Here is a 115,343-nt window from a genome sequence, read left to right on the forward strand (position 1 = left end):
TACGGCTTTGGGCACCGCGTGGAACACGTCCCAGAGCGGTTCGGCAGCAGCAATTCGATTACGCCTATTTGTTTGGCTCTGTTTGCCCAAGCCGAGGAATCGGTGAAGCGATTGTTGTTCCTGGGTCAATAAAGAAATCATGATCGAACACCTCAGGCAAATCTCAAGCGTGACAGAAAAAGACCGACATGCCGTCGTGATCATGGATGGTGCGGGATGGCATACTGATGACATCGCGAATCCATTTGAGAATATCAGCATTATCAAACTGCCTCCCTATTCTCCTGAGCTTAACCCGATAGAGCAGGTATGGAGTTGGTTAAGACAACGCTGTTTAGCCAATCAAAGTTTCAGAGATCATGACGATATTGTTGATAAGGTTTGCGCGGCATGGAACCAATTTCTGCAATGCACTCAGCAAGTCAAAAAGATGTGCTCGCGGCAATGGATTGACCTGACCAGTTAATTTTCCAGAATGGTATTAGAGCAAACCAGTCAGCAATGGCTGGTTTTTGCTACTTGGTATTTACTCCACCGCTTGTAGAGGAAGTTGTCTACTTACTTGCGAGGGGCTGGGCTAGTACCATCAGAAATAGGCCTAGATTACTGGGTGGTGCGTAAACGCATCACTTGTAACGATAAAATGCTTATTGAGGAGCTCAGTCAGGTGAATTTTATATTCTTCATTACGGTGATTTCCAAGTAGCTGAGCAATCTCCTGACCGACAGGAGAAAAGCGGTAATATAGCAAGCTTAAGCCATTTTGGGCAGGCTGGATTTGATACTCATTCCCCTGATAATGAAAAGGCAGGGGCGTACCATTCTGGAGTTTCCCCGACTCTAATTCAGTGTTTAATATCAACCCCAAACCCATTAGCTCCAGCAAATGTGAATACGGTAACTGGTAGTGTCCCAGATTGAGCCTGTCGATGGATGGCTGCTTAAGAAGGAAACCTGTACGATACTTCAGACCTGTTAGCAGCTTTTTGCTGCTATCTTGGCCGAAATGGCAGGCTAACAAGCAGGCTCGCCGAAATAATTGAGCGTCACGCTGCGTCATCTGCTGGAAGGTTATCATCGCTTTTAGTGAAATAGAGCCAGGGGTAATAATTTCTTGACGAAGGATACGGCTCCATAGCTTCTGCATTGAGGGGCTGTAAATATCCTGGGCGATGGTAATGAAATGATGGATCCAGTCAGGATCAGGCTCTCCTGCTGTTTCATCTGAGCAGTTGTCATAACAAAGCCTGAAGATACGCTCTAAATTCTGTTGCTGCCGCTGTCGTATGTTTTGTTGGCGATTTTCACTGCGTTCTTGTAGCGTTTTATCGTGATCTTCGTCGATCTGAGCATTCACGTCATTATGACGAGCTATGGATTGAACCCGAAAGCGGCTACTTTTTATGGCATTCTTTGAATGACTTTTCTTATCTGTTACCGGTACTACATGGCTTGGCTCATTACTGGCCTGACTTTCGGTTTGCATACAAGCTTCACTCTCAACAGTTATACCTATAGTTTTTACATTTGATCGTAATCTTTGGCAAGAGGCGTGACTTTTGTGTTAATAGATGGTTAAATTTATGGGTCGCCCGGTGTGATGAAGCTGTGCTATCAAGGAGGGGCTGATGACGAAAAAATTCAGTAAGCGATTAACAGAGGTGTTATTACTGCTTGGGTATGTCGTGATTTTGGCTTACCTTGCTGCGCATGTGTAAGATAAGCCAAATGTCAGTAAGGTTATTTATCCGGCATCGTCGTATTCTTCAATCTGTGAGCCGTGGAGCAGGTAACCGGTTTCAGCCAGCTCGTGCTCCATGGTTTGTACATTTAACTTTCCTACAACATAGACAACATCCCAGAGTTGCTGAATGGGGGCGCCTTTAGGAAACTTCACATAGATGATTTGGTTCGGTGGTGGAGGTGGTACGTGGATGCAGGCACCAAAATAAGGTACGAGTAAAAATTCGGTAATGGTGTTTTCATCGCCTTCCAGAGGAATAACAAAACCGGGAATTTTCACCAGACTTCCGTCCAGTTCAGTTCGAACTGATCCTATCTGTTGCTGAATAGCCGTTTGATCACCTTGATGATTCGTAACAGGCATGCCTTGCTGATTAAACAGGTTTCTTTCTTTCTCGGGTATTAAATCTAACCAATCCAGCGTGAGTGGTTCCTGGGCTGCAACTGTCAGAGGGAACCAGCAGCATAAAGCAAACAACCAGTATTTCATGTGATCTCCTTAAATGCGAATGGTCATGCCATCGGCTAATGAAAAATGGTATGCACGAAGTGCCGGAATCAGGCTAGTGAGCATGCCTGCCGATAAAATAAGGCCCATCAGAATCCACTCGTAAATGCTCGGTGGACTGAAAGGTAAGAAGAGGCCGAAAGTTTCAAGCAACCAGTCATGGCAGAGCCAAAGGCCGCTATACAGTAACCCCATTCCGGTAACGATCCCTGTTAATGTCAGTACGCTTGCTTCCAGAAAGAGTAACCCTGCTATCCAGCCCGGTCTTGCTCCTGTTGCACGTAAAATAGCCATTTCGCGTCGTCTTTCATTCAGGCTGGTCAGCAAACTGGATAACATGCCAAGTAAGCCAGCTATGACAACGAAAACAGACACAACCATCAGTGCCTGCTCCGCAACTGACATCATTCCCCACAGTTCGTGAAGGGCGACTCCTGGCATAATGGCGCTTAAGGGCTCATCTGGGAAATTATTGATGAAGCGCTGCAGTGCGAAAGTATGAATTTTCGAGTTAAGTCCCACCAGAACAGCAGTGATCTGTTTCGGTTCGAAATATTGTTGTTCCAGTGCTCCGATTTGGGAGGCATTTGTCAGGCGGGTTCCGGTCCCCCATCCCACATGAATGGCTTCTATGGCACCTAGCGACACATGTACACTACGATCGACCGGGGTGCCGGTTGGCGCCAGTATACCGGTCACCACGAAGGGCAGGTTATCGTGGCGAGTAAAAGCTTTATCACTGATCCCATGCGCAATGATTATCTTGTCACCGAGTTGATACCCCAGTTTTCGCGCAACCTCAGATCCGATCACTGTCTCAAACAGGCCGTGAAACATTTCACCTTGACTAAAAGACAGTGGCTGCTTGCTGCCATAACGATAATGGCGGAAATAATCTTGATTGGTGCCGATAACACGAAAGCCTTGATGAGAGTCCCCCAGTGAAATGGGGATTGTCCATTTCACATTTTTCTGTTCGCTTAGTGTCTGGTAGGTTTTCCAGTCAATATTATTGGTGGCATTACCAATTCGAAAAATGGAATAGAGCAGCAGATTGACCTGCCCTGAGCGTGCGCCAACAATCAGGTCTGTGTCTGAAATGGTTTGTGCAAAACTGGCTTTGGTCTGAGTACGGACTTTTTCTACACCGAGCAGCAAGGTGGTGGAAATGGCGACGGTGAGAATAGTCAGTAACGCTGTGGCCCTGCGGTTAAGCAGGCTTTGCCATGCAAGGAGTATCATGGTTTTCAAGATCTGTCCCCCGGCTTATGCATATTCATATCGGTAAGATCCAGCACACGGTCAAAATCTGTCGTTAGTGTCGGATCATGACTGACAAAAAGCAGACTGGTATTGGCTTGCCGGCACTCTTCCATGAGCAATCGGATGAAGTGATTACGGTTTTCATGATCCAGTGCCGATGTCGGTTCATCCGCTATAAGCAGGGCTGGCTGGCCAATTAAAGCACGGGCGGCGGCAACACGCTGTTGTTGCCCGATACTGAGCTGTGTGACAGGGCGGTCCAGACACTCGGCAGGTAATTGCAGCGCTTGCAGCAAACGGCGCGCTTCCTGGGTCGGGTGCTGAGTCGCCTGCCTGCGGCGTGCTGAAAAATGACAGGGTAGTAATACATTGTCCAGAACGGATAAATAGGGAAGCAAATTAAACTGCTGGAATATATAGCCAATATGATCAGCGCGTTGACGATCCCTTTTCGAAGAAGACAGATTGCTGAAAGGCTGATCCAGCAAGTGAATGGAACCTTGTTGTGGCTTGTGTATCCCCGCCATGACACTGAGCAGAGTGGATTTCCCGCTGCCACTGGGCCCTTTAAGAAAGACTTTCTCCCCTTTTGCCAGAGAAAATGCCGGAATGTTAAGGGTGTCGGTGTCTTGATCTGGCCAGCGAAAACGTATTTTTTCCAAAGACATGACAGTCATGATTGTCTCCGATGCAAGGGAGCCTGCAGACTCCCTTGCTGTAAGCTAACTTAAAAACGAAATACAGGTTGAGCAGCATTCAGGGTTGTGGCTTTTTGGCCCTTATCGCTGATTGCTTGAACCTGGATGTTTTCAGTGGCGGGAAAATGTGAGAACCAGTTCAGTGTCAGCTGCCCTAGCTCTTGAATCTGCTCGCAACGATAAACTGACTGGACACTGAATTCGGCGTGGCCATGATGGTCCTCATGCTCATGCTCATGCTCATGCTCATGCTCATGCTCATGCTCATGCTCGTCATGACCTTCATGTTCATCATCAGAATGTGACGGTAATGTGTGAGTGATATGACTGTCTTGCAGTGAGCATCTGGCCTCCGCCGGCAGAACAAACAGCGAGGCGGGTTGCTTGAGTTGCTGCAGCGCGGTGCTCAGGGCTTGTTGCTCAGCCTCTGTATGGGGTGCATGTTCAAAACCAAGAACATCAGATGCCGGTGCTGTGATTTCCAATAAGAGATCGTTCCCATCCTGAGCAATGTTCAGTTCAACCTGACCGTGCACATGTGCATCATGCTGGGTGTTGGCCCAAGAGGGCAAAGAACAGACAGCTGTAGACGCCAGCAGCCAGGAAGCAGCACGTAACTTGTGAGTATGCATGTAAAACTCCAATAATAAGAATAATGTTGAGGGCTAAATTGCCGGATTATTGGACGTTGACGGGGGGATCTCTGGCTGTTGGAAACGGGCTCAGCCAGTCGGCATGCCAGAGGCTGATAATGCTGTGCTGTATGGGGATCGCAGAATCTGGCAGTAAGCTAGGGGTTGCCGTCGGTAATCCTGCAGGAAATGCGTGGCAGTATGGGCATGGATGTTCTGAGTGTACCGCTGGATTCAGTGCGTTGAAATCGTGCAGGATCTGGATGGGGCTGGCCAGAATGAACAAGCCGAAGACCAATGCCAAAATGCCTTTATGCCATGCCTTATCGACCCGGATATGCACTTCCCTGTTCCTGCCATACGTAAAAGAGGGTGTAATGATATATTATTACACCCTTGCTCGGAAGGCAGATTACAGCAAAGACTGAATTTTTGACATTGCCTGATCAATGTCACTGCGGCTTAACTCGCCTTCTTTCACAAACACCACTTTGCCCGCTGGATCCAGCACGATAATGGCAGAGCTTTCTTCTTTCAGCTCCCAGCGGGAACGAACCTGACCGTTAGCATCAAGGACAATAGATGACCAGGCAAATTCCTTTTTACTGTCTTCTGCTGAAGACTTAACGAAACTGCCGGTCCCCCAAATTGCATCATCCTGATTGATGATGGTAGTGGTCTGGTACTTATCATTGGGCAGGTTGGCGGACTTGATGGTTTCAATAAAAGGGGCATTGAGCGCTTTGGCTGAGCTTCGTCCGGCAATGGCTTGAATCACCCTGACTTTACCGCTCAGCTGGCTGGTTTGCCAAGGCTGATAGACAATGTCGTTGCCTTGCAGAATCAGCTCACCTTTATCAGCAACGCTGGTGCTGGGTAAAGGCTGACCGACTGTCAGATTATGGGCATGAGCCGGTAACGTGAGTGCGGGTAACAATGCGCAAAGTGATAGCAGTGACTTCATGGTCATGAATGTTATTCCTTGTTTATGGTTGTGCTGCCTTATAGTAGTTGAGTTTTCAATAACTGGTAGAACCAGTTTGTTATCCTTGAAGCGTATCACTGTTTTCATCTGTCAGTTGCCAGAAATGTGAGGAGTGAAATACCGCCCTGGCAAAGAAATTGGGCAGATTGAAGCGTCATGTCCTAAAGTTGGGCGAGTCAGTCGCGTCGCATTAAGAACAATAAAATACAACTGGCAGGCGTTTTGCATATTTTTGACACAAACGAGGCAACTTTTTTGTCTATTAAGGGTCACAGGTTCTGTGTATTGAGGGATATTATGCTGAAAATATTTAAACAATATCGTCCAAACCAGATTGCACGTTATGTGAAAAGCTACTTTCGGGGCCGGTTGTTCATCGTAGGTATCGGGGCTTTCGAGTTTGACTGCGGACGTTTACTCCCCCCTGCCAGTCGCAATAAAAAAGCATTGAACGTGTTGTCGGAAGTGAACAAAGAAATTCAGGTACTGGCAGCCGCCAGTTATAGCAGCTAGCGCCAGGGCTGACCTGACGCTGGCTGAGAAATTTACTGAGGAGGCATGCAAACACCGGTTCCGCCCAGGCCGCAGTAGCCCTGCGGATTCTTCTCCAGATACTGCTGGTGGTAATCTTCTGCGTAGTAAAATGCAGCGGCAGGTAAGATTTCAGTGGTGATAGTGGCAACTCGCTGATCTGCCTGCAGGGCCGACTGGTATTTTTCCTTGCTGCTTTCTGCCTGAGCCTGTTGCTCCTGGCTGGTGGTGTAAATAACAGAGCGATACTGGGTACCAATGTCGTTACCCTGACGCATGCCCTGTGTTGGGTCATGGCTTTCCCAAAACTGAGCAAGCAGCTTGTCCAGTGTGGTTTGTGTCGGGTCGAAAATTACGCGGACCACTTCAGTATGTCCCGTTTGTCCGGTACAGACTTCCTGGTAGGTCGGATTGGGGGTAAAGCCGCCACTGTAGCCTACTGCTGTGTTGATGACACCAGGCTGTTTCCAGAACAGGCGTTCCGCGCCCCAGAAACATCCCATCCCCAGCACGATTTCTTCCATACCATCAGGTACAGCAGCATCTATTCGGGTGCCAAAGATGGCGTGAATTTCAGAGGGGATCACTGGCGTTGAACGGCCTGGCAGGGCTGCTTCCGGAGAGATTATCTGCTGTTTATCCATCACACTGTTTTCCTAATTGCACTGTTAATAAGCCTGAAAGTAGAGGATTCACGACTGACAATCAATAGGAGAGTGACTCTGCTCATGTGCAGACCGGCTTTGACATGGTGATTTTCTTTCGTGCGTAAAGGTTGGCACTTCGCTCAGCTCTTGTCACAATAAAGTATGCGCGTAATCTAATAACATTCTAATAAGTGAAGACAAATAAGAATGATAATCTTGTTTCGGCGCTGCTTGTTAGCAGTCGTCGCTTTAGTGGTAACAATGCCAGCTTTGGCAGAGACAGAACTTACTATTGTCGGGCTGAAAGGCAGTCTGAAGAAAAATGTGGATATTTATATTGCTGCCATTGCTAAGGAAGATTACAGCACGTCTTTAAGGTTCAAAGGCCAGGTTGAAAAAGAAATCCGTACCGCACTGAAAGCACTGGGGCGCTATCAGCCTGATATCGTTTTTAGTGTTGAAGAAGACGGCGAGGACAGCACCCTGACTGTCACGGTTGATGCCGGTCCGAGTACCAAAATTGCCAGAAGTGATATTCAGATCAAGGGCGAAGCCGCGGATGATCTGGATTTCTTTGTTCTCAAACGCGACAGCGATTTAGAACTGGGCAGAACCCTTAACCACGGTAAGTACGATTCATTCAAATCCAGCCTGGAAAGCCTGGCGCTGCGCAAAGGCTATTTTGATGCCGAGCTGAAAATCAGCCGGCTGGAAGTGGCACCCGGCCGTAATCAGGCTTTTATTCATATCGAATTTGATTCCGGCAAACGTTATAAGTACGGCGATATCTTCATCACCGGCAGCCAGATCAATGAAGCGAAAGTTCGTTCGTTAGCGCCGTTTGATGAAGGTGACTATTATCTGGTCTCACAAGTGGGGGAGTTTAATCAGCGCCTGTCGACCGTGGGCTGGTTCTCTTCCATTTTCGTCGGCGGGGATGTGAGCGATCTGGAAGGGGATGTGGTGCCTATTCAGGTTAACCTCAGGCCGGAAGTGAGAAATAAAATCGAAACTGGTATCGGCTATTCGACCGATGTCGGTGCGCGTTTGAAATTCAACTGGCGTAAACCCTGGATAAACAGTGAAGGTCATAGTCTGGATGTCCGCACCGAGATCTCTAAAGTGCAGCCGAAAGTTGAAGCGACCTATAAAATTCCGCTCGAAAATGTGCTGGATGATTACTACCAGTTAATCGGGGCGATTCGCTATGTGGACAACCACGACACTATCAGTACCGAGTACCATCTTGGCGTTGAACGTCACTGGAACTTTGATCAGGTCTGGAACGGGGTGGCCTCTGTGCGTTTGCTATACGAGGACTACAATCAGGGCGCTTTTGAGACAGGCTCCGCCTTTATGGTTATTCCCGGCGTCAGCATTGACCGCACTCGGTTGCGCGGTGGCAGCTGGCCGACCTGGGGAGACAAGCAACTGCTGAAACTGGAATATTCCGACCCCGCCCTGGGTTCTGATACCCGCCTGGCAAAGCTGCGCGGACGCAGTGCCTGGATTCGCACCTTTGCTGACGATCACCGGGGGCTGGCCCGTCTGGACGCCGGGGCTATCTGGGCGGAAAGGATAGAAGACATTCCGCCGTCCATGCGTTTTTTCATTGGTGGGGATAACAGCTTGCGTGGCTACAGCTACGAGTCCATTTCTCCCCGTGACAGCGAAGGTCAGCAAATTGGTGGTGAGTTTATGCTGGCGTCTACGCTGGAATATCAGTACCGGCTGACTGGCAACTGGTGGGGAGCTCTGTTCTACGATTACGGCTCGTCCTGGACAGATAACCCGGACTGGCAGGCAGGAGCCGGTGTGGGCATACGCTGGGCGTCGCCGGTTGGCCCGATACGGCTCGACTTCGCCTGGGGGCTGGATAAACCTGACGATCGTTTCCAAATACACTTCGTGCTGGGGCCTGAATTATGATCTGGCTGAAAAGATTGACCATTGGCCTGCTGACGTTCGTATTACTGTTAACACTGGCGCTTTGGGCCCTGTTATATACTCATGTTGGCGTCAGAATTGCTTTATGGGGAGCCCAGAAGGCCGTACCTGCACTCACAGTGCAAGACAGCACCGGCGCCCTGCTGAAAGGATTTACACTCAGTGGTGTTCGCTACAAGGATGATTTGCTGGCGCTCAATAGCGACAGCCTCACCCTGGCTATCAATGATGATTGTCTGCCGATTCCGGCACTTTGCGTGCGAGAGCTGAGCCTGAGTGGCTTGACATTCTCTATGCCCGATTTACCGCCAGGCTCGCCGGAGGAAGAAGAACCGGGTGAGCCACTGACAGAAATCGCGTTGCCTGTCCCTGTTCGGTTGGATCGTTTGACGCTGAATGACATCGATCTGAATATTCTGGGTAATAAAGTGCGCTGGCAGCGTTTCAGCTCAGCTGCCCAGATGCAGGGCGGCCACTTGACCCTGAAACCCACAGACTGGGAAGGCATAGTGCTGAACCTGGCACCACCGGCTGAGAAAGAGATTCAGGAGCAGACTGAAGAACAGGCAGAAGATGTCGCAGAAGCCTATACCCAGGAAAAGCGTGAGCGCATAGTGCTGCCTGAGGTGGTGTTGCCGCTGAAAGTTACAGTGGAGCGCTTTACCGTGAAAGACTTTTTGCTGGAAAGTGCAACGCCGCAGAAAGTGAATGAACTGGAGTTGATCGCAGAAGCAGAAAAAAGCACGGTAACACTGACCCGCTTGTTTGTTGATGTACCGCAAGCCACACTTGATGCCGAAGGGAAAGCTGAATTAAGTGGTGAGTACCCGCTGACATTGAAAGCCAAATCTGACATTGCGCTGGAGCCGGTGCAGGGACACCATATCAATCTGTCGGCGTCAGGGTCATTGCAGCATTTGGTGCTGGATATTGCACTCAGTGGAAAACTGGATGCCAAGGTGACGGGAAAACTGTCTCCGCTGGATGCCGACCTTCCTTTTGACTTCAAGGTGGTAAGTAGTCACTTACAGTGGCCGCTTGATGACAAGCCTGATTTCGTTGTCAAAGAGACGGCCATCAATGCAAATGGGGACTTAGACAGCTTTAGGTTTGACGCCGCAACCAAGGCGGACGGCGAGCCTATGCCGGCCGTCGATGTCAGCCTGAAGGGAACAGGCTCTCTGGCTGATGTTGTACTGGAAAGTCTGACCGTCAATAGCCTGGGTGGTCAGGTTACGGGCAACGCTCAGGCGAGCTGGGCCAAAACCGTGAGCTGGCAGGGCAACCTTTCCTTTAGCGATATTCAACCTGGACTGGAATGGCCCGAAGTGGAAGGTAAGCTGAGTGGTAAGCTCAGTACCTCAGGCGGATTAACGGCGGCAGGTGGCTGGTTTGTCAAATTGCCCGAACTGAATGTGGATGGTGAAGTAATAGGTCAGCCTTTCACTCTGGCAGGCCAGCTTGATGCCCAGGATGTGAGCGGCAAAGGGGATCTGGAGCTGGTGACGCAAGGTCTGGTGCTGAAGCACGGGCCGAATGGGCTGAATGCGACAGGGAGCCTGAAGCAAACCTGGGATCTGTCTGCATTGGTCAATGCCCCCGACCTTGCGCAGTCTGTGCCCGGTTTACGTGGCAGGGTCAATGGCGATGTGCGATTAAGCGGCACGCTGGCCGAGCCAACAATCGATCTGAACTTAGTGGGACAGGCACTGGGCTGGCAAGATCTGGCACAGCTAAAAAGCCTGAACCTGACCGGCCGGGTGACGCCACTTCCTGCCCTGACGGCAGATATTACGCTGAGTGCCAGAGAAGGCAGTTACCAGGATGCGGCCAAGCTGGAAGCCTTGGATATCACTTTTCAGGGAACCGAAGCCCAGCACACACTGCGGGTGGACCTGAGTGGTGAACCTGTCAGTACCGCTCTGGCGCTGCAAGGCAGCCTGGACAGACAGCAAGGTTGGCAGGGGATGCTGCAACGCGGCAACCTCGAAACCCCTGTTGGCCCGTGGCGCTTGAATCAACCCACGGCGCTGGCATACAACTTGAGAAAGCAGAGTGTCTCTGTCGCACCGCATTGCTGGCAGCAACAAGACGCCTCTGTGTGTCTGACTCAGCCGTTGGATGCTGGCGCGAGTGGCCAGGCGAGCCTGGCCATCAATAAACTCGGTTTTTCCATCCTGCAGCCATTCCTGCCACCTGAGGTAAAACTGGACGGTGAAGCCAATGCGACAGTTAACGCCGGCTGGTCACCGCAACAAGCGCCTGTTTTGCAGGCTCAGGTAACCCTGCCTGCTGGCGGATTCAGACAACAGGCGGCGGCAGATCAGCCACCGCTGGCGCTTGGCTGGGATAAAATCACCCTCAATGCGGATATGCGCAATGACGTGCTCACGGCAGACTGGCTGGTGGCCGTTAAAGATAACGGAGATTTGTCAGGCAATGCCCGCATTACCCAGTTATCAGGTGAACAGCAGATAGATGCCAAAGTAAAACTGGATACGTTCCGGCTGGATTTTCTGCAACCACTGGTCGCTGATTACGACATTTTTAAAGGTCGGGTGGACACAGATTTGCATTTAACCGGGCCGATTATGCAGCCCCAGGTTAACGGCGTATTCAAAGTTACCGAGCTGAAAGCGATTGGCAGAAAAGTCCCGCTGGATCTTGAACGAGGCGAGATCGTCGCCACGTTCAGTGGCTATAGCGCCATACTGCGCGGTAAGCTGGATACCCCGGATGGGCGCTTGGTGCTGCAAGGTGATGCGAACTGGGCCGATATGGCTAACTGGAGTACCAATCTGAAGGTGAACGGGCGTGAGCTTGAAGTGAACGTACCGCCTATGATTGCCATGAAGGTGTCGCCTAATCTGAAGATCAGTGCAGCACCCCAGGTGGCTGAAATCAGCGGCACAGTCTCAATTCCATGGGGCAGGATCACAGTAGACCGTCTGCCGGAATCTGCGGTACAGGTTTCCGATGATGAAATCCTGCTGACCGATGATCTCAAGCCGGTGGATACTGGCAACAAGGTGCCTTTTGCCATCAAAACCAATGTGATGGTGAAGATTGGCCCGGATGTGCGTTTATCGGCCTTCGGTTTGGATGCCGGGCTGTCAGGGAATCTGAAAGTCAACCAGCAGGACAAAGCCCCGTTAGTCTATGGTGAAATTAGAGTCGACGACGGGACGTACCGGGCCTTTGGTCAGGAGCTGGTGATTCGTAAAGGCCAGATAACCTTCAATGGGCCAGCGGATCAGCCTTACCTGTCGGTGGAAGCAATTCGGAATCCGAACAACATTGAAGACGATGTGACAGCCGGTATCCGGGTTACCGGCCCGGCCGATGAGCCCAAGGTGGATATTTTCTCTGATCCGGCTATGCCGCAACAGAATGCGCTGTCATACGTATTACGCGGTCGGGATCTCGACAGCGAATCGCCGGAAGGGGGCGGTGCGATGACCACGGCGCTGATCAGCATGGGGCTGTCACGCAGCAGCCAGCTGGTCGGCAATGTCGGCGAGGCATTCGGTATTCAGGATTTGGCGCTGGATACGGCGGGTGCCGGCGATGACTCTCAGGTCACTATTAGCGGTTATGTCTATCCTGGACTACAGGTTAAATACGGCGTGGGTATCTTTAGCCCTATCGGTGAGTTTACCGTCAGGTACAAGCTGTTGCAGGATTTGTATATCGAAGCGGTATCGGGGCTCGACAGTGCCGTCGATTTACTGTATCAGTTTGAGTTTAACTAATAAGGATGTTGCTAGCTGTGCACACACGGGTTTTTGTTTACGGCAGTTTGCGTCGCGGCCAGTCTAATCATGGGTTGCTGTGTCGGGCCCATTATCTGGGAGAGTGCCAGCTTGCAGGTTATGCCATGTATGATCTCGGCCCTTACCCTGCCGCGATACAACAGCCAGGGGCTGAGGGCATGCTGTTTGGCGAAGTGTATGACGTGGATGCCGACACTTTCCGCGAACTCGATATTCTGGAAGGGCTGGGAGAAGAATACTGCCGCGAGCAAGTGGAGACACCGTTCGGACTGGCCTGGATCTACCTCTACCTGCAGCCGCTTGACCATGCTTTGTTGATCCCGCGGGGAGACTGGTCGAGTGGGTCTTCACTGTGATGGCTTCGCCCACAAAAAACGCTCCCTCGGGAGCGTTTTTTACTGGATAACAATCACGCCGGATTATTTTTCCTGAGCGCGCTTGTAAGATTCCAGGATTTCAGCTTTAGCGGCTTCAACGTCAGCCCAGCCGTCTACCTTCACCCACTTGCCAGATTCCAGCTCTTTGTAGCGTTCGAAGAAATGAGTGATTTGCGCTTTCAGCAGCTCTGGCAGATCGTTCACATCTTTAATGTGATCGTATTCTTTGGTCAGCTTGCTGTGCGGTACAGCAACCACTTTCGCATCTTCACCTGACTCATCAGTCATCTTCAGAACGCCAACCGGACGACAGCGGATCACGGCACCAGGGTGCAGTGGATACGGCGTCGGAACCAGAACGTCAACCGGGTCACCGTCCAGAGACAGGGTGTGGTTAACATAACCATAGTTGCATGGGTAGAACATAGGCGCAGACATGAAACGGTCTACGAATACCGCGCCAGAGTCTTTATCGACTTCGTATTTGATTGGATCAGCGTTTGCCGGGATTTCGATGACAACGTAGATGTCTTCTGGCAGTTCTTTACCTGCAGGGACGTTGTTCAGGCTCATGATGAATTCCTTAATAGTTTCAGATGATTTTGTCGCCGGGAATTATAACCAGTCGCTGTGAAAAAAACAGCTTCTAACACCAAGAGGGAGAGATGCGGGGTCAGACAGGAAAAATGCCCGGTGCTGAGACCGGGCATAGCAACGGGATTACTCGGCGTCCGGGAAGGCTTCCAGGAAGCTTTCCACTTTGCGAACCATCTTGGTTGAGCCGACAAAGAAAGGCACGCGCTGGTGCAGTTCAGTCGGTTTGATTTCCATGATGCGATTTTTACCGTCAGAGGCAATACCGCCCGCCTGCTCGATCAAAAATGCCATCGGGTTGCACTCGTATAACAGGCGCAGCTTACCGTTAGGGTGGGTCGCTGTGCTTGGATACAAATAAATGCCGCCTTTCAGCAAGTTGCGGTGGAAGTCGGCGACCAGTGAACCAATATAGCGCGAGGTGTAAGGGCGGTTATCTTCCGGCTCGTTTTCCTGGCAAAACTTGATGTATTTTTTCACGCCTTGCGGGAAGCGGAAATAGTTACCTTCATTGATGGAGTAGATTTGGCCATCATCCGGGATCGTCATATTTTCGTGCGACAGGCAAAATACCCCCAGTGACGGATCATAGGTGAAACCATGAACGCCATTGCCTGTGGTGTACACCAGCATGGTGGATGAACCATAAATGATGTAACCCGCCGCCACTTGTTTGTCACCAGGCTGCAGGAAGTCTTCAATCTCAGCCGGGCCGCCAACCGGAGTAACGCGGCGGTAAATGGAGAAAATCGTCCCGACGGAAACGTTTACGTCAATATTCGAAGAACCATCCAGTGGGTCCATCAATACCACGTACTTTGCTTCGCGGTTCAGTTCTTTATTGAATACTACGAGTTCATCTTCTTCTTCACTGGCCACACCGCAGACCTGACCGCGGGCTTCCAGTGCAGCTTTGAATTTCTCGTTGGCATACACATCAAGTTTCTTTTGGGCTTCACCTTGGACATTCTCGCTGCCAACGTCACCAATGATATCAACCAAGCCTGCTTTGTTGATTTCACGGTTTACGATTTTGGCCGCCAGTTTAATGGAACCCAATAGAGAAGACAGTTCACCGCTGGCATGGGGGAAGTCATGCTGATTCTCGACAATGAACTCGCCAAGGGTTCTAATATCGGACATATACAATCCTTGCATCGTGTTGTCATGGGGGGATAAATATTCGGTACAATGCCTCTTTTCGGGCAATTGAACTGTACCCTTGGCCATTGGCCAGTTATTGTTTGATGCAATTGTATCTAAAGATCTTTTTTATGGTAACGAAGTAACACTGAAGCGTGGTCGTGACCAATATTTATTTTGTGAGCTGACAGTTATGCATATCCATATTCTCGGAATCTGCGGCACTTTTATGGGCGGAGCCGCCATGCTGGCACAGCAGCTTGGCCATAGAGTGACCGGCAGTGATGCCAATGTATATCCGCCGATGAGCACAATGCTGGAGTCACAAGGCATTGAAATTATTCAGGGATATGATCCTTCGCAGCTAGAGCCAGCACCGGATTTGGTGGTGATTGGCAATGCCATGAGCCGGGGCAACCCATGCGTTGAGTATGTGCTGAATAAAAATCTGCGTTATACCTCAGGCCCGCAATGGTTACAGGAATTTTTGTTACATGACCGCTGGGTATTGGCGGTGGCGGGTACCCATGGTAAGACCACGACAGCCAGCATGCTGACCTGGATCCTGGAAGACTGTGGTTACCAGCCCGGTTTTCTGGTGGGTGGTGTGCTGGGAAACTTCGGTGTTTCCGCACGTTTAGGCGAGAGTTGTTTCTTTGTTGTTGAGGCGGACGAATACGACAGTGCTTTTTTCGATAAGCGTTCTAAGTTTGTTCATTATCGACCACGTACCTTGTTAATGAACAATCTGGAGTTCGATCACGCAGATATTTTTTCGGATCTGGCCGCCATTCAGCGCCAGTTTCATCATTTAGTCCGTACTGTGCCGGGGGAAGGTAAGATTCTGGCTCCACACGGCGTGCCTGCCATTGATGAAACGCTGGCGATGGGCTGCTGGAGCGAGCTGGAATACAGCGGTGAAAACGGTGACTGGCAAGCGAAAAAGCACAAGCCGGACGGCAGTGAATTTGATGTGATTTTTGCCGGTAAAACCGTGGGCACTGTGCGCTGGGATCTGATAGGGGATCACAACGTCAGCAACGCCCTGATGGCGATCGCCGCTGCGCGGCATGTCGGCGTGATCCCTGAGCTGGCTTGCGAGGCGCTGGCGCGTTTTGTCAATACCAAGCGCCGGCTGGAGCTGAAAGGTGAGCAGAATGGCATTAAAGTGTATGACGATTTCGCCCATCACCCGACAGCCGTGGAACTGACTCTGGGCGGATTACGTGCCAAGGTGGGGGATTCGCGCATTCTGGCGGTATTGGAGCCGCGCTCAAACACCATGAAACTGGGTGTGCATAAAACCGATTTGGCCCCGGCACTGTCAGCAGCGGATGCAGTTTTCCTGTTTCAGCCGGACACGATTCCCTGGTCGGTACAGGACATCGCTGATCTTTGCCCGCAGCCGTCGGTGTGCGACGCCGACATTGATGCTTTAGTCGGACACATAGTGGCTGCCGCCCGTCCCGGCGATACTATCCTGGTGATGAGCAATGGTGGCTTCGGCGGTATTCATAACAAGCTGCTTGCCGCGCTGGCACGGGGAGACCAATATGCAGGATAAGCGCATTACACTGGCCTGGACAGGGGCATCCGGTGCACCTTACGGGCTGCGTTTGCTGGAGTGCCTGCTCGCGGCCGATTACCAGGTTTACCTGCTGATATCCTCAGCGGCCAGAGTGGTTCTGGCTACCGAGCATGGCCTGAAACTGCCTGCAGGCCCCGAAGCGGCACAGGCGGTACTGACAGAGCACCTGAATTACCAGGGCGATAAACTGACGGTCTGCGGAAAAGAAGACTGGTTTTCTCCGGTGGCGTCCGGCTCTGCCGCGCCGAAAAAAATGGTGGTCTGCCCGTGTTCTGCGGGTACTCTGGCCTCGGTAGCTCACGGCCTGTCGGATAATCTGCTGGAACGCGCCGCGGATGTGGTGCTGAAAGAGCGCGGTCAGCTGCTGATGGTGGTCAGGGAAACCCCGTTTTCTTCCCTGCATCTGGAAAATATGCTTAAGCTCTCCAACCTGGGAGCAACCATCATGCCTGCTGCCCCCGGCTTTTATCATCAGCCGAAGTCTATCGACGATCTGGTCGATTTCATGGTGGCGCGCATATTGGATCATCTTGGCGTCGGGCAAGGACTGGTTCCGCGCTGGGGCTATGATCATCGCCCGTCCTGAATCATAACCCTTCTGGTTTGATGATCAGGATATTGCCGGGCGCATTTTCCACCACTTTGGCCGCCACTGAACCCAGTACCAGTTTATCTATCGTGGAGCGCTGGTGGCTGGGCATAATGATCAGATCCGCTTTTGCCTGGCGGGCATGATCAACTATGGTGGACCAGATTTTTCCTTCCGACACGGTTTCAATATGATGGACATCGGCGGGAATATGTTGTTCGGCGAAGTGTTTCAGGTTCTGCTGGGTGTCCTGCAGCATTTTGCGCGCGGCATCTTTGGGGAAATAGTTAGACACCATTGCGAGATGAATGCCCGGCAGAACGTTGAGTAAGTGAATAACAGCGTCTGACTGGCGGGCATGCCAGACGGCAAGCTCAACTGCTTTGTCACCAAAGCCTTCCTCGTTGAGATCGACAGGCACCAGAATGTGGGTGTACATGGCATCCTCTCTGTCAGGCAGCCACAGGCCGGTGTTGGCACCTGTGGCTGAATTTCTGTGCTGACTAGAGTTTAGCCTTGTTCCGCATTTTTGTGTGTTTCACCTTTGACGGCAGCGTCACGTTTGGCTTTTCGCTGCTGATTCCAGCCCAGTAAAGCCAGCAGAGCCAGCGTTGGTACGAAGACCCACTCTTTCATTGGTCTGGCCGCCGGCAGGCTGACAGTGACAATCTCCCAGCCAAAATCAATACCCGCCTGCTCGGCCGGGCTGCCAAACTCAACCAATTCAACCATCATTTTCTCGCCTTCCTGCTTGAGCATCAGGCCGGTCGAGGCAATTTTCTCATTCGGATCGACAGCCTGCTTATCAAACGGCAGCAGTACATGCTTGGTCACTTGATCGCCCATCAAATCCATCCCTGTCGCCTGGACTTCCAGCGGCTCACCAATGGCCAGTTTATCGGCGGCATCGACAATCAGGCTTCCCGGCATTTCGTGTTTGGGCGGATAGACCATGTCCCACCAGAAACCGGGGCGGAACAGCGAGAAAGTGATCAACAGCAGCAGGATGGACTCCCACCATTTGACTTTGGTGAACCACCATCCCTGGGTCGCCGAAGAGAAGGTGAGCATGGCAATGACAGCGGACGCTACGGTCAGGAACAGGTGCCACCAGGTATCAATGTCCATCAGCAAGAGCTGGGTATTGAAAATGAACATGAAGGGCAGGATGGCGGTGCGGATATCATAGGTGAAACCCTGAATACCGGTACGGATAGGATCGCTTTTCGCAATCGCGGCGGCCGCAAATGCAGCCAGACCGACCGGCGGGGTATCATCAGCCAGAATACCGAAATAGAACACGAACAGATGTACGGCCAGAAGCGGAATGATCAGGCCGTTTTCAGCCCCCAGGGTGACAATAACCGGCGCCATCAGGGTCGACACCACTATGTAGTTCGCCGTGGTTGGCAGCCCCATACCGAGGATCAGGCTGATCACGGCGGTAAACAGCAGCATCAGCATGATGTTGCCGCCTGAGATGAATTCGACGAAGTCGGTCATCACCAGGCCTACGCCCGTCAGTGTCACCACGCCCACGATAATACCGGCGGCGGCAGTGGCGACACCGATACCTATCATATTACGCCCGCCGGTGACCAGACTTTCCAGCAGATCGTGCCAGCCTTGTTGACCTGCTTCTGTCAGCGTCTGCTCTTTGGTAAAGATAGCCATGAGCGGACGCTGGGTCAGCAGGATGAAAATCATAAACACCGTTGCCCAGAAAGCTGATAAGCCTGGCGAGAAACGCTCAACGGTCAGACACCAGACCAGCACAACGATGGGCAACAGGAAGTACAAACCGGATTTCACTGTCGGACCGGGATCCGGTACTTCGGTTAGTGCCTGATCAGGATCTTCCAGCAGATGATCCTGATAGTTGGCCGCCAGACGAACCAGAGCGACATAAGCAATCAGGATCACAACCGCTATGATAGGTGTGGCAGCAGCGCCAAACACGTCTTTGGTCCAGCCGATGCCGTAATACACTATGGCACTGAGCACCATCAGGCCGACTATGGTACCAACAAAAGAGGTCAGTTTTTGCGCCAGCGTGGGCTGATAATGACGGGGCAGACCTGTCATACCGGCTTTACATGCTTCCAAATGGACGATGTAAAGCAGGGCAATATAAGAGATCAGGGCCGGCAGAATAGCAGCCTTAATTACTTCGACATAAGAGACGCCGACATACTCCACCATCAAAAATGCCGCTGCACCCATGATGGGCGGCGTGAGCTGGCCGTTGGTTGAGGCCGCAACCTCAACAGCCCCGGCTTTGTAGCCAGGGAAGCCCACCCGTTTCATCAGCGGAATAGTAAAGGTGCCCGTGGTGACCACGTTAGCAATGGACGAGCCGGATACCAGGCCAGACAAGCCGGATGCGACCACGGCCGCTTTTGCCGGACCGCCGCGCATATGACCAAGTAACGAAAAGGCAACTTTGATGAAATAGGCGCCAGCGCCCGCCCGTTCGAGCATCGAGCCGAACAGCACAAACAGGAAAACAAAGGCGGTAGAGACACCCAGTGCAACCCCGAAGACGCCTTCAGTGGTCAGCCACAAGTGCGACATGGCTTTATTAAGGCTGGCACCTTTGTGCGCAATGACATCCGGCATGTAAGGGCCGGCGAAGGTATACAGCAGGAAAACAGAGGCGACCACCATCAGTGGAGGGCCCAGTGCCCGTCGCGTTGCCTCAAGAAGCAACAGCATCCCTAGCACAGATATGACGACATCCAGCGTGGTTGGCGCGCCGGAACGCCCGGATAAGACTTCGTAAAACAGGTAGATATAGGCGGCAGAAAAACTCGCCAGCAGCGCCAGGATCCAATCTTGCAGTGGAATGTGATCCCTGGGTGAACCCTTCAGAGCAGGGAAGGCAGTAAAGGCCAAAAAAGTGGCAAATGCCAAATGGATAGAACGTGCTTCGGTATCGTTGAAGATGCCGACATTAAATATAAAAGGGAGCGGAGAGGCATACCAAAGCTGGAACAATGACCAGCAAAGTGCGGCAACCCACAGAACTTGTCCCTGCACCCCTTTGGGGCTGCGTGCGCCGGTATCCGCCTGTGCCACCATGTTCTGGACATCGTCATGGTTGGTTTTTGTCATGCTACTTCCTTATTTCAGGAGCGATCCGTTATTAACTGTTTGAGGTTTCAGTTTTTATTGTAGTCTGGCTAATTGATCTGACAGGGGACATTTTTGTGCTCTGACAGACAAAAAGTGCACCGTCAAGACGGTGCACTTTGCAGGATGAACAGCTGTTGGCTTATTTGATCAAACCCACTTCTTTGTAGTATTTCTCTGCGCCCGGATGTAATGGGATGGAAATACCGGCTTTGATCATGTCTTCTTTCTTCAGGTTGGCGAAGCTTGGGTGCAGGCGAGTGAAAACATGGAAGTTCTCAAACACGGCTTTGACCAGCGCATACACCGCATCATCCGATACTTTGGTTGAAGAAACTAACGTCGCGGCAACACCAAAGCTGTTGACGTCGCTGTCGGTACCACGGTACATGCCGCCCGGTACGGTCGATTTTGCATAGTAAGGATTGTCGGCCACCAGTTTGTCGATAGCAGCACCTGTAGCCGGAATCAGTTTGGCATCACAAGAAGTGGTTGCTTCTTTGATTGAACCGTTCGGATGGCCAACTACGTAAACAAAGGCGTCGATCTTGTTATCACACAAGGCCTGAGAGCGCTCAGAGCCCTTCAGCTCGGCCGCCAGTTTGAAGTCATCTTTACTCCAGCCCATGGTAGTCATCACTACTTCCATGGTGGCACGGTCACCAGAGCCCGGGTTACCAATATTGACGCGTTTGCCTTTCAGATCATCCAGGTTATTAATGCCTGAATCTGTACGGGCAATAATGTTGAACGGTTCTGTGTGCAGTGAGAAAACAGCACGCATTTCTTTATACGGACCTAACTCTTTAAACTCACTGGTACCGTTATAGCCGTGATATTGCCAGTCAGACTGCACCACGCCGAAATCCAGTTCACCGGCTCGCATAGTGTTCACGTTGTATACAGACCCGCCGGTTGATTCGACAGAGCAGCGAATGCCATTGGTTTTACGATCGTTGTTCACCAGCTTACAGATAGCACCGCCGGTAGGATAATACACACCGGTGACAGAACCTGTACCAATAGTGATGAACTCTTCCGCTTGCGCCAATCCTGAGGCAAGAACGGTGGCAGATAATGCGCTGACTTTTAACAGTTTTGTAAACGCCATTGTGATCCCTTCCTGTTGTGTTATTTCTTATCAGTGCTGCAGGTACACGGCCCGCAATGCTTTAAACAAATCAAAGAGATAATAGCAAACGATCGGCGTATTATTGAAATAATGTAAAAACCTTTTTGTGAAAAAGTAATGAGATTGCGACAACTGACCATATTTCAGAGCATAACTATCCACTGTAAAGCAGGGTAACCAAGCGGGAAAAGACGGGGCGGGGAAGGGGGAAGAAGCCCGCCCTCTCAGGGTAAACGGAGAGGGCGTTGCCTGAAGATTGACTTACTTACTGTAATCAAACAGCGAGCAGACAGAGTCGAAGAGCTCTTCAGCGGTTGTGGTCAGGGTTGGTGTGATGAAAATCGTGTCATCCCCCGCTACAACACCCAAGATACCTTCGGCGCGGCCCAGTGAGTCAAGCAAACGGGCGATCACTTGCGCCGCGCCCGGACCAGTGTGAATCACGACCATGGCATGGTTATAACCCACTTCCATGACCAGTTCTTTCAACGGACTGCTGATGGTCGGTACGCCCAGCTCTACGGGCAGGCAATACACCATTTCCATTTTAGCGTTGCGGGTACGTACCGCGCCGAATTTGGTCAGCATCCGTGACACTTTCGACTGGTTAATGTTATCGAAGCCCTGCGCTTTCAAGGCATCGACTATCTCACCTTGAGAGCTGAATTTTTCTTCCTTGAGTATGGATTTGAATGCTTTTATCAAGCGTTCTTGTTTATCAGAACTACGCATAAGTAAATTTCATGTACAGGGAGAGGGTCCATATTTTGTCACAACCTGTTAGTAGGTAGCAAACAATGTTCATTCGAACTTGGAACTAGGTTACTGTTAATAGCTTAGCCGACTGCATAACTATTAAATAAATCCACTATTGAGACAGTTTTTGTCTTTTTCGGTGGAAGAAAAAACAATCCTGGCCCCTGCGCAACTTCGCAAAGCTGAGGGGGCATGATTGTTTTTCTTTTAGGCTTGCTATACCGTCTTGGTGCCCGAGAAACTGAGAGACATTAGTAAGGGTTTGAAACATTGGGTATACGGCCTGAATTCTATCTGAAGGGGTCTGTCTGATGAACCCTGACTTCTATCGTAAAGGAGAACGAAAATGAAAGTTGCTGTTATTGGTGCGGCTGGTGGTATCGGCCAGGCTTTGGCTCTGCTACTGAAGAATGAACTGCCTGCCGGCTCTGACCTGGCACTTTATGATATTGCCCCTGTTACCCCTGGTGTTGCTGCTGACCTGAGCCACATCCCAACTCCTGTTTCTATCAAAGGTTATGCTGGTGAAGATCCAACCCCTGCACTTGAAGGTGCGGATGTGGTGCTGATTTCTGCTGGCGTTGCCCGTAAACCAGGGATGGACCGTGCGGATCTGTTCAACGTCAATGCTGGTATTGTGAAATCACTGGCTGAAAAAATTGCGGTTGTCTGTCCAAATGCCTGTATCGGTATCATCACTAACCCGGTTAACACGACTGTGGCTATCGCAGCAGACGTTCTGAAAAAAGCCGGCGTCTATGACAAGCGCAAGCTGTTCGGTGTGACTACGCTGGATATCATCCGTTCAGAAACCTTTGTTGGTGAGCTGAAAGGCCTGAACCCGCGTGACGTGAATGTGCCTGTCATCGGCGGCCACTCAGGCGTGACTATCCTGCCTCTGCTGTCTCAGGTTGAAGGTGTTGAGTTCACTGAAGAAGAAGTGAAAGCACTGACTCCTCGCATCCAGAACGCGGGTACGGAAGTGGTTGAAGCCAAAGCGGGCGGCGGTTCTGCCACTCTGTCTATGGGTCAGGCGGCTTGCCGTTTTGGTCTGGCACTGGTGCGTGCCATGCAGGGTGAGCAAAATGTGGTTGAATGCGCTTACGTGGAAGGCAACGGCAAGCACGCTCGCTTCTTTGCTCAGCCAGTTCGTCTGGGTAAAGACGGCGTGGAAGAAGTGCTGGATTACGGCAGCCTGAGCGCGTTCGAGCAGAATGCCTTGGACAGCATGCTGGATACCCTGAAAGGCGATATCGCTTTGGGTGAAGAGTTCGCGGCAAAATAAAGCCGGCGTACCGACACCAGGCCGTCATGGCCTGACGACAATGAACAAAGCGGCCCTCCGGCCGCTTTGTTGTTTTTGGCATTGGCATATAAGGGAGATTGCTCAGTAATAGTCGCCGCAGCCGCTGTGCAGCTGAGGCTCGTCGGTCAGTTCACTGCACGGGATATGGATCCTTTTATGATCCTTCAGATTCTCGATCAATGCAGTGTCATGATCCGGATCTATCTCGATCACTTCAGCGATCCCCTGCGGGTATTCTACCCACATTCCTTTTTTCAGTTGATTGGCTTGCATGCGTCACCTCCGTCTTGGGAAGAAACGGTCAGGGCACAGGTATCCCTTTACCTTGTATAACTATAGCGTAAAGAGAATTTGAGCTCAGTGCAGAGCCATTCCGTGAGTGAAAATCGTGTCGAACAGCTTGGCTGCCGGGGCTGTGTAGCAAGAGAGTGCAACAAAAAACGGCCTGGACAGGAGTCAGGCCGTTTTCGCTGAAGGGGCGGGTTTATTTGGTGCGATTGACCGACAGCCGGGCGACAGCGATCAGGGCATCTTTATACTCGCTTTCGGCCAGTACCGACAGGGCGGCAATGGCTTTATCTGCTTCTTCTTCAGCGCGTTGCTGAGTGTAAGCCAGAGAGCCGTGCTCTTCCATACAGGCCAGAATCGGTTGCAGTTTATCCAGCCCGTTGCCTTGCTCTATCGCGGCGCGAATCATGGCGGTTTGCTCTGGGTTACCGTGGTGCATGGCGTGAAGCAGCGGCAGGGTGGGTTTGCCTTCCGCCAGATCATCTCCCACGTTTTTGCCCATCTCCTCGCCATCGGCGTTGTAATCAAGCACATCGTCAATCAGCTGGAAGGCGGTCCCAAGATAACGGCCATAGTCTTGCAGCGCTTGCTCTACCGGTTCTGACGCATCTGAAAGAATGGCTGCCACCTGGGTTGCCGCTTCAAACAGTCGCGCCGTTTTGGAGTAGATCACCTGCATATAGCTGGCTTCGGTAGTGTCAGGATCATTGCAGTTCATTAACTGCTGGACTTCACCTTCGGCGATCACATTGGTTGCTTCGCTCATGATGTCCAGGATCTTCAGGGATCTCAGGCTGGTCATCATCTGGAAGGAGCGGGTGTAGATATAATCACCGACCAGTACGCTGGCCGCATTGCCGAATGCGGCATTGGCTGTTGCTTTCCCGCGCCGCATATCGGATTCGTCCACCACATCGTCATGGAGCAAAGTGGCGGTGTGAATAAATTCGATAAATGCCGCAGCGGTGATGTGTTTTTCACCCTGGTAACCAAGAGCCCGGGCGGCCAGAATTGCCAGAATGGGGCGCAAACGCTTGCCACCGCTGCTGACAATGTAAAATCCCAGTTGGTTGATCAGGGCGACGTCTGAAGTGAGTTGGGCCTGAATCTTTGCGTCAACCGCCGCCATGTCGTCAGCGGTGAGTGCTTGGATAGCTTTGAAATCCATGATACATCCAGCAAAATTGTTAGCCGTATCGGCGCAATCAAAATAAGAATTATGCACGCATACTACACTAAAATCTTCCCGGCTTCCTAACCTACATTGCAGCTATTTAGGCGACTTTTTCTGTTGAGCAGCTTTTCACCAATTTTCTTTAGCCAACGGCTTGCCATGTTCGGCGTTTTCCAGTAATATTCGCGCCCTATTGATGACAAGATTAAGCGCATACCCATTGCCCAATTTTGCCGTGGCAAATGGCCTATGCGGATAAGCGGAGTAAGACATGTACGCTGTTTTCCAAAGTGGTGGTAAGCAACACCGAGTAAGCGAAGGCCAAACCTTACGCTTGGAAAAACTGGACGTTGAAACTGGTGCGAACGTTGAATTTGACAAAGTTCTGCTGGTTGCTAACGGTGAAGAAGTAACAGTTGGTGCACCATTCGTTGCGGGTGGTAAAGTGACTGCTGAAGTTGTTACGCACGGTCGCGGCGATAAAGTAAAAATCGTTAAGTTCCGTCGTCGTAAGCATTCTCGTAAGCAAATGGGCCACCGTCAGTGGTTCACTGAAGTCAAAATTACTGGCATCAGCGCTTAATAATAGGAGAGTTTAGAGATGGCACACAAAAAAGCTGGCGGTTCTACTCGTAACGGCCGTGACTCAGAAAGTAAACGCCTAGGTGTTAAGCGTTTCGGTGGCGAATCTGTACTGGCAGGTAACATCATCGTTCGTCAACGTGGCACTAAGTTCCACGCTGGTAACAACGTAGGTTTGGGTAAAGACCACACTCTGTTCGCTCTGACTGATGGCAAAGTGAAATTCGAAGTGAAAGGTCCTAAAAACCGTAAATTCGTTTCTATCGAATCTGCTGAATAAATTCAGTTTCGTTAAGAACGTGAAAGCCCTGCCTATTGGCGGGGCTTTTTGTTATGGCACAGGACAATATCAGTTTGAGTGCCTGCGGGTGTAAAGCCCTGAGAATTATTCCGATTGGTATTACAATAAAGACAGTCAGGTGGTGACTATCCCTGGCTGGCGAAGTGAACGCCAGAGTGCGGAGAATAAGATGAAATTTGTAGATGAAGCGGTAATCCGGGTGGATGCAGGTGATGGCGGCAACGGTACTGTCAGCTTCCGCCGTGAAAAATATGTCCCCAAAGGTGGGCCTGATGGCGGTGACGGCGGTGACGGCGGTGATGTATACCTGCTGGCCGATGAAAACCTCAACACGCTGATCGATTACCGTTTCGAACGTTTTCATGCAGCTGAGCGCGGCGAAAACGGCCGCGGCGGTAACTGTACCGGTAAGCGAGGCGATGACCAGGTACTGTCTGTCCCTGTGGGTACGCGTGCCGTGGACGAAGAAACCGGTGAAGTGATCGCCGATCTGACCCAGCACGGTATGAAGATCATGGTAGCCAAAGGTGGTTTCCACGGTTTGGGTAACACCCGGTTCAAGTCCTCGGTCAACCGTGCGCCACGTCAGAAGACTATGGGCACCAAAGGTGAGATTCGTCACCTGCGTCTGGAGCTGCTGCTGCTGGCGGATGTCGGCATGCTGGGTTTGCCGAATGCCGGTAAATCGACCTTTATCCGCGCTGTATCGGCCGCTAAGCCAAAAGTGGCGGATTATCCGTTTACTACCTTAGTGCCTAGCCTGGGTGTGGTACGGGTCGATAGCGAGCGCAGTTTCGTGGTCGCTGATATTCCCGGTCTGATCGAAGGTGCTGCCGACGGTGCCGGCCTGGGTATTCGCTTCCTGAAACACCTGGAGCGTTGCCGTGTGCTGCTGCACATGATCGATCTGCTGCCGGCAGACGGCTCGGATCCGGTGGAAAACGCTTTCACTATCCTCAATGAGCTGGAGCAGTACAGCGAGAAGCTGGTGAACAAGCCGCGTTGGATCATCTTTAACAAAGTTGATCTGCTGCAGGAAGAGGAAGCTCAGGCGAAGATCCAGGAAGTGCTGGAAGCACTGGCATGGGATGAGAAGTACTTCTGTATTTCTGCGCTGAACCGTACCGGTATCAAGCCATTGACCTATGAGCTGATGGATTTGATTGACTCCATTCCTCAGGCTCTGATTGAAGAAGACGAAACCGAAGAAACCAAAGTCGATTTCAAGTGGGACGATTACCACGAGCAGCAGCTGAAGAAAAGTGCTGCGAAAAGTGATGACGATGACGACGATGACGACTGGGATGATTGGAACGAAGACGATTACGACGTCGAAATCATTTACAAGCCGTAACTGGCCGTCTGATGTGAAAAACCGCTCTTTGGAGCGGTTTTTTTGTGCCTCATCAAATTGGTCTTTCTCATAGCGGAGATAATGATCAACAGAAAAGCTCTGAGGGAGTCAAGATGCAGCCGGTTACAGTTAAAATGGAACGGGAGATTGCCCGGATAGTCGCTCAGGTTGGTCAGCGGCTGTTACAGCATGGCGCGGAATCTGCGGTGGTGGTGGATGTCAGCCAGCGTGTCGGCCTGGCACTGGGGGGGGATGAGGTCAACATTGCATTGACCGCCAATGCCATTGTGGTCACTGTGCATGTGGAAGATCATTGTCTGACGACCACGCGCCGCTGCCGGGATCATGGGATCAATATGGCGATTGTTACCCGGATCCATCATCTGTGCATCATGGCGGAAAAGGGGCTGCTGGATCCTGCGGCCATGACGAAGCGTCTGTTAGCCCTTCAGCCCCAGCGCTATCCGCCGCTGCTGGTGATCCTGATGATCGGCCTGTCCTGTGCCGCATTCTGTCTTCTGGCCGGCGGCGATCTGACGGTGGCCCTGATTACCTTGTTCGCCGCATCTGCCGCCATGGCGCTGCGTCTGATGATGGCGCATCATCATTTCAATCCGCTGCTGACTTTTGCTGCTGCCGCGTTTGTCGCGACGGCTGTCTCCGCGTCTGCCCCTTTGTTCGAGCTGGGTAATCAGCCCTTTCTGGCGATGGCATCGTCGGTATTATTGCTGGTGCCGGGGTTTCCGCTGATTAATGCTGTCGCCGATATGGTGTCAGGTTTCGTGAATCTGGGTATTTCCCGCTGGGTGATGGCCAGTCTGCTGACCTTGTCGACCAGCCTGGGCATAGTGGCGGCGATGAACCTGTTTAATGTCTGGGGGTGGCTGACATGACGTTCTGGCAATGGCTGTACACACTGTCTGCAGATATGATGCTGGCCGCGATTCCGGCTGTCGGGTTTGCTATGGTATTTAATGTGCCGGTCAGGGCGTTGAAGTACTGCGCCATGGCGGGGGCGCTCGGTCACGGTTGCCGTTTTGTGCTTATGCATCAGGGCATGCCGATTGAATGGGCGAGCTTCTTAGCCGCTTTGCTGGTCGGGATAACAGGAATTATCGGGTCGCGCCGGCTGCTGGCGCCACCTCATGTGTTCACCGTGGCGGCCGTGATCCCCATGGTGCCCGGTGTTTATGCTTTTAAGACCATGATTGCGCTGGTGGATCTCAATCAGCATGGTTTTTCTCCTGAGATCTGGCAGCGTATGGCCGAAAACGGGATCACCGCAGCCTTTACCGTGGCAGCGCTGGCCATAGGACTGGCAATGCCCGGCTTAATGTTTTATCGTCGCCGACCAGTGATTTAAAAGGGAGTCGACGTGTGAAGATCAGTATGGTTGCCGCCATGGCAAAAGATCGTGTGATTGGCAAAGACAACGCCATGCCCTGGCACTTGCCAGCCGATTTTGCCTGGTTTAAAAAAGTCACCATGGGCAAACCTGTTGTCATGGGACGCAAAACGTTTGAATCCATTGGCCGGCCTTTGCCGGGACGCCACAATATTGTGATCAGCCGTAACCCGGACTTTGCCGCCGACGGCGTGACGGTGGTGGCCGATCTCCCTGCTGCTCAGGTGGCTGCAGGGCAGGTCGATGAATTGATGATCATAGGTGGCGGCAGCGTGTACGCAGAATGTCTGCCGGTCGCAGACTGTCTCTATCTGACCTTTATCGATCTCAGTGTCGAGGGAGATACTTGCTTCCCGGACTGGGGAGACGGCTGGCGGCAGACGCACAGCGAGCACTACGCGGCCGATGAGAAAAATGCCCACCACATGGAATTTGTGATACTGGAGCGCCAGTAAACCTGCCTGCCGCTGTTTTTTTGCTTCCGGTTTTAGCCGTTACCATGCCAACAGTTGGCATGGTAACGTGTGCCAGCTAGCCGGCCATCGGCGATAAGGCCAGCGATCCCCCTAATAACATCAGTATGCTGCCAATGGTTCGGTTAATCGGCCCTTGTTTGCTCAACATTTTATGTCTCAGTGCTTGCTGGGAGAAGAACAAGGCAACCAGGCTGAACCAGATCCAGTGCGCCAGAGACATGAATAAGCCATAGCCGCTTTGCAGCAAGAGTGAGGTGTCCGGACTGACAATCTGGGTGAAAGTGCTCAGCACAAAAAGCGTGGTTTTGGGGTTCAGGGCATTGGTCAGTAATCCTTGTCTGAACGAAGCAAAGCCGGATAAAACCGCGATATTGTCAGTGGCCAGCGTGAGTTCAGTCTTGCTGCGCAGAGTACAGAAACCGATGTAAACCAGATACAAAGCCCCGACATACTTGATGACGGTGAACAGGGCTGGGGAGGTGGCGATAAGAACCCCTACCCCCAGCATGGTGTAGCCCACATGGATGAGCACCCCCAGCGCAATGCCCAGCGCGGCATACAGACCCGCACGACGACCGTGCAGATAGCTGTTTCGTGTCACCATTGCAAAATCAGCGCCCGGGCTGATCACCGCGAGAATTGTAATTAACGCGACAGCAAAAAGTTCGGCCATGTGTATATTTCCCTGAATAATGATGAGTAACGGATGGATGAATTGGTTACTATTGTTGATGAAATACAACCCATTGAATATTGATAAGTTGTCATCGAAATCCATGCGAAAAAGTCATCGATTATGAATCTGCCATCGTTAAATACATTGCGGGTGTTTGAAGCTGCAGCCCGTCATCAGAGCCTGGTAAAAGCCGCGGATGAATTGTGTGTGACCCAGTCAGCGGTGAGCCGTCAGATCAAGCAATTGGAGAGTGCCCTTGGCGTCATTTTGTTTGAGCGACGTAACCGCGGGATCTTTTTGACCTCAGAGGGACAGAAGCTCAAAACAGCTTGCCATGAAATGCTGTCGATTCTGAAAAACACCCTCAGAGAGTTGAAAGCGGAGGAAAGCCAGTCGCCTCTGGTGATTTCCTGTGAACCGACCATCATGATGAAATGGCTGATCCCCCGACTGGCTGATTTCAAGGCCGCCCATCCTGATATTCAGCTGCACCTTAACGCATCGGGTGGTCCGATCGACTTTGTGAAAAGCCAAACGGATGTCGCCATTCGTCGCAATGACTTCAGTTGGAAGCAGGGTTATCATGCCGAGCCGATAGGCCCTGAGTATGTCGGGCCCGTGGTGCTGGCTGAGCAGCATGCGCAAGGAGAGGCGTTGACTTCGCCGACCACTCTGCTGCATACCAAAAGCCGGCCTGCGGCCTGGGCTGACTGGCAGCATCAGGCTAACCAGGCGGTGAATGTGGCAGAAGATGTCTGGTTCGAGCATTTCTATATCATGCTGGAAGCGGTTCAGGCAGGCGGTGGCTACGGGTTAAGTTCGGTGTATATGGTGGGTAACGACATCAGACATCGCCGTCTGGTCGCCCCTGCCGGCTTTATTGCGGACGGCTCATCTTACTATCTGTTATCACCTATCGCGATCGAGGCCGATAACAGGGTGGTAGCACTGCTCAACTGGTTACGTCAGGAAATGACGGCAACCCGTCAGGCGGTCTTCGCGGCTCTCAAGGGTTAAGCGGCGAGCTGAGCACTGAGTGCGCGGAGAAAAAAAACTGGCCCTGTCAGAGCCTGTCTTGCTTAAACCATTGCTGGTCTTCCCAGCGCAGCATAGTGAGCTGATGGCCCCAGACACACCCGGTGTCCAGTCCGATAGCATTTTCATCCTGATAACCCATCAGTGAGGCCCAGTGGCCGAAAATAATGGTTTTTCCCAGCGGCTGCGAGCGCGCAAACTGGAACCAGGGCAGCAGATGCTCGGTGCCCGGTTCGCCCGGTGGCTGCTTGCAATGCATCTCCAGCCGGCCATCGGGATACAGATAGCGCATCCGGGTCAGCGCGTTGATGGTGTAGCGTAACCGATCCAGTCCCGCCAATGCAGGATCCCACTGTTCAGGCTCATTACCGTACATATTGCTCAGCAGCCATTGCTGCTGCTCGCTTTGTAACATGGCCTCGACGTCACGTGCACAGCGGCGGGCATCGTCGAGTTGCCATTGTGGCGGGATGCCGGCATGGACCATGACAACAGGGTGTGTGGGGTGTTCGGCCAGCAGAGGCTGGCGGCTGAGCCAATCGAGTAATGCTTCACCGTCGCTGGCCTGCAAAATCTGATCAATCCGATCTTTCTGCTTGGCCTTGCCTATGCCCCGGGCCACGGCCAGTAAGTGCAAATCGTGGTTACCCAGCACGCAGGTGGCACTGTTACCCAGTGATTTCACCAGACGCAGGGTGGCCAGAGAATCCGGCCCGCGGGCAACCAGATCGCCGGCCAGCCAGAGTTCATCGTGCTGTTCACTGAAGCCTGCACGCTCGAGAAGCGTGCAGAGTTCGCGGTAACAGCCCTGAATATCACCGACCAGATAGGTTGCCATGATCGACCCTGTTTAGTGAAGAATATTGGGGATAGCCAAACGGAAAGGCACGATTTCGGCATTGAACTCATTACCATTGTCGTCAATCATGACGTAATGGCCTTCCATCACACCCAGTGGCGTTTCTATGATGGTGCCGCTGGTATAGGTGTATTCATCATTGGGGGCTATGGTAGGTTGTTCACCGACGACACCTTCACCTTCAACTACCAGCTTCTTGCCATTGGCATCTGTGATCAGCCAGCGGCGGCGAAGCAGTTGTGCGTTGCCCTGGCCCAGGTTGCAAATGGTAATGGTGTACGAAAAGACGTAGCGGTTCTGCTCAGGCTCAGACTGATCATCAATGTAATGGGTGATGACCCGGCATTTGATGGTAGGGGTAACTTTGTTGTTCACCTTGCTGCTTCCTTTCTGATACGACAATGCCTTTGTGCAAGGCAGTTGCCGGGCGCCATGGCCCGGCATATTACTTAGTGGCTGTGGTTGGCATCCAGCCAGTTAGCCATAGACACAAACTGTTCAAGTGTCAGGTTTTCCGGACGCGAGCCAGGGTTAATGCCCAAGCTTTCCAGCGTGTCCACATCCATGATGGCTTTAAAGCAGTTACGCACCGTTTTACGGCGCTGGTTAAAGCCATCCCGGCAAACACGGTCCAGCCATTTCAGGTTAGTACAAGGATGCGGTAATGTTTCATACGGCGCCAGTCGAACCACAGCAGAATCTACTTTAGGTGCGGGTTTGAAGGCGCTGGGCGGCACTTCAAGCACTGGCATCACTTTGCAGTAATATTGTGCCATCACGGTCAGGCGGCCATAGGCTTTGGTGCCCGGGCCGGCAGCCAGACGATTGACCACTTCTTTTTGCAACATGAAATGCATATCTTCAATATGCTGATGGAAACTGAACAGGTGGAACATCAGCGGCGTTGAAATGTTGTAAGGCAGGTTGCCAAAAATCCGCAGTTTGTTGTTTTCCCTGATCAGCTGAGTGAAGTCGAAACGCATGGCATCGCCTTCATGGATAGTCAGCTTACCAGACAGATCCGGGTGATTGCGTAACCGCTCGGCCAGATCGCGGTCAAGTTCAATCACCGTAAATTTATCGACTTGTTTACCGACTGGCTCGGTCAGAGCGCCCAAACCAGGACCGATTTCAACCAGATTCTGGCCCGGTCTCGGGTTAATTGAGGCGACAATGTTGTCGATGATGTATTCGTCGTGCAAGAAGTTCTGGCCAAAGCGCTTACGGGCGCGGTGGCCTAAATGGACCTGATCACTGCTCATTGTTTTTTATCTACCATTTCGATGGCGTGGGTAAGCGCTGTCCAGAGGCTCCCTGTGTCCGCCTGTCCGGTACCGGCGAGTTCCAATGCGGTACCATGATCAACTGATGTTCGGATAAAAGGTAATCCCAGAGTGATATTGACGGCATTACCGAATCCTTTGAATTTCAGCACTGGCAGACCCTGATCGTGGTACATTGCCAGTACGGCATCGGCTTCGGCCAGGTACTTATCCTGGAAAATCGTATCGGCTGGCAGCGGGCCAACCAGATCCATACCGTCCTGCTCTCTCAGAACATTCAAGGCCGGAGTGATCACTTCGATCTCTTCACGGCCCAAGTGGCCATCTTCACCGGCATGCGGGTTGAGGCCACAAACATAAATTTTCGGTTGTTTGATGCCAAACTTGCTGATCAGATCGGCATGCAGCACCCGAATCACCTGATGAATACGATCTTCAGTCACCGCTTTGGCCACATAAGCCAGCGGAATGTGGGTGGTTACCAGCGCCACACGCAACCCTTCGGTTGCCAGCATCATCACCACTTGGTTGGATTGTGCCTGCTGGGCGAAAAATTCTGTGTGTCCGCTGAATGATACGCCCGCACGGTTAATGATGCCCTTATGCACCGGCCCGGTGACCAGTGCGGCAAATTCGCCGTCCATATTGCCTTCGGCAGCACGGCGGAGGGTGTCCAGCACATAATGTCCGTTGTGCTCGTCAAGCTGGCCTGGGGTCACACTGGCTTTCAGTTGGTGGCTGTCCACCACCAGAGTGCCTGCACGATGTGGCTGAGCCGGACGGCTTGGATCATAGCTGATGATTTCCAGCGGTAAGCCCAGCAGGGCCGCACGTTCTGCCATAAGTTCGGCGTTGGCACAAACTACCAGCTCGTGCGGCCACGGCTGTTGTGCCAGCGCCACGACGAGATCCGGGCCAATACCCGCCGGTTCTCCCGGCGTGATGGCAATACGTTTAACCTTGTTCATCATCAAATCCTGGTTGTTCTATATAGGCGCCGGCCCGCAGTTCCTGCAGCCACGCCTGGGCTTCCTCGTTAAATTTACGGCTGAAGAGAATCCGGTAAGCACGGTTCTTCGCGGCCGCATCGGTGCGGTCAACCTGACGGCGATCCAGCACTTCCACAATATGCCAGCCGTGTACCGTCTGGAACGGTTCACTGATGGTGCCTGCAGGCAGGGTTTCAACCTGCTGTTTGAATTCAGGGACGTAAATATCTGGCGTCTGCCAGCCCAGTTCACCGCCATTGGCCGCAGAGCCCGGATCGGCACTCAGTGCCTGGGCTGCATCAGCAAAGCTGCGCTGACCGGCGATAATGTCCTGGCGAACCTGCTCGAGCTGTTTCTTCGCTCCTTCATCGCTAAGGATGACAGAAGTTTTCAGCAGGATGTGGCGGGCATTGATTTCAGTGACTGAGACAGTCTCCTGGCCTTTCACATCATTGATTTTGAGAATGTGGTAACCCACACCGCTGCGGAATGGCCCTATGATAGCACCTTTCCCCTGACCTTGGATCTGATCGGCAAAGATAGTCGGCATTTCTTCCGGGCTCATCCAGCCCCAGGCACCCCCCTGCAGAGCTTTGGGACCATTTGACGCACTGTAGGCCAGGTTGGTGAAATCAGCCCCCTGATTCAATTGCGCCAGCAGTTCGTTGGCTTTGCGCTCGGCCGTCTGGCGCTCAGACTGACTGGCACCTTCGCCCAGGCGGATCAGGATATGGCTGACATTGTATTGCACGCTTTCCTGCTGCTGCTGGCCCAGTTGGGTCACCAGGCTGTCCACTTCCTGCGGCAGAATGTTGATCCGGCGGCGCACCATAATGGTACGGGCTTCGCTGGCAGTCAGGTCACGGCGGATTTGTTCGCGGAAAATCGGGTAGCTGATGCCACCGGCTGCCAGCTCCTGCTGCAGATGGGCCACGGACATGTTTTGCTCGGCTGCAATCTGGCTGATCGCCTGATCCAGGCGGTTGTCATCAATACGGATACCAAATTGTTCTGCCTGTTGCAGCTGCAGGGTTTCCATGATGAGCTTTTCCATCACCTGATTGACCAGAATGCTGTCATCCGGCAGAGGCTGGCCCTGACGCGCCGCATTGAGGTGGACGGTTTTCAGCATCGCATCGACGTCGCTTTGCAGGATAACGCTGTCGTTAACAATAGTGACCACTTTGTCCAGTGGCTGCAGGGCGGCCAGTGAACCGGTTGTCAGGCCCAGAAGAGTCAGGCCGAGAATAAAAGACTTCCACATTTTCATATCCGTATCCAGGGCGCTTCAATGCGCGGTTGGTTAGGGCGGGCCTTGGCCCGGCCTGTTAATTGTTCAGGTAGAAAGGTCGTCCGTATGCAATGGCATTGCCACTGGCTGACGACGCGCCGACGGCGGAAACCCCTGCCAGGCCAAGTAGTGAGAACGAGATACTGAAGTTCTGTTCGTACTCAACCGGCTGGGTGTTGACGTTGCTGCGCGCCACCATGTACTGGTTGTAGCCCAGCGTGATCATCCAGCAGTCGGAGCGGTAATTGAGTGAGACCTGGCCTTCCACCATCTGGTTTTCCGTTACATCGTGGTAGTAATCCCCCCGTACACTCAGTCCGGCGTGAATCGGGAATCCGGTTGAGAAGCCAATCTGAGAAATACCTTCTTGGGTGTAATTATCTATCTGGTTGTTATCCGGCAGGCTCTGCTGGATGTATTCTTTTGACACGTAGCGGTAGTTCAGCTGGCTGAACAGGCCGCCTTCGCGGTATTCCAGTGCGGCGTTGGCAAACTGCATGTCTCTTTCACTGGCATCATATTGCAGGCCGCCGTGAAAGAAGAGCCAGTCATTAAAGTTGAAATCAGACTCAAACGCCGAGGCCGAATAATTCGGCTGAGATTCGCCTTCTTCCTGCAAATTCCGGCCGGAATCGTTGAGGTAGAAAATCTGGCCAAAGGCGAGGTTGAAGCGCTCTTTCAGATTATTGTCGAAAAAGCGGGTGGTGGCACCGACAGTAAACTGGTTGGCGGCGGCAATGCGGTCGACGCTGGAGTAACGGCGATCACGGAACAAACCGTAATAATCGGTTTGCAGGATAGTGGTGTCGTATGAGCCGTAAATGTCGCTCTGTTCCACATCCTTGATGTACAGGTACTGGAGTTGCGGCTCCAGACTCTGGACATAAGCATCACCGAACAGGTCAGTATCCCGCTCGAAATACAAGCCTGTCAGCATTCGCAGACTGGGCACAGTCCGGGACGCTGTTTCTTCCAGATCTTCCAGACCGGCGATTGTGGGATCGAACTCCTGATTGTAGTAGGTGTACATCAGCTTGGCTTCCGTGGTCATTGACCACCAGGGAGTCGCGAACGGCAGCGTCAGAGACGGCTCTAAATGGACACGATCGGCAGATGGTTTCGTCGAATCGTCATTTTCAAACCGGCTGATATGGCTCAGGAAGCCAAAGTCCAGATCATAGCCCAGTTCAGGCTCGTAGTAGTTGAAGGTCAGCTGCGGCATCAAACGGTAGTTGGATGACACACCCGGCGTCAGCGGCTGGAAGTTCCTGACCCGCAAGGTTGAGTTCCACTTTTCTTCCTGATAGGTCACTTCGCCGGTTTGCAGCAGGTTGTTGTCTTCCCGGCGGCCGATCTCTGAATCGACATCCGAGAAATAGGTCACGTCGCTGACCTTGCTGTAATCAATGTTGAACAGCCAGTTATCCTGATACCGGCCGCTGTGGGACCAGTTGTAGGCCCAGCGTGCATCGTCAGTATCGGAGGCTTCATCGCTGCCGAGATATTCCCCTTTCAGGCTGCCTTGTCCCAGATCAGTGAGATAACGGAACTGGCTGTTGAGCTGCAGGCCGCGGTTACTCATGTATTTCGGAGTAAAGGTCAGATCGTAGTTGGGGGCAATATTCCAGTAAAACGGGGTTTCCAGCTCAAAACCGTCACGAGAGCCGTAACTCACGGTTGGATAGAGAAAACCGGTCAGCCGTTCGTCACCAACAGGTACACGCAGGTAAGGCATGTAGAACACCGGCACTTCAAGTATTTCGAACCGGGCGTTATACAGGTCAGCAAACGGTGAATCAGCTTCACGTTCAATGCTGGTGGCAGTAAATTGCCAGCTTTTATCACCGGGCGGGCATGTGGTGTAAGTGCCGTTGCGCAGGCGATAGTAGGTCATGCCCTGCTTTTCAATTTTAGTGGCTTCACCCCGGCCGGCTTCACAGGTCAGGCTATAGACGGCGTTGTTGATTTCTGCATCGTCGGTATCCAGGTTGTTGTGCATGTTGTCAGCATAAACTTCAATGCTGCCATCGTGGAAATACACGTTGCCTTTGGCACTGACAGTATTATTTTGCTGGTTCATGGTGGCGACATCGGCCGCCACTGTCCGGTTGGATTGCCGAACCACCACATCGCCGGAGTAGGTCACACTGGCGTCGCTGTCCGCCTCTGCCTTATCGGCGGTGATTCTGATCGGGGCATTATTGGGATCACCGTCACTGGGATCCGGGGCCAGGCACATGCCTTTGACCAGAGCAAGCTCTTCCTCTGCCGTCGGGCTGGCTTCATTCTCAATGAGGGCATCATTGGCGAAAGCTGACGGGCCATATAAAGCTATGCTGATCATGGTCGCCAATAAGCTGCGAGAAGTGAATGACATTGAGATTTAATTTCCTGTGTTCATGATATAGCGCAAAGGTGTCCAGACCGGCCCTGCCGTCCCCGCAATAAAGGCTGCTATGATAAAGCAATTTCTGCTTATCGGCATCTCTATGGGGCTCTGTAATCATCGGACCGGATAAATTCATTATTGTTTTTTCTGCTATTATGCCGCGAGGTCTTTATCGGACGGCGCTGTGCTTTATGACAGCAAGTCACGCTGACAGACCTATCTCTTTTCGTAAGACTAGACGGCATTCGTGGGCACAATTTAGCAAATTACCAGAGAGTATAACATGCAGGTGTTGGGCAAGATTTTAGGGGCATTTTTTGGTTTCCTTCTTGGTGGACCTATCGGGTTGTTATTAGGCATCTTTTTGGGTCATAAGTTCGATCGGGCGCGTGCCGGTGTTTATCAGGGCGGCAGTTTTGGTCGTTTTAGTCAGGGTCAGGCAGATCAGCATGAACGTCAGGCGGCGTTTTTTCATGCGGCGTTTGCTGTGATGGGTCATATGGCCAAGGCGAAAGGCCGGGTGACCCAGGATGAAATCCGCGTCGCCAGCGCGATTATGGACCGAATGCAGCTGCATGGTGATGCCCGCCGGCTGGCTCAGGAAGCTTTTCGTGACGGCAAATCAGAAGATTTCCCCCTTCAGGAAGTGCTGGCCAGGGTGCGTCAGCAAGGGACGGGGCGGCTTGATTTGTTGCAGTTTTTTCTCGAATTGCAGATCCAGGCCGCGTTTGCCGACGGCAGCCTGCATCCGAAAGAACGCCAGTTACTGTTCGTGATTGGCCGTGCCCTGGGTTTTTCCGATCAGCAGCTGGAAAGGCGGCTGCATATGCAAGAAGCGGCGTTTCGCTTTCAGCAGGGCGGGGGCTTTTATCGCCAGCAGTCACAGCAACAGCAGGGCGGTTTTCGACAGGCACCAACCCGGGATCAGCTCAGTGATGCGTATGAACTGCTGGGCGTCGAACAACAGGCCAGTCCGAAAGATCTGAAACGGGCTTACCGCAAACTGATGAACGAGCACCATCCTGACAAACTGGCGGCCAAAGGTTTACCGCCAGAGATGATGGAGCTGGCAAAGCAGAAAGCCCAGGAACTGACGGCAGCTTACGAGCTGATAAAAAAAGAAAAAGGCTTTAAGTAAGTGGCCAGACCCTCAGACACAGTGCTGAGGGTGGCCGGCGACAAAACCTTCCAGATTGTCGATCAGCTGATTGGCCAGCGCCTGAATGGCCGAGTCCGCTCCCCAGGCCACATGGGGTGTCAGCAGCAGGTTTGGTAACGCTGCGTTTGCCAGCAGCGGGTTAGACTCGTCGGCGGGCTCCTGGGTAAACACATCGCACCCGGCACCGCCCAGGTGGCCGGATCGCAGTGCTTCAACCAGATCCTCTTCGTTAACCAGTCCGCCGCGGCCGGTATTGATCAGCAGGCTGCCGGGCTTCATTTGTGCCAGTTCCGGTGCCGCAATCAAATTGGTTGTTTCCTCACTGAGCGGACAGTGCAGCGTAATTGCATCGGCGGTTTGCAGCACCTGCTCAAAAGGCAGGTAACCGTCGCGGCATGATGCTGCGCCTTTGCGTTCAGCAAATACCACCTTCATGCCAAGGGCTGAGGCCAGTTTAGCGACCGCCTGTCCCAGACTGCCGCTGCCGATCACCCCCAGCGTGCTGCCGGCCACATCGCCAATCGGGTGGCTGAAAAAGCAAAATTGTTTCTTCTCCTGCCAGACGCCGGCCTGAATATCTCTGTGGTACGCGAACAGGTTGCGTTTGAGCGCAAACAGCATGGCAATGACGTGCTCTGGCACCGAGCCGGTGGCATAACCGCGAATGTTACTGACCACTATGCCGTGTCCGCGGCAGTAGTCCAGATCGACATTATTGGTGCCTGTGGCGGCAATCGCGATCATTTTCAGCTGCGGCAACTGACGCAGAGTGTCAGCATTGAGCACGACTTTATTGGTGATGGCTATGGTGGCCTGTTGCAGCCGTTCAGCAACCTGCGCCGAAGAGGTGGTCGGGTATTCCTGCCAGTGGTGCGCAAAGGCCGGGCGGGGCAGGGTGATCTGATGGGGGATGGTATCGCGGTCGAGAAAAACTATCTGGTGCATCACTCTGGCTCCCTGCTGATGCTGTGGTTGATGGCACACAGTAAACACCAGCGGGTGGCAGGCTGCAAGTTGGGCAAACAAGTCTGCCGACTCAGAGGTCGGCAGCTAAGGCCGGTTGTACTTTACAGCGTCCGCTCGGGCGCGTCGGGATAGAATTCGCACGGTGCGAACACATGACGTGCTTCGTTGCTGTAGGGGTGGAAAAAGCTCAGTTCCGCCGCGTGCAGTTGCAGGCGGGGGGCCAGTGCTTTGGCCTGATCGTGGGCATAGAAACCATCGCCCAGGATCGGGTGGCCCAGCGCCAGCATGTGAACGCGAAGCTGATGAGATCGTCCTGTGACCGGGCGCAGTCTGACTAAGCTGCTCTGGCCGTCACTGGCAATCACCTCATAATGGGTCACTGAGGGTTTGCCGTGCTCAAAACAGACTTTCTGCATCGGGCGGTTGGGCCAGTCGCAAATCAGCGGCAGATCTATGGTGCCACTTAGCTGCTCTGGCGTGCCCCAGACCCGGGCGTAATAGACTTTTTCGGTCTGACGATCACGGAACTGGGCTTTGAGGTGCCGTTCGGCATCCTTGTTGAGCGACAGTATGATCAGGCCGGAAGTGGCCATGTCCAGACGATGCACAATCTGCGCTTTGGGATGCTCGGCCAGCACGCGGTTAAACACGCTGTCGGCATGAGCCGGATCGCGGCCGGGATTTGACAGCAAACCGGAAGGCTTGTTGACGGCTATGATATCGCGGTCGACATACAGAACATCCAGCCAGGGATCGGCAGGCGGGTTATAGTCCAGCGGTGGTAAGGGGTTCATGTTCGGGCTATCTCAGGTTGTACGCACAGGCAGCGGCGAAATGGTAACACAGGGCGGCAGGGAGTACCTACCGCCCGGATATTGCCGTATCAGTTATGGCTGACGGCGATGACACGCAGCGAATCGAGCTGAATCTGGGCTTTGCTGATGTAAGCGGTCAGATCCTGAATCTGGCTTTGCAGCAACTCCAGCTCATCGTCCCGGATGTTAGGGTTGACGGACTTCAGGGCCTGCAGACGGGCCAGCTCGGCGCCTAAGGTGTTTTCCATATCCTGTTGCGCGGCCTGGCGTACTTTGGCCAGCTCAGGTTCGATCAGCTGATCGCCAGCGGCAATCAGGGCATGGATGTCTCTCTGGACCGAATTCACCAGTTTGCTGCCCAGATGACGGTTGACCGGACTCAGCTGGCGGTTGAAGCCTTCGAACTCGACTTTATCCGACAGATTATTGCCTTTGGCATCCAGCAGGATACGGATAGGCGTGTGCGGCAGGAAGCGGCCGATGCCGGATTGTTTCGGTGCCTGGGCATCGACCACGTACACCAGCTCCAGCAACAGTGTGCCGGCGGGCAGTGCCTTGTTCTTGAGCAAAGACACCGCAGTGGTGCCGACACCTTCCGACAGCAGCAGATCAATCCCGCCCTGAATCATAGGGTGTTCCCAGCTGATAAAGTGCATGTCTTCACGCGACAGCGCGGTATCACGGTCAAAGGTAATGGTGCAGCCATCCTGCGGCAAACCCGGGAAACTCGATACCAGCATGTGCTCAGACGGGGTGATAACCAGGGCATTTTCGCCTCTGTCATCCTGATTGAGGCCCACAGTGTCAAACAGCCCCAGCGCGAAGGTCACCAGATTGGTATCGCCGTCTTTGGCGGCAATCTGCTCGACCAGCTCACGGGCGGCATCGCCACCGTTGGAATGGATCTCCAGCAGACGGTCGCGGCCCTGTTCCATTTTGCTCTTCAGCTCAGTGTGCATGCGGGCGCTGTCGGCAATCAGCGAGTCCAGCGCCTCAGCGCTATGGTTTTCACTGGCCAGCAGAGTGATCAACTGCGGCTGAATGGCTTCATACACAGCACGGCCTGTCGGGCAGGTTTCTTCAAAGGCATTGAGGCCCTCGTTATACCAGTGCGCCAGCAGCGCTTGCGAGGTGCCCTGCAGGTGCGGCACATGGATCTCGATATCCCTTTGCTGGCCGATGCGGTCCAGACGGCCGATACGCTGTTCCAGCAGATCCGGGTTGTTTGGCAGGTCGAACATTACCAGCTGGTTGGCAAACTGGAAATTGCGGCCTTCAGAGCCGATTTCCGAGCACAGCAGCACCTGCGCGCCGTCTTCTGTCTGAGCGAAGTAAGCAGCCGCTTTGTCGCGGTCGAGAATTGACATGCCTTCGTGGAACACAGTGGCCCGGATGCCTTCTTTTTCGCGCAGTGCCTGCTCCAGATTGAGCGCGGTTTGCGCGCGGGAGCAGATCACCAGCACTTTTTCATTGCGGTTGGCTTTGAGGAAATCCAGCAGCCAGCTCACCCGCGGGTCGAAGTTCCACCAGGTGGCCGATTCGCCTTCAAATTCCTGATAAATATCTTCCGGGTACAGCAGCTTGAGCACTTTTTCTTCTTCGCTGATTTTCCCCATCATCATGCCGGCGACACGCATGGCCGTGCTGTACTGAGACGGCATCGCCAGCGGGTACAGATTGAGGTGACGCTGAGGAAAGCCCTGCACCGCTGCACGGGTGTTACGGAACAGCACGCGACCGGTACCGTGGCGGTCCATCAGGTTGTCGACCAGCTCCTGTCGCGCGGCATGCTGGGCGTGTTCGTCGCCCTGCGTGGTCAGTGTGTCCAGCAGCGGGGCAATGTCCTGCTCTGGCAGCAGATTGATCAGTGTCGCGCGGCTGTCGTCGTCCAGTTTTTTGCCAGCCAGCAGGTCTGACACGGCATCGGCGACCGGGGCGTACTGGCGCTCTTCATCGAGAAAGGCATCGTAGTCGTAGAAGCGATCCGGGTCGAGCAGGCGCAGGCGGGCGAAGTGGCTCTGATGGCCCAGCTGATCCGGCGTGGCCGTCAGCAGCAGGCAGCCCGGGGTTTTCTCGGCCAGGGCTTCCACCACCTGGTACTCACGGCTTGGCGCCTCTTCACTCCACACCAGGTGGTGGGCTTCATCGACTACCAGCAGATCCCAGTCGGCGTCCAGCGCCTGTTCGAAACGGCGGCGGCTCTTGCGCAGAAAATCCAGTGAGCACAGCACGTATTGCGCGGTATCAAACGGATTGGCCGCATCGGCAATGGCCTCGACACAGCGCTCTTCATCGAAGATAGAAAAATACAGGTTGAAGCGGCGCATCATCTCAACCAGCCACTGATGCTGCAGGGTTTCCGGCACCAGGATCAGAATACGCTCAGCGCGTCCCGCCAGCACCTGCTGGTGGATGATCATTCCGGCTTCAATGGTTTTACCCAGGCCCACTTCGTCGGCCAGCAGGACACGGGGGGCAAAACGGCGGCCCACTTCATGGGCGATGAACAGCTGGTGCGGGATCAGGCCGGCACGCATCCCGCACAAGCCGCGCAGCGGGCTCTTGTGCTGCTGGTGCTGGTTTTTCAGGGCACGGTAGCGCAGGGCGAAACGGTCCATACGGTCAATCTGACCGGCGAACAGCTTGTCCTGTGGCTTGTTAAAACGAATCTGGTTGCTGAGGAAGATTTCGCGCAACGATACATTTTCTTCCCCGGTATCGGTACGGGTGCCGACATAGGTCAGCACCCCTTGTTGTTCTTCCACTTGCTCGACCCTGAGCGACCAGCCTTCCTGACTCTCAGTCACATCACCGGCGTTGAACATCACGCGGGTGACAGGGGCATCATGGCGGGCATACACGCGATTCTCTTCGCTGGCGGCAAACATAAGGGTGACAGTACGCGCATCCATGGCGACCACAGTTCCTAACCCTAAATCACTTTCCGTGTCACTGATCCAGCGTTGACCCAAAGCAAATGGCATAGTGGAAAAAACCTTCTAAATATTTGAAATCAAGGAGAATTGGATCCCGGCGACGATGAATAAATCAACTACACTGAAATTAAGTGTAAGCCACAAATGGCGCCGGCAAAAAAGGGGGCTAATGGTACTGCATGATGGGAGCCAGGTCACGGGCTAAGTGATGGACCCATCAAGTGAGAAAATTGTCACAATATTTTCATTTTTTGCGGTCATTAATGAAAAGCGGGTTTAGGCTTATTAATGATAGCCATTTGCCAATGGCTATTTCAGGTGAACAAGGAGACGTCTATGGACGATGCTGATAGGAAAGTCTTTGTACTTGATACCAACATCCTGTTACATGAACCCCTCGCCATCTACTCTTTCAAAGAGCACGACGTAGTGATTCCCATGACGGTCCTGGAAGAACTCGACCGGATCAAAGACAGCAAACGCGACGTTGCCCGCGATGCCCGTGTTGCTATCCGCGCCCTCGAAGATATCTTCCACGATGCCACGCCGGAACAAATCTCAGCCGGGATCCCCCTGACTGAGCAAGGTGATCACAAAGGCCGTATCGCGATTTTCGCCGATTACGAAATCCACGAAACTGTGCATGCCTTTGCCGACAAGGCCGGTGACAACCGTATTCTCAATGGGGTGCTCTACCTCCAGAATCATTATGCGCCGCGCAAGGTGGTGCTGATCACTAAAGACATCAATATGCGCCTGCGTGCCAAAGGCGCCGGGGTGTTTTACGTCGACGATTACCGGTCAGATCAGCTGATTGATGATGTCAGCCTGCTGACCAAAGGGTTCCACCGCTATCCGGCCAGTTTCTGGGAGCGTGTGGGTGAGTGCCATTCTGAAAAACGCGGCCGTTCGACCTTGCATACGCTGCCGCAAGAGCTGTTTGATTCGCCTTTCGTCAACCAGTACCTGATTGATGAAGATACCGATTTCGCTGCCCGGATTCAGAGTCTGGACGGGGAAATGGTCACCCTGAAAGATCTGGGGCATGAGCGCCTGATGCACCGCCAGGCATGGGGTATTCATCCGAAGAACATTTATCAGGGAATGGCGATGGACGCGCTGCTCGATCCTGATATCGATCTGGTGATCCTGACCGGCCCGGCCGGGTGTGGTAAAACGATCCTCGCGATGGCCGCCGCACTGGAGCTGGTGATAGAAAAAGGCATGTACGACAAGATCATTGTCACCCGCAATACCCCGGACATTGCTGAATCTATCGGTTTCCTGCCGGGCACGGAAGAAGAGAAAATGATGCCCTGGCTGGCGGCAGTGACAGACACCATGGAGGCCTTGCATAAGCACGATGTCTGCACTGACGGTTCGATGAAATATATCTTCGAAAAAGCCAATATCCAGTTCAAATCGATTAACTTTATGCGCGGCCGCTCTATCCAGAACGCTTTCGTGTTGCTGGATGAGTGTCAGAACCTGACCGCGTCGCAAATCAAGACCATCATCACCCGCTGTGGTGAGGGCACTAAGCTGGTCTGTTCCGGTAATCTGGCGCAGATCGATTCCACTTACCTGTCGCCTGTGACATCAGGCTTAACCTATATCGTTGAACGATTTAAGAATTTCGAGGGCAGCGCCAACATTTACCTCAATGGTGTGGTGCGCAGCCGTCTGGCGGAATTTGCTGAAGAAAATCTGTAATTCACTGGGCGGGATCCGCTGAGCGGATCTTAAGCATTCATCGCCCGAGGTACTTCCTTAATCTTTCATCTTCCGGCTCCCCCAGCACTTGCTGGGTGGGGCCGCATACCCGGATTTCACCCTGCTCGACAAAGGCACACTGATCGGCAATCTTCAGCGCATCGTCCGGACTGTGGGTGATCATCAGCACAGTGATCCCGGCTTCCTTGGCCAGACTGGCGATCAGATCCAGCATTTCCTGCCGCAGCGCCGGATCCAGTGCGGAAAACGGCTCATCGAGCAACAGCAGAGGGCGGTGTCTGACCAGGCAGCGTGCCACGGCCACCCGCTGTTTCTGGCCGCCGGACAGCTGCTCAGGCAGGCGATCCAGATAATGAGCGATGCCGACCCGCGCTGCCGCATCTTTGACCTGAGCCTGATCAGCGGCGCTGAGGCGCAGCCCGGGATGGATACCCAGAGCAATATTGTCAAACACGCTCAGATGCGGAAACAGGTTGTGATCCTGAAACAGGATCGACAGCGGCCGCTCGGCCGGATTCTGCCTGTCGATCACTTCACCATTGATCCTCAGTTCGCCGCTGTCCGGCTTGAGAAAACCGGCGATCATCGCCAGCAGGGTACTTTTGCCCGCCCCGCTGGGGCCGATCACTGCCAGAATATCTCCCTGCGCGACCGACAAATCAAAGCTGAGCTGCATAGACTCCTGATTATGGTGACGGTAGCAATGGCTCAGTTGAGATAAAGAGAGCATAGGTGAGATCATAAGTTATCCGTTAGCAGTGCGGTCAGACGAGGGATGTCGGGACAATAACAGGCTTTCCACCACAGTGAAAATACCCAGGCTGAGCAAGAGCAGCAGCAGGGCGGCAACGGCGGCAGCATCCATCTGATAGCTGTCCATCAGCTGGAACAGGTACAGGGGCAGGGTCTGAAAATCCTGGCTGCCGAACAGCGCAATGGCACCCAGATCGCCCAGCGACAACACGAAGCTGATCGCCATCGCCTGGGCCATAGGTTTGCGCAGTGCCCGCCATTCCACCAGATACAGGCGCGACAGGCCGCGCATGCCCAAACTCTGGCACAGCGGGTTGTATTGCTGCGCGAGATGCAACATCGGCTGGCTCAGGGTTTTGATGACATAAGGCAGTGCCATCAGGGCATTGACGGCCACTACCACCCAGAAGGCCGAGGCAAAGACGTCGGTGAATTCGCGCAGCAGCAGAAACAGACCTGTGCTGATCACCAGCCCGGGTGTGACCAGAATAATGGTACCGATCAGCTCCAGCCCGTCGGCAGAGAGGCGGTAGCGCTGCAGCCGCCAGTAACGGCTGGCACAGAGTATGGCGATACCGCTGATCAGTGCCAGCAGGCAGGCCAGCAGCGCGATTTGCAATGAATGGCTAATCGCCTGCCACAGGGCGGGGGTGCTCAGCAGCTGTGGCAGCTGGTCATTGAGCCCGGCGCTCAGTACTGCCAGCATAGGCGGCAGTACCAGCAGCAGTACTAAGCCAATCCAGCATCCGTCCCATATCCTTGCTGTGCGACTGTCGAGATAATTCGGATGCCCCTGGCGAACCCGGCCGCTGAGCGTGGACAGCGGTCTGGCAAAGCGCTGGCCGAGCAGCACCAGCGAGCAACACAGCAGCATCTGCCATAACGCCAGCATGGCACCAGCGGCTAAATCAAAGTCGTATCTCAGCGCCTGATAGATCGCCAGCTCTATCGTGGTGGCTTTCGGGCCGCCGCCCAGCGACATAATCACCGCAAAGCTGGTAAAGCACAGCATGAACACCAGCCCGGCGATCTGAGGCAGTTGCTGACGCAGCCGCGGCCAGGCAACCAGCCGGAACAGTGGCCAGCCTTTCATGCCCAGGTGGGCCGCAAGCTGATGCTGTTCGGCCGGAATACTTTCCAGGCTTTGCAACAGCAACCGGCTCGCCAGCGGCAGGTTGAGAAAGACATGAGCGAGCAGAATGCCGTTCAGACCGTAGATGCTGAACGGCAGGGTCATGTCCAGCCTTGCCAGTGCTTGTGCCAGCAAACCGCTGTTGCCATAGATAGCCAGCAAACCAAACACCGCCACCAGTACCGGCAGCACCACCGTCATGGCAAACAACCTGAGTAATACAGTCCGGCCCGGAAAACGCCGCCGGGACAGGGCGTAAGCAACAGGGATTGCCGGAATCACACTGAGCAGAGTTGATAACAGGGCCTGTTTAAAGCTGAAGACCGTGACATGACGCAGGTAAGGATCCTGCCACAAGCTGAGCGGTTGCAGTTCGGTGGCCTGACTCAGCAGCGCGCTGAGCGCCCCGCCGACCACAAGCAGTATCAGCCCGGCGCTTAACAGGCCGGGCAGGCTGGAACGGGAGAGTAACAAGAGCTGTCCTATTGCACTACAGTTGCATTACTGGGTCAGGGCCGTCTGCCACTCGCGAATCCAGCTTTTACGCTCTTTCGCAACTTCATCGGCGGAAAATTCCAACGACTTGGCAGGCAAGGTCAGGCTGCTGAACCCTTCAGGCAGCTCCTGGCCGGTGACCGGATACATCCAGTTGCCCGTTGGAATGTGTGACTGGAAGCCCGGCGTCAGGATGAAGTTAAGAAACTGCTCGGCCAGCTCACTGTTGCGGCTGTTTTTGAGCTTAGCGGCAACTTCCACCTGCATATAGTGGCCTTCGCTGAAGTTGGCGGCTTTGTACTTGTCTTCTTGTTCGGCAATCAGGTGGTAGGCCGGTGATGTGGTGTAAGAGAGCACCAGATCGGCTTCGCCGTTGAGGAACATGCTGTAAGCCTCTGACCAGCCTTTGGTCACAGTCACGGTTTTTTTCGCCAGTTGCTGCCAGGCAGTGGCGGCTTGGTCACCATAGACAGATTTCACCCACAGCATCAGACCCTGTCCCGGCGTTGAGGTGCGGGGATCCTGGTAAATCATCGTCAGATCGTCGCGCTCAACCAGCGCTTTCAGGCTGTCTGGCGGGTTATTCAGTTTCTTGCTGTCATAAATGAAAGCGAAGTAACCGTAATCGAAAGGGACAAAGGTGTCATCTTGCCAGCCGCCCGGAATAGTGACCGCCGCGGTATCCACCTGGTGAGTGGTCAGCAGCCCGGTTTTTTTGGCTTCCGTCATCAGGTTGTTATCCAGCCCTAACAGCAGGTCGGCTTTGCTGCTTTTGCCTTCCAGACGGACACGGTTGAGGATGGATACACCATCGTCCAGGGCGACAAACTGCAGATCGCAGCCGCACTCTTTCTCAAACGCGGTTTCGATGGCCGGACCCGGTCCCCAATCCGCGGTAAAAGAGCTGTAGGTGTAAACCGTCAAGGTCGGTTGAGCGGCGGCGGCAGACGTGGCGGCAGCCAGCAGGGGTAAGGTTAACAGTAGGTGTTTCACAAAGCGCTCCTGAGTTCCTGTAAGACAGGGAATTCCGATTTCTTCAAGGCGCGGGGTTGAGTGAGAGGGAAGGTTTCCGGAAAGGCACGAACCGGGGATAAAGGTGTGCTTTCTTGTCTCTCAGTTTTTCTCAATTCCTCCGCCAGCATGATCTGGTTCAGGTTCAATGGGTCCCGTACGCTGTACGATCTCAGCCCTAAGGCTCCCCATGAGAACGGCTCTCATTGTAAACGCGGCCGACACAGGTTGCCAGCCACAATTGCGGCTGGCTGTGATTCCTGAGCTGCAAGTTAAATTGTCAGGCGAGGCTATTTGATCTCATTGAGCCGCCAGTCGTAATCGTAACTGGGCGATACCAGCGTCACCGGCCGGTTGAGGTAAGTGTTCAGATGCTTTTGCAGTTCAGCCAGAGTACCGAAATCACTCTGATACCAGTCATAAATTGACGACAGACGGACACTCTGGCCGCGCACATCAACCCCTTTTTCGCTGTTGATAAAGCGCTTGGCAGCTTCATCCAGCTGCTCGTTCAGCTTATCGGCCTGCATGACCTCAGGGAGCAGATCCGGGCAGCCCAAGCTGGCACAGTTCACCACATAGTGAATACGCTCGTCCTGCCAGATAGGGCGCAGGATCCTGTGTTCAATATCATTGAGCGACAGTTTTTGTCCGCGGATAGTGATCAGTTTTTCATCCCAGGGGCCGAAGTTGAATATGCCGCCGAGTTTGGTGATCGAGCTGACCGGATAGTTGTCCAGAATCACTCTGACGGTCAGAGCGTTATACAAATTTACCCAGTAGGCAAATTGTTCATTGCGGTTGTAGCGGCGCGGATCCAGCGCGGTGAGTTCACTCAGATAGCGTGCCAGAGCCGCTTTATCCTGCTGGCTGACAGCGGCATAACGAAAGCGGGTCTGTTTGGGGGCGACCAGCAGATAGTCGTTGAGCAGGCCCTGCCAGAGAGTGTGGTCAATTTTTGCGGTATTGCTGGGGTTGCTGGCTTGCCACAAAGGCCAGAGATCGGCTTTGGGGGCGGCCAGTGCCGCTGAAGACAGGCTGAGCAATGTCATCAGGAGCAAGACGGTCAGGGTTTGGCGTAGCGGATACATGTGAACACCTCTGTAAAAAGATTGATATTCAACAGACCGAAGCAAGGGGGTGTTTCTTTCCGGTGCAGGCGCTTAACAAAACACCCTGCCGGAGCAGGGTGTCTGAGCCAGTCAGCAATGACAGTATAGATCAGGCCAGAAAGGCCGGGATCTTACTTTCATATTCAGCGATTTTATCTTCGTGCTGCAGGGTCAGGCCGATGTTGTCCAGACCGTTCAGCAGGCAGTGGCGGCGGAACTCGTCAATCTCGAAGCTGTAGGACTTGCCGTTGGCGCTGACCGTCATGCTTACCAGATCTACTGTCACTTCGGCGCTCTGGTTGGCGTCGACAAACAGGAAGATCTCATCAACTTCGGCATCTGTCAGGCGCACAGGTACCATCTGATTGTTGATCGCGTTGCCATAGAAAATATCGGCAAAGCTCGGCGCAATGATGATGTTGATACCGTAGTCAGCCAGCGCCCAGGGCGCGTGCTCGCGTGATGAACCACAGCCGAAGTTTTCACGGGCCAGCAGGATACTGGCACCCTGATAGCGCGGGTGGTTCAGAACGAACTCAGGATTAGGCTGTTCGCCGGCGTCATCAAGAAAGCGCCAGTCGTGAAACAGGTGCTTACCGAAACCGGTACGGTTTACTTTCTGCAAAAACTGCTTTGGAATGATGGCGTCAGTGTCGACGTTCGCGGCATCCAGCGGCACCACCAGTCCTGTATGTTGTTTGATTCCTGCCATGGTTGTTCCCTCTTAAATTAGGCGGTGGCGACGGTGGCTTTGTCCAGCTCGCGGATGTCGACGAAGTGGCCGGCACAGGCAGCGGCGGCGGCCATCGCCGGGCTGACCAGATGGGTGCGGCCATCGCGGCCCTGACGGCCTTCAAAGTTACGGTTACTGGTCGAAGCGCAGCGCTCACCCGGACCTAAGCGGTCGTTGTTCATCGCCAGACACATAGAGCAGCCAGGCAGTCGCCATTCAAAACCGGCTTCGATGAAGATCTTGTCCAGTCCTTCCTGCTCGGCCTGCGCTTTGACCTGCTCAGAACCGGGAACCACCAGCGCCTGAACATTAGGAGCCACTTTGCGGCCTTTGGCGACAGCGGCGGCCGCTCGCATATCTTCAATACGTGAGTTGGTGCAAGAACCGATGAAGACTTTATCAATCGGGAAATCCGCCAGTTTTTTACCCGCTTCCAGACCCATGTAAGCCAGTGCTTTGGCGGCAGAAGAGCGCTCAACGGCATCGCTGAAGCTGTCTGGTGCCGGAATCGGCTCATCAATGGCAATTACCTGACCCGGGTTGGTGCCCCAGGTGACCTGTGGTTTGATGTCTTTGGCATCCAGGGTCACCACATGGTCGAACTGTGCATCGGGATCGGATTTCATTGTCTGCCAGTATGCAACGGCAGCTTCAAAGTCGGCGCCGGTCGGGGCAAAGTTACGGCCCTGGATGTAATCAAAGGTGGTCTGATCCGGTGCGATCAGGCCCGCTTTGGCACCCAGCTCAATCGCCATGTTACAGACCGTCATCCGGCCTTCCATGCTCAGATCCGTGATAGCTTCGCCACAGAATTCCACTACATAGCCGGTACCGCCGGCGGCTGTGGTTTTGCCGATGATCGCCAGAATGATGTCTTTGGCTGTGATGCCAGGGGCCACTTTGCCTCTGACTTCAATTTTCATGGTTTTGGCGCGGGCTTGTTTCAGGGTCTGGGTGGCCAGAACGTGCTCAACCTCAGACGTACCGATACCGAAGGCCAGCGCGCCGAACGCCCCATGGGTGGCGGTGTGGGAATCGCCACACACGATAGTCATGCCCGGCAGGGTAATACCCAGCTCAGGCCCCATGACATGGACTATGCCCTGATATTTATGGTTCAGATCATACAGGGTGACGCCAAAATCTTTACAGTTCTTAGCCAGGGTTTCCATCTGGATACGGGCCATCTCACCCGATGCATTGATGTCTTTGGTCTGCGTCGAGACGTTGTGGTCCATAGTGGCGAAGGTCTTGCCGGTCTGGCGAACCTGACGGCCTTTTTCACGCAAACCGTCAAAGGCCTGCGGCGAAGTGACTTCGTGCACCAGGTGGCGGTCGATATACAGGATCGGGTTTTCACCTTCGGCGGCCACCACGACGTGGGCATCATAGACTTTTTCGTACAGCGTTTTGGCTGTGTGTGTTGTGTTTGACATTGCTCGTTTGCTCCTCGTCGTTCGGCTTACGCCTGGCGGATGTAGGCGGCGATTTTATCGCCCATGGCGTCGGTAGACAGGGCTGGGCGGCTGCCGGCCAGATCGGCGGTCAGCTCACCGGCTTCCAGTGCCTGGGAGACGGCTTGCTCAATGGCGCGTGCCGCTTCTTCTTGTTCCAGACTGTAGCGCAGCATCAGGGCCGCCGACAGGATTTGTGCCACCGGGTTGGCGATGTTTTTACCGGCGATATCCGGCGCTGAACCGCCTGCCGGCTCATACATGCCGAACTTGTCCTGGTTCAGGCTGGCCGAAGGCAGCATGCCCATAGAGCCGGTGATCATGGCGCATTCGTCGGAAATAATGTCACCGAAGATGTTGGAACACAGCATGACGTCAAACTGCGACGGATCTTTGATCAGCTGCATGGTGGCGTTGTCTATATACATGTGGCTCAGTTCGACATCCGGGTAATCTTTGGCGATCCCTTCCACCACTTCGCGCCACAGGATAGAGCTTTGCAGCACGTTGGCTTTGTCGATGGAGCAGACTTTCTTGCGGCGCAGACGGGCAGATTCAAAGGCGATACGGGCGATACGCTCGATTTCATAGCGATGATAGATCTCGGTATCATAGGCCTTTTCCATCGCGCCTTCCCCTTCGCGGCCTTTTGGCTGACCGAAGTAGATGCCGCCGGTCAGCTCACGCACCACTACTATGTCAAAACCACGCTCGGAGATGTCGGCACGCAATGGAGAAAAGGCTTCCAGACCATTGTGGATCTGCGCTGGTCGCAGGTTACAGAACAGCTGAAAGTGTTTACGCAACGGCAACAGCGCACCGCGTTCCGGTTGTTCATTGGCGGGCAGGTGTTCCCATTTCGGGCCGCCCACCGAGCCGAACAGCACTGCATCGGCAGCTTCACAGCCTTTCAGAGTGTGGTCCGGTAACGGCGAGCCGTGATTGTCGATGGCAATACCACCCACATCATATTCTTCACGGTCTAGGGTGAAGCCAAAACGGGCTTCAATGGCGTCCAGCACTTTGTGTGCCTGACGCATGACTTCCGGACCAATCCCGTCGCCGGATAACACGGTAATTTTATAGCGTTGACCTGCCATGGTTATACTGTCTCCATTTTTGTTTTCTGTTTAATTTCTGCAATTTGCTCGGCGCGGTGAATGCTGTTGATCACATGCAGCAGAGCCTGTCCGGATGCTTCAACAATGTCGGTTGCCAGACCGGTACCGTGGTATTTACGGCCTTTGTAATTGGCAATGATATCCGCCTGACCCAGGCCGTCTTCCCCTTCGCCTTTGGCGGTCAGGTCAAACTTATCCAGGGCGATCTCATAGCCGGTTAAGCGGTAGATACACTGGTACAGCGCATCCACCGGACCATTACCGACTGCCGCTTCACATTTTTCTTCGTCACCGCACTGCAGCTTAATGCTGGTGGTGGCCATGACGCTGCCCGATTGCACGCTCAGGTAGTTCAGCTTGAAGTAATCGTCTTCCTCGCGCATGTTGGCGAAGTACATCAGAGCTTCCAGATCGTAATCGAACACCTGGCCTTTGCGGTCGGCCAGCTTCAGGAAGTCGGCGTACAGGGTGTCCAGGTTGTACTCGTTATCGTTGTAACCCATGCTGTCCATGTGGCTCTTGACGGCCGCGCGGCCGGATCGGCTGGTCAGGTTCAGCGCCTGGTTCTTCAGGCCGATTGATTCCGGTGTCATGATCTCGTACGTGTTCTTGTTCTTCAGTACGCCGTCCTGGTGGATACCCGACGAGTGGCTGAAGGCATTGGCACCGACAATGGCTTTATTGGACTGAATCGGCATGTTGCACAGCTGGCTGACCATCTTGCTGGTGCGGGAAATTTCTTCGTGTTTGATATTGGTGCTGACACCCAGCAGCTCGGCGCGGGTTTTGATGATCATGGCGATCTCTTCCAGCGCACAGTTGCCGGCACGTTCGCCAATCCCGTTAATCGTTCCCTCCACCTGGCGGGCACCGGCCTGAATGGCGGCCATGGAGTTGGCGACCGACATGCCCAAATCATCGTGGCAGTGCACCGAAATGACTGCTTTGTCTATGTTTGGCACCCGGTTAAACAGCTGACTGATAATGCCGCCAAATTCGCTGGGCAGGGTGTAGCCTACGGTATCGGGGATGTTAACTGTGGTCGCACCGGCCTTGATGGCGGCTTCGACCATGCGGCACAGATTATCTATCGGGGTACGGCCGGCATCTTCGCAGGAAAACTCCACATCGTCCGTGTACTTGCGGGCACGGGTAACGGCAGCCACCGCCATGTCGATAACATCATCGTAGCTGCGGCGCAGTTTGTCCTGAACATGGATGGTGGAGGTGGAGATGAAAGTGTGGATTCGGAAGGCTTCGGCAACTTTTAACGATTCGGCAGCGACATCAATGTCGTTCGCCACGGCACGGGACAAGGCACAGACGCGGCTGTTCTTGATGTGCCTGGCGATGGTCTGCACCGACTCAAAATCGCCCGGCGAGGACACCGGGAAGCCAGCTTCAATGATATCTACACCCAGACGCTCCAGTGCGTAGGCAATCTGCAGCTTCTCTTTCACGGTTAAGCTCGCGGACAGGGCCTGTTCGCCGTCGCGCAAGGTGGTGTCGAATATAATGACCTGATCGTTCATGATTGCTTCCTTTTTAGTTGGCCTGCCTGTCTATGATGGCTGGGTCGCGTCCTGTACGCCGGGCCTTTATACGAAAAACCCGCGCTTGGGCGCGGGTTAATCTGAATTTTTAGCGGTGAATTTCACCCATCAGCTACCCACGCGACTGGTCACGAGAAGGAGTAGGCTGAGGAGAAGGGTGAATTGTGTTTGCATTGTTTTTTTGATCCGCTGTGTTGTTGACCAAAGGAATATCAAATTGTACAGACTAGCGTCAAGCGATAATTGTATCTTTATGCATTTTCGATAGGAGAGCGGAGGCGTCTGACTCCTTTTGGCGATAGCGCAACAGTGGCCGGCACCATCCGGTAGCGCAAAGACGGCGATTGTCATTATCCCTCCTCGAAATCGTCACCCGCATGTCATATCTGCTTCTTAATCTGGCTGCACAGGTTAAGAGGAGAATAGTGCTATGGCAGTGACTGTATTGGTACCTATCCAGCGCTTTGATTACGCCTTTTCCAGTTTATGTCTGTGTCACCGCTTTAATCAGCCGGTGGCGACACTGAGCCGGATGGTCTCCCGTTCCGGGGACGGGCCTTTATACTTACTGTTCGGCTTGCTGGCCTGGGTATTTGACCGGCAACAGGGCGGGCAGGTATTAGGCTTGGGATTACTGGCATTTCTGTTGGAATTGCCTGTCTACCTGCTGTTGAAAAACACCTTCAAACGAGATCGTCCGGCGCAGCTACCCAGTTTTATTCAACCTTCTGACAAATACAGCCTGCCATCCGGACACACCGCCGCTGCTTTTCTGATGGCGTCGTTAATTTCTACCTTTTACCCGGCAGCAGCCTGGCTGGTCTGGCCCTGGGCGATACTGATCGGATTCTCCCGTGTGCTGCTGGGTGTGCATTTCATTACCGACATTGTGGCGGGCGCTTTGCTGGGCATGATGTGCTTTGATGTCGTCAAGGGGGCGATATGAAGATACTTTACGGCGTACAAGGAACCGGTAACGGCCATATTTCCCGGGCCAGGGAAATGGCCAGAGCCTTTTCCCAGCTTGGCGTGACCGTCGATTTCCATTTCTCCGGCCGCCAGGCTGAACACTATTTTGATATGGAGTGCTTCGGCGATTATCACACCTCCCGCGGGCTGACTTTTATCACAGAGCGCGGCAAGGTGAACCAATGGCAAACCTTCAGGCAGAATTCGTTGCTGGATTTCTGGCGGGAGGTTAAGGCCATGGATCTGTCCGGTTATGATCTGGTGCTCAATGATTTTGAGCCAGTGTCTGCCTGGGCCGCTCGCCGGCAAGGGATCCCCAGTCTGGGGCTCAGTCACCAGAGCGCGTTTTTGTATGATGTGCCGAAAGAAGGAGAAAGCTGGCTGGACAGAAAGCTGATCCGTTATTTTGCACCGACGGATCAACAACTGGGCCTGCACTGGTACCATTTCGGCGCTCCGATCCTGCCACCGATTGTGCCTCAGCAAACTGATTCCCCGGCGCAATCTGACGGGTCAGTGCTGGTATACCTGCCGTTTGAAGGGCTGGATAAGGTGCTGGAGATGCTGTCCCGTTTTTCAGCGGTGACCTTTTATTGTTATCACCCCGCTGTGCGCCAGAGCTATCAGCAAGACAATGTCCATGTCTGCGCGCTGAGCAGGACTGGCTTTCATCAGCGGTTAGCCGTGTGTGACGGCGTCATCGCTAATGGAGGTTTTGAGCTGCCGTCAGAAGCTATCGCATTGGGCAAGAAATTGTTGCTCAAACCGCTGCAAGGCCAGTATGAGCAACTGAGCAATGTGGCAACGCTGGAGCTGATGGGGCTGGCGGTTGGTATGCATTCGCTGGATGCGGCCGCGATACGCAACTGGCTCGACAGCCATTCGCCGGGACAGGTTATCTGGCCGGATGTGGCGCTGGCCGTTGCCCGCTGGCTACAGGAAGAAAACCGTCCATCAGTGGAGGCGCTGTGTCAGTCACTCTGGGAACCTGTCAGCTTTCCGGAGCCTGTTCTTGAAACCGTGGCGGATTTCGGCTCAGAGGCCGGGATCTCCAGTAAGCGATCATTAATCACCGGGACTTATTGATCACCTCCTCTTCCTGACGTGGCTGGCACGTCAGGAGTCTGACTTCCTTCTAAGTGCTTGAAATTCATTTCTAGTCATATTGTTTTATATCTTTTTAGATATTTTTATAACGAATTTATCTGCTTGTTTTTGTTTGGACTATCGTTCAATATCGACCCATATCATACTGTTAGAACCAGGTTGGGAGCTCTCAGGGTATTGGTGTCATCATTCTTTTGAATAATACTGATTACCCCTAATTTTCTAATGGGTATATGAGGGTGTTGTGCCCTGGTTAGCGGGAGCAAGACTCTCCGGATTATTCGCAGAAGAGGTCAGAAATGGCGCGTAGAGGTATGTCTTTCCAAGCAGCAGAAAATCTCTCCATGGGCTTGAGCCTGCGGAATGTAGATCTGAATTTGCTGACAGTATTCGATGCGGTGATGCAGGAGCAGAACATCACCCGAGCAGCACATAACCTGGGTATGTCTCAGCCAGCGGTGAGTAATGCCGTCGCGCGACTGAAAACGACCTTTGACGATGAGCTGTTCATTCGCCATGGAAGGGGAATCCAGCCTACCACCAGAGCCAAGCAATTATTTGGTCCCGTGCGTCAGGCGCTACAGCTTATTAAAAATGAACTGCCGTCTTCGACTTTCCTGCCGGAAACATCGAACCGCTTGTTCCGCCTGGCGGTGTGTAATCCGCTGGATATCCGTTTCGCCCCCCATATTCTGCGTCAGCTGGGCGATCTGGCCCCCAAGGCACAGGTGGCGCTGGAAGCGGGTATTGAAAGTGACATGGTGCAAAAACTGCGCTATCAGGAACTGGATTTCGTTATCGATTATCTTCGTTTCGATGATCAGGGCTTCACGTCTACTGAATTGTTTAAAGACGAGCTGGTGGTGGTCGCCGCCGGTAACCACCCGCGCATTCAGGGGACGCTGAGTGCCGGCGAGTTCGTAGCTGAAAAGCATGCTGTGCTTCAGCCAGTGCAGGGAGCGCGAGGGTTTGCAGAGGCCGTATACCATCAGGCGCCGGGCTGTCACGCCGCCTATCAGGGCGGTAGCCTGAGCAATATGATGTACGTGGTCGGCCAGTCCGATCTGATTGCCGTGATGCCAAAATGGCTGGCGCAATCCATGGCGGATACCTTGTCGCTCCAGCTGATGACACTGCCGTTTGAAGGTAAAACCATCAGCGGTTATCTGAGCTGGCATGACTCATCGCAAAAAGATAAGGGCCACCAGTGGCTGCGCGACCAGCTACTGGCTATCTGTGATCAAGTCACCTGCTAAATATCGCAACGTCTAATGTGTTGAATACGGCTATTTCTCTTCGGGGAAACAGCCGTTTCTTTTTTTCGGGCTCAGGAATTGAGTGCGGATTGTCGCCGAATTGTTTTATGCCATCTTAAGGAGTGAGAGCCATGCAGCATTCTGCCTGTCACTCTGATGATCTCTGTTGCCTTTTGATGTCCGATCAGTAGACTCTCCGCTCCTTCAGCGAACAGCTGTAAGCTAATTTCATGACAGAGCCGTTTATGTCACAACTTGACTACCACATAGTTCACCGTATTCAGCACCAGATCGCCCGTTTGGGGAGCTGTATCGCGCTTCGCTATCATCATGATGGCCAGTGGCGGGACATCAGCTGGCAGACGCTGGGTGAGCAGATTCACCAGCTCTCACTGGCGTTGCTGGCTCAGGGCATCGGCGTTCAGGATAAAGTCGGGATTTTTTCGCCCAACATGGCCCGCTGGACGGTCGCCGATCTGTCGACCTTGTACCTGCGCGGGGTGACGGTGCCGATTTATCCGACCAGTACCGCTCAGCAAGCGGCTTATATCATCAATAACTCCGACATCAAGGTACTGTTCGTGGGCGAAGCCGCCCAACTGGATGCGGTATTGCAGATAGCGGCAGAGTGCCCGCAGCTGGAACGTATCGTGCTGATGGATGGGCACAGTGACCATACCGATCATGCTTTGGTGTGTGATTACCAGCAGTTTGTCGCCCAGGGTAGAAGCGGGGATGAAGAGGTGCTGCAGGCCCGTTTGGCAGATTGCCGGATGGATGATTTGCTGACGCTGATCTACACCTCAGGCACCACAGGTACGCCCAAAGGGGTGATGCTGGATTACGCCAATATTGCTGCGCAGCTGCAAGGCCATGATCAGAGACTGGCCCTGAGTGAAGGGGATGTCTCTTTGTGTTTCCTGCCATTGTCCCATGTGTTCGAACGCGCCTGGAGCTTCTATGTGTTGCACCGCGGTGGTATCAACTGTTATCTGACCGATACCAATGCCGTGCGTGAGGCGCTGGTGGAAGTGCGTCCGAATGTGATGTCAGCGGTGCCGCGTGTTTACGAGAAAATTTACGGTGCGGTGCAGGCCAAAGTGGCCAAAGCGCCTGTTCACCGCCGGGCGCTGTTTCACGCCGCGCTGGCCATTGGTCACCGTATGGCGGCATGCCGGCAGCAGAACCGCCGGCCGGCGGCCTGGTTAAACATTGCCCATAAAGCGGCTGATAAGCTGGTGCTGTCAAAGCTGCGTGATGTGCTGGGCGGACGCATTAAGTTCATGCCTTGCGGCGGCGCCAAGCTGGATGCCTGTATCGGACGTTTCTTTCATGCCATAGGCATCAACGTCAAGCTGGGCTATGGGATGACGGAAACCACGGCCACCGTCTCCTGCTGGGACGATATGGGTTTTAACGCCGATTCGATTGGCACCCTGATGCCAGGTGCGGAAGTGAAAATCGGTGAGAACAGTGAAATTCTGGTGCGCGGGCCCATGGTGATGCGCGGGTACTACAAGCTGGCGGAAGAAACCGCCGCGAACTTTACCCCGGACGGTTTCCTGAAAACCGGTGATGCCGGCGAATTCGATGCACAGGGGAATCTTTTCATCACCGACCGGATTAAGGAGCTGATGAAAACCTCAGGCGGTAAGTATATTGCACCTCAGGTGATTGAAGGCGCGATCGGCAAGGATACGATGATCGAGCAAATCGCGGTGATTGCCGATGCCCGCAAGTTTGTTTCTGCCCTGGTGGTGCCTTGCTTCGACACCCTGGAAAATCACGCCCGCGAGTTGAATATCAAGTATCACAACCGTCTGGAGCTGCTCAGGCACAGCCAGATTATGGCCATGGTCGAGAAACGCATTGCCGAGTTGCAAAAAGATCTCGCCAAGTTTGAGCAGGTGAAAAAGTTTACGTTACTGCCCAAGGCATTCTCTATGAATGATGGAGAGCTGACACCGACGCAGAAGCTGCGCCGCAAGGTGATCCTTCAGCGCTATCATCAGCAGATTGAAGCCATGTATCACGAGAACCCGCGCCAGGAGCCACCGAAGCGTTAAGCGGCTACAGTCCGAAATCTTTTCCGCAACCAGCGGCCTGCCGGCAGGCCGTTGTCTTACCTGTCATACTCTCGCCTGCCTTTTTCATGATTTTCTGTCAGCATTCCTGCTTTGTAACGGATAGTGATGGGTGTATATGCTGATTTTTTAGTGTGATTTTGGTTCATTATCCCGCTCTGTGTTTATTCTCTGGCCGTTAATAAGGTTATTTATAGTCAGTACAGAAAATAACCATGAAATAGCTATGGGGAATGGACGCCAGCGGTTAAAAAACGTTAAGGTGGCGACTGGGTTACTGCTGGTGGGAATGTCCATTGGCAGTCACATAGTACGAAAACACACTGGATTTCTTTAGGCTAAAGATAAGCCCTAACTATGTTATACCCGTCTGTACCACTGACACTGTTGGTCTGCTCCCTACCGCTGTCTTGCTGACGGCGACGAATGTTAAGCAAACCCGTTCGGTATGCTGGCGTAACCCGGTATGACTGCCCTTCTGCTGCTGCGGCACAGAAAGACAGCCCCAGCTCGCCATTATACCTGGCACACAAGGTCAGATGCTCCGGTACAGATGCAGGTATACGCAACCTGGAGACAAGAATATGGAAATGTTGTCCGGCGCTGATATGATCGTCCGTTCGATGATCGACCAAGGCGTGAAGCATATCTTCGGTTACCCTGGCGGTTCTGTTCTGGATATTTATGATGCGCTGCATGAAAAGAGCGACATCGAGCACGTATTAGTGCGCCATGAGCAAGCAGCTGTTCACATGGCTGACGGCTATGCCCGCGCTACGGGTGACGTCGGCGTTGTACTGGTGACATCCGGTCCGGGTGCAACCAACGCCATCACAGGTATTGCCACCGCGTATATGGATTCAATCCCTATGGTGGTACTGTCCGGTCAGGTTATGAGCCACCTGATTGGTAACGATGCTTTCCAGGAATGCGACATGGTCGGTATTTCCCGTCCGGTTGTTAAACACAGTTTTCTGGTGCAGCGAACAGAAGATATTCCGGCCATCATCAAAAAAGCCTTTTACATCGCAGCCAGCGGCCGTCCCGGACCTGTGGTTGTTGATATCCCCAAAGACATGCTGGATCCGTCAAAAGCCTATCCGTACCAGTACCCGGAAGCGATCAGCATGCGCTCGTACAATCCCACCCTGCAGGGCCACAAAGGTCAGATCAAGCGTGGCGTGAAAGCCTTGCTGGCCGCTAAGAAGCCGGTGCTGTACGTGGGTGGCGGTGTCATCATGTCGAACAGTGAGCAGCAAGTGCTGGCACTGGCAGAAAGCCTGAATATTCCTGTGGTCAGTACCCTGATGGGGCTGGGCGCTTTCCCCGGCACGCACCATAACAGCGTGGGTATGCTGGGTATGCATGGTACCTATGAAGCGAATATGACCATGCACAATGCTGATCTGATTTTTGGTATCGGCGTCCGGTTTGATGACCGTACCACCAATAATCTGGAAAAATACTGTCCGAACGCCACCATCATGCATATTGATATCGACCCGTCGTCGATTTCGAAGACAGTTAAAGCCGACATTCCGATCGTCGGCTCGGCAGATGCGGTGCTCAACAGCATGCTGAAACTGCTGGAAGAGCAGCAGGACAGCAACGATAAAGCCGCGATGGATGAATGGTGGAGCGAAATAGAATCCTGGCGGGCACGCAAGTGTCTGAGCTACCAAACTGACAGTGATCGCATCAAGCCTCAGCAAGTCATTGAAACGGTTTATAAATTAACCAATGGCGATGCTTACGTGGCATCGGATGTGGGTCAGCACCAGATGTTTGCGGCCCTGTATTATCCGTTCGACAAGCCGCGGCGCTGGTTAAACTCCGGTGGTCTGGGCACCATGGGCTTTGGCCTGCCGGCGGCGATGGGCGTGAAGTTCGCCTTTCCTGATGCGGAAGTTCTCTGCGTGACCGGTGACGGCAGTATTCAGATGAATATCCAGGAATTGTCGACCGCCCTCCAGTACGACATTCCGGTGAAAATCATTAACCTGAATAACCGTTTTCTGGGCATGGTAAAACAATGGCAGGACATGATTTATCAGGGCCGCCACTCGCACTCCTACATGGATTCAGTGCCTGATTTTGCCGCTATTGCAGAAGCTTATGGCCATGTCGGTATCCGAATTTCGGATCCGGCGAAGCTGGAAAGTGAGCTGGAACGCGCTTTAGCAATGAAAGATAAGTTAGTCTTTGTCGATATCAGCGTGGATGAAACAGAGCACGTTTACCCAATGCTGATCCGAGGCGGATCCATGAGTGAAATGTGGCTGAGTAAAACGGAGAGAACCTAATGCGCAGGATTGTATCAGTATTATTAGAAAACGAACCAGGTGCACTTTCACGCGTGGTGGGGCTGTTCTCCCAGCGTGGTTACAACATTGAATCTTTGACTGTGGCACCGACGGATGACCCGACGTTGTCGCGGCTGAACATCACCACCAGTGTGGAAGATGCGGCGCTGGAGCAGATCGAGAAGCACTTGCACAAGCTGATCGATATTCTGAAAGTCAGTAATGTGACCGACTCTGAACATGTTGAGCGTGAACTGATGCTGGTGAAAGTTAAAGCCAGCGGTTATGCCCGTGCCGAAGTGAAGCGGACATCAGATATTTTCCGTGGTCAGATTGTGGATGTTACCAGCCAGATTTATACCGTTCAGCTGGCCGGCACCAGTGACAAACTGGATGCGTTTTTGGACGCGGTCAGCGAAGCGACTGAAATCATTGAAGTTGCCCGCAGCGGCGTGGTCGGCATTGCCCGCGGTGAGCGTTCACTGAAAGCCTGATCCTTCCAGCAAAATACCTTCCTTTTCAAGCCCGCCAGGCAATACCTGGCGGGCTTTTTCGTAGTGGCCTTTTTTGTCGACATTAGACTAAAGTCTAATAAGGAGTGCGGAGACATTTTCGGTTGACCGTGTGGCTGTGCCATTGGATTTCAGATGTTTTCAATTTGGCAGACAGCATGCGTGGAGGGCAGGTCGATGTTCAATACCGTTTTAGTTCGTTGTATGGCATTGTTGCTGTGTTGGCTCGGCTTTCACGTCAGTGCCTTGTATTTCCTGCTGGCTGTCTTGTTACTGAATACGCATCACAAGGAAATCTTTGGCTGGTGAACCTTTTGCCGGGTAACGCGAAACAGTCGGGCAGATAAACAAAACGGGAGCCGAAGCTCCCGTTTTCTATGCGCCTTGCTATATGCAGCAATTGCCGTGACGGCTGAAATTACAGTACGTGTACCGAGGCAGTGTTAGTCGTGCCTGAAGGTACCAGCGCACCAGAGACCATGACCACGATATCGCCTTTTGCACCCAGGCCAGACTCCAGCGCCAGCGCTTTACCGCGTGCGTAGAAGGCATCAGTGCTTTCGATGGCATCGACAACCACTGGCGTGACGCCTTTAGTCAGGCACAGCTGAGCGGCGGTTTTGGTGTTAGTGGTGATAGCCAGAATGTTGGCTGTCGGGAAGTACTTACGCACAGAGCGGGCAGACTTACCGGCTTCGGTCGCTACAACAATCAGCGGTGCATTCAGTTTCTCGGATGTGTCTACCGCACCTTTACAGACGGCTTCAGTAATACGCAGGCGAGGGCTGTCCAGGCGCGCACTCAGTGACGCACGCATTGCTGAGTCGGTACGGGCACAGATTTGCGCCATGATGGTCACGGCTTCAATCGGGTATTTACCTTTCGCGGACTCTCCAGACAACATCACGGCATCCGTACCGTCCATGATGGCGTTGGCAACGTCACCGGCTTCCGCACGGGTCGGACGCGGGTTCTTGATCATAGAATCCAGCATCTGAGTGGCAGTGATGACCACTTTACGGGCGCGGTTACATTTCTCGATCATCATCTTCTGTGCGAAGATCACTTCTTCAACCGGGATTTCGACACCCAGGTCGCCACGGGCAACCATGATGCCGTCAGAAGCTTCCAGAATTGCGTCGAAGTTATCAACACCTTCCTGGTTTTCGATTTTAGAGATGATCTGGATCTTCTCGCCGCCGTTGGCGTTCAGCAGTTCGCGGATTTCATTAACGTCTTCTGCTTTACGGATGAAAGAAGCGGCAACGAAGTCAACGCCTTGCTCACAACCGAATTTCAGGTCGGCTTTGTCTTTCTCAGCCAGTGCCGGCAGTTTGACAGACACGCCAGGCAGGTTCACACCTTTGTTTTCGCCCAGATCGCCGTTGTTCAGTACACGGCATTTCACTTCTGTGTCGGTCGTCGCCAGCACTTCCATTTCGATCAGGCCATCGTCAACCAGGATAGTGTCGCCTGCGCTCAGATCGTTGGCAAAACCAGGGTAAGTCACGGCCACGCGGTCTTGGTTACCGACAACTGTGATATCAGTGGTGAAAGTAAAGTCCTGACCAGCTGTCAGTGAAACGTCTGCGCCGCCTTCCAGTTTGATGGTGCGGATTTCAGGCCCTTTGGTATCCAGCAAAATGGCTACAGGTTGACCGGTTTGCGCCATGACTTCACGAACGTTCTGGATACGCTGACCGTGCTCGGCGAAATCGCCGTGCGAGAAGTTCAGACGCATAACGTTCATACCGGCGTTAACCAGTTTGGTCAGCATTTCAACAGATTCTGTCTTAGGACCAATCGTGCAGACGATTTTGGTTTTTTTCATTGAGAATATTCTCCGAGAACTTGAAGGAAACTTCTGGCGCTTTATACCTCAAAGGGGTGATCTGTTGATGTTGATTCATAGCTACAAAATGAGATCATGATCGTGTTTTTATCAACAAAGTCCTGAAAGGTATCACTGAGCCATACAAATTGTTTGGCAACATTACTTGCTTTATAAAAGCAGTTGCATTGCTTTGATAAAGCTGACGAAAAGGCTTACAGACTGACTGAATCGTCGACACAAGGGCTGTGGAGATCCGCTGCCAGTGCCACAAAGTGGCTGAATTAACAAGGTCGTAAGTATAGCAGAGTTTCTTTTCCTTACCAGCATGTGAGTTGTGTCAACTTTTTGACCCGACCAGATATCTATGCGTCTGATTCCTCGATAAAAGCCACAGACGATAAGGCATTGATCCACTCATCAGCAGGATTGGGGGCTCACCCGGCCGAAAAAAGATTTTTATCAAATAACCAATTCTGTTGAAGAGAGATTGCTGTTTCATGACAGGCGCTGAATTTTATGAGGTTTTGGCCTGCTTACCATGCTGTGGAGCAAATATCTGCTGAAAAAGCGCCGCCAGAGCAACCCGTTAAACCACAGCCTGACAAAACCGTGAAAGCCGCTGAACCGACCGCGGCAGCACAACAGGCGGCGGCAACAGCGGCCAGTGCGCCAACAGGCGTGAAAGCCCAAGAGAAAGTCGAGGCGATCACAGCGCCTATGCATGGTCAGATCAGGCGCTGGTTAAACGGGCCGAGCCTCTGCCCAGGCCGCCGTCCGGTATGGCGGGTGAGCGCTTGACCTTTACCGTCCCGATCAGCTTTCGGCGCTCAGGGCAAGTCGGAGGGGCGCTCGTTCGTGAAGACTACAGCCAGCCGCTCTCGCAATAGACGAGATGGGCTTTGGGCTCAGCTGACAGTACGATAGAACGGCCTTGTAAAGCCTGTTGATAGTGTTGCTGCCGCTGTTCGTCTTCAGGTTGCCATTGCTCGGGAAAATCTGACTGAAACTGTGCCAGAGTGGTTAACGCCCGCTCGGGGTGGCCCAGTTCATAATGGGCCCGGGCGGTGTAAATTGCTTCAAGTCGGGTGATCGGCGTGACACTGCTCAATGCAATCACGGCAGCATAGTTGCCCTGTTCTAAATGAATCCGCATTTTGCTGTAGCGGATATAGCTCTGGGTCAGCGGGAGGTTCAGCGATTGTGCCAGGTGTCCGGCACGATCAAGATGTTCCATTGCCAACGATATCTGGTGTTGATCGGTTGCGATCCAGCCTTGAAATAAAGCGATATTGGCTTGCAGAAGAGGAGATACCCCTTTTGTCAGCAGTTGTGAAAAAGCTCTCTCAGCGCGTGCCAGTTGTTGGGGTTGTTGCCCGTGTTTGCCCAGCCACTGCAGATCCAACCCTTGATCCATGGTGGCAAAGGCCTGGTAGAACTCACTGTCGAGGAGCAAGCGTCGCGCACCGAGCTGTTCAGCCAAAGCCCTGGCTTCAGTGAAAAAAGTGTCCGCAGCTCGGCCCTGATGGGACTGCATTAAATAAAATCCCTGATAAATCAATGCCAGCGCCAGCTCATAAGGCTGGCCGAGATCACGGTACATTGCGATGGCTTCGCTCAAGGAAGATTCGCGGATCGGTGGCTCAATCTGATCATTTTGTGCGATGGCCAGTAATGTTGCAGCCTGACGTGGTTGATCAGCAAGCTGACGATAAAAATTCAGTGCCTTAAACAGGCGCTCTTTATTGGCCGCAAGGTCATTGTCTGGGCTTCTTTCCAGCCCGACGCTGGCGGGACGGCCGAGGTAAAACTGTTGATCGGCATCCTGACGCAGTGCCTGTCCTTTTCCTAACAGTGCAGTGATGTGTTGCGTGAGCTGGTTATGGGTTTCCCAGTCCATCTCATTCCACGCCAGTTGCGCCTGTAGCTGGTAAGCCATGATGCGCATCTGTGGATCACTCGACTGATCTGCGGCACGAACAGCCTCATCAGTCAAAGTGGCAGCATCCGAATCGCCCTGTCGGTAACTCAGTTCAGCCAGCCAGTAGCGCTGCGCCGCATACAAAGCCGGTTCCTTACGCACCAGTGCTTCCGGCAGGGCCTGAAGCCGAAGCGCTGCTTGCGGCCACTGCCCCAGCAGTACTTCCGTACCGGCCAGCTGGATCTGAGTCCACAGACTCTCGGGTTCCAGAATATGCGCCGCTTCGAAGTATTTCCTGGCCGCCTGAGCGCCTTGTGTTTGCAGCAATGATCGCCCTTGTGCCAGTGTCTGTACGGCAATCGCCGGAGCCTGTTGAGGTTCGGGCCGTATGTCGCCGGGGCTGAGCAGTCGGTTTAGCTGGTGACTGACTGAATGCATGGCTGATGCCAGTTGCGGATAGCTCATACTGCCTTGCTGAGTCCGGCCGTCCGCATAAATCACCTGAAATGTCAGCACCTGCTGCTTATTGTGCAGGCGGACGCTGGCAAACAATGCTGCCTCGTAGCCCCGCTGTTTGAGCAGCGTGCGTATCTGAGCCGGAAGTGCAGGCCAGCTGAGCTCCGCATCCAGAAGCCAGGCTTTAGCAAGGGCCGGCGGAATCACGCTCAGTGGTCCGTTTTGATTCAATTGCACTGACAGCATATCGGCCAGCCCGAGCTGAACCCAGTCGTACTCGGCTTTGCCTGTGTCATTGATCATGGGAAACACGACCAGCCCGGTGCTGCGATGGGCGTTGAGTGGCGGCGGGTTATGAGCCGTCAGAAATACCGGGCGTTGCATCAGCCACAATCCGGAAATGAGAACCAGTAAAGTGAACAGGCCTGAGAGCAGAACGGGTCTGGATATCTGGCGGGTTCGTTTTTCAGGCCGCGCTTCCTGTCGTGTGGGTGATGGTACGTCCTGACACCTCGGTTCGCTGATTGGACAGATCCACTGATATCCCCGCTGAGGATAGGTCCGGATGAATTGCGGGTTCTGGGCACTGTCACCCAACGCTTTTCTCAGCTCACGAATACTTTGTGTGAGGGAATTTTCCCGGTATTCGCTGTGCTCCCAGAGAGCGTCCAACAGGGTGTCTTTGCTGATGAGCTGATCCGGATGGGTCAGTAAATAGGTCAGTAACTGTGACACTTTATGGCGCAGGTGGATGTCGGTTTGACCTGCGGACGTCTGCTGGCACAACTGTCCTGTTTCGGGATCAAACGTAAAGGCAGCAAACTGAAAGCAGGCCATAAATTGTCCGGTTGAGTGTTGATTTCTGATGCTTCATTTTACGGACAAACAACTTGAAATCAATCTGATAGTGGAAAGTGCTCAAGCTTTAAGTTATTGATTATTTTTGTTTTATATTGATTTCATTTAGATTTTACCGCCATTTTAGGCCGATTTGAGAACTCAAACTGAGTTGTTCGATATAACCGTTGCATCTTTATTAACAAAGGATGCGACCTTCTATGGAAACCGCTATTCAGACCGCGCTTTTCAATCAGCAATTCGGGCTGTGGATTGTTGGCGCAGTATTTCTTACCGGGCTGCTGACCAGCCTGACTCCTTGCGTATATCCCATGCTGCCTATCACTGTCTCTGTGGTTGGCAGCTATGCCAAAGGACGTTGGCAGTCCTTCGGCCTTTCCGTGAGTTATGTGATTGGCCTTGCTGTGATTTACGCCTTGCTGGGGGTTCTGGCGGCGACGACCGGGCAACTGTTTGGTGTTGTGGCCAGCCACCCGATCACCCTGATGCTGGTGGGGGTGTTTTGTTTCGCCATGGCCGCCTGGATGCTCGGCTGGCTTCAGTTACCGGGCCTCTCGCTGGGTCTGCCTCTGCCTCAGTTTGTCCGTCAGCCCGTGATTGCCACATTTTTGGCCGGTGCCTGTTCAGGGCTGGTAATGGCGCCCTGTACTTCTCCGGTGTTGGGCATGCTGCTGATGTACGTCGCCTCCTCCGGTAATGCGTATTGGGCCGCTTTGCTGATGTTTGTGTTTGCGCTCGGAATGAGCGCGCTGCTGGTGCTGGCTGGCACTTTCGGTGGCCTGCTGACGTCGCTGCCGCGTTCCGGTCAGTGGATGAACCGGGTGAAATGGCTGATGGCCGCTCTGATGGCCAGCGCCGGCACCTTCTTTTTCTTTCAGGTAATGTAAACGGAGATGATATGAAAGCTTCTGTGTTAATCAACAAAGGGTGGCAAGCCATGGTACTGGCAGTTGCCGTGTCAATGTCTGCAGTCCAGGCCGCGGAGACGGATCAGACCGCACCGCTGTTTGAGGCTAAAACTCTGTCTGGCCAAGCATTCGATTTATCGGATTACCTTGGCAAACAACCTGTCTATCTCAAATTCTGGGCGACCTGGTGCAGCTTCTGCAAAGCTGAGATGCCGCATCTGAATGCTATTGAGCAGCAATTTGGTGATGAGATTAAAGTGATGTCGATCAATGTTGGTTTCAATGATTCGGTGGCAAATATTCAGCAGTTTTTCAGTCAGGAAGGGTATGACATTCCGGCCATCTTTGATGCCAACGGGGAGATCACCCAGAAGTATCAGGTGGTGGGCACCCCGCACCATATTCTGATCGACAAAGACGGAAAAGTGGCCTACCGCACTTTTCTGGCCACTGACCAGCTGGATCAGATCATCGAGCAATGGGCTCAGCACTGAAGTGTTCTACGAACGAAAATGAGAGGATGAACGCATGAAACGATCGGGTTTTTTATACACATTTTCTGTGCTGGCCTGCCTGCTGACACCGGCGGTGACTCAGGCTGAATCAGGCGTGGCATTACTGGAGCGGCAACAAACCCTGTCCGGCCAGCCGATAGATTTGTCTGATGAGACACGAACCCATCTGGTGTTTCTGGATATCTGGACCAGCTATGCCGGTGGGGGGACGGAGGCTTTTGTTGAACAGCTGCCAGCATCATTCCGGCAATCGACACATCAAATCTGGATCCAGCCGGAATTTAATGTGACGCGTGCGCAATTACAGGAATTTCAGAGCTATTACCCGCAAGTTGCACCGCTGGTGCTCGACCATCAGCAGGCGCTGCTCAAGCAGTTCGGCTTCTGGCAAACCCCGGCACATGTGCTGATTGAGCACGGAAAAGTCGTGTTTTCGGGCGGGAATGACGCCCTGTTGGCTTACCTGAATCCAGCGGCCAAGGCTGAAGCGCCCCCGGCGCGGGATGCAGAAACCTACGCCTGGAAAGCGGTCCAGCCACCAGCTGAATCAGAAAGTATGACGCGTAAACAGCCTGCGTCTTATGTGGTGCCGAAGATAGGTGCTGAAGCGCCCCGGTTTGAGCGCCAGACTTTATCTGATCAGACGGTGTCGCTGGCGGGATTGCTGGCGCAAAACAAAGGCAAGCAATCTGTGTCTCTGGTCTTTGTTGATGCCCTGTGCCCGATGCCGCACTTCCCGGATTGTGAGGACAAGCTGGCACAGTGGCAGCAGCAGGTCGAGTCGGATCAATCACGCCAGTGGGTTGGCGTGATCAGCGGGTATTACATTGATGCCGGCATCGCAGCAGGCTTTGCGGAAAAATTTGGACTGACGGCCCCGCTGATCTTTGATACGGACAATGCACTGTACAAAGCGTATGGCGTACATGCCACGCCCTATCAGGTCGATGTCGGGCCGCAAGGGCGCATTCAGTACCGCGGCGACCAGATACGTTGATCCCGGAGAGATTGTCCGTCATGGCTGGCTGTGGAACAGTGCAGCCAGGCGGGCAACCCGCGGTTCGATGTCTGCGGGAGCCACATTGCCAAAGCCGAGCACTGCTCCGTGCCAGTCTCTGGCCTGGTGCTGCTGGTGTTCGTAATAACTCAGCGGCCGCAGCACTATGCTGGCGGCCGCTGCTTGCTCCGCCCAGTCATGCTCATTGATCCCGCCCTGCCACCTGAGCGTAATGTGCAGTCCGGCAGGCTGGCTGATCACTTCAACCTGATCCCCGAAAAATCGGCTGATGGCATCCAGCATCAAGCGATGCTTTTCTTTGTACAGCCGACGCATTTTTCGGATATGGCGCAGCAGATCTCCTTCCTGAATGAAATCGGCCAGTGCGGCCTGAATGTGCGCCTGGGTGTCGCCGGTCAGGGCATCTTTGATCATCAGACAAGGTGATACCAGCGAGGGCGGCACCACCAGATAACCCAGCCGCAGGCTGTTGAACATCACCTTACTGAATGAGCCGGCATAGAGTATCTGATCATCACAGCCCATCTGGCCGGCCAGCCCCTGCAGACTGGTATAAGGGCGGTGGGCAAACTGAAATTCACTGTCGTAGTCATCTTCGATGATCCAGCGCTTGCCTTGTACAGCCCACTCAATCAGCTTCAGTCTTTGTTCTGTGTTCAGAGTCGTGCCCATCGGGTACTGATTACTGGGGGTTAAGTAGAGTGCCTCTGACTCACAGGCCAGCACGGATTCTACATCCAGCCCCTGATATGCCCGCACAGGAAGCGGTTGTAAGTGATAACCCTGCCAGTCGATGATCTTGCGCATCTGGGTGTAGCCCGGCTGCTCCATCAGTATCCGATCACCCCGGTTGAGTGTCGCCAGCAGGGCAAGAGACAGCGCCTGCTGTGCTCCGCTGGTAATGATGATTCGATCGGGATCACAATGAACCGAGCGACTGGAAGCCAGATAGTCAGACAGCGCCTGTCGCAGTACGGATAACCCTTGCAAATCCTGGTTACCCATCAGTGATTGCCGACCAGCGTGGCGCTGCAATAAGGTTTGCCATTTGGCCGCCGGAAATGCATCCAGATCCGGCACACCGGGCGCAAAAGGCGCATTCAGATGAAAGGTCTGCGCGGTGGCTGGCGGCTTGCTTTCGACTCGTGGTGATTGCGCCGTCAGATAGTGTTCCGGCAGCTCAACAGAGACATAAAATCCCGAGCCCAACCGGCTTTCGATATAGCCTTCCGCGACCAGTTGCTCATAAGCCGCCGTGACGGTATTGCGGCTCAGGGATAATTCATCAGCCAGTTTGCGCGTTGACGGTAATTTCCCGCCCATTGGCCACAAATTACCGACAATCTTTTCACGGATCGCGTGAAAAAGCCGATCCTGGCGCGTACCCGAACCACCAGTGATCGAAAGATCGCCGGTTTCTATGAGTGTGGGAGACAACAAAGCCACGTCCAGCTTACCTCTCAAAGCCCAATGATTATCAGAACCCTAACAGTTGCTCACTTGTCTTTCAGCAGATTGAGCAAACCGGGGTAGTTGAGATCCAGCTCTGCTTTGCGCAGTTTAGCTAAAGAGCAATTACCGCGGTCGACATGTGATATCAGACCGACGTCTTTCAGAATTTTAAAATGGTGAGACCTTGTTGCCTTGGATACGGTAAGTCCGAATGAGGTGCAATGCCGTTCCGCATTTTCTTCATCGTTTATCAGATCCACTATGATTTTCAGTCTGATGGGGTGAGCTAGAGCTTTGAGTATATCCAGCATGGATTCACGCTTAATGCTGCTGCTCTTTTCCTGTGTTGACACACTTATATTCCTCAGTCATTGGATATAAAACCATTGACATATCTGTCGGTCGCTCATAAGGTTCGATAATATTCGAACGTATGGCTTTAATGATACGTACGTTTTGTAGCAAACCATTGTAATGGTAACCGCGGGTGAAGTCATGGATGACGTTAATCTGCAAAGAAAAGTGTTAAAGAGTCAGCAATAGAAAGGATCAATATGAGTGAAGTCAGTTTATCGGACAAGAAATACATTTTGTTAGCTGTGCTGTTGGCGGTGTTTGTGGTGCCCAGTTCAATTTCAGGTACTGCTATCGCATTGCCCTATATCAGCTCCGACATGAATTCGGATGTTGCCAGCTTACAGTGGGTGGTGAATGCGTTTAACCTGACGTTTGCCTGCTTTACCCTGATGTGGGGGAAAATGTCAGATGTGATTGGCCGGAAACGCTCCTTTGTCACTGGCGCTTGTCTTTATGCGCTGGCGTCTGCCGGGTCGGCATGGGCAACGGATATTCTGTGGCTGGATATCTTCCGGGCCGTAGCCGGCGTGGGCGGTGCAGCCATTTTTTCCTGCGGCAGTGCGCTTTTCATTGATGTGTTTGACGGCAAGCAGCGCACTCAGGCGTTTGCTTTATTTGGTACAACGGCTGGTCTGGGGATCACTTTAGGTCCGACAATTTCCGGCATCTTGCTGGTGTTGTCAGGCTGGCAGGCGATCTTCATTCTGCATGCGGTGGTGTTGGCTTTCGTCCTGTGTCTCACGATTAAGCTGCCCGATACCAGAGTGGCAGGCAGGCCAGTCAGCGAGATTGATATAATCGGGGGCGGCCTGTTTATTAGTAGCATGTTTCTGCTGATGCTGACACTGTCAAAAGGCTATGACTGGGGCTGGAGCAGCACCCTCAGCCTGTTGTGTACCTCTGGTTCATTGTTGTTGTTCCTTGTGTTTGTCTGGCACATCAGAAGGGCGGAAAATCCAGTGCTTAGCTTGTCTCTGCTCAGTAATAACCGATTTATGGGGTACATTTTGGTGCCAGTGGTCGCTAGTTTTACCTTTGTCACCTTGTTGACCTACTTCCCCACTTATCTTACCGGCGCTATGCAGATGCCGGCATCTGCGGCAGGTTTGATGATGCTGTGTCTGACCCTTCCTGTGTTGTTGTTTCCTCTGATTGCGGGCCGTTTAGCGGCCAAGGGCGTCCCTTCTTCTTTTCTGATGTACCTGAGCCTTGTATGCATGCTGGCAGGTGCCGGCGGATTACTTCTTGGTATTGAAACGATGCAGACCGTTTGGGTGTTTGGTAGTTGCCTGTTTGTGGTGGGAACAGGCATGGGATTGTCAGCAGGACTGGTCGACGGAGAAGCATTAAGCTGTGTCGAGCCGGGTGATATTGGCATGGCGGCCGGGTTGCTCAACACTTTTCGTTTGGGCAGCGAGGCAATTGCTGTGGCCTTATACGGCTCTTTCATCAGCTCTGCGCTGACGACTCTGGTGGCTGAGCAACTGACTGACTTTACCCTTGCAGATCAGGGCGACTGGGTGACGGCCATGGCGTCCGGCAATGCATCCACTCTGATCGCTGAGTGGGCGGATGACAAAGCATCAATCCTGATGAACCAGGTGACTGAGATGCTCAAGATTGCATTTCTGACCACCAATGGCCTGCTGCTGACCATCGCTGCAGGTGTGTCGGTCGTGGCTGTGCTGAAGCTGCGAAGACGCCGAACAGTCAGGTCTGTTCAGGCATAACTGGTACTGTCATTTGGTTAAAACTGGCTCTGAAAATCATACCGGTTTGCCGGTATCTTTTCATGGTTATTTGAGTTGCAGTGGAATCAGGGACAGTTATGTTATCGACCAGCAAGAGAACCGACATTAAGAAAGGAGCCCACAAGGCGGTGTTTGAACAGGAAGCCTTGTATCAGATCATCGATGAAAGCCTGGTGGCGCATGTGGCGATACAGGAAGCACAGGGGCCAGTGGTGATCCCTATGCTGGCGTGGCGGGTGGGGGATATTGTCTATATTCATGGCGCCAACAACAGCCGTTTGCTGCGCAAGCTCAGGCAGGAGGTGCAAACCTGTTTAACCTTCACCCTGTTTGATGGCTGGGTGCTGGCGCGGTCGGCATTTAATCACAGCGCCCATTACCGCTCGGCTGTGGTGTTCGGCCAGTTTGAGGTGATTGAGGATAACGCTGAAAAAGACAGGGTGCTGAACCATTTTGTTGAGCAGATCGCCCCCGGACGGACGCAGGACATCCGGCTGAGTAATAGCAAGGAACTGGCAGCGACGACTGTGCTGCGGATGCCGCTTAACGAGGCCTCGGTGAAAATCAGCAATAAAGAAGTGGGCGACGATCCGGCGGATCTGGATTTGCCGGTCTGGGCGGGTTTTATCCCGTATCGTACTGTGGTTGGCCCGCTCAAAGCGACGGCGGGTTTGCCCGAAGCGATCCCGACGCCGGATTACCGCGCGGCCTACGGGAAGCGCTGGGAAAATTAAGCTAAGCCGCCCTCACAGCGAGAGGGCGGCTTTGATTACTCTTTCGCCTGTTGCTGATCGTCGTTTTCCTCTTCTTCCATGTTCCACGGCAGGATGCCGGGCGACACATGCAAGAAGTGCAGGTAGTTTTCGAACTGATCCAGGATGTCAGAAATAATGTCTTGCTGCTCATAGCCGTAAACATCGTAGGCCCGGCCACCGCGGCGCAGGAAGACTTCCGCCCGGTAATAATGCTCCGGATCTTCCGGGTTATGATCAGTTTCAGGGAAGGCAAAATCAGGCATAAGGTAGCCCCGCAGTCTGACTTCGTACAGAAATTCCAGTTTGCCTTCCTGATAGACCTCGAATTTGGCTCTGCCTTGCTCTTCATCGTAAATCACTTCGGCCACCCAGCCCTGCTGCTCAAGCTCCTGCTCTACTTTCTCCATGCTTGGGTAGACTGTCTTCTGAATAAAGCCTGAGACTTCTTGGCGTCCGGGGAAATCGACAATATTGGCCAGACGTTTTTTCCAGTATCCCGGTCCGGTTTTCCCGCCACTCTGTCGCGATCGGGATTGCACGTGCTGCTCCAGACTCTGGCTGTGGTGGCTTTCAATCACCAGCGCCCGCCACATGCCAACTGCCGCGATCAGCATGATGATTGCAAAGGGCAGCGCACTGACAATCGATGCTGTTTGCAGAGCACCAAGGCCGCCGGCCAGCAGCAGTACAGCGGCGACCAGCCCTTCCATCGAAGCCCAGAATACCCGTTGCCAGGCCGGTGTATGGGCAACGCCGCCAGAGGCCAGCGAGTCGATAACCAGCGAGCCGGAGTCTGACGAGGTGACGAAGAAAGTGATGATCAGCAGGACAGTAATAAAGGACACGATCGAAGTCAGTGGTAGCTGTTCCAGCAATTTAAACAGCGCAATGGCCTGATCAGCCTGCACGTCTTCAATTAGCTGGGTGTAGCCATCGACCATGATCATATGAAGCGCGGTATCGCCGAATACCGAGAACCACAGAAAAGTGAAAATGGTTGGGACAACCATCACCCCGACCACGAACTGGCGAATGGTGCGGCCGCGGCTGATTTTCGCCACGAACAGGCCGACGAAAGGCGCCCAGGCAATAGTCCAGCCGAAGATAAATAATGTCCAGTTACCAATCCAGTCGCTGGCGGTATAAGCCTGTAAATTAAATGTACGCTCGACAATATTACTCAGGTAACTGCCGGTGTTTTGCATGAAAGTATTGAGGATGAAGGTGGTAGGTCCGACGGCAAACACAAACAACATTAACGATATTGCCAGTACCATATTCAGGATCGACAGGCGCTTAACCCCTTTGTCCATGCCGGCGACCACAGAGAAAATCGCCAGTGCGGTGATCACCACAATCGCAATGATTTGTACTGTGGTATTCACAGGTATCGATGGCCAGAGATAATTCAGCCCGGCATTGATCTGTGCCACCGACAAGCCCAGCGTGGTCGCAATCCCGAACAGGGTGCCGAGGATGGCAAAGATATCCACGGTATGGCCAATCGGGCCGTGGATTTTTTCGCCGATGAGCGGATACAGCGTCGAACGCATCGATAGCGGCAGGCCATGACGAAAGGCGAAATAGGCCAGTGTCAGCCCGACCAGGCCGTAAATGGCCCAGATGTGAAACCCCCAGTGGAAAAAGGCAATTTGCATTGCCTGCCTGGCGGCATCCACTGTCATGGCCGGACCATCAGGCGGCGAGGCATAGTGCAGCACAGGCTCGGCGACGCCAAAGAACAGCAGGGCAATCCCGTAACCGGCCGAGAACAGCATGGCAAACCAGGCCGGAAAACTGTATTCCGGCTCGGCGTGGTCCGGACCGAGCTTGATCTCTCCCCATTTAGTCAGTGCGACGGCGACGACAAAAAACAGAAAGATGGCGACGGACAGCATATAGAACCAGCCAAAGCTCTGGGTAACGTAACTGAGGGTTTCCGAGAAAACTTTTCCGGCCAGAGTCGGATTACTGATGGTGCCTATCACCATGAGTAAGATGACCGCCACGGCGGGGATAAAGACGGGGATCAGGATTGTTGAACTGCGCTGCGTTTTTTCTTCTGACGGCTTATCTGCTGACATAGTCTCGCTCCACGATTCAAACCTTGCTCCCAAGTATGGCATACGCAACGGCATGCTTCAGAGTGAATTGTCCTGTTCAGACAAGACATTACCCGGCGGGTCCGATAATGAGACGGCTGCTGATTTAATCTGAGTGGAAAACATCCGCATTATGAGAGTAGTGCCTGACATTCGGGTGACCTCAAGGTACCGGCACCTGCACGGGCGAGTTTGAGATCATCCGGGTAGACCGATTTGGCTTTGGATCTTGAAGAGAGTACCGGATGCAAGAAAATAATATCGCGAACAATGATTTTTTATGGTCTAAGATCAAAAGCTTACTGGGAATGACTATTGCAACCATAGGTTGCTTTTTCTTTTGCCTGCAGGCATACCAGAACTTTTTAGCCTCCTTTCAATATACGTCAACCAGCACCAGCTACACCTATATTGCTATCTCCATCGGCTCGGGCCTGATCGCTATTCCCTTCTTTCTGGGCGCAGTGAAATCTTTGCTGGCTTTTCTGGGTCAGCGATAACAAAGGTTTGTGAAGCACCGCTAAACGCTGTTCCCAGTCCGTTCAGATCATGGCGGACTGGGATTTTTGAACTCTTGTCTTTTATCTGTCATCCAGTGTGTAACGACAGCGGCTTTTTCGTCTAACCCTCAAATAAACAACACACTTCTCACTCGCCAAGCACAAAAACGTCATCATGATGTGTAATACATCCGCTCACCCAGCCGGGCAGGCTTAAAGCCCGTATTGACCCCAAATCGCGTTCAACCTCTTGCTATGGCACATGTTCAATAATGTGTTCAAAGTATGCTCATACCATATACCTTTCACAAATGGGACATAACACAAGTTTTGAATAAATTTGTTGTCGTTATTTTATGTGTTTATGTCATTCCTTATCTACGCTTTCAATGCTCGTTTCAAATGTTCACATTTTTGTCATAACGCTGTGTAACGGCGCATAAGAACACAACAAAAGATGGAAAGATGATTATGGATAAAAAGCACTTGGCAATTGCAGTGGCAGCTGCATTTTATGGATCTCAGGCAGTCGCGGTTGAGTTATACAACGAAGGTGACACCGCGTTCTCCATTGGTGGTCATGTTTCTGTGGGTCTTGGCGGTTCTGAAGAGGGCGAAACGGAAGTGAAGCAAGTGTCGCCGCGTATCAACATTAATGTGGCACAAGATATCGGGAACGGTTTTACCGCCGATGCAAAAGGCGAATGGGCGCTGAACTATCTGGAAGGCGGCGAAGAGACGTTCTCCACCCGTCTGGGTTACATTGGTGTCTCACACAATGCTTATGGCCGCGGCGTGGTGGGCACGCAATGGTCACCTTACTATGATGGTGCAGGGATCGCCGATTTGCCTATCGCGTTTGCGAACGACTTCCTGTATGACGATCAAGGCCCGCTGGGTACGGCACGTGCCGAGCGTATGATCTCCTACCGCAATAGCCTCAGCTTAAATGATGCCGGCGATCTGTTGTTTGGTCTGGGCTGGCAGGGGGCAACAACGGGTGAGGAATTGGCAGGTACGGCAGCAGACTATGATGACCGCTTCCAGATTGCACTGAACTACTCGATCATGGGCTTCGGCCTGAACTATGCCTTCAACACCGGTGATGTTCAGATACCAAATACAACATTTGATGAAACCGCGCTTTCACACATGTTCAGTGCCAATTACGGCACCTATGGTGACGGCCTGTACGTGGCGGTTGTGTATGCGATGAACGAATACATGAACCGTGGTCTCGAAGAGTCAGTGGCGATTGAAGGCCTGCTGGCCTATGCCCTGCCAAGCAGCCTGAACCTGAGCGTGAACTACGAATCTGTTGAAGATGACAAGAACAGCAACACCATCTTCAGCCAGATGGCGCTGCAGGCGGAATATAACTTTACACCAACTTTCGTCGGCTTCGGTGGTTACCAGTTTGATCTGGGTAACGATATCAATGTTCCTGAAGATGATATGTGGATTATCGGTATGCGTTACTACCTGTAATCAATACCGAAATACCATTCAATATGGCGCTGCGGGGGCAACCTGCAGCGCTTTTTTGTGATTCAATGTGGCGCTTCGCTGCTAGCTTGTTCTTCAATACTAAGCCATTTCAAAGTGCTGGCTTAAAACCGCCCGGCCTTTTTTTGCCACTGTGACTTCTCTGTATCCCGGTACGTGTTCTCAGCGTGGTATAGAAATCCTTTATGTGTCAGATTTCTCTGAACTTATGGCGTCTTGTTGAGGGGATATACTGGCTTCTGTTGCTTCCTGCTTCTCTAACTTGATCCAAAAAACAAACAGTTCATACCAGATAGCCAGAATGACTGCGCCGAGGAACAGGCCGGTCATGCCGTAATACATCATGCCGCCAATTGCACCTATCAGTATGATGGGCATAGGTACAGCTACTCCGCGGCCCATCAACATAGGTTTGAGCACGTTGTCAGACAGCGAACCGATACCGACCCAGACGGTAAACAGTGTTGCTGTGGTGGCGTCCTGGGTCAGGTACATGTAAATGATCACGGGCAGAACGGCTATCAGAGCCGGCAACTGAGCGATACATAAAATGATCAGGAGTAACGTCAGCAGACCAGCCGCCGGAACGCCAAAAACAAAGAAGCCGGCACCAATCAGTAGCGCCTGAATGGCTGCCACACCAACAACCCCAAGTAAGACGCTTTTGATCGTTGCGGCAATCAGTGAAGTCCAATGCCTGGCGTTAGTACCTGCTGCGCGCACTGCAATGGTCTTTAACGAGGCGGTAATTTTTTCTGAGTAAGTCATAAAACCGGCAGCGATAGCCAGCGATAGGATGAATATCAGCATGTCACCCAACGCACCACCCAGCACACCAATTAAAGCGGACAGTGCAGACTTGATTTCCGGCAGGAAGGTTTGAATGGCTTTTTCCAGATTACTGGCGAACATACTCCACATGTCGAACAGCTTATCGCCGATAACCGGAATATCCGCAATCCTGCTGTCTGGCCCCGGAAGAGTCACCTGACCCTGTTGCAGCGTCTCCAGTACCTGGATTGATGCGTGGTAGACGGAAACCGAGATCATCACTAACGGCGTCACTAATAGCACAATACCCAACAGGGCAACGGTTGTGGCCGCTAATCCGCGGCGATTGCCATACCAGCGCTGGATTCTCGACGTCAGTGGCATCAGAGCGACAGCGATAATGGCCCCCCAGATCACAGGAATGATAAATGGCCTGATGATGTCGTACGTGAAGATCAGCAGTACCAGCAGCAAGCCGATACGGATCGCGGACTCCACCATATTGCTGATGAAAACTTTGCTTTGATGCGGTTCCGGTTGTTTATCCATGTTGCTTCCTGATGTTCAATGTGAGTGCTGATAGGGCTGGAAACTATGTTGCCTACAGTGGCCGTAATGTTTCATGCTCACGGCTGTGTTATCAGAAACCGATATCAGCACATATCAAATGCAGGCTCAGGCAGATGATAAACGTCAGTACTGGAAACGGTATTAGTTCAGACTAGATCTGATACTTTAATTTGAAAAGAAGAGAGAATTTTAAAAGAAGAAAGTTGGAGACTGCACGGTAATCTGCGTGTTTAGTTTAGCGCTTTAGCCAAGCCAAAATACTGGCTGAAAGCCGCCTGGCCTTTTGCTGTCACTGTGACTTCCCTGTATCCCGGCACTTTTTCTATCCATCCTTGCTGCTCAAAGCACTGAAAAAGTGCCGCCCCGGCATGGCCGCCAAGGTGAAATTTTCGCTCACTCCAGTCTAAACATGCACAGCACTTTTTACGTTTGGTCTTTGCATCGAGCATGACACCTAATTGACTGAACTGCGCCTTACCTAAGGGAGTTAACGCATTGCCGTCGCTGGTAATCCATGCATTCGCGAAAAGGTAATCGTAAATACCGACGGCGATTTCGCCTGCCAGATGGTCGTAGCAGGTTCTAGCCCGTTGTAATTCGGCCGGCACCCGTGTTTTTGGTGGCTGCATCGCGCCAAACGAAACCCCCATCATATTTTCAAGCAAGGCGGCAATACTGGCACTGTAGAGGCGAAAATAACGGTGACGTCCTTGTGATAAACAAGTGACGAGATTGGCTTTCAGCAATCGGGACAGATGCGCACTGGTGGTTGACGGTGCGATATCAGACACAGCGCTTAATTCAGTGGCTGTCCAGGCGCGGCCATCCATGAGCACACAAAGAATTTTCATGCGTGACGCATCAGACATAGCAGCCGCAAGGGCTGCCATAGATAACTCCAGCTGAAATTCTTCCTGTTCCTGCGGGGCTTGCGGGTGAGGCTTCACAATCAGACCATCCAGTGACGGGTTACTGTTTCTGCAACCTTATAGTCATCAGTGATGAGGATCAAACGGTTTGCATGGTCGCTGTATTGGGTGATGATGTTGACGCCGCTATCGGCCAGCACTCTGGCAATAGCGCCTAATTCGCCCGGCTGTTCCTGCCTGAGTTTCCGAATTAGCGGCCTGCAGATATTGATGACCTCAAAACCCTGTTCGATGAGTACCGCTCTGGCTTTTTCGCCATCTTCCACCAAAAAGTGGGCGTGACTTTGCTGGTTGACGGAAAAGACGCCGCCTCCTTCCAAGCCAATGTGATTTGATCCGAGTGTTTCGCCTAACCGCGCAAGCTCTCCCGGCAGATTCTTCAAAACGACATGAATGTCATACATAGCGATGGCTTCCTTGCTTACTGGGATGATGAATATTCTCTGATCAGGCTGAGCACCTGAATGCGATAAAAAGAGAAAATGGACTCCTTTCCTTCCTGCTGAGCTGACCTGTGCAGCATATTGTGTTTCCATTGCAAAATGGCCTCCTCGTTCTCCCACCATGACAGCGAGAGATATTTTTCTGGCTGGGCCAGGCTTTGAAAGCGCTCAACAGAAATAAACCCCTCAGCATGGCTCAGCAGCGGCTTCAACTGTTCAGCCAGCTCGAAGTAGCGAGCCTGCTTTTCAGGCACGGCTGTCGCTTCAAAAAGAACCGCGATCATTGTTTTATCCTTCTGAATGTCAGTGTGTCGGGCTCAATATAGCGTGGTGAAAAAAGGATACTTCGGTGATGGGCGAAATGTGGTGTTTTCTGGGGAGTGCTGGGGGATAGGGCAAAGTCAGTTGTTAGGGGTGTTCTGTAAACGGAAAGCACAGGTATTCCAGCCGCATTATCAGGTGTCATTTGATACAGAGACAGGCGTGGTCAGAACCAGTCAGTACAGTGACAGTGAAATCACATGGGGGCTGAAAGGTGTTGCCATTGCAGGTAAGGTCATCATCACCCGTTTACATGAGTGGCGGATTTCAATGCAAGCGCCAAACAGACTTTTACTTGGATTTCTATGAATAAGTTCATTAAGTCGAGAATGTGAAGGTGATATCATCTAGTTTATGCAAAAGTGGAGCCTCTACGGTAAAGTTATCACGCTCAAAGAACACATAGTTATTACCTTTACCAAATGAGCTTTTGAATACAATCCCATCATAGCAGTCTAGTGACTTAATGTACTCGCATAGAAACTGTGTTGGAATGTATTCAAGTTCTGACAGGTGGGGCTTAACGGGGATGGAAAGCTCTTTGGAAAAAGATTCTAGTAGATCAATTATTGAAAGTACTTCTCCGTATTGAATTTCAGAAAATGGAATTACAGAAACTGCTTTTCGAGGAGATGTCAGGTCAATTAATCGTCTGCCATTTGTTGACTTGAATTTAGACACATGTATTTCACAACCATTATATGGCCTTACTTCTGATATGCATGTTTCTATGTTATCTGCTAGGTATACGTATGAGATACCTTTAGGGTTTGCTCTACCCGCAGTTGCTATTTCAGAAGGTGGTGCTCCCATGTCATCACGTGTTAAGTGGTTGTCAGCTATTCTAGCTCTATAAAACTCGTCTTCCGGGTAAACGAGCAACTCTAGTTGTTCGAGTATTGAAAAAAAAGGAGAAGTACTATTACTCCTATCTGAGGAAAAAAAGGTTTCGTAAACTTCACTTTTTAAAAAGAATCGATTGTTATGTTTTAGTTCTTGGCATAGCTCACTCCATCCATTTATGTAACGCTCAGTTTCAAATTTCAATGAGTACTTGATATCACCTAGATTTGTGCTAAGGATATCATCAAGTAATTTTTGAGGATTTTTTACATCGTTACCAAAAATCTCAAAAGCTTGAGTTAAGATGATGTATGCAGGCTGACCTGTTTCACAAGGTTCTGCACCATACATCAAAAACTCAAATTTCTCATTGAGTGAACAGGCATCTGCAACAGAAATATCATTAGAACCACAATAGGAACACCGCCCCAGTTCTTTTCTGTTAATGATGGATTGCTTAATTTCTTTGTCGTTAAAACAGTTAATGCAGCACTTTGACATATTATCTCTCTAGATAATTGCAAATCGTTTCGACATGGTGTTGAATTGAAAGCTTTTTAACTTGCCCTAAGCCAGGGAAGTGGCCATCTTTATAAAGTTGATTAAATCCATGAAGACCTAAAGTATTGCAAATTATATCTTTGTTATTTTTTGTGAAATCAATGAGCTGGTTGAGGGCGTCACCAAATTTTTCTCCTGGCCTTGTCGGTGATGAGTCATCAAAAGACTTGAAGTGTCTGATATACATTGCATTAAACGCATTTGAATCAATATAGGAAAAGTGAACTGTGACAACGTATGCAGGGCCGCCAGATTCAGAAAAGTCACCACCTGTAATGGTATAGTCACCAAATCCAATAATATTTTTTTCCTCTCGAAAGTCAGTATGAATTTCTGAAAAAAATGATTTGTCGGGATAATCCGAATTTCTTGTTGCTCGTTCAAAGTTGTCTTTGACAATTACTACGTGTGTTAAGTCTTTGAATACCGATTTTTGATATTTTGTTGATATAACTAAAGATGCATCGCGAAGAATTGGTAAGTGACCTTTACTTAACCCACCTTCGACGAAAATAGCAAAATCGTCAATATTTTCAACGAAAATCTGAAGCTCTTCTACTGAAAGGTCTTTCGTAGTTATGCAGGGTAGGTAGTTAATTTTTTCTTCCAAGCATGAGTTCAAATCGTCGCTAATATTAACTCGACTAGAAAGCTTAGAAAAATCACCTATAGATGGATTTATGACAATTATTGGCTTGAATTGGCATTCGTTTAGGTTTTTGATCGTTTTAGCGAGAGCAGGATATTTGTTTCTGACTGGTTCAATAATAGGGCAGATAGTTTCAGGAGATAGACGGGGGGCTAGCTCTCGAAGAGCAATTAGCTCAAATTGTTTTCCCCTGAGTACTGGGTAGTACATAATAGCTCCTTATCGCCATCATTTTGTAAAATTGAAATCAATCTATTTTGAAGCTTCATAGGTAATTTATAGCTTACACCAGCATTGATCAAGGATTTAGGGAGCGACTTAATTAAAGTTGCATTATTTTTACGGCTTTTTTTTAAAACAATTCGATATTGGTCACGAATTAGCTCTGGTTTCACAGATTCAACAACGTTCTTACAAGCAGAAAACATATGTATATTGCTAACATCTGGAATGTGGCCAGAAACTCTCTTTGTGAGTTCTATGTACTCTGGAGCTCTAAGCGAGTTCATGACAAGTTCTGTAGATATTGGATTCGAAGAAAGATCTTTAGCATCTCGGATAGTTGATAAGGTATTTCTTTTTGTAAGCTGAATCACACCAACGTGACAGGGGGCCATGGATATCACATCAGATAAGTATTTTTCATCGGAAACCACATACACTTTATCGAACAGAAGACAATATGAGTGTAGTTGTTCCTCTAGCCGAACAAGGGTGTCAAATTCAGTTTTAATTTCGTAGCAAGTTGAGTGACCATTAATAATTACACAATCAGCAATGTTTCTACCAACTCTAAATTCCGAAAGCATTGTTGCTGTATCTAGCGAGTGTCTGCCCAATAGACGTTTGTTGGCAATTGTGTTTTTGTAGTAATACTCATGACGATAATGCTTTGATAGCTCAAGGTAAGCCTTTTCAAAGATATCTCTGATTGGTGTGTTTTGAGAGTCGATTTTTAGTAAGTCGGTAGCGACGCGATTGATCAAGGAAAGGTCTCCTGATGCTAATCTCGTTAGATGCCCACTGCTAAAAATTCTGGCTGCGTCTTTTACTCTCATTTTCCTAATCTCTGGATATATAAAACCTTAGCATCAATAGCTTAGAAATGACCATATACGATGCGAATTTTGCTACATATATGCTACACAGTCTTCAAAAATGCAAAAGGCCGAAGTGGTTACTAACCGCTTCGGCCTTGCTGTATCTGGTGGCCCCTCCCAGACTTGAACTGGGGACCAAGCGATTATGAGTCGCCTGCTCTAACCACTGAGCTAAGGGGCCAAATGTGCCACCGATTATATGGGATGGGTGGGACATTGTCTACCTGCTATGGGGCAAGTTTTGTTTGTTTCTTAGGCAGTTAAATGCAGGGCAAGCCCTTGAATGGCAAGGGGTGTGAGCGAGGTCGCATGTGCGGCGGGCAAAGAAAAAGCGGGCTGTTTAGCCCGCTTTGTGATGTGGTGTTTCTGGTGAGTGGCTTACTCGTCCAGGAAGCTGCGCAGCACGTCGGAACGGCTTGGGTGGCGCAGTTTACGCAGGGCTTTGGCTTCGATCTGACGGATACGCTCACGGGTAACGTCAAACTGTTTGCCCACTTCTTCCAGTGTATGGTCAGTGTTCATGTCGATACCAAAACGCATACGCAGTACTTTGGCTTCACGTGGCGTCAGGCCAGCCAGTACTTCGTTGGTTGCCGCACGCAGGTTAGTTGCCGTGGCAGAATCCATTGGCAGCTGCAGCGTGGTATCTTCAATGAAATCACCCAGATGTGAATCTTCATCATCACCGATTGGGGTTTCCATCGAGATTGGCTCTTTGGCAATCTTCAGCACTTTGCGGATTTTGTCTTCCGGCATTTGCATGCGTTCAGCCAGTTCTTCCGGCAGTGGTTCACGGCCCATCTCCTGAAGCATCTGGCGAGAGATACGGTTCAGTTTGTTGATGGTTTCGATCATGTGAACAGGGATACGAATCGTACGTGCCTGATCTGCGATTGAACGTGTGATTGCCTGACGGATCCACCAAGTGGCGTAAGTCGAGAACTTGTAACCGCGACGGTATTCAAATTTATCGACCGCTTTCATCAGACCAATGTTACCTTCCTGGATCAGATCCAGGAATTGCAGGCCACGGTTGGTGTATTTCTTGGCGATAGAAATAACCAGACGCAGGTTGGCCTCAACCATTTCTTTCTTGGCGCGGCGTGCTTTGGCTTCACCGATAGACATACGGCGGCTGATGTCTTTGATACGCTCAATCGACAGGCCGGTTTCATCTTCCAGTATGCGCAGCTTCAGCGAGGCACGACGCAGGTCTTCTTCGTAGTTTTTCAGGCGCTCGGCATACGGTTTGCCTGAGTTCAGTGCTTCGTCGATCCACGCAGAAGAAGATTCATTACCGCTGAACAGCTGTACGAAGGTCTTCTTCGGCATTTTGCTGTTGTCGACACACATACGCATGATCAGGCGCTCATTGGTACGCACCTTATCCATGGAATCACGCAGTGAGCTGACCAGACGGTCAAACTGTTTCGGGATCAGACGGAACTGTTTGAAAATTTCAGACAGCTCGGCAATAGCGACTTCAGTGTCAGGGTGATGACGGCCATTGGTATCGATGGCTTTGGCCATATTTTCGTAAGAGATACGCAGTTCTTTGAACTTCTCGCGTGCCACTTCCGGATCGATGCTGCCGTCGTCTTCTTCTTCTGAATCGTCGTCATCGTCTTCAAGATCTTTGTCTTCATCTTCAAGATCAGTTTCACTTAACTCGGAACCGATGTGCGTGGCTGTCGGAGCGGCCGTCTCTTCTTCGTTAGGATCCACGAAGCCTGAAATGATATCAGTCAGACGCAGCTCTTCTGCTTCAACCTTGTCAAACTGCTCAAGCAGATGCGAGATTGCTGATGGGTACTCAGCAACAGAACACTGAACCTGATTGATACCATCTTCGATGCGTTTAGCGATGTCGATTTCGCCTTCGCGGGTCAACAGCTCAACTGTACCCATTTCGCGCATGTACATACGAACCGGGTCAGTGGTACGGCCGATTTCGCTTTCTACGCTCGATAATGCCTGAGCCGCCGCTTCAATGGCGTCTTCATCGGCGTTATCTTCAGTCATCATGAGTTCATCGGCATCAGGGGCGGTTTCCACCACCTTAATACCCATGTCGTTGATCATCTGAATAATGTCTTCAACCTGATCAGAGTCAACAATGTCTTCTGGCAGGTGGTCATTAACTTCGGCATAGGTCAGATAACCTTGCTCTTTGCCTTTGGCAACAAGCAACTTTAGCTGTGACTGCGGATTTTGCTCCATAGACGATATCCAACTTAGGGTCTGAGTGAGAAAAAAGGATGCAGAAATGCAAACCAGTAATTATAACAAATGTCAGAATTGTTGACTACTTTTTAGACGGGGCGATTTAACAGCAATAGCTGAAGCTCCCGCTTCTCTTCGACTGATAAGCCGACGGTGTTCGATTTAGCCTGCAACTTCTCAATTTGTTGTGTGACGCATTGATCGATAACTTTATCCATCGCGTCAAAAAATACAGTGTGTAAACTGTCTTCATCGCTGCCGAGCGGTATTTCCCAGCTGGCCAAACGGGCCATCAGCGATGCTTGCTCGGTCTCACGCCAATCTTCTAGCAACTGTCCAGTTGTGATATTGGGATGAAGTCGACATTTATCAACTATTTTCAATAATAATTTTAAGCCCGCCAGCTCTGTGCCGGCGAAGTCATGAGTGTTCAAGCCCAGTTCAGTGGCAAAACCCGGGTTTTGCAGCAGCAGCGCAATCGCGATGCGCATCGGCGTACGCTTGATGGCGGGCTGAACCATTCTTACCGGCTTGTTGTCTCCGTGTTCGCTGATCAGCTGTTTGAGCTGCTCTTCATCAGGAAGACCGAGTTTTTGTCCTAAAACTTTCCGTAAGTATAGTCTCAGGGTGCCGCCCGGCACTTTGTCAATCAGTGGCACAGCCAGCGTACTGAGCTTGGCTTTGCCTTCCCGGCTGCTGGTATCCACCTGTTGCAGCAGGGTGGTGAACAGGAAATCAGACAGGGTCATCGCCTGTGTGATGGCCTGCTCAAAGGCTTCTTTGCCATGCTGACGCACGAAACTGTCCGGGTCTTCACCGTCGGGCAGGAACATAAATTTCAGCTGGCGGCCGTCAGTCAGGTAGGGCAGTGCCTGCTCCATCGCCCGCCAGGCCGCATCGCGACCGGCGCGGTCACCGTCATAACAGCACACCACAGTACCGGTTTGCCGGAACAGGGTCTGAATGTGCTCCCCTGTGGTCGAGGTGCCCAGTGAGGCGACGGCATAGTCGACGCCGTATTGCGCCAGGGCCACTACATCCATATAGCCTTCGACGACCAGGACGCGTTCAGGTTCCCGGTAGGTTTGCATCACCTGATACAAACCGTAGAGCTCGCGGCCTTTGTGAAAAATCGGTGTTTCCGGTGAGTTGAGATACTTGGGCGTACCTTCGCCCAGTACCCGGCCACCAAACCCGATCACCCGGCCGCGGCGGTCGTGGATCGGAAACATAATCCGGCCACGGAAACGGTCATAGCGACGGCCTTGCTCGTTTTCGATCAGCATGCCGGCGCTGACTAAATCTTGCTGTGCCTGCTCGTTGCGGCCAAAACGGCTGCGCACCAGATCCCATTGGTCAGGCACATAGCCGATGCCGAACTGTTTGACGATCTCACCAGACAGGCCGCGTCCTTTCAGGTAGTTAATCGCCACCTGCGCATCGCTCTGACGCAACAGCGACTGATAATATTGGGCGACCTGACCCATCAGGTCATAAAGGCTTTGTTTCTCTTGTCGCTTGATGCTGCTCTGGCCGCTGGTGCCTTGTTCGCGCGGAATTTCAAGGCCAAGCTGAGACGCCAGTTCTTCGATGGCATCCACAAAGTCCAGCCGGTCGAACTCCATCACAAAATCGAGTACGTTGCCTTTTGCACCGCACCCAAAGCAATAGTAGAACTGTTTATCGGGACTGACAGAAAAAGACGGGGTTTTCTCATTGTGGAAAGGGCAGCAGGCACCGTAGTTCTTGCCTTGCTTTTTGAGTTTCACCCGCGCATCAATTACATCGACTATGTCATGCCGTGAGATGAGGTCATCGATGAATGAACGAGGGATCTTTCCTGCCATACAATGAGTGTTACCTGAAATTAACTGGGAAGAGATACAAACAAGCCGCGCATTCCCGAGAGGATAGCACGGCTTGCTGTAGAGTTGGGGCAGTTTTAACCGAGTTTGGCTTTGACCAATTGGCTAACTTTCCCCATATCGGCGCGGCCCTGCAGCTGTGGTTTAAGCACAGCCATCAGTTTACCCATGTCTTGCATAGTGCTGGCACCGGTGCTGGCGATAGCGTCTTCCAGCAGAGCGGCAACTTCGTCGTCGCTCAGCGGCTGAGGCATAAATTCTTCCAGTACGGCGATTTCAGCATGCTCAACATCGGCCAGATCCTGACGGCCTGCGGCTTCATACTGAGCCACAGAGTCACGACGCTGTTTTACCATTTTCGTCAGTACTGCCACTATGTCGTCGTCGGTCAGAGTGATCTTCTCGTCGACTTCACGTTGTTTGATGGCAGCAAGAACAAGACGGATAGCACCCAGGCGAGCTTTGTCCTTCGCCTTCATGGCTGCTTTTTGTTCGTTCTTTATACTTTCGATTAGGGCCATTACGCTGTCCTTGTTATCTGTAAATTAGTACAGACGAACGCGACGTGCGTTTTCGCGAGCCAATTTTTTCAGGTGACGCTTAACAGCCGCTGCTTTAGCGCGCTTACGTACAGTTGTTGGCTTTTCGAAGTGCTCACGACGGCGAACTTCAGAAAGGATACCTGCTTTTTCGCAAGAGCGCTTAAAACGACGTAGAGCTACGTCGAACGGTTCGTTTTCACGTACTTTGACTACTGGCATGTAATACTCACCTCAGAGTGATTCGATTAACGCTGATGATCAAAATTATCAGCTGATTAAAAATGGTGCGAAATTCTAATCTGATCCGGGGTCATTTGTAAAGCATTCTGCAAGTCAGAACTGGTGAAATTCTGTCAACAGCGGTAACATGCCCCTCCGATGTTCCGCACCGGCTTCGGCTTTCGGTTTGTAAGTATATAAGTATAGAGGTTGATATGCGTATCCTGGGCATCGAAACGTCCTGTGATGAAACAGGCGTGGCGATTTACGATGATGAGAAAGGCCTGCTGGCTCATGAGTTGTACAGCCAAGTGAAGCTGCACGCCGATTATGGTGGCGTCGTACCTGAACTGGCCTCACGGGACCATGTCAAAAAAACCATCCCGCTGATCAAGCAGGCGTTGGCCGATGCGGGTTTAACCCCGGCGGATCTGGATGGCGTTGCTTATACCGCAGGCCCCGGCCTGGTCGGCGCCCTGTTAGTGGGAGCGACCATAGGCCGCAGTCTGTCGTATGCCTGGAATTTGCCAGCGGTGGCGGTACACCATATGGAAGGCCATTTGCTGGCGCCCATGCTGGAAGACAATCCCCCTGAGTTTCCGTTTGTGGCGCTGCTGGTTTCCGGCGGTCACACCATGATGGTGGAAGTCAAAGGGATTGGCGAATACCGCATTTTGGGTGAGTCGGTTGATGATGCCGCCGGTGAAGCCTTTGATAAAACGGCCAAACTGATGGGGCTGGATTATCCCGGCGGACCGCTGCTGTCAAAACTGGCCGATAAAGGTACGGCTGGCCGCTTTGCTTTCCCGCGTCCGATGACAGATCGTCCGGGCATGGATTTCAGTTTTTCCGGCCTGAAAACCTTTGCGGCCAACACCATTCGTGGCAACGATGATGATGAGCAGACCCGGGCAGACATTGCTTATGCGTTTCAGGAAGCCGTGGTGGACACCCTGGCAATCAAATGTAAGCGCGCCCTGAAAGAAACCGGCTTTAAGCGTCTGGTGATTGCCGGCGGCGTGAGCGCCAACAAACACTTGCGTGCCGAGCTGGCGACCCTGATGGAAAAACTGGGCGGCGAAGTCTTTTATCCGCGTACTGAGTTCTGTACCGATAACGGTGCCATGATTGCCTATGCCGGGATGCAGCGCCTGAAAAATCAGGAAATCATGGATTTGAGTGTCAAAGCCCATCCGCGCTGGCCGATCGATACACTCAAGCCATTGCGCTGAGGCGGCTCAAGCCGGTCAGGCAAGCGAGCACCGGATAACACTTAACCGCCAGGACGAATCAGGGTTTCGACTGGCGGTTAAATTTATGCCATATCTTATATTCTTTGCCGTCCAGCAAACGGCGGACATTCTCGTGATGGCGCAGAATGATCAGGCACGACAGCATAGCCACCGGCATGGTGTACTGAGGTTTGACCCACCAGGTAAACATGGGTGCTATTAGAGCGGTGATCATGGATGCCAGCGAAGAATAGCCACACAACACGGCCACCACTAACCAGCTTGCAATCAGCATCCCGCTTAAATCCCAGCCAATCGGGGCCAGCGCGCCAAGTGCCGTCGCTACGCCTTTACCGCCACGGAAGTGGAAAAACAGCGGGTAAATATGCCCCAGACAGGCGGCAATGCCTATGATCCCCAGCAAAAAGGGATTAATCCCCAGAAAATAGCTGATCCAGACCGGCAGCATGCCTTTGAGGATATCGCATATCAGCACCAGTGCCGCGGCACCCCGGCCGCCGATACGCAGGACATTGGTTGCCCCCGGATTACCCGAACCGCTGTCTCTTGGATCTGGCAGGCGGAACAGACGGCAAATCAGCACCGCACTGGACACAGAGCCCAGCAGGTAAGCAGCGATAATGATCAGCAGCACCAATGGTGTCATAGCATCTCCAGTAAGCCCCTGACGTTGTTGTCATCCGGGGAGCGGGTGTTTATGAGCCTGTACGCCACGGCCTTTTTGGTCGTCATGAAAGTGGTAAAAATGTGATTACTCAGCGCCCACGTCTGATGACATTATGCATAACAGCTGTGGTATAGTTCATCCACTTTCAGGAGGCTGGCGTGTTTGAAACGCTGGGAGCCTGTTTTCTGTCATCAATATGATGAACTCGTCCCGATAATACGCACTTTTGCTCACATTGGGTATCCGACCTCTACACAAAATTAGCGATGGAACATGGATTCAGTATTTATCGAACATCTTGACGTTATCGCCTCTATCGGGGTGTATGACTGGGAGCAGGAAATTAAGCAGAAACTGGTGCTGGACCTGGAAATGGCCCATGACAACCAGCCGGCCGCTCTGGCCGATGATGTGTCGCTGGCGCTCGATTACGCCGCCGTCAGCCAGACAGTCACCGAATTTGTGGAGCAGGGCCGCTTTCTGCTGGTCGAGCGGGTGGCAGAGGAAGTTGCCAGCCTGATCATGACACGTTTCAACGTACCCTGGATCAAAGTGACAGTGACCAAGCCGGGCGCAGTGCCGAATGCGCGCGGTGTTGGTGTGGTGATTCAGCGGGGACGCCGTGACTAAGGTTTACATCAGCATCGGCAGTAATATCGATCGTGAGCACTATGTGCGTGCGGCGGTGGCTGAGCTGAAGCAGTTAGGATCCCAGTGTCGCGTTTCCCGTATTTTTGAAGCGGAACCTGTCGGTTTTGACGGTCCCGTTTTTTTCAATGGTGTGGTGGCTCTGGATACAGATTTGTCGCTGGATGCCCTGCAACACAGGCTGAAAGATCTGGAAGTGCAGTATGGCCGTCAGCCGGATGCGGTGAAGAATCAGAACAGAACGCTGGATTTGGATCTGTTACTGTTCGGCGATCGGATCAGCCCTGAAGCGCCTGCGCTGCCGCGAGCGGATATCTACAAGTTTGCTTTCGTTTTACTGCCGCTGTATGAGCTGAGCCCGCTGCTGGTGATACCGGGAGATGGACGCACTGTGGCGCAAATCTGGCAGGCATTCGACAAGCAGCAGGTATTAAGGCCGGTCGCGCTGCATTTTGACACAGTTTGACAGCAATGCACTGAACTGTCAGGGAAACCAGAGGTCAATCCATTGGCGATACACTTTCTCGTATTATGTTTTCGAAGAGTTAAAGGTAAACAATGAGTCATTTTGAAGCGTTCATGTTGGCATTGATCCAGGGGCTGACTGAATTTTTGCCGATTTCCAGTTCGGCGCATCTGATCCTGCCATCGCAGGTATTTGGCTGGGCAGATCAGGGTCTGGCTTTTGATGTTGCTGTGCATGTGGGTACGCTGGCGGCGGTTGTGATGTATTTTCGCAAAGAAGTGGTGTCTTTGCTGGCGGCCTGGTTGGCATCTATCTTCAAAGGCCACCGCTGCCGTGAAGCCAGTCTGGCCTGGATGATAGTGCTGGCGACCATTCCGGCCTGTGTGTTCGGTTTCTTTATGGCCGATATCATTGAAGTGTATCTGCGCTCTGCCTGGGTAATTGCGGTCACCACCATAGTTTTTGGTCTGCTGTTGTGGTGGGTGGATCGCCGTGCGAATCAAACCCGCGATGAGTATGATGCCAACGCCAAGCGCTCACTGTTTATTGGCCTGGCGCAGGCGGCGGCCATGATTCCCGGTACCTCACGTTCAGGCGCGACCATGACAGCAGCGCTCTATCTGGGTTTTACCCGCGAAGCCGCTGCCCGTTTTTCGTTTCTGATGTCGATCCCTATTATTCTGCTGGCCGGCACGTATCTGGGGACCAAGCTGGTTGAGAGCAATGCCCCGATTGATTTTGGCGGCTTAGGGATAGGTCTGGCGGTGTCTTTCATCAGTGCTTATGCCTGTATTCATGTGTTCCTGAAGCTGGTAACGCGCGTTGGTATGCTGCCATTTGTGATTTACCGGCTGCTGCTGGGCTTTGGCCTGATCGCGTTACTGCTGAGCCAGCAGTAATTCAGCCAGAGCGAAATGAAAGGAAGCCGGACTTTGCTCCGGCTTTCTTATGCGCTGAGATTGTGCCCTGAGCTTGTGTGTTGAGATTATGCACAGAGGCTGTGTGCTGAGGTAATAAGCTATTTTTTAACGCCCCAGCACCTGCCCGCTGCCTCGGCGCGGCGGATAGCCAGTTGTTCCTTGATGGCTGCGCCCTGGTAGCCCGCCTCAATGATGGGTTTTACTTCGACGGTCTGTACGGCCGCGAAGACATCCTGCAGAATATCGGCCTGCGGGTAGGGGTCGTCTTCAAACCCGGTCCGGCCGCGAATATCCGCCCGGCAGCAAATGGCTAGCTGTTCAACACGCTCCGGCTTTCGCCAGGCGTCTATCTGATCAAAGAGTCTGATAAAAGTGGCGGGGCGCATCTCTTGCGCGCGGTGTACTTTGGTGTGCTGAGCGCAGACCATGAGCGCGGTATCGCGATAATGGTTCGGCACTCTCAGGCGCTGGCACAGCTGGCGGATCACATCCATCCCCAGCTGGCAGTGCAGTTTATGGCTGGGCAGTTCAGCTTTGGGCGACAAGGCTTTACCCAGATCATGCACCTGGGCACTAAAGCGGATCACAGGATCGTCACTCAGCAGTGCCGCCTGATAGGACACCATCAGGGTATGGATACCGGTATCGATTTCCGGGTGCCACTTCTCGGGCTGCGGAACACCAAACAGCGCGTCGATCTCTGGCATTACGATGCCCAGTGCGCCGCACTGGCGCAGCACGGTCAGGAAGATATCCGGGCGCTCGGTATGCAGGGCACGCTCCCATTCCTGCCACACACGCTCGGGCGTCAGGGCTTCCAGCTCACCGTCAGCTACCATCTCCTGCATCAGAGCCAGCGTTTCCGGTGCAACGGTGAAGCCCTGCGGGGCAAAACGGGCAGCGAAGCGGGCGACCCGCAAGACACGCAGCGGATCTTCAACAAAAGCCTGCGATACATGGCGCAACTGACGCTTTTCTATATCCTGCTGGCCCTGATAAGGGTCGAACAAGGTGCCATCCTGCGACTCGGCAATGGCATTGATGGTCAGATCCCGCCGCATCAGATCCTGCTCCAGTGTCACATCCGGCGCGGCGTAGCATTCAAAGCCGGTATAGCCTTTGCCCGATTTCCGTTCGGTACGGGCCAGGGCATATTCTTCTTTGGTTTTGGGGTGCAGAAAGACAGGAAAATCGCTACCTACCTGGCTGAACCCTTGATCCAGCATGTGCTGAGGCGTGGTGCCGACGACCACCCAGTCTTTGTCTTTGACGGGTAATCCCAGCAGCCGATCCCGTACCGCGCCGCCAACCAGATAAATATCCACTTTTCTCTCCTCGTCTTTTGTCAGTCTTGCCCCCGAAGGGTATACAATCGGTGTCACGAACGCTAATGTATCTCAGTTATTTTACTTCATCCCGGACGAAGACATGTACAAGGCATTTTTTGGCCTGACCGAAGCCCCGTTTTCGATTGTGCCCAGCGCACGATTTCTTTATCTCAGCGATCGCCACCGTGAAGCGCTTAATCACATGCTTGCCGGACTGACTGATGGCGGGGGGTTTGGGCTGCTCACCGGCGAAGTCGGTACCGGCAAAACCACCGTGCTGCGCGCCTTGTTATCCAAGCTGGGCGAGGAAACCCAAGTTGCTGTGGTACTGAACCCGGCGTTATCGGCCCATGAGTTGCTGGAAAGCATCTGCGATGAGCTAGGGCTGCAGGCGTCACCGCAAGACAGCTATAAGATTTTGACCGACAGACTGTACGGCCACCTTAAAGCCAATGACCAGGCCGGCCGCCATACCCTGTTGCTGGTCGATGAAGCGCAGCATCTGCTGCCGGATGTACTGGAGCAGCTGCGTCTGCTGACCAACCTGGAAAATGATCAGCGTAAACTGCTGAAAGTGGTACTGGCTGGCCAGCCTGAACTGCAGCAGTTACTGCAGCAGCCGGGATTGCGTCAGCTGGCTCAGCGCATTACCTCACGCTATCACTTGTTACCCTTAACCGAAGTAGAAGTGGCAGCTTACGTCCGTTTTCGTCTTGATCAGGTTGGTTGCGCTCACCAGATTTTCTCTCCTCAGGCACTGAAGACGCTGGCCCGGGTATGCGGCGGCATTCCGCGCCAGATCAACCTGGTGTGTGATAAAGCCTTGCAGCTTGCCTGCCGGGACAGCCGATATCAGATCAACCCTGAGCACATCAGGCAGGCCAGTGAACTGGCGCTGGGATGGGCGGTCGCACAACCTGTACCGGCCGCGGGCCAGACGCGTAAACGGTTGGGCTGGGCGATTGCCGTTGTGCTGGCTCCGGCATTAATTGCGGCGGGCTACTGGGGCGGTGGCTGGGTAGCAGAAAATAAGCTGGGTGCAGTCGTGCAGGAAACGGCTGTGGTGTCAGCGCCTGCTGCTTCGGGTCATTCTCCTGAAACGGACCAAGCCCAGTCGCTGACGGCACTGGAAAAACGCTGGCAAGCTGTGCTGGCTCTGCAGCCGACGGAAAGACAAGCCATGCAGACCCTGTACCAGCTGTGGGGCTATGAAGTCTCGCCCAGTCAGGCAAACTGTCTCAGCAGTACGCGTATCGGTCTGACCTGTCAGCAAAGCAAAGGCGATCTTGCACAGCTCAGCCTGATCAATCGTCCAGCCATCCTGCCTCTGACCAATGACGATGGCGACAGCTTTTATGCGGTACTGTACGCGCTCTGGCCGGGCGAAGCCGAGCTGATGCTGGGCGGAGAGCGGCTCAGAGTGAGCCGGGAGTGGCTGCAGGCGCACTGGCAGCAAGATTATACCCTGATGTGGCGTCCGCCGATGGGGGAGAGCACCAGCATCCGTTATGGTCAGCAAGGTGGCCGGGTGGCCTGGCTGGATCAGCAGCTTAGCCGTTTACTGGGTGAGCCGGGCGTGGCCAGCAGAGACTTTGATCAAAGTGTGCTGGATAAGTTACGTCGTTTTCAACAGGCTCAGGGCTTGTATGCCGACGGCATTGCCGGGCCGATGACGCTGATGGTACTGGACACTGCATTGTCGTTGCCCGGGCCGACATTGCATCAAGAGTACCGCACCGATGGTGATACTGTTATTGGCGGACACCCTATGTCGTTTTTGCCGTTACCCAGGATAACTACCGAGGCCTTGCCGGCACCGGGTTTGCCCTTATACAGTAATGCAGAACGCAGTGCTTCTGAGGTCTGGCGGCCGTTAAACTCCTCTTCTGGTGAACAGCCCTTTGGCACAGCTGCCGGTAATACTGCTGCCATGGACACAGCAGCAATGGACACCGCAGCCAGTGACAGCCAGATGAACTTTCTGGATTTGGATAAACTGGATTTGTCGGGCTTGTCGCCTGAGCTGGCCAATCGGCTGCATCAGGCAATTGCTGCCACCGATCAGGCCGATACACCGGCCTTGGTGGATCCCAGAACGGTCACCGCGGCGGTTGTGAAACAAAAACCCTACGTAGCAGAAAATGTCATGACGCTGGCAGACTTGCCTCAGGGCGTTCAGGCGCGTTTACCGGCCATCAACCTGCAGACTCATATCTATTCATCCAGTGCGGACAGTCGCTGGGTTAAGGTGAACAACCGTGAAGCTTACGAAGGGGATGAGGTTGCTCCTGGCGTGACGCTGGAGAAGATTGAGCCGCGTAAGGTGATTCTGGATTTTGAGCATATCCGGTTTGAAATGGCAGCATTGTCGCAGTGGCCGTCAGGGTAAGGCTCACTATCGGCTTCAGCCGGAAAGTGTGGCAGACGGAAACAAAAAAGGCAGCTCAGCTGCCTTTTTTGTCTTTGGAACGGCTATTGGCGCATGGCCTGGCCATCAGGCCCAGCCATTATTACGCTTCTTGCGGCGTGGGATCAGGTGCGGCAGTACCAGACCAAACAGCAGTCCTCCGCCTGCGACCATGCCGCCGTAGGTAAACCATCTCATCAGCAGATCGTCTGCCTGGGTATCCAGTTTAGCGCGCAGTTCGCGGATTTCAGACTGGGAAGTCGACAGCTGATCATTCAGCTTGATGTTTCGCTCTTCCAGGTCGGTGATCTGCTCAGTGCGGTTCTCCAGTGATGACTGAAGAGTCGCATTGCGCTCATCGCTGGACTGCTTGGCGTTGGCCAGTGCTTTTTTCACTTCAGTCAGTTCTTTTTCTAACTTTGGCAGGCGCTCTTTCAGGCCAACCTGGTTAGAAATGAAATCACTTTTGACCCAGCCTGTGCGGCCTCGGTCGTCAACCACCTTAGCGAAACCCGATTCTTTGTTGACTTCCAACAGGGTTACTTTTGTGCCAGCGTCTACGCTGCCCATAATTTTGAATTGCGTACTTGGCCCGCGATGCATGTAAGTAAACAGGTCATCGGAGATGTAACGCACCTGCTGAGCGTGTACCTGAGCTGTCATCAGAACGGTGATAGCGGCAAAAACTAAGCGGATAAGTTGCTTCACTCTGGGATCCTTGAAGGAGCTTGATTAATCGATGGAGCACAGATACTAAGAATTTTGCGGCGATGGCGCAAGAGGAGAGGGAGGCATAGCCTCCCTCTTTTGACCTTGTGCTACTTTTTTGTAAAGTTTACGGAAGACTGACAAAAATCAGCCAAAAGCCGCTTGCATTACATAGAAGAAAATGACTGCTAACAGGGCACCTGCTGGCAGGGTAACGATCCAAGACGCCACGATGTTACGAACAACACCCATGTTCAGGGCGGCAATACCGCGGGCAAAACCTACACCCAGTACCGCACCTACCAGTGTTTGCGTGGTAGAGATAGGCAAACCTGTGCCCGACGCCAGTACGACGGTCGACGCGGTAGCCAGCTGTGCTGCAAAGCCGCGACTCGGTGTCAGCTCGGTAATGCCTGTACCCACAGTCGCCATGACTTTGTGACCCATGGTCGCCAGACCCACGACTATACCCAAACCACCCAGCGGCAGAATCCACCAGGCAATGGCGGTTTTCTCGGACAGCTCACCCATGTGTTCAACCGTCGATACCACAGCAGACAATGGGCCAATGGCGTTAGCCACATCGTTGGAGCCGTGCGCAAATGCCATCGCACAAGCGGTGACCACCATCAGCAGGCTGAATACGCGCTCAACGCCCGCATAGCCGTTATGGCCAACAGTCTGTTCGGCATCGGCATAGTTGCGACGGATATAGAGATAGCCAAATCCCATCACGATCAGTGAAACCGCGATCGAAGCTAGCCAGGCTTCACCTGTCGATAAGTGCAGGCCAACATGTTTCAGACCTTTCTTGATAGTCACCAGTGCGATGACCATAGTGGTAAGGAACATATAGACAGGGACAAAGCGCTTGGCGTTGATGAGCGGGGTATCGGTATCAAATATCAGCCTTTGTGCACTGATAAAGATGACATAGGCAAAGATACCAGAGATCAGTGGCGTAATAATCCAGCTGCCCACTATGCCCTGTACCGAGCCCCAATCAACGGCTTCCGTACCGACAGATACGCAGGCAAAACCTATGATGGCACCTATGATGGAGTGCGTAGTGGAGACAGGCCATCCCATGTAGGACGCCAGCAATAGCCATGAACCTGCCGCCAGCAACGATGCCATCATGCCGTAAACCAGTACTTCAGGCTGATTTACGTAGTAAGAGGTGTCAATTACCCCTTTACGTATGGTGTCTGTGACTTCGCCGCCGGCCAGATAGGCGCCGGCAAATTCAAAGATCATGGCGATAATAATAGCCTGTTTGACTGTCAGCGCCTTGGAACCTACAGAGGTACCCATTGCGTTAGCCACATCATTGGCACCAATACCAATAGCCATTAGAAAGCCAAAGAGGGCCGCCACCATGATGATCATGGTGCCATAATTAGCCAGGATTTCCATTGTAAAACCTTGTTGTATTTACCTTGCTCGTTATGAGCGGGATAGCATGATTTCGAGTCGTGAACCGACACGCTGAGCCTGGTCGGCGATACCGCCAATCCATTCGAAGATCTTATACATAAACATCACATCGACTGGATTGTACTGGTCTTCGACCTTACGTAGTTGCTGGCGCAGGATAACCTGCATGCTGTCGGTATCATCTTCGATAACGTCAAGCTGATTGATCATTTCTGCTACCAGGGTAACTTCACGGCCCTTAAAGCCGGTTTCCAGCAGTTCATCCAGTTCATGGATGACACGGCTGGCCTGATTGGCAGCATCAAGGCAGCGTTGAACGTAGGCAAGAAAGTCTGGATAAAAGTGCTCAGGGATGTCTAACTGACGTCCGTAGACACGACCTGCAATATCTTTGGCCAGATTTGCGAGTTTGTCCTGCTGAGTGAGGAGATCCAGCATGTCAGTCCGGTCGACTGGCATGAAAAGACCACGAGGAAGCTTGAGACGGATTTCACGTTTGAGCACATCCGCATCTTTTTCAAGCTGCGAAATCTGTTCACGATACTGTCCGGCTTTTTCCCAATCTTTGGCGTGACACGCCTCGAAAAACGGAACAAGCAGTTCACAACATTCATTCACACGAGTGACATGGCGTTGCAATGGTTTGATTGGGGATTTAGCAAAGAGCCCCATAATTGTATTCACTGGCATAGCCGATCAACCTAAAGATACCTGTAATAAAGGCGAAATCTTGAGCGATGGATCAGAGCCTGTTGCCTTTGGAGTATCGACCCGAAAAGAGGCGAGTTCTATGCTTTAAAAAGGCAGGAATGGTATGGCGGAAAGAGAGCTAGAGAAAGAGGGTAACGTCACGAGCCAGAATTGTCCCCACCGCCCCATCAGGTTGAGGAGAACAAGCGCTTCTCTGCGTTACTCATCATTTATTTAGCGCACTAAACTCCATGATTCGTGCCTTGATTAGCGCTTTTTCAGCACTGGTTAGAGCAAATAGTCCAAAGGTCAACAGGCCCTATGGCGCGCATGTTAACGTATAACTTAGTACAGGGAAACACATTTTGTACGCCTATTTCTGGAGATTTCTTGCTTGCTACAGGCCGGATTAGCCAATATCCTTGGCTGGCTACCGTTTATAGGGACAATTATGGAAACCGAGATAGAACTGAAGTTTTTCGTCTCAGCGGATTTTTCGGGTCAGTTATTGCGGAAGATTGCTCAAGCCAAAATCTTGCAGCAAAGCAGTAAACGACTGGGTAACATTTACTTTGATACCCCTGAGCAAATTCTTCGTCAGCACGACATCGGCTTGCGGGTTCGCCGCATTGATGATGTTTATATTCAGACCCTTAAGACAGCCGGACGTGTTGTTGCAGGACTGCATCAGCGCCCCGAATACAATGCTGAACTCAACGGCCCACAACCGGATTTAGCCTTACATCCGAGCGATGCCTGGCCTGAGCACTTTGATATTGCGGCTATTTCCAGCCAAATCTCGCCTTTATTCTCTACCGACTTTGAACGCCAGCAGTGGTTGATTGCTATGCCGGATGGCAGCCAGATCGAACTAGCATTCGATCAGGGTGAAGTGCGTGCCAATGACAGCAGTGAGCCGATATGCGAAGTGGAACTGGAGCTGAAATCCGGCCAGACCGATGCCTTGTTCACTCTGGCTCGCGAACTGTGTGAAGAAGGTGGCATGCGTCTGGGGAACCTGAGTAAAGCGGCAAGAGGCTATCGTCTTGCTGCCGGGCATCAGGGGGATGATGTGTTGCCTCTATCTTATGTGCCTCTTGCTGCGGATGTCTCATCAGAAAATGCGTTAGTGATTGCCATGGAGCATGCGCTGGCGCACTGGCATTATCACGAGCAGATCTATGTTGAGCGTCAGGCATTGCCGGCACTGACTGAGATCAGCCATTCGATTTCCCTGATCCGCCAGACCCTGGTGGTGTATGGCAGCATGATACCTCGCCGGGCCAGCGCGCAGCTTCGTCAGGAACTGACCTGGCTTGAAGGTGAGCTGATCTGGCTGCAAGAAGCGGACGCGATACAACGCTGGCTGGCCGAAAAAGGCCATGCGCTGAAAAAGCTCAATGCCAGAAAATCTCTGGTCAAACAGCTCAAAGAACGTCAGGAAGAACTGCCGGAGCCGGATGATATTCTGCGTCTGTTCAAATCGGCGCGTTACTGTAATTTGCTGCTTAACCTGAGCAGCTGGCTGCTGAGCCGCGGATGGCAACCTTTCCTGGACGAAAAAGCCAGAGAGCGGCTGGCGGCATCGGCGAAGTCATTTGCCGATTCGGCCTTGTCGAAAGCCTGGGAAGAGCTGGCAGAGGCCTTCAGTGAGAAGCGTGCGCTCAGCCGGGCAGATTATCTCGACCAGCAGGCAAGACTGCTGCGTAATCTGGTGGGCGGCCTGTGTTTTGCTTCTTTATATGAAGATGAGCGCCGCGAAGTGTTCCGCAGCCCGTGGCTGGATATTCTGCAGGGCATGGAAGACTTGCGTCAGCTTGAGCCGATTCGCTCCCTTCAGCCTGACTACGAAGATGAAGAAGATCGCAAGCAGATCGATAAATGGCTGCACCGCAAGGAAGACTCCCTGCTGCATGCGATGGATCAAAGCCGCCAGATAGGTCTGGCACAGCCGCCTTACTGGCCATAATCTTTATCCCATACGCCATTGCCGCCGTTAACGCCTTCTGACTCAGAAGGCGTTTTTTGTTGTTTCCCCTCAACCACCACCTTTGGTGGCTGTGTTATTTTTCGTTTTCTTTTCCGCTGTGCTGAGTCGATTCAGTCAGGCGCTGCTCAAGATCATCAATACGCTTGAGCAGCAGATTCTGGTTATCAAGAATTTTGTCCCAGTGCGTTTGATCATGGTGGTGGATGGCGGGCTTGTGTCTGTCGGGGTCTGACACAAACGAGCTGATCAAACCTGCCACCATACCGAACAGGCCAACACCGCAGGTAATAATCACGGTTGCCAGTATTTTACCCAGTGTCGTCACCGGATAGTGATCCCCGTAGCCCACAGTGGAGATAGTGACAAAGACCCACCAGATAGCATCATCGGCCGATTGAATATTGGCATTGGGATCGTGGCTTTCAATGATAAGGATCAAGGAAGAGCCGACGGTAACCAGTACAGTGAGAAGCAAAACAATAGTGGCTATGGTGGCTTCGCGCCGGTAATCCAGAATATGCTGCAAAAGCTGCTGGCCGGAGCGAATCAGACGTAACACCCGGAAGATCTGCACCAGGCGCATAAAGCGTAACGGCTCGATGATAGGTATGCTGGCAAGGTAATCGGGCCAGTGTGTTTTCAGGAAGGCTTTTTTGTTCTGGCTTCGCAGCAGATCACCGGTGAGCTGGAGCCAGAAAACCAGACAGATTAGCGTATCTATGGTGATAAACAGTGAATAGACCCTGTCTTCACGCGGAATAAAGAACAGGCTGGTGACCAGAGCCAGTGACACGAATGACAATACGAGTGCTACCAGACTCATGGGATTCAGTTCATGTTTGACACCATCGATCTTTTTCATCATTCAATTTCAGATATTTAATACAGACATATATGATACTCGGTACCGCTGGCAAGTTGAATTTACTGGTGTTGTTGAGTCAATTGCAAGCCTGTTCTGAGCGCAGACGGCGTTTTTGTCAGTTTGCAGACAACCTTATTCAATACTGGCTCCTTGCAGCCAGGCCGATGATTCGAAGCGTTCGAGGACTGAACCGCTTTAGGATCAACAGATCCTAGGACAAAGGAGAGATAATAATTATGGCTGACATGGCTTTCAAACCCTGGGAAAAAGGGCTGAGTAATATCAGGTTAGTGCCCAAACTCATCGTACTGATGGTATTCAGTACCTTATTACTGGTAGGGAAACAATTGTGGGACGCCAGTATTTTCTATCAGTCAGTCATTGATATTCAGAAAGAGCAAGTCAGAGAGCAGGCACAAAAACAAGCGGCTATGTTTAGCAGCCTCTTGTCTCAGGGGGAGCAGGGACAGGCGATGGCTCTGGCTGCGGTACAGGCGCAAAAAAGTGTGGACGGTGCGTATTACTATCTGGTTAACACAGAAAACGGCCGGGTGCTGGGTCATCCGGGTGCTGAGCAGATCAAGGCGCTGAGCCGCTCTGCCGAAGATGGCCAACCGCTCGGTGCTGTGCTGTCTCAGTTAAGCAGTGAGCGCGCACTTACCCTGGACGGCGGCAAGCGATTTGAATTTGCCGTGCCTCTGGCCGGCAGCGCTCACTGGTTAGTGATCGCTTCACAGTCTGCCGATTATGCGGACAGTTACTACAGTGCCTATATGGTGCAGATAGCCTGGCAGACGGCCTTGATGATCCTGGCTTTTATGGTGTTGCTGTTAGGGGCTGCCAGCCTGATGCTGCGTCAGACCGGCTATCTGGCCGATGCCATTAAGCGTCTGGCCAACCGTGATCTTTCTCAGCCGATAGTGATGAATTGTCAGGATGAATACGGGGATTTGGCGCGCGAGCTGGAACGTACCCGCATTCAGCTCAAAGAGGTGATTCAGAATCAACGCAGCGTTTCGGGTGAACTGCATGAGCTGGCGGATGTGATGTCAATGAGCATGCAGGAAACCAAAGAGTCGGCGCAGGAAGAGTTTCATGAGATTGACCAGCTGGCTTCTGCCATGAGCGAAATGACCTCTACGGTGCAAACCGTGGCCGAGCATGCACGTGAAGCCTCCGGTGCCACCGAGGGGACGGCGAAACAGGCCCATCAGGGGCAGGAATTTGTGGTGAAAACGATCGCCACCATAGATCAGCTGTCCACCGATATCCGTGCCTCTGCTGAGGCCGTGACTCAGGTTGAAAGCCGGGTTGAAAAAATTGGCAGCGTGATTGTCACCATTCAGGGTATTTCCGAGCAAACTAACCTGCTGGCACTCAATGCCGCCATTGAAGCCGCACGGGCCGGTGATGCCGGACGAGGATTTGCCGTGGTGGCTGATGAAGTGCGTAACCTGGCGCAACGTACCCAGGTGGCCACTGTCGAAATTCAGGACATGATTGGTCAGCTGCAAGACAGTGCCAAGCAGGCTGTTGGTCTGATGGAGCAAAGTGTGGTTGAGGCCGCTGAAGGGGTGGATCTGGTGACCAGCGCAGGCGGGGAGCTGGATAAGATTGTCCAGCAGGTTCAGCGCATCAATGACATGAACTTCCAGATTGCGACTGCCTCTGAACAGCAAAGCGCGGTGGCGGAAGAGATGAACCAAAATCTGAATAATGTAAGGGAATTAGTGGAAGCTTCTGTGGTGGTAGTCACTGAACTGACAGAAACGGCGGATACGATGAAAGGCCAGTCAGCCGATTTGGAACAGAAAATTCAGGCCTTCCGCATCTGACAGATCCCAGACTGTTCTTCGCGCCATTTTTAGACTCACACGCCCACCGACAGGTGGGCGTTGTTGTCGTAATCCGTTATCTTATTGCTTATACCTGAGAAACCTGACCAGGCTCGGGTGGTTGACTGCGATGCTGGGCGGACAGCCCCGACTGATTGCCAAGGAATTGATATGACACACGCACTCTTGCAACACGCTGCTGAACAGGCTCTGGAAAAGTTGCAGCAGGCTCACCCGAATGCATTGGCCCAGTGGCCATCGGATTTGAACGACGAACTGAGTGCCGTGCTCGGTCTCAGTGATTTCATACAGACCTCTCTGGTGCAGGATGGTGATTTACTGTCCTGGCTGCCCCAAGCCCTGACTGTCGGGGAGCGCGCCGAGCAATACCGTTCTGAGCTCAGGGAAGCCCTGTCAGCAGTGGTTGACGAAACCGTGTTGTTAAGGGAGCTGCGCGCCTTTCGTCGCCGTGAAATGGTGTGGATTGCCTGGCGCGATTTTACCGGCCGCGCCACCCTGAGCCAAAGCTTGTCGCACCTGTCCTGCCTTGCCGAAGCGCTGATCATGGAAGCTTATAACTGGCTTTACGCGCAGTGTTGCCAAGAATATGGCACCCCAGTCAATGCTGACGGTGAGCCCCAGCCTATGCTGATCCTGGGCATGGGTAAACTGGGTGGCGGTGAGCTGAATTTCTCTTCAGATATCGATTTGATTTTTACTTATCCGGAAAACGGCGAAACTCAGGGCGGACGGCGCAGCATTGCCAACGCCCAGTTTTTTACCCGTCTGGGACAAAGACTGATCAAGGCGCTGGATCAACAGACAGTTGACGGCTTTTGCTATCGGGTCGACATGCGTCTGCGTCCGTTTGGCGACAGTGGCCCTCTGGTCATGAGCTACGCCGCACTGGAAGATTACTATCAGGAACAGGGCAGGGAGTGGGAACGATACGCCATGATCAAAGCCAAAGTCATGGGTAACGAAAGCGCTGGCCATTATCAGGCTCTGCGGCAGATGCTGCGTCCTTTTGTCTTTCGCCGCTATATTGATTTCAGTGCGATACAGTCACTGCGCCGGATGAAATCCATGATCAGCTCAGAGGTTCGCCGTCGCGGTCTGAGCAATAACATCAAACTCGGCGCGGGCGGGATCCGCGAAGTCGAATTTATCGCACAATCCTTCCAGTTAATCCGTGGCGGGCGAGAGCCCAGCCTGCGGCACCGTGGCCTGCGGGAAACGCTGGATGCCGTCAATGCTCTGGGGTTATTGCCGGCAGAGCAGGTACAGCATCTGGAGCAGGGGTATGCTTTTTTGCGCCGTCTGGAAAACCTGTTACAGGCCATCAATGACAAACAGACGCAGACGCTGCCGGATACCGAGCTGGACAGAATACGGCTCGCCACCGCGATGGGATGCGCCGACTGGCACGGACTGCAACAGCAGATTCAGCAGCACATGGCTGAGATCCATCAAGTGTTCGACGAGATTATCGGGGCCGATGAGGAAGACAGTCATGACGCCGCGGCGCAGCCTTATCATGAAATGTGGACCATGATTGAGGATGAAGAACTGGTAACAGCGATTCTGAATGATGTGGACGCCCCGGATACCGCCCGGCAGGCTGAAGTGCTGAGCCATATGAAAGCGGAGCTGGCCAAGCGCACTATAGGGCCGAGAGGCCGTGAAGTACTGGCCCGTCTGATGCCCGAAGTGCTGGTGCGTATTGTCACCCGTGCAGATGCACCTGTGGTGCTGGATCGTGTCTCCCGCCTGATTGTCCGCATTGCCACCCGGACCACCTATCTGGAATTGCTGAGCGAACATCCCGGCGCGCTGGATCACCTGGTTAGGCTCTGTGCGGCCAGCTCTATGGTGGCAGAGCAGCTGGCTCAGTATCCCATTCTGCTCGATGAATTACTCGATCCTCAGCACTTGTACAATCCTGTGCCTCTGGATCAGTACCAGTCTGAGTTGCAAGAGTACCTGGCACGAATCCCGGAAGAAGACATGGAGCAGCAGATGGAAGCCATCCGCCAGTTTAAGCAGGCGCAGTTACTGCGTATTGCGGCGGCGGACATTGCTGATGTGCTGCCTCTGATGAAAGTCAGTGATCACCTGACCTATCTGGCGGAAGCGATTATCGCTGCTGTAGTCAAGCAGGCCTGGTTACAGATGGTGGCTAAGTATGGTGAGCCGTCACATCTGGCTGAGCGTAACAGTACCGGTTTTGGTGTGATCGGCTACGGCAAGCTGGGGGGGCTGGAGCTGGGCTACGGTTCCGATCTGGATCTGGTCTTCCTGCATGACTGCCCGACAGAAGTGTACACCAATGGCGATAAAGCCATTGACGGTCGTCAGTTCTACCTGCGGCTGACGCAGAGAATCGTCCACTTGTTCTCTACCCGTACCTCATCCGGCGTCTTGTATGAGGTTGATGTCCGTTTGCGTCCGTCTGGCGCATCCGGGTTGCTGGTCAGCCCGCTGGACGCCTTTGCGGCCTATCAGGCACAGGAAGCCTGGACCTGGGAGCATCAGGCGCTGGTGCGTGCGCGTATAGTGTATGGCGATCCGGTACTCAGGGCCGGTTTTGATCAGGTCAGAGCCGACATATTATCACGCCCGCGTGACGCCGGTGCGCTGCGTCAGGAGGTGATGGAGATGCGCGAGAAAATGCGCCAGCACCTCGGCACGAAAAAACCGGGGCAGTTTGGCCTGAAACAGGATCCCGGCGGCATTACGGACATTGAATTTATTACTCAGTATCTGGTGTTGCGCCATTGCGCCGGTCAGCCGGCATTAACCCGCTGGTCCGATAATATTCGCTTGTTTGAAACCATGGCAGCCAAAGGGGTACTGGAAGAGGAGCAGGTGATGGCGCTGATTCAGGCATATTGCACGCTGCGTGATGAAATTCACCGCCTGAATTTGCTCGGTCACGATGCCTATGTCGATGACAGCCAGTTTACGGCAGAGCGACACCTGGTGACACAACTGTGGCAAACCATTTTTCGGCCAGAACCCAACGCAGCCCCTGAGTGTTAACCCGATGCCAGTGACATGCCCTGCCTGTATGCAGTACAGGCTTTTATGATAATATTCCGCTGTTTTTACCGTTCCGGAGAGAAGAATGAAACTGACACTGCCTGATTATGACCAAGCCAGTGTGCTGGTTGTGGGTGATGTAATGCTGGACCGCTACTGGACTGGCCCGACTGGACGGATTTCCCCGGAAGCGCCGGTACCCGTTGTGAAAGTGGATCAGATTGAAGAGCGTCCCGGCGGTGCTGCCAACGTAGCCATGAACATTGCCGCCCTGGGCGGGCACGCTCGCCTGGTTGGCCTGACAGGCATTGATGATGCTGCGCGGGCGCTCAATGAAAAGTTGGCATCGCTCAAAGTGCGCTGTGATTTTGTCTCCCTGCCGGATTATCCCACCATCACTAAGCTGCGCGTGATGAGCCGCGGGCAGCAACTGATCCGCCTGGATTTTGAAGAAGGTTTCCACGATGTGGATGTCGACCTGATTCTGCCACGGCTTGAACAGGCGTTGCCGAACGTGAAAGCAATGATACTGTCCGATTATGCCAAAGGGGCGCTGGAACATGTCCGCGCAATGATCGAACTGGGACGCCGCTTCGGTGTAGCAGTGCTGATCGACCCGAAAGGGACAGATTTCGAGCGTTATCGCGGCGCGACTATGTTAACGCCCAACCTGACTGAATTCGAAGCGGTTGCCGGTAAAGCGAAAACCGATGAAGAGCTGGTGGAAAAAGGGCTGGCGTTGATCGAGAAATTTGATCTGGAGGCCTTGCTGATCACGCGTAGCGAGCATGGTATGACCTTGCTGCAGAAAGGCCAGGAGCCGCTGCACATGCCTACACAGGCTAAAGAGGTGTACGATGTCACCGGTGCCGGCGATACAGTGATTTCGGTACTGGCAGCTTCGCTGTCGGCCGGTAAATCCCTGTCTGATGCCTGCAAGCTGGCCAATGCCGCCGCTGGCGTAGTGGTTGGTAAACTGGGTACTTCAACCCTGTCGACCATTGAGCTGACCAATGCGGTGCATGGCAGCCAGGACAGTGGTTTTGGGGTGATGGCCGAAAGCCAGCTTAAACAAGCGGTACTGGCGGCCAAGGCCCGTGGCGAAAAAGTGGTGATGACCAATGGTTGCTTTGACATCCTGCATGCCGGGCACGTGGCTTATCTGAATGAAGCCGCCAAGCTGGGTGATCGCCTGATTGTAGCGGTGAATGCCGACAGTTCAGTGCGGGCTCTGAAAGGGGCGGGACGTCCGGTGAACCCTGAGGATCGCCGCATGGCCGTACTGGCCGGTCTGGCTGCGGTAGACTGGGTCGTGTCGTTCAAAGAAGATACGCCTCAGCGCCTGATCAGCGAGATCCTGCCGGATCTGCTGGTGAAAGGCGGTGATTATAAACCTGAGCAAATTGCCGGTGGCCAGGAAGTGATTGCCAACGGCGGTGCAGTACGTGTACTGAACTTTGAAGACGGCTGTTCAACCACAGAAATTATCGAAGCGATTCGCGGCGGTAAAGGCTGACAGGCTGTTCGGTGCAGGCCGCAGCACAGCGATTGAGTGTCTGCGGCCACTGTGACTGAGGCTATTGTTACCAAGGCCACAGTTACTGAGGCCACAGCTACCGAGGCGATGGCACTGAAACTTGAGCCGAACCTATAAAAAAAGCGCCATTGCAGGCGCTTTTTTTGTTTCAGGGCATAATTGCGTCTTTTTTGCGATCTTATTTTTTGACCGGGATAAGACCTGTGTTGACATCCAGAATGTCCTGCTCATTGAGCGAACCGACAGCCTGCTTGAGCTGCAACTGGCTAATAATGTAATCGTAGCGGGCAGTAGCCAGCTGACGGTTGGCATCATACAAACGGCGGGTTGCGTCCAGTACGTCAACAATAGTACGGGTACCGACATCAAAACCGGCTTCGGTGGCTTCCAGTGCTGAACGGGCCGAGATCACCGACTGCTGGTAAGCCTTCAGAGCGCCGATAGATGCGTTGATGTTGTTATAGAAAGCCCGCACATTCTTGACTACGCCGCGGTAGGTTTCTTCCAGAGTCTCACTGGAGGAGACGTAAGCGTATTGGGCTTGTTTCACTTCAGAGGTTACCCGACCACCCGTGTAAACCGGCAGATTCAGGTTAATGCCTGCAGAAATGGTTCCTTCATCGCTGCTCAGGCCTTGCTGCATGTCGTTGTAGCTGTAGCCGGCATCAAAGCTCAGTGTTGGCAAATGCCCTGACTCAGCCAGTGCAATACGGTCGCGCGAGACGTCCTGAGCAATACGGGCACTTAGCAGTGTCAGGTTTTCGCTTTCTGCGTTTTCAAGCAGGGTGCGAACAGTATTGTTCGGGCTGCTGGCGGAGAAGCGCTGGGTATCCAGGACAGAAAGATCTTTATGCGCCTGACCCGTGATTTCACGCAGTTCTTCATAGCTGTTGGTCAGGGCGTTTTCTTTCAGGATTTCATCAGCCAGAACGCTGTCATACTGAGCCTGTGCATCGTGTACGTCAGTGATGGCAGACAAGCCGACTTCAAAGCGCTGTTTGGTCTGCTCCAGCTGACGGCCAACGGCCGCTTTTTCGGCACGTACGAACTCTAAATCGTCCATTGCACGTAATACTGAGAAGTAGGCGGTGGATACACGCAAAATCAGGTTTTGCTGAGCCACGGCATAGCTGGCATCGCTTTGACGGGCTTGTTTTTCGCTGATATCAAGGTTGACCCAGCTGGCGCGATTATACAGCGACTGACTCAGACTCAGACCGCCGTTAAATCCTTCATCATCGATGTCCAGGCGGGAGGCCTGCAATCCGGCAGTCAGATTGATTTGAGGCAATAGCGTACTGCGGGATGAATTAATCGCTTCGAAAGCGGTATCTTTATCAGCCGCGGCCCGTAGCAGCTGAGGGTCGTTCTGTTTGGCTTGTTCATAGATATCGGCAAGATCGTCAGCCATGGCAAATGGGCTGAGGCTACCCAGTGCTAAGCCTAGATAAAGCGGAAGCAATTTTTTCATGAATGCTTTTTCCTGGTCCTGACAAAATAATGTGCAATGTTCAGTTTACCTGATGATAGCTTGCTTGAAACTGATCAATTGTGATTTTTTTGTGCAAATTTAACAAAAGAACATGCTGTTTATTGAAGGAAATTGCAATCTTTTTGTACAGGTGTCGCAACGGTAGTGGTTGATTCCCATCATTGACCAGCAAAAATTTACTTGTAAGAAAGTAATATTGTACCAGTTTAACATTAGTCGCCAGATCACGGGTGTTCATTTTTGAGTGAGTTAAATATAACTGCAACATTTATTAAAAAAGTTGAGCTCAGCCATTGCGTCATAATAGCGATGAATGAAAAAATGCCGTTTTGGTTTACTGTGGCCCCAAGTGAGCCTGAGCGATAATTGTGAAAGGCCCATGACATGGAGATTACCGATGTCTGACTCGTCCAGAAATAACCCGGGAGCGCTCGGCGCGATGGATGTCGAAGTGGAGCATGAAGAAACGCTTTATCAGGGTTTCTTCAGCCTGAAAGCATTCCGTTTTCGCCATCGCTTGTTTGCCGGCGGCTGGAGCCAGACTCTGACCCGTGAACTGCTGGAACGTGGCCATGCGGCGGCCTTGCTGCCGTACGATCCTGTGCGTGATCAGGTGGTACTGGTGGAGCAGTTCCGAATTGGCGCCCTGGCTGGCGATTGCCAGCCCTGGCAGCTGGAAATTGTGGCTGGAATCATTGAGCCTGGCGAAAACGCGGAAGAGGTGGTCAGCCGGGAAGCGGTGGAAGAAGCGGGCATCCAGGTAGATCAACTTGCCCATATTACCCGCTATCTGTCCAGCTCAGGCGGGTGCTCGGAAACCCTGAGTGTCTATGCCGGTTGTGTCGATAGCCGCCTGGCATCCGGTATTCACGGGCTTGAAGACGAAGGTGAGGATATCAAGGTGCATGTGGTCAGCCGTGAAGAAGCGTATGATTGGGTGGTGTCTGGTAAAATAGAAAATGCGGCCAGCATCATTGCGCTACAATGGTTGCAATTACACTATCACCAACTGCAGGCCGATTGGGTTAAGGACTAGTTGTGAACAGAAGGTACACGGTCGATCTCGCGGGTATCATGCGTTTATATGAAACCAACTATGCGAAGTTGCTTCCATTACTGCCAAAAAGTGAAGCGGTAGGGGAGGAGTGTGCCTATCAGGTCGGCGGCCATGATTATAAGCTCAGGATATTGGAATCAACCCGCTACACCACGCTGATTCAGCTGCAAATGGAAACCGATACAGGCTTGCCTGAATACCTGGTACCCACCTTTAAAGTGCGGCTTTATCATGACGCCAGGGTGGCAGAAGTGTGTTCTATTCAGCAGATTTCACGTTTGAAGCCAAGGTATGATTACCCCAATATGCGGATGCACCAAAAAGATGAAAAACATCAGGTTAATCGCTTTTTGGGAGATTGGCTGGCTTACTGCCTGAAGAACGGTCTCAGTAAGCAATCGGTTTATTAACGATTTCATTCAACAAGGTTTTGACGTTTTGCAGACCTATTCTCTGCCGCAGGATAATTCAGATAGTGTACTTTTGCTGCAACTGACCGACACCCATTTGTTTGCGGATGCCAAGGGCAGCCTGCTGGGCGTGGCAACAAAAGACAGCTTTCATGCCGTACTCGACGAAGTGGCGGCTCAGCTACGCCCGTTTCATGCCATTATTGCAACGGGTGATATCTCGCAGGATCACACACCAGCCTCTTATCAGCGCTTTGCCGATGGGATCGGACGCTGGGTGCAACCCTGTTTCTGGCTGCCCGGTAACCACGACTATCAACCCAGCATGAAAAGCGTGCTGCCCTCACCGCAGATCAAGGCCTGTGATCAGGTACTGGCCGGTGAGCGCTGGCAGGTGATTCTGCTCGACAGCCAGGTGGTGGGCGTACCACACGGTGAATTAAGCCAGGCGCAGCTTCAGATGCTTGATCAGGCTCTGGCTGCCCACCCGGACCGCCATGCACTGGTGCTGCTGCACCATCATCCACTGGCTGCCGGCAGCCGCTGGCTGCCGGCAGCCGCTGGCTGGATCAGCATCAGCTGAAAAATCATCAGGCCTTTTGGCAAGTGGTCTCTGAGTATCCTCAGGTGAAAGCCGTATTATGCGGACATATCCATCAGGAACTGGATGTACTGCATCAGGGAGTTCGGGTGCTGGCCACGCCGTCGACCTGTATTCAGTTTAAACCTGACTCCAATGATTTTGCTCTGGATCAGTCCAACCCCGGATGGCGCTGGCTGAGTCTGCAAGCGAACGGCGACATTGATACCAAAGTCGAACGGGTGCGCCAGCGCACCTTCTCGCCCCAGTTTGACGCCGCAGGTTACTGATGGAATCTTTACTGCTTTATCTGCACGGTTTTAATAGCTCGCCGCAATCGATGAAAGCCCGACTCATGGCACAATACTGCCAGGCGAACCGGCCTGATATCCGGCTCGAGATCCCACAATTACCCTCTTACCCGAGCCAGGCGGCGCACGCTATTGATACATTAGTGACTGACTTAAAGTCGGCGTATCGCATTGGCCTGGTCGGCAGCTCGCTGGGCGGCTATCTGGCCACCTGGCTGAGCCAGCGGCATCATTTGCCTGCTGTGCTGGTCAATCCGGCCGTGAAGCCTTTTGAGCTGCTGACAGATTATCTGGGAGAGCAGGTAAACCCGTATACGCAAGAGAAGTACGCTTTGTCGCCGCCTCATATGGATGAGCTGAAGGTGCTGGAGATTCCAGAGCTGAATCAGCCGGATTTACTGTGGTTGTTGCAGCAGGAAGGTGATGAAGTGCTGGACTACCGTCAGGCGGTGGAAAAGTATGCAGCCTGTCGTCAGACGGTAGAACCGAACGGCGATCACAGTTTCATTGGATTTAATCGTTATCCCGCCGATATTGTCCGCTTTTTAGGTTTATAACTGTTTCGCAGCGTGCTTTCGGGCATGGCATTGTTTATTGACTCGTATTAGCCTCAGCTTGACATCAAGGCTGAGGTTACTGACTATTGTGGCAACATTTTCTCGTAACTTTCCGAATCTATGACAGACCAAAGCTATAACGCTGGAGCCATTGAGGTTCTGAACGGCCTAGAGCCGGTTCGACGTCGCCCTGGCATGTATACCGACACGGCGCGGCCAAACCACCTGGGTCAGGAAGTCATCGACAACAGTGTCGATGAAGCCCTGGCTGGCCATGCCAGGAAAGTCGAAGTGATCCTGCACGATGATCAATCGCTTGAGGTGATTGATGACGGCCGGGGTATGCCCGTGGATATTCACCCGGAAGAAGGGGTATCCGGGGTCGAGCTGATCCTGTGTAAACTCCACGCAGGCGGCAAATTCTCCAATAAAAACTATCAATTCTCAGGCGGTTTACACGGGGTCGGTATCTCCGTGGTGAATGCACTGTCTAAGCGCGTCGAAGTCACGGTCAAGCGTGACGGACAGGTGTATCAGATTGCTTTTGAAAACGGCGATAAAGTCAGTGAACTCGAAGTCATTGATACCTGTGGCCGCCGCGCCAAGGGGACGCGTGTTCATTTCTGGCCGGATGGTAAGTATTTCGACAGCCCGAAGTTTTCAGTCAGCCGCCTGAAAAGCGTGCTGAAAGCCAAGGCGGTATTGTGCCCTGGCCTGGAAATTGTATTCACTGACAAACTAGCCAACGAAACCCTACGCTGGTGCTACGAAGATGGCCTGAAAGATTACCTGTTTGAAGGTGTCAAGGGCTATACCCTGCTCCCTGAATCCCCCTTTACGGGTGTCTTTACCGGACAGACCGAAGCGGCAGACTGGGCCGTGGTCTGGTTGCCGGAAGGCGGTGAATTAATCACTGAAAGCTATGTGAACCTGATTCCAACAGCGCAGGGCGGTACGCATGTTAACGGCCTGCGTCAGGGCTTGCTGGATGCGATGCGGGAATTTTGTGAATTTCGTAATCTGCTGCCGCGCGGTGTGAAACTGACGGCTGAGGATATCTGGGAGCGCTGTGCCTATGTGCTGTCGGTGAAAATGCAGGATCCGCAGTTTGCCGGTCAGACCAAAGAACGCCTGTCATCCCGCCAGTGTGCGGCCTTTGTCTCGGGCGTGGTCAAAGATGCATTCAGCCTGTGGCTCAATGAGCGTCCGCAAATAGCCGAACAGCTGGCGGAATTATGTATTGCCAATGCCCATCGCCGGATGCGTGCCAGCAAGAAAGTGGTGCGTAAGAAAATCACCAGCGGGCCGGCATTACCGGGCAAACTGGCCGACTGTTCGATGCAGGATCTCAATAGAACCGAGCTTTTCCTGGTGGAAGGTGACTCAGCAGGCGGTTCCGCCAAACAGGCTCGTGATCGTGTGTTTCAGGCGATCATGCCGTTGCGCGGTAAGATTTTGAACACCTGGGAAGTGTCGGCGGATCAGGTACTGGCCTCACAGGAAGTACATGATATTTCAGTGGCGCT

The 115,343-nt window shown here is 52.7% G+C and carries 101 protein-coding genes, 1 tRNA gene, 3 pseudogenes and 1 riboswitch (1 of these 106 running past the window's edge); of the genes and pseudogenes, 47 read left to right on the forward strand and 58 right to left on the reverse strand.

What is annotated here, in order from left to right:
• Positions 1-127: 127 nt before the first annotated feature.
• Positions 128-466, forward strand: a pseudogene (locus L6J37_RS00005) (transposase); the annotation flags it as partial.
• 132 nt (positions 467-598) lie between these two features.
• Here the strand turns inward: L6J37_RS00005 and L6J37_RS00010 are convergent.
• The 7 genes from L6J37_RS00010 to L6J37_RS00040 form a co-directional block, all read right to left on the reverse strand.
• Positions 599-1,486, reverse strand: coding sequence for a TIGR03899 family protein (locus L6J37_RS00010; protein WP_192015389.1), 888 nt, complete (start codon positions 1,484-1,486; stop codon positions 599-601).
• Between the two features lie 258 nt (positions 1,487-1,744).
• The gene (locus L6J37_RS00015) at positions 1,745-2,233 is read right to left on the reverse strand and encodes a DUF3299 domain-containing protein (RefSeq protein WP_192015390.1); all 489 of its coding nucleotides are present in this window, start codon (positions 2,231-2,233) and stop codon (positions 1,745-1,747) included.
• A 9-nt stretch (positions 2,234-2,242) separates the two neighbouring features.
• Complete coding sequence (locus L6J37_RS00020; RefSeq protein ID WP_442956995.1) at positions 2,243-3,493, reverse strand: ABC transporter permease; 1,251 nt, start codon at positions 3,491-3,493, stop codon at positions 2,243-2,245.
• A gap of 5 nt (positions 3,494-3,498) precedes the next feature.
• Positions 3,499-4,191 (reverse strand): ABC transporter ATP-binding protein, encoded by a 693-nt coding sequence (locus tag L6J37_RS00025; protein WP_237793724.1) that lies wholly within the window; start codon positions 4,189-4,191, stop codon positions 3,499-3,501.
• Positions 4,192-4,241: 50 nt separating this feature from the next.
• Entirely contained in the window at positions 4,242-4,844 is a 603-nt protein-coding gene (gene zrgA, locus L6J37_RS00030; protein ID WP_237793725.1) for a zinc uptake protein ZrgA, read from the reverse strand.
• Between the two features lie 46 nt (positions 4,845-4,890).
• A complete protein-coding gene (locus L6J37_RS00035) occupies positions 4,891-5,187 on the reverse strand; it encodes a hypothetical protein (RefSeq protein ID WP_192015394.1) in 297 nt (98 codons plus the stop codon).
• A gap of 69 nt (positions 5,188-5,256) precedes the next feature.
• Entirely contained in the window at positions 5,257-5,814 is a 558-nt protein-coding gene (locus L6J37_RS00040) for a YtfJ family protein (RefSeq protein ID WP_192015395.1), read from the reverse strand.
• Between the two features lie 312 nt (positions 5,815-6,126).
• Here L6J37_RS00040 and L6J37_RS00045 point away from each other — a divergent pair, with 312 nt between their 5' ends.
• Positions 6,127-6,342: a DUF1107 domain-containing protein gene (locus L6J37_RS00045; RefSeq protein ID WP_192015396.1), complete on the forward strand. Its 216-nt coding sequence runs from the start codon at positions 6,127-6,129 to the stop codon at positions 6,340-6,342.
• 32 nt (positions 6,343-6,374) lie between these two features.
• Here the strand turns inward: L6J37_RS00045 and msrA are convergent, their stop codons facing one another.
• Positions 6,375-7,007 (reverse strand): peptide-methionine (S)-S-oxide reductase MsrA, encoded by a 633-nt coding sequence (msrA, locus tag L6J37_RS00050; RefSeq protein WP_218383589.1) that lies wholly within the window; start codon positions 7,005-7,007, stop codon positions 6,375-6,377.
• Between the two features lie 261 nt (positions 7,008-7,268).
• On the opposite strand from msrA, the gene tamA reads away from it, so the two are divergent.
• Genes tamA through L6J37_RS00065 form a run of 3 tightly spaced genes read left to right on the forward strand, consistent with a single transcriptional unit; the run spans position 7,269 to position 13,083 of the window.
• Positions 7,269-8,936, forward strand: a complete 1,668-nt coding sequence (tamA, locus tag L6J37_RS00055) for an autotransporter assembly complex protein TamA (RefSeq protein WP_225445128.1) — start codon at positions 7,269-7,271, stop codon at positions 8,934-8,936.
• Entirely contained in the window at positions 8,933-12,706 is a 3,774-nt protein-coding gene (tamB, locus tag L6J37_RS00060) for an autotransporter assembly complex protein TamB (RefSeq protein ID WP_237793726.1), read from the forward strand. The genes tamA and tamB overlap by 4 nt, the downstream gene beginning before the upstream one ends.
• A gap of 17 nt (positions 12,707-12,723) precedes the next feature.
• Positions 12,724-13,083 carry a gamma-glutamylcyclotransferase family protein gene (locus tag L6J37_RS00065; RefSeq protein WP_237793727.1) on the forward strand — a complete coding sequence of 120 codons (360 nt, stop codon included), beginning with the start codon at positions 12,724-12,726 and terminating at the stop codon, positions 13,081-13,083.
• A gap of 63 nt (positions 13,084-13,146) precedes the next feature.
• Here the strand turns inward: L6J37_RS00065 and ppa are convergent, their stop codons facing one another.
• Together ppa and fbp are read right to left on the reverse strand one after the other, a co-directional pair.
• Positions 13,147-13,677 (reverse strand): inorganic diphosphatase, encoded by a 531-nt coding sequence (gene ppa, locus L6J37_RS00070; RefSeq protein WP_027251823.1) that lies wholly within the window; start codon positions 13,675-13,677, stop codon positions 13,147-13,149.
• Between the two features lie 147 nt (positions 13,678-13,824).
• On the reverse strand, positions 13,825-14,841 hold the full coding sequence (gene fbp, locus L6J37_RS00075) for a class 1 fructose-bisphosphatase (protein ID WP_192015401.1): 1,017 nt from the start codon (positions 14,839-14,841) through the stop codon (positions 13,825-13,827).
• Between the two features lie 193 nt (positions 14,842-15,034).
• Here fbp and mpl point away from each other — a divergent pair, with 193 nt between their 5' ends.
• Positions 15,035-16,405 carry a UDP-N-acetylmuramate:L-alanyl-gamma-D-glutamyl-meso-diaminopimelate ligase gene (gene mpl / locus L6J37_RS00080; protein WP_218383584.1) on the forward strand — a complete coding sequence of 457 codons (1,371 nt, stop codon included), beginning with the start codon at positions 15,035-15,037 and terminating at the stop codon, positions 16,403-16,405.
• Positions 16,395-17,015, forward strand: coding sequence for a flavin prenyltransferase UbiX (locus L6J37_RS00085; RefSeq protein WP_192015403.1), 621 nt, complete (start codon positions 16,395-16,397; stop codon positions 17,013-17,015). Before mpl ends, L6J37_RS00085 begins: the two co-directional genes overlap by 11 nt.
• A 1-nt stretch (position 17,016) precedes the next feature.
• On the opposite strand, the gene L6J37_RS00090 is transcribed toward L6J37_RS00085, so the two are convergent.
• The 4 genes from L6J37_RS00090 to argR all read right to left on the reverse strand — a co-directional run bounded on the left by L6J37_RS00090 (position 17,017) and on the right by argR (position 22,014).
• Entirely contained in the window at positions 17,017-17,457 is a 441-nt protein-coding gene (locus tag L6J37_RS00090) for a universal stress protein (protein ID WP_237793728.1), read from the reverse strand.
• Positions 17,458-17,528: 71 nt separating this feature from the next.
• On the reverse strand, positions 17,529-20,132 hold the full coding sequence (locus L6J37_RS00095) for a TRAP transporter permease (RefSeq protein WP_237793729.1): 2,604 nt from the start codon (positions 20,130-20,132) through the stop codon (positions 17,529-17,531).
• Positions 20,133-20,292: 160 nt separating this feature from the next.
• Positions 20,293-21,261: a TAXI family TRAP transporter solute-binding subunit gene (locus L6J37_RS00100; protein WP_192015406.1), complete on the reverse strand. Its 969-nt coding sequence runs from the start codon at positions 21,259-21,261 to the stop codon at positions 20,293-20,295.
• A gap of 282 nt (positions 21,262-21,543) precedes the next feature.
• The gene (gene argR / locus L6J37_RS00105) at positions 21,544-22,014 is read right to left on the reverse strand and encodes a transcriptional regulator ArgR (RefSeq protein WP_027251817.1); all 471 of its coding nucleotides are present in this window, start codon (positions 22,012-22,014) and stop codon (positions 21,544-21,546) included.
• A 370-nt stretch (positions 22,015-22,384) separates the two neighbouring features.
• Here argR and mdh point away from each other — a divergent pair, with 370 nt between their 5' ends.
• The gene (mdh, locus tag L6J37_RS00110; protein ID WP_192015407.1) at positions 22,385-23,323 is read left to right on the forward strand and encodes a malate dehydrogenase; all 939 of its coding nucleotides are present in this window, start codon (positions 22,385-22,387) and stop codon (positions 23,321-23,323) included.
• 102 nt (positions 23,324-23,425) lie between these two features.
• Here the strand turns inward: mdh and L6J37_RS00115 are convergent, their stop codons facing one another.
• Together L6J37_RS00115 and ispB are read right to left on the reverse strand one after the other, a co-directional pair.
• The gene (locus tag L6J37_RS00115) at positions 23,426-23,617 is read right to left on the reverse strand and encodes a hypothetical protein (RefSeq protein WP_218383580.1); all 192 of its coding nucleotides are present in this window, start codon (positions 23,615-23,617) and stop codon (positions 23,426-23,428) included.
• A 211-nt stretch (positions 23,618-23,828) separates the two neighbouring features.
• Positions 23,829-24,800, reverse strand: a complete 972-nt coding sequence (gene ispB / locus L6J37_RS00120) for an octaprenyl diphosphate synthase (RefSeq protein ID WP_237793731.1) — start codon at positions 24,798-24,800, stop codon at positions 23,829-23,831.
• Positions 24,801-25,077: 277 nt separating this feature from the next.
• Here ispB and rplU point away from each other — a divergent pair, with 277 nt between their 5' ends.
• The 6 genes from rplU (at position 25,078) to folA (ending at position 28,903) form a co-directional block, all read left to right on the forward strand.
• On the forward strand, positions 25,078-25,389 hold the full coding sequence (rplU, locus tag L6J37_RS00125; RefSeq protein ID WP_027251813.1) for a 50S ribosomal protein L21: 312 nt from the start codon (positions 25,078-25,080) through the stop codon (positions 25,387-25,389).
• An 18-nt stretch (positions 25,390-25,407) separates the two neighbouring features.
• On the forward strand, positions 25,408-25,668 hold the full coding sequence (rpmA, locus tag L6J37_RS00130) for a 50S ribosomal protein L27 (RefSeq protein ID WP_027251812.1): 261 nt from the start codon (positions 25,408-25,410) through the stop codon (positions 25,666-25,668).
• Positions 25,669-25,858: 190 nt separating this feature from the next.
• Positions 25,859-27,043: an Obg family GTPase CgtA gene (gene cgtA, locus L6J37_RS00135; protein WP_192015410.1), complete on the forward strand. Its 1,185-nt coding sequence runs from the start codon at positions 25,859-25,861 to the stop codon at positions 27,041-27,043.
• Between the two features lie 113 nt (positions 27,044-27,156).
• The gene (locus L6J37_RS00140; protein WP_237793732.1) at positions 27,157-27,936 is read left to right on the forward strand and encodes a threonine/serine exporter family protein; all 780 of its coding nucleotides are present in this window, start codon (positions 27,157-27,159) and stop codon (positions 27,934-27,936) included.
• The gene (locus tag L6J37_RS00145; RefSeq protein ID WP_237793733.1) at positions 27,933-28,406 is read left to right on the forward strand and encodes a threonine/serine exporter family protein; all 474 of its coding nucleotides are present in this window, start codon (positions 27,933-27,935) and stop codon (positions 28,404-28,406) included. Before L6J37_RS00140 ends, L6J37_RS00145 begins: the two co-directional genes overlap by 4 nt.
• Positions 28,407-28,420: 14 nt before the next feature.
• Positions 28,421-28,903 carry a type 3 dihydrofolate reductase gene (folA, locus tag L6J37_RS00150; RefSeq protein ID WP_192015412.1) on the forward strand — a complete coding sequence of 161 codons (483 nt, stop codon included), beginning with the start codon at positions 28,421-28,423 and terminating at the stop codon, positions 28,901-28,903.
• A 76-nt stretch (positions 28,904-28,979) separates the two neighbouring features.
• Here folA and L6J37_RS00155 read toward each other — a convergent pair whose 3' ends face one another.
• Entirely contained in the window at positions 28,980-29,597 is a 618-nt protein-coding gene (locus L6J37_RS00155; protein WP_237793734.1) for a LysE family transporter, read from the reverse strand.
• Positions 29,598-29,720: 123 nt separating this feature from the next.
• Between L6J37_RS00155 and L6J37_RS00160 the strand changes: the two genes are divergently transcribed.
• Entirely contained in the window at positions 29,721-30,617 is an 897-nt protein-coding gene (locus tag L6J37_RS00160; RefSeq protein ID WP_237793735.1) for a LysR family transcriptional regulator, read from the forward strand.
• Between the two features lie 46 nt (positions 30,618-30,663).
• On the opposite strand, the gene L6J37_RS00165 is transcribed toward L6J37_RS00160, so the two are convergent.
• From L6J37_RS00165 to lptD, 6 genes are all read right to left on the reverse strand, one after another.
• On the reverse strand, positions 30,664-31,473 hold the full coding sequence (locus L6J37_RS00165; protein ID WP_192015414.1) for a symmetrical bis(5'-nucleosyl)-tetraphosphatase: 810 nt from the start codon (positions 31,471-31,473) through the stop codon (positions 30,664-30,666).
• Between the two features lie 12 nt (positions 31,474-31,485).
• Positions 31,486-31,869 carry a Co2+/Mg2+ efflux protein ApaG gene (apaG, locus tag L6J37_RS00170; RefSeq protein WP_237793736.1) on the reverse strand — a complete coding sequence of 128 codons (384 nt, stop codon included), beginning with the start codon at positions 31,867-31,869 and terminating at the stop codon, positions 31,486-31,488.
• A gap of 74 nt (positions 31,870-31,943) precedes the next feature.
• Positions 31,944-32,756, reverse strand: a complete 813-nt coding sequence (gene rsmA / locus L6J37_RS00175) for a 16S rRNA (adenine(1518)-N(6)/adenine(1519)-N(6))-dimethyltransferase RsmA (RefSeq protein WP_218383568.1) — start codon at positions 32,754-32,756, stop codon at positions 31,944-31,946.
• Entirely contained in the window at positions 32,753-33,745 is a 993-nt protein-coding gene (gene pdxA, locus L6J37_RS00180) for a 4-hydroxythreonine-4-phosphate dehydrogenase PdxA (RefSeq protein ID WP_192015417.1), read from the reverse strand. Before pdxA ends, rsmA begins: the two co-directional genes overlap by 4 nt.
• Positions 33,732-35,036, reverse strand: a complete 1,305-nt coding sequence (gene surA / locus L6J37_RS00185; RefSeq protein ID WP_192015418.1) for a peptidylprolyl isomerase SurA — start codon at positions 35,034-35,036, stop codon at positions 33,732-33,734. Before surA ends, pdxA begins: the two co-directional genes overlap by 14 nt.
• A 58-nt stretch (positions 35,037-35,094) precedes the next feature.
• Complete coding sequence (lptD, locus tag L6J37_RS00190) at positions 35,095-37,434, reverse strand: LPS assembly protein LptD (protein ID WP_192015419.1); 2,340 nt, start codon at positions 37,432-37,434, stop codon at positions 35,095-35,097.
• 295 nt (positions 37,435-37,729) lie between these two features.
• Between lptD and djlA the strand changes: the two genes are divergently transcribed.
• The gene (gene djlA / locus L6J37_RS00195) at positions 37,730-38,584 is read left to right on the forward strand and encodes a co-chaperone DjlA (RefSeq protein ID WP_192015420.1); all 855 of its coding nucleotides are present in this window, start codon (positions 37,730-37,732) and stop codon (positions 38,582-38,584) included.
• A 12-nt stretch (positions 38,585-38,596) separates the two neighbouring features.
• On the opposite strand, the gene L6J37_RS00200 is transcribed toward djlA, so the two are convergent.
• From L6J37_RS00200 to rapA, 3 genes are all read right to left on the reverse strand, one after another.
• Positions 38,597-39,550 (reverse strand): D-2-hydroxyacid dehydrogenase, encoded by a 954-nt coding sequence (locus L6J37_RS00200; RefSeq protein WP_237794013.1) that lies wholly within the window; start codon positions 39,548-39,550, stop codon positions 38,597-38,599.
• A 122-nt stretch (positions 39,551-39,672) separates the two neighbouring features.
• The gene (gene rluA, locus L6J37_RS00205) at positions 39,673-40,365 is read right to left on the reverse strand and encodes a bifunctional tRNA pseudouridine(32) synthase/23S rRNA pseudouridine(746) synthase RluA (RefSeq protein ID WP_218383564.1); all 693 of its coding nucleotides are present in this window, start codon (positions 40,363-40,365) and stop codon (positions 39,673-39,675) included.
• 89 nt (positions 40,366-40,454) lie between these two features.
• A complete protein-coding gene (gene rapA / locus L6J37_RS00210) occupies positions 40,455-43,370 on the reverse strand; it encodes an RNA polymerase-associated protein RapA (protein WP_218383560.1) in 2,916 nt (971 codons plus the stop codon).
• Positions 43,371-43,658: 288 nt separating this feature from the next.
• On the opposite strand from rapA, the gene L6J37_RS00215 reads away from it, so the two are divergent.
• Complete coding sequence (locus L6J37_RS00215) at positions 43,659-45,035, forward strand: PhoH family protein (RefSeq protein ID WP_192015423.1); 1,377 nt, start codon at positions 43,659-43,661, stop codon at positions 45,033-45,035.
• 37 nt (positions 45,036-45,072) lie between these two features.
• Here L6J37_RS00215 and thiQ read toward each other — a convergent pair whose 3' ends face one another.
• The 8 genes from thiQ to leuA all read right to left on the reverse strand — a co-directional run bounded on the left by thiQ (position 45,073) and on the right by leuA (position 54,399).
• The gene (gene thiQ / locus L6J37_RS00220; RefSeq protein ID WP_237793738.1) at positions 45,073-45,798 is read right to left on the reverse strand and encodes a thiamine ABC transporter ATP-binding protein; all 726 of its coding nucleotides are present in this window, start codon (positions 45,796-45,798) and stop codon (positions 45,073-45,075) included.
• A 3-nt stretch (positions 45,799-45,801) separates the two neighbouring features.
• Positions 45,802-47,415 (reverse strand): thiamine/thiamine pyrophosphate ABC transporter permease ThiP, encoded by a 1,614-nt coding sequence (thiP, locus tag L6J37_RS00225; RefSeq protein ID WP_442956990.1) that lies wholly within the window; start codon positions 47,413-47,415, stop codon positions 45,802-45,804.
• Positions 47,416-47,442: 27 nt separating this feature from the next.
• Complete coding sequence (gene thiB, locus L6J37_RS00230) at positions 47,443-48,429, reverse strand: thiamine ABC transporter substrate binding subunit (protein WP_192015425.1); 987 nt, start codon at positions 48,427-48,429, stop codon at positions 47,443-47,445.
• 116 nt (positions 48,430-48,545) lie between these two features.
• Positions 48,546-48,648, reverse strand: a riboswitch (TPP riboswitch).
• 89 nt (positions 48,649-48,737) lie between these two features.
• Positions 48,738-49,517: a DUF547 domain-containing protein gene (locus tag L6J37_RS00235; protein ID WP_442956996.1), complete on the reverse strand. Its 780-nt coding sequence runs from the start codon at positions 49,515-49,517 to the stop codon at positions 48,738-48,740.
• Positions 49,518-49,668: 151 nt separating this feature from the next.
• On the reverse strand, positions 49,669-50,271 hold the full coding sequence (leuD, locus tag L6J37_RS00240) for a 3-isopropylmalate dehydratase small subunit (protein ID WP_237793740.1): 603 nt from the start codon (positions 50,269-50,271) through the stop codon (positions 49,669-49,671).
• Between the two features lie 17 nt (positions 50,272-50,288).
• A complete protein-coding gene (leuC, locus tag L6J37_RS00245; RefSeq protein WP_237793741.1) occupies positions 50,289-51,728 on the reverse strand; it encodes a 3-isopropylmalate dehydratase large subunit in 1,440 nt (479 codons plus the stop codon).
• 26 nt (positions 51,729-51,754) lie between these two features.
• Entirely contained in the window at positions 51,755-52,846 is a 1,092-nt protein-coding gene (leuB, locus tag L6J37_RS00250; RefSeq protein ID WP_237793742.1) for a 3-isopropylmalate dehydrogenase, read from the reverse strand.
• A 2-nt stretch (positions 52,847-52,848) separates the two neighbouring features.
• Positions 52,849-54,399 (reverse strand): 2-isopropylmalate synthase, encoded by a 1,551-nt coding sequence (gene leuA / locus L6J37_RS00255; RefSeq protein ID WP_218383556.1) that lies wholly within the window; start codon positions 54,397-54,399, stop codon positions 52,849-52,851.
• Between the two features lie 451 nt (positions 54,400-54,850).
• On the opposite strand from leuA, the gene L6J37_RS00260 reads away from it, so the two are divergent.
• The 7 genes from L6J37_RS00260 (at position 54,851) to L6J37_RS21280 (ending at position 62,960) form a co-directional block, all read left to right on the forward strand.
• Positions 54,851-55,366, forward strand: coding sequence for a phosphatase PAP2 family protein (locus tag L6J37_RS00260; protein ID WP_192015429.1), 516 nt, complete (start codon positions 54,851-54,853; stop codon positions 55,364-55,366).
• Positions 55,363-56,475 carry an MJ1255/VC2487 family glycosyltransferase gene (locus L6J37_RS00265; RefSeq protein WP_218383554.1) on the forward strand — a complete coding sequence of 371 codons (1,113 nt, stop codon included), beginning with the start codon at positions 55,363-55,365 and terminating at the stop codon, positions 56,473-56,475. Before L6J37_RS00260 ends, L6J37_RS00265 begins: the two co-directional genes overlap by 4 nt.
• 320 nt (positions 56,476-56,795) lie before the next feature.
• Positions 56,796-57,752, forward strand: coding sequence for a transcriptional regulator LeuO (gene leuO, locus L6J37_RS00270; RefSeq protein ID WP_192015431.1), 957 nt, complete (start codon positions 56,796-56,798; stop codon positions 57,750-57,752).
• Positions 57,753-57,997: 245 nt separating this feature from the next.
• On the forward strand, positions 57,998-59,818 hold the full coding sequence (locus tag L6J37_RS00275) for an AMP-dependent synthetase/ligase (RefSeq protein ID WP_237793743.1): 1,821 nt from the start codon (positions 57,998-58,000) through the stop codon (positions 59,816-59,818).
• A gap of 602 nt (positions 59,819-60,420) precedes the next feature.
• Positions 60,421-62,139: an acetolactate synthase 3 large subunit gene (locus L6J37_RS00280; protein ID WP_192015433.1), complete on the forward strand. Its 1,719-nt coding sequence runs from the start codon at positions 60,421-60,423 to the stop codon at positions 62,137-62,139.
• On the forward strand, positions 62,139-62,633 hold the full coding sequence (gene ilvN, locus L6J37_RS00285) for an acetolactate synthase small subunit (RefSeq protein WP_027251784.1): 495 nt from the start codon (positions 62,139-62,141) through the stop codon (positions 62,631-62,633). The genes L6J37_RS00280 and ilvN overlap by 1 nt, the downstream gene beginning before the upstream one ends.
• A 195-nt stretch (positions 62,634-62,828) precedes the next feature.
• The gene (locus tag L6J37_RS21280) at positions 62,829-62,960 is read left to right on the forward strand and encodes a hypothetical protein (RefSeq protein ID WP_269093314.1); all 132 of its coding nucleotides are present in this window, start codon (positions 62,829-62,831) and stop codon (positions 62,958-62,960) included.
• A gap of 109 nt (positions 62,961-63,069) precedes the next feature.
• Here the strand turns inward: L6J37_RS21280 and pykF are convergent, their stop codons facing one another.
• Entirely contained in the window at positions 63,070-64,482 is a 1,413-nt protein-coding gene (pykF, locus tag L6J37_RS00290; protein WP_192015434.1) for a pyruvate kinase PykF, read from the reverse strand.
• Between the two features lie 519 nt (positions 64,483-65,001).
• Between pykF and L6J37_RS00295 the strand changes: the two genes are divergently transcribed.
• Positions 65,002-65,283, forward strand: coding sequence for a hypothetical protein (locus tag L6J37_RS00295; RefSeq protein WP_237793744.1), 282 nt, complete (start codon positions 65,002-65,004; stop codon positions 65,281-65,283).
• Positions 65,284-65,347: 64 nt separating this feature from the next.
• On the opposite strand, the gene L6J37_RS00300 is transcribed toward L6J37_RS00295, so the two are convergent.
• Complete coding sequence (locus L6J37_RS00300) at positions 65,348-67,696, reverse strand: winged helix-turn-helix domain-containing protein (protein ID WP_237793745.1); 2,349 nt, start codon at positions 67,694-67,696, stop codon at positions 65,348-65,350.
• A 221-nt stretch (positions 67,697-67,917) separates the two neighbouring features.
• Between L6J37_RS00300 and L6J37_RS00305 the strand changes: the two genes are divergently transcribed.
• Genes L6J37_RS00305 through L6J37_RS00315 form a run of 3 tightly spaced genes read left to right on the forward strand, consistent with a single transcriptional unit; the run spans position 67,918 to position 70,137 of the window.
• Positions 67,918-68,604, forward strand: a complete 687-nt coding sequence (locus tag L6J37_RS00305) for a cytochrome c biogenesis protein CcdA (protein ID WP_237793746.1) — start codon at positions 67,918-67,920, stop codon at positions 68,602-68,604.
• 11 nt (positions 68,605-68,615) lie between these two features.
• Positions 68,616-69,119: a TlpA family protein disulfide reductase gene (locus L6J37_RS00310; protein ID WP_237793747.1), complete on the forward strand. Its 504-nt coding sequence runs from the start codon at positions 68,616-68,618 to the stop codon at positions 69,117-69,119.
• Between the two features lie 34 nt (positions 69,120-69,153).
• Positions 69,154-70,137, forward strand: a complete 984-nt coding sequence (locus L6J37_RS00315) for a peroxiredoxin family protein (protein WP_237793748.1) — start codon at positions 69,154-69,156, stop codon at positions 70,135-70,137.
• An 18-nt stretch (positions 70,138-70,155) separates the two neighbouring features.
• On the opposite strand, the gene pdxR is transcribed toward L6J37_RS00315, so the two are convergent.
• Together pdxR and L6J37_RS00325 are read right to left on the reverse strand one after the other, a co-directional pair.
• Entirely contained in the window at positions 70,156-71,610 is a 1,455-nt protein-coding gene (pdxR, locus tag L6J37_RS00320; RefSeq protein WP_442956997.1) for a MocR-like pyridoxine biosynthesis transcription factor PdxR, read from the reverse strand.
• Positions 71,611-71,654: 44 nt separating this feature from the next.
• Entirely contained in the window at positions 71,655-71,963 is a 309-nt protein-coding gene (locus L6J37_RS00325; RefSeq protein WP_237793750.1) for a helix-turn-helix domain-containing protein, read from the reverse strand.
• A gap of 174 nt (positions 71,964-72,137) precedes the next feature.
• Between L6J37_RS00325 and L6J37_RS00330 the strand changes: the two are divergent.
• Positions 72,138-73,697, forward strand: a pseudogene (locus L6J37_RS00330) (MFS transporter); the annotation flags it as partial.
• A gap of 98 nt (positions 73,698-73,795) precedes the next feature.
• Positions 73,796-74,452: a pyridoxamine 5'-phosphate oxidase family protein gene (locus L6J37_RS00335; protein ID WP_237793753.1), complete on the forward strand. Its 657-nt coding sequence runs from the start codon at positions 73,796-73,798 to the stop codon at positions 74,450-74,452.
• A 35-nt stretch (positions 74,453-74,487) separates the two neighbouring features.
• Here L6J37_RS00335 and L6J37_RS00340 read toward each other — a convergent pair whose 3' ends face one another.
• Positions 74,488-76,557 carry a BCCT family transporter gene (locus L6J37_RS00340; RefSeq protein WP_237793754.1) on the reverse strand — a complete coding sequence of 690 codons (2,070 nt, stop codon included), beginning with the start codon at positions 76,555-76,557 and terminating at the stop codon, positions 74,488-74,490.
• Between the two features lie 263 nt (positions 76,558-76,820).
• On the opposite strand from L6J37_RS00340, the gene L6J37_RS00345 reads away from it, so the two are divergent.
• Together L6J37_RS00345 and L6J37_RS00350 are read left to right on the forward strand one after the other, a co-directional pair.
• A complete protein-coding gene (locus L6J37_RS00345) occupies positions 76,821-77,075 on the forward strand; it encodes a hypothetical protein (protein ID WP_192015443.1) in 255 nt (84 codons plus the stop codon).
• A 471-nt stretch (positions 77,076-77,546) separates the two neighbouring features.
• The gene (locus L6J37_RS00350; protein ID WP_237793755.1) at positions 77,547-78,563 is read left to right on the forward strand and encodes a porin; all 1,017 of its coding nucleotides are present in this window, start codon (positions 77,547-77,549) and stop codon (positions 78,561-78,563) included.
• Positions 78,564-78,764: 201 nt separating this feature from the next.
• On the opposite strand, the gene L6J37_RS00355 is transcribed toward L6J37_RS00350, so the two are convergent.
• The 4 genes from L6J37_RS00355 to L6J37_RS00370 form a co-directional block, all read right to left on the reverse strand.
• Complete coding sequence (locus L6J37_RS00355; protein ID WP_237793756.1) at positions 78,765-79,901, reverse strand: AI-2E family transporter; 1,137 nt, start codon at positions 79,899-79,901, stop codon at positions 78,765-78,767.
• 251 nt (positions 79,902-80,152) lie between these two features.
• A complete protein-coding gene (locus tag L6J37_RS00360) occupies positions 80,153-80,869 on the reverse strand; it encodes a winged helix-turn-helix domain-containing protein (RefSeq protein WP_237793757.1) in 717 nt (238 codons plus the stop codon).
• 2 nt (positions 80,870-80,871) lie between these two features.
• A complete protein-coding gene (locus tag L6J37_RS00365) occupies positions 80,872-81,255 on the reverse strand; it encodes an amino acid-binding protein (protein WP_237793758.1) in 384 nt (127 codons plus the stop codon).
• Between the two features lie 17 nt (positions 81,256-81,272).
• Positions 81,273-81,578, reverse strand: a complete 306-nt coding sequence (locus L6J37_RS00370; RefSeq protein ID WP_237793759.1) for an antibiotic biosynthesis monooxygenase family protein — start codon at positions 81,576-81,578, stop codon at positions 81,273-81,275.
• Positions 81,579-81,621: 43 nt separating this feature from the next.
• Between L6J37_RS00370 and L6J37_RS00375 the strand changes: the two genes are divergently transcribed.
• Complete coding sequence (locus L6J37_RS00375) at positions 81,622-81,924, forward strand: hypothetical protein (RefSeq protein WP_237793761.1); 303 nt, start codon at positions 81,622-81,624, stop codon at positions 81,922-81,924.
• Between the two features lie 9 nt (positions 81,925-81,933).
• Here L6J37_RS00375 and L6J37_RS00380 read toward each other — a convergent pair whose 3' ends face one another.
• The 8 genes from L6J37_RS00380 to rpsU form a co-directional block, all read right to left on the reverse strand.
• Positions 81,934-82,959 carry an RES domain-containing protein gene (locus L6J37_RS00380; RefSeq protein WP_237793763.1) on the reverse strand — a complete coding sequence of 342 codons (1,026 nt, stop codon included), beginning with the start codon at positions 82,957-82,959 and terminating at the stop codon, positions 81,934-81,936.
• A gap of 1 nt (position 82,960) precedes the next feature.
• On the reverse strand, positions 82,961-83,878 hold the full coding sequence (locus tag L6J37_RS00385; protein WP_237793765.1) for a sce7725 family protein: 918 nt from the start codon (positions 83,876-83,878) through the stop codon (positions 82,961-82,963).
• On the reverse strand, positions 83,839-84,726 hold the full coding sequence (locus L6J37_RS00390; protein WP_237793767.1) for a sce7726 family protein: 888 nt from the start codon (positions 84,724-84,726) through the stop codon (positions 83,839-83,841). The genes L6J37_RS00385 and L6J37_RS00390 overlap by 40 nt, the downstream gene beginning before the upstream one ends.
• Positions 84,727-84,873: 147 nt before the next feature.
• A tRNA-Ile gene (locus tag L6J37_RS00395) sits at positions 84,874-84,949 on the reverse strand.
• Positions 84,950-85,146: 197 nt separating this feature from the next.
• On the reverse strand, positions 85,147-86,988 hold the full coding sequence (gene rpoD / locus L6J37_RS00400; protein ID WP_192015449.1) for an RNA polymerase sigma factor RpoD: 1,842 nt from the start codon (positions 86,986-86,988) through the stop codon (positions 85,147-85,149).
• Positions 86,989-87,080: 92 nt separating this feature from the next.
• On the reverse strand, positions 87,081-88,838 hold the full coding sequence (gene dnaG / locus L6J37_RS00405; RefSeq protein ID WP_192015450.1) for a DNA primase: 1,758 nt from the start codon (positions 88,836-88,838) through the stop codon (positions 87,081-87,083).
• Between the two features lie 95 nt (positions 88,839-88,933).
• The gene (locus L6J37_RS00410; protein WP_027251933.1) at positions 88,934-89,377 is read right to left on the reverse strand and encodes a GatB/YqeY domain-containing protein; all 444 of its coding nucleotides are present in this window, start codon (positions 89,375-89,377) and stop codon (positions 88,934-88,936) included.
• Between the two features lie 24 nt (positions 89,378-89,401).
• A complete protein-coding gene (gene rpsU / locus L6J37_RS00415; RefSeq protein ID WP_002537656.1) occupies positions 89,402-89,617 on the reverse strand; it encodes a 30S ribosomal protein S21 in 216 nt (71 codons plus the stop codon).
• A 215-nt stretch (positions 89,618-89,832) separates the two neighbouring features.
• On the opposite strand from rpsU, the gene tsaD reads away from it, so the two are divergent.
• Positions 89,833-90,849, forward strand: coding sequence for a tRNA (adenosine(37)-N6)-threonylcarbamoyltransferase complex transferase subunit TsaD (tsaD, locus tag L6J37_RS00420; protein WP_237793768.1), 1,017 nt, complete (start codon positions 89,833-89,835; stop codon positions 90,847-90,849).
• Between the two features lie 58 nt (positions 90,850-90,907).
• On the opposite strand, the gene plsY is transcribed toward tsaD, so the two are convergent.
• On the reverse strand, positions 90,908-91,516 hold the full coding sequence (plsY, locus tag L6J37_RS00425; RefSeq protein ID WP_192015452.1) for a glycerol-3-phosphate 1-O-acyltransferase PlsY: 609 nt from the start codon (positions 91,514-91,516) through the stop codon (positions 90,908-90,910).
• A 294-nt stretch (positions 91,517-91,810) separates the two neighbouring features.
• On the opposite strand from plsY, the gene folB reads away from it, so the two are divergent.
• The 3 genes from folB to L6J37_RS00440 all read left to right on the forward strand — a co-directional run bounded on the left by folB (position 91,811) and on the right by L6J37_RS00440 (position 93,550).
• Positions 91,811-92,167, forward strand: a complete 357-nt coding sequence (folB, locus tag L6J37_RS00430; RefSeq protein ID WP_046222375.1) for a dihydroneopterin aldolase — start codon at positions 91,811-91,813, stop codon at positions 92,165-92,167.
• Positions 92,160-92,651, forward strand: coding sequence for a 2-amino-4-hydroxy-6-hydroxymethyldihydropteridine diphosphokinase (gene folK / locus L6J37_RS00435; RefSeq protein ID WP_237793769.1), 492 nt, complete (start codon positions 92,160-92,162; stop codon positions 92,649-92,651). The genes folB and folK overlap by 8 nt, the downstream gene beginning before the upstream one ends.
• A gap of 92 nt (positions 92,652-92,743) precedes the next feature.
• Positions 92,744-93,550 (forward strand): undecaprenyl-diphosphate phosphatase, encoded by an 807-nt coding sequence (locus L6J37_RS00440; RefSeq protein WP_192015454.1) that lies wholly within the window; start codon positions 92,744-92,746, stop codon positions 93,548-93,550.
• Between the two features lie 119 nt (positions 93,551-93,669).
• On the opposite strand, the gene L6J37_RS00445 is transcribed toward L6J37_RS00440, so the two are convergent.
• A complete protein-coding gene (locus L6J37_RS00445) occupies positions 93,670-94,896 on the reverse strand; it encodes a multifunctional CCA addition/repair protein (RefSeq protein WP_237793770.1) in 1,227 nt (408 codons plus the stop codon).
• A 103-nt stretch (positions 94,897-94,999) separates the two neighbouring features.
• On the opposite strand from L6J37_RS00445, the gene L6J37_RS00450 reads away from it, so the two are divergent.
• Positions 95,000-97,288, forward strand: a complete 2,289-nt coding sequence (locus L6J37_RS00450) for an AAA family ATPase (RefSeq protein WP_237793771.1) — start codon at positions 95,000-95,002, stop codon at positions 97,286-97,288.
• Positions 97,289-97,393: 105 nt separating this feature from the next.
• On the opposite strand, the gene L6J37_RS00455 is transcribed toward L6J37_RS00450, so the two are convergent.
• From L6J37_RS00455 to L6J37_RS00465, 3 genes are all read right to left on the reverse strand, one after another.
• Positions 97,394-97,969, reverse strand: a complete 576-nt coding sequence (locus L6J37_RS00455; RefSeq protein ID WP_237028859.1) for a TIGR04211 family SH3 domain-containing protein — start codon at positions 97,967-97,969, stop codon at positions 97,394-97,396.
• A 192-nt stretch (positions 97,970-98,161) separates the two neighbouring features.
• Positions 98,162-99,430 (reverse strand): inorganic phosphate transporter, encoded by a 1,269-nt coding sequence (locus L6J37_RS00460; RefSeq protein ID WP_192015458.1) that lies wholly within the window; start codon positions 99,428-99,430, stop codon positions 98,162-98,164.
• A gap of 30 nt (positions 99,431-99,460) precedes the next feature.
• Positions 99,461-100,141 carry a TIGR00153 family protein gene (locus L6J37_RS00465; RefSeq protein ID WP_192015459.1) on the reverse strand — a complete coding sequence of 227 codons (681 nt, stop codon included), beginning with the start codon at positions 100,139-100,141 and terminating at the stop codon, positions 99,461-99,463.
• Positions 100,142-100,592: 451 nt separating this feature from the next.
• Here L6J37_RS00465 and L6J37_RS00470 point away from each other — a divergent pair, with 451 nt between their 5' ends.
• Positions 100,593-102,110, forward strand: a complete 1,518-nt coding sequence (locus L6J37_RS00470) for a CYTH and CHAD domain-containing protein (protein ID WP_192015460.1) — start codon at positions 100,593-100,595, stop codon at positions 102,108-102,110.
• 94 nt (positions 102,111-102,204) lie between these two features.
• On the opposite strand, the gene L6J37_RS00475 is transcribed toward L6J37_RS00470, so the two are convergent.
• Positions 102,205-102,993 (reverse strand): potassium channel family protein, encoded by a 789-nt coding sequence (locus L6J37_RS00475; protein WP_237794020.1) that lies wholly within the window; start codon positions 102,991-102,993, stop codon positions 102,205-102,207.
• 239 nt (positions 102,994-103,232) lie between these two features.
• On the opposite strand from L6J37_RS00475, the gene L6J37_RS00480 reads away from it, so the two are divergent.
• From L6J37_RS00480 to hldE, 3 genes are all read left to right on the forward strand, one after another.
• Positions 103,233-104,831, forward strand: coding sequence for a methyl-accepting chemotaxis protein (locus L6J37_RS00480; protein WP_237793772.1), 1,599 nt, complete (start codon positions 103,233-103,235; stop codon positions 104,829-104,831).
• Positions 104,832-105,002: 171 nt separating this feature from the next.
• Positions 105,003-107,873: a bifunctional [glutamate--ammonia ligase]-adenylyl-L-tyrosine phosphorylase/[glutamate--ammonia-ligase] adenylyltransferase gene (gene glnE / locus L6J37_RS00485; RefSeq protein WP_237793773.1), complete on the forward strand. Its 2,871-nt coding sequence runs from the start codon at positions 105,003-105,005 to the stop codon at positions 107,871-107,873.
• A gap of 85 nt (positions 107,874-107,958) precedes the next feature.
• The gene (hldE, locus tag L6J37_RS00490) at positions 107,959-109,389 is read left to right on the forward strand and encodes a bifunctional D-glycero-beta-D-manno-heptose-7-phosphate kinase/D-glycero-beta-D-manno-heptose 1-phosphate adenylyltransferase HldE (protein WP_237793774.1); all 1,431 of its coding nucleotides are present in this window, start codon (positions 107,959-107,961) and stop codon (positions 109,387-109,389) included.
• Positions 109,390-109,588: 199 nt separating this feature from the next.
• Here hldE and tolC read toward each other — a convergent pair whose 3' ends face one another.
• Positions 109,589-110,881: an outer membrane channel protein TolC gene (gene tolC, locus L6J37_RS00495; RefSeq protein WP_192015464.1), complete on the reverse strand. Its 1,293-nt coding sequence runs from the start codon at positions 110,879-110,881 to the stop codon at positions 109,589-109,591.
• A gap of 418 nt (positions 110,882-111,299) precedes the next feature.
• Here tolC and nudF point away from each other — a divergent pair, with 418 nt between their 5' ends.
• The 5 genes and pseudogenes from nudF to parE form a co-directional block, all read left to right on the forward strand.
• The gene (nudF, locus tag L6J37_RS00500; RefSeq protein ID WP_237793775.1) at positions 111,300-111,938 is read left to right on the forward strand and encodes an ADP-ribose diphosphatase; all 639 of its coding nucleotides are present in this window, start codon (positions 111,300-111,302) and stop codon (positions 111,936-111,938) included.
• A 2-nt stretch (positions 111,939-111,940) separates the two neighbouring features.
• The gene (locus L6J37_RS00505; protein WP_192015466.1) at positions 111,941-112,369 is read left to right on the forward strand and encodes a DUF1249 family protein; all 429 of its coding nucleotides are present in this window, start codon (positions 111,941-111,943) and stop codon (positions 112,367-112,369) included.
• 28 nt (positions 112,370-112,397) lie between these two features.
• Positions 112,398-113,239: pseudogene (gene cpdA, locus L6J37_RS00510) on the forward strand (3',5'-cyclic-AMP phosphodiesterase).
• Positions 113,239-113,817 carry an esterase YqiA gene (yqiA, locus tag L6J37_RS00515; protein WP_192015468.1) on the forward strand — a complete coding sequence of 193 codons (579 nt, stop codon included), beginning with the start codon at positions 113,239-113,241 and terminating at the stop codon, positions 113,815-113,817. The pseudogene cpdA and the gene yqiA overlap by 1 nt, the downstream one beginning before the upstream one ends.
• A 120-nt stretch (positions 113,818-113,937) precedes the next feature.
• Positions 113,938-115,343, forward strand: the 5' portion of a protein-coding gene (gene parE / locus L6J37_RS00520) for a DNA topoisomerase IV subunit B (protein ID WP_192015469.1). Its footprint extends 484 nt past the window's final position; only the first 1,406 of its 1,890 coding nucleotides appear in the window; the start codon lies at positions 113,938-113,940; its stop codon lies off the right edge, out of view.

The organism is Photobacterium sp. WH77, assembly GCF_022014395.1.
GTDB classification, from domain to species: Bacteria; Pseudomonadota; Gammaproteobacteria; order Enterobacterales; family Vibrionaceae; genus Photobacterium; species Photobacterium arenosum.

Excerpts from the sequence above, each read along its gene's own strand:
- L6J37_RS00010 (WP_192015389.1), bottom strand. The coding sequence starts at position 1,486 with ATGCAAACCGAAAGTCAGGCCAGTAATGAGCCAAGCCATGTAGTACCG.
- L6J37_RS00015 (WP_192015390.1), bottom strand. The coding sequence starts at position 2,233 with ATGAAATACTGGTTGTTTGCTTTATGCTGCTGGTTCCCTCTGACAGTT.
- L6J37_RS00020 (WP_442956995.1), bottom strand. The coding sequence starts at position 3,493 with ATGATACTCCTTGCATGGCAAAGCCTGCTTAACCGCAGGGCCACAGCG.
- L6J37_RS00025 (WP_237793724.1), bottom strand. The coding sequence starts at position 4,191 with ATGACTGTCATGTCTTTGGAAAAAATACGTTTTCGCTGGCCAGATCAA.
- zrgA (WP_237793725.1), bottom strand. The coding sequence starts at position 4,844 with ATGCATACTCACAAGTTACGTGCTGCTTCCTGGCTGCTGGCGTCTACA.
- L6J37_RS00040 (WP_192015395.1), bottom strand. The coding sequence starts at position 5,814 with ATGACCATGAAGTCACTGCTATCACTTTGCGCATTGTTACCCGCACTC.
- L6J37_RS00045 (WP_192015396.1), top strand. The coding sequence starts at position 6,127 with ATGCTGAAAATATTTAAACAATATCGTCCAAACCAGATTGCACGTTAT.
- tamA (WP_225445128.1), top strand. The coding sequence starts at position 7,269 with ATGCCAGCTTTGGCAGAGACAGAACTTACTATTGTCGGGCTGAAAGGC.
- tamB (WP_237793726.1), top strand. The coding sequence starts at position 8,933 with ATGATCTGGCTGAAAAGATTGACCATTGGCCTGCTGACGTTCGTATTA.
- ppa (WP_027251823.1), bottom strand. The coding sequence starts at position 13,677 with ATGAGCCTGAACAACGTCCCTGCAGGTAAAGAACTGCCAGAAGACATC.
- fbp (WP_192015401.1), bottom strand. The coding sequence starts at position 14,841 with ATGTCCGATATTAGAACCCTTGGCGAGTTCATTGTCGAGAATCAGCAT.
- mpl (WP_218383584.1), top strand. The coding sequence starts at position 15,035 with ATGCATATCCATATTCTCGGAATCTGCGGCACTTTTATGGGCGGAGCC.
- L6J37_RS00085 (WP_192015403.1), top strand. The coding sequence starts at position 16,395 with ATGCAGGATAAGCGCATTACACTGGCCTGGACAGGGGCATCCGGTGCA.
- L6J37_RS00090 (WP_237793728.1), bottom strand. The coding sequence starts at position 17,457 with ATGTACACCCACATTCTGGTGCCTGTCGATCTCAACGAGGAAGGCTTT.
- L6J37_RS00095 (WP_237793729.1), bottom strand. The coding sequence starts at position 20,132 with ATGACAAAAACCAACCATGACGATGTCCAGAACATGGTGGCACAGGCG.
- L6J37_RS00100 (WP_192015406.1), bottom strand. The coding sequence starts at position 21,261 with ATGGCGTTTACAAAACTGTTAAAAGTCAGCGCATTATCTGCCACCGTT.
- argR (WP_027251817.1), bottom strand. The coding sequence starts at position 22,014 with ATGCGTAGTTCTGATAAACAAGAACGCTTGATAAAAGCATTCAAATCC.
- mdh (WP_192015407.1), top strand. The coding sequence starts at position 22,385 with ATGAAAGTTGCTGTTATTGGTGCGGCTGGTGGTATCGGCCAGGCTTTG.
- L6J37_RS00115 (WP_218383580.1), bottom strand. The coding sequence starts at position 23,617 with ATGCAAGCCAATCAACTGAAAAAAGGAATGTGGGTAGAATACCCGCAG.
- ispB (WP_237793731.1), bottom strand. The coding sequence starts at position 24,800 with ATGGATTTCAAAGCTATCCAAGCACTCACCGCTGACGACATGGCGGCG.
- rplU (WP_027251813.1), top strand. The coding sequence starts at position 25,078 with ATGTACGCTGTTTTCCAAAGTGGTGGTAAGCAACACCGAGTAAGCGAA.
- rpmA (WP_027251812.1), top strand. The coding sequence starts at position 25,408 with ATGGCACACAAAAAAGCTGGCGGTTCTACTCGTAACGGCCGTGACTCA.
- cgtA (WP_192015410.1), top strand. The coding sequence starts at position 25,859 with ATGAAATTTGTAGATGAAGCGGTAATCCGGGTGGATGCAGGTGATGGC.
- L6J37_RS00140 (WP_237793732.1), top strand. The coding sequence starts at position 27,157 with ATGCAGCCGGTTACAGTTAAAATGGAACGGGAGATTGCCCGGATAGTC.
- L6J37_RS00145 (WP_237793733.1), top strand. The coding sequence starts at position 27,933 with ATGACGTTCTGGCAATGGCTGTACACACTGTCTGCAGATATGATGCTG.
- L6J37_RS00155 (WP_237793734.1), bottom strand. The coding sequence starts at position 29,597 with ATGGCCGAACTTTTTGCTGTCGCGTTAATTACAATTCTCGCGGTGATC.
- L6J37_RS00160 (WP_237793735.1), top strand. The coding sequence starts at position 29,721 with ATGAATCTGCCATCGTTAAATACATTGCGGGTGTTTGAAGCTGCAGCC.
- L6J37_RS00165 (WP_192015414.1), bottom strand. The coding sequence starts at position 31,473 with ATGGCAACCTATCTGGTCGGTGATATTCAGGGCTGTTACCGCGAACTC.
- rsmA (WP_218383568.1), bottom strand. The coding sequence starts at position 32,756 with ATGAGCAGTGATCAGGTCCATTTAGGCCACCGCGCCCGTAAGCGCTTT.
- pdxA (WP_192015417.1), bottom strand. The coding sequence starts at position 33,745 with ATGAACAAGGTTAAACGTATTGCCATCACGCCGGGAGAACCGGCGGGT.
- surA (WP_192015418.1), bottom strand. The coding sequence starts at position 35,036 with ATGAAAATGTGGAAGTCTTTTATTCTCGGCCTGACTCTTCTGGGCCTG.
- lptD (WP_192015419.1), bottom strand. The coding sequence starts at position 37,434 with ATGTCATTCACTTCTCGCAGCTTATTGGCGACCATGATCAGCATAGCT.
- djlA (WP_192015420.1), top strand. The coding sequence starts at position 37,730 with ATGCAGGTGTTGGGCAAGATTTTAGGGGCATTTTTTGGTTTCCTTCTT.
- L6J37_RS00200 (WP_237794013.1), bottom strand. The coding sequence starts at position 39,550 with ATGCACCAGATAGTTTTTCTCGACCGCGATACCATCCCCCATCAGATC.
- rluA (WP_218383564.1), bottom strand. The coding sequence starts at position 40,365 with ATGAACCCCTTACCACCGCTGGACTATAACCCGCCTGCCGATCCCTGG.
- rapA (WP_218383560.1), bottom strand. The coding sequence starts at position 43,370 with ATGCCATTTGCTTTGGGTCAACGCTGGATCAGTGACACGGAAAGTGAT.
- L6J37_RS00215 (WP_192015423.1), top strand. The coding sequence starts at position 43,659 with ATGGACGATGCTGATAGGAAAGTCTTTGTACTTGATACCAACATCCTG.
- thiQ (WP_237793738.1), bottom strand. The coding sequence starts at position 45,798 with ATGATCTCACCTATGCTCTCTTTATCTCAACTGAGCCATTGCTACCGT.
- leuD (WP_237793740.1), bottom strand. The coding sequence starts at position 50,271 with ATGGCAGGAATCAAACAACATACAGGACTGGTGGTGCCGCTGGATGCC.
- leuC (WP_237793741.1), bottom strand. The coding sequence starts at position 51,728 with ATGTCAAACACAACACACACAGCCAAAACGCTGTACGAAAAAGTCTAT.
- leuB (WP_237793742.1), bottom strand. The coding sequence starts at position 52,846 with ATGGCAGGTCAACGCTATAAAATTACCGTGTTATCCGGCGACGGGATT.
- leuA (WP_218383556.1), bottom strand. The coding sequence starts at position 54,399 with ATGAACGATCAGGTCATTATATTCGACACCACCTTGCGCGACGGCGAA.
- L6J37_RS00260 (WP_192015429.1), top strand. The coding sequence starts at position 54,851 with ATGGCAGTGACTGTATTGGTACCTATCCAGCGCTTTGATTACGCCTTT.
- L6J37_RS00265 (WP_218383554.1), top strand. The coding sequence starts at position 55,363 with ATGAAGATACTTTACGGCGTACAAGGAACCGGTAACGGCCATATTTCC.
- leuO (WP_192015431.1), top strand. The coding sequence starts at position 56,796 with ATGGCGCGTAGAGGTATGTCTTTCCAAGCAGCAGAAAATCTCTCCATG.
- L6J37_RS00275 (WP_237793743.1), top strand. The coding sequence starts at position 57,998 with ATGTCACAACTTGACTACCACATAGTTCACCGTATTCAGCACCAGATC.
- L6J37_RS00280 (WP_192015433.1), top strand. The coding sequence starts at position 60,421 with ATGGAAATGTTGTCCGGCGCTGATATGATCGTCCGTTCGATGATCGAC.
- ilvN (WP_027251784.1), top strand. The coding sequence starts at position 62,139 with ATGCGCAGGATTGTATCAGTATTATTAGAAAACGAACCAGGTGCACTT.
- L6J37_RS21280 (WP_269093314.1), top strand. The coding sequence starts at position 62,829 with ATGTTCAATACCGTTTTAGTTCGTTGTATGGCATTGTTGCTGTGTTGG.
- pykF (WP_192015434.1), bottom strand. The coding sequence starts at position 64,482 with ATGAAAAAAACCAAAATCGTCTGCACGATTGGTCCTAAGACAGAATCT.
- L6J37_RS00295 (WP_237793744.1), top strand. The coding sequence starts at position 65,002 with ATGAGGTTTTGGCCTGCTTACCATGCTGTGGAGCAAATATCTGCTGAA.
- L6J37_RS00300 (WP_237793745.1), bottom strand. The coding sequence starts at position 67,696 with ATGGCCTGCTTTCAGTTTGCTGCCTTTACGTTTGATCCCGAAACAGGA.
- L6J37_RS00305 (WP_237793746.1), top strand. The coding sequence starts at position 67,918 with ATGGAAACCGCTATTCAGACCGCGCTTTTCAATCAGCAATTCGGGCTG.
- L6J37_RS00310 (WP_237793747.1), top strand. The coding sequence starts at position 68,616 with ATGAAAGCTTCTGTGTTAATCAACAAAGGGTGGCAAGCCATGGTACTG.
- L6J37_RS00315 (WP_237793748.1), top strand. The coding sequence starts at position 69,154 with ATGAAACGATCGGGTTTTTTATACACATTTTCTGTGCTGGCCTGCCTG.
- L6J37_RS00335 (WP_237793753.1), top strand. The coding sequence starts at position 73,796 with ATGTTATCGACCAGCAAGAGAACCGACATTAAGAAAGGAGCCCACAAG.
- L6J37_RS00340 (WP_237793754.1), bottom strand. The coding sequence starts at position 76,557 with ATGTCAGCAGATAAGCCGTCAGAAGAAAAAACGCAGCGCAGTTCAACA.
- L6J37_RS00345 (WP_192015443.1), top strand. The coding sequence starts at position 76,821 with ATGCAAGAAAATAATATCGCGAACAATGATTTTTTATGGTCTAAGATC.
- L6J37_RS00350 (WP_237793755.1), top strand. The coding sequence starts at position 77,547 with ATGGATAAAAAGCACTTGGCAATTGCAGTGGCAGCTGCATTTTATGGA.
- L6J37_RS00355 (WP_237793756.1), bottom strand. The coding sequence starts at position 79,901 with ATGGATAAACAACCGGAACCGCATCAAAGCAAAGTTTTCATCAGCAAT.
- L6J37_RS00365 (WP_237793758.1), bottom strand. The coding sequence starts at position 81,255 with ATGTATGACATTCATGTCGTTTTGAAGAATCTGCCGGGAGAGCTTGCG.
- L6J37_RS00370 (WP_237793759.1), bottom strand. The coding sequence starts at position 81,578 with ATGATCGCGGTTCTTTTTGAAGCGACAGCCGTGCCTGAAAAGCAGGCT.
- L6J37_RS00380 (WP_237793763.1), bottom strand. The coding sequence starts at position 82,959 with ATGTCAAAGTGCTGCATTAACTGTTTTAACGACAAAGAAATTAAGCAA.
- L6J37_RS00385 (WP_237793765.1), bottom strand. The coding sequence starts at position 83,878 with ATGTACTACCCAGTACTCAGGGGAAAACAATTTGAGCTAATTGCTCTT.
- L6J37_RS00390 (WP_237793767.1), bottom strand. The coding sequence starts at position 84,726 with ATGAGAGTAAAAGACGCAGCCAGAATTTTTAGCAGTGGGCATCTAACG.
- rpoD (WP_192015449.1), bottom strand. The coding sequence starts at position 86,988 with ATGGAGCAAAATCCGCAGTCACAGCTAAAGTTGCTTGTTGCCAAAGGC.
- dnaG (WP_192015450.1), bottom strand. The coding sequence starts at position 88,838 with ATGGCAGGAAAGATCCCTCGTTCATTCATCGATGACCTCATCTCACGG.
- L6J37_RS00410 (WP_027251933.1), bottom strand. The coding sequence starts at position 89,377 with ATGGCCCTAATCGAAAGTATAAAGAACGAACAAAAAGCAGCCATGAAG.
- rpsU (WP_002537656.1), bottom strand. The coding sequence starts at position 89,617 with ATGCCAGTAGTCAAAGTACGTGAAAACGAACCGTTCGACGTAGCTCTA.
- tsaD (WP_237793768.1), top strand. The coding sequence starts at position 89,833 with ATGCGTATCCTGGGCATCGAAACGTCCTGTGATGAAACAGGCGTGGCG.
- plsY (WP_192015452.1), bottom strand. The coding sequence starts at position 91,516 with ATGACACCATTGGTGCTGCTGATCATTATCGCTGCTTACCTGCTGGGC.
- folB (WP_046222375.1), top strand. The coding sequence starts at position 91,811 with ATGGATTCAGTATTTATCGAACATCTTGACGTTATCGCCTCTATCGGG.
- L6J37_RS00440 (WP_192015454.1), top strand. The coding sequence starts at position 92,744 with ATGAGTCATTTTGAAGCGTTCATGTTGGCATTGATCCAGGGGCTGACT.
- L6J37_RS00450 (WP_237793771.1), top strand. The coding sequence starts at position 95,000 with ATGTACAAGGCATTTTTTGGCCTGACCGAAGCCCCGTTTTCGATTGTG.
- L6J37_RS00455 (WP_237028859.1), bottom strand. The coding sequence starts at position 97,969 with ATGACAGCTCAGGTACACGCTCAGCAGGTGCGTTACATCTCCGATGAC.
- L6J37_RS00460 (WP_192015458.1), bottom strand. The coding sequence starts at position 99,430 with ATGGAAATCCTGGCTAATTATGGCACCATGATCATCATGGTGGCGGCC.
- L6J37_RS00465 (WP_192015459.1), bottom strand. The coding sequence starts at position 100,141 with ATGCCAGTGAATACAATTATGGGGCTCTTTGCTAAATCCCCAATCAAA.
- L6J37_RS00470 (WP_192015460.1), top strand. The coding sequence starts at position 100,593 with ATGGAAACCGAGATAGAACTGAAGTTTTTCGTCTCAGCGGATTTTTCG.
- L6J37_RS00475 (WP_237794020.1), bottom strand. The coding sequence starts at position 102,993 with ATGAAAAAGATCGATGGTGTCAAACATGAACTGAATCCCATGAGTCTG.
- L6J37_RS00480 (WP_237793772.1), top strand. The coding sequence starts at position 103,233 with ATGGCTGACATGGCTTTCAAACCCTGGGAAAAAGGGCTGAGTAATATC.
- glnE (WP_237793773.1), top strand. The coding sequence starts at position 105,003 with ATGACACACGCACTCTTGCAACACGCTGCTGAACAGGCTCTGGAAAAG.
- hldE (WP_237793774.1), top strand. The coding sequence starts at position 107,959 with ATGAAACTGACACTGCCTGATTATGACCAAGCCAGTGTGCTGGTTGTG.
- tolC (WP_192015464.1), bottom strand. The coding sequence starts at position 110,881 with ATGAAAAAATTGCTTCCGCTTTATCTAGGCTTAGCACTGGGTAGCCTC.
- nudF (WP_237793775.1), top strand. The coding sequence starts at position 111,300 with ATGTCTGACTCGTCCAGAAATAACCCGGGAGCGCTCGGCGCGATGGAT.
- yqiA (WP_192015468.1), top strand. The coding sequence starts at position 113,239 with ATGGAATCTTTACTGCTTTATCTGCACGGTTTTAATAGCTCGCCGCAA.